This is a genomic window from Dermabacter sp. HFH0086, assembly GCF_000413375.1.
GTDB classification, from domain to species: Bacteria; Actinomycetota; Actinomycetes; order Actinomycetales; family Dermabacteraceae; genus Dermabacter; species Dermabacter hominis.
In genome coordinates this window covers 399339-514681 of the sequence record NZ_KE340308.1, presented here as the reverse complement: position 1 = coordinate 514681, position 115343 = coordinate 399339, and the positions used below count along the sequence as shown (strand labels likewise).

General features: G+C 61.9%; 99 protein-coding genes, 3 tRNA genes and 4 pseudogenes (2 of these 106 cut by a window edge). 53 read left to right on the top strand and 53 right to left on the bottom strand.

Annotated elements, in window-relative coordinates; genetic code table 11:
- Together HMPREF1484_RS02425 and HMPREF1484_RS02420 are read right to left on the bottom strand one after the other, a co-directional pair.
- Positions 1–554: the beginning of a methyltransferase domain-containing protein gene (locus tag HMPREF1484_RS02425; protein WP_232049680.1), read on the bottom strand. The gene continues 586 nt to the left of window position 1, outside the view; 554 of the gene's 1140 nt are visible here — the first part of the coding sequence; its start codon is at positions 552–554; its stop codon lies off the left edge, out of view.
- A 90-nt stretch (positions 555–644) separates the two neighbouring features.
- Positions 645–1139 carry a hypothetical protein gene (locus tag HMPREF1484_RS02420; protein ID WP_016663429.1) on the bottom strand — a complete coding sequence of 165 codons (495 nt, stop codon included), beginning with the start codon at positions 1137–1139 and terminating at the stop codon, positions 645–647.
- Positions 1140–1231: 92 nt separating this feature from the next.
- Here HMPREF1484_RS02420 and HMPREF1484_RS10790 point away from each other — a divergent pair, with 92 nt between their 5' ends.
- The 3 genes from HMPREF1484_RS10790 to HMPREF1484_RS02400 all read left to right on the top strand — a co-directional run bounded on the left by HMPREF1484_RS10790 (position 1232) and on the right by HMPREF1484_RS02400 (position 9123).
- Positions 1232–2095: a hypothetical protein gene (locus HMPREF1484_RS10790; RefSeq protein ID WP_016663428.1), complete on the top strand. Its 864-nt coding sequence runs from the start codon at positions 1232–1234 to the stop codon at positions 2093–2095.
- 254 nt (positions 2096–2349) lie between these two features.
- The gene (locus tag HMPREF1484_RS02405; protein ID WP_016663427.1) at positions 2350–7908 is read left to right on the top strand and encodes a S8 family serine peptidase; all 5559 of its coding nucleotides are present in this window, start codon (positions 2350–2352) and stop codon (positions 7906–7908) included.
- A 609-nt stretch (positions 7909–8517) separates the two neighbouring features.
- Positions 8518–9123 carry a hypothetical protein gene (locus tag HMPREF1484_RS02400; RefSeq protein WP_016663426.1) on the top strand — a complete coding sequence of 202 codons (606 nt, stop codon included), beginning with the start codon at positions 8518–8520 and terminating at the stop codon, positions 9121–9123.
- A gap of 109 nt (positions 9124–9232) precedes the next feature.
- Here HMPREF1484_RS02400 and HMPREF1484_RS02395 read toward each other — a convergent pair whose 3' ends face one another.
- Positions 9233–10219: a DMT family transporter gene (locus HMPREF1484_RS02395; RefSeq protein WP_016663425.1), complete on the bottom strand. Its 987-nt coding sequence runs from the start codon at positions 10217–10219 to the stop codon at positions 9233–9235.
- A gap of 94 nt (positions 10220–10313) precedes the next feature.
- Here HMPREF1484_RS02395 and HMPREF1484_RS02390 point away from each other — a divergent pair, with 94 nt between their 5' ends.
- Positions 10314–10808 (top strand): NUDIX domain-containing protein, encoded by a 495-nt coding sequence (locus HMPREF1484_RS02390; protein ID WP_016663424.1) that lies wholly within the window; start codon positions 10314–10316, stop codon positions 10806–10808.
- A gap of 98 nt (positions 10809–10906) precedes the next feature.
- A complete protein-coding gene (gene add, locus HMPREF1484_RS02385) occupies positions 10907–11917 on the top strand; it encodes an adenosine deaminase (RefSeq protein ID WP_016663423.1) in 1011 nt (336 codons plus the stop codon).
- A gap of 220 nt (positions 11918–12137) precedes the next feature.
- Here add and HMPREF1484_RS11135 read toward each other — a convergent pair.
- Positions 12138–12848: pseudogene (locus HMPREF1484_RS11135) on the bottom strand (IS6 family transposase).
- On the opposite strand from HMPREF1484_RS11135, the gene HMPREF1484_RS02370 reads away from it, so the two are divergent.
- The 3 genes from HMPREF1484_RS02370 (at position 12847) to HMPREF1484_RS10785 (ending at position 18263) form a co-directional block, all read left to right on the top strand.
- Positions 12847–16182: a helicase-related protein gene (locus HMPREF1484_RS02370; RefSeq protein ID WP_232049679.1), complete on the top strand. Its 3336-nt coding sequence runs from the start codon at positions 12847–12849 to the stop codon at positions 16180–16182. The pseudogene HMPREF1484_RS11135 and the gene HMPREF1484_RS02370 overlap by 2 nt on opposite strands.
- Positions 16179–17300: a type IIL restriction-modification enzyme MmeI gene (locus HMPREF1484_RS02365; RefSeq protein ID WP_016663419.1), complete on the top strand. Its 1122-nt coding sequence runs from the start codon at positions 16179–16181 to the stop codon at positions 17298–17300. The genes HMPREF1484_RS02370 and HMPREF1484_RS02365 overlap by 4 nt, the downstream gene beginning before the upstream one ends.
- A gap of 579 nt (positions 17301–17879) precedes the next feature.
- Positions 17880–18263, top strand: a complete 384-nt coding sequence (locus HMPREF1484_RS10785) for a hypothetical protein (RefSeq protein ID WP_016663416.1) — start codon at positions 17880–17882, stop codon at positions 18261–18263.
- Here HMPREF1484_RS10785 and HMPREF1484_RS02350 read toward each other — a convergent pair.
- Together HMPREF1484_RS02350 and HMPREF1484_RS02345 are read right to left on the bottom strand one after the other, a co-directional pair.
- Complete coding sequence (locus HMPREF1484_RS02350) at positions 18257–18439, bottom strand: hypothetical protein (RefSeq protein ID WP_016663415.1); 183 nt, start codon at positions 18437–18439, stop codon at positions 18257–18259. The genes HMPREF1484_RS10785 and HMPREF1484_RS02350 overlap by 7 nt on opposite strands.
- Before the next feature lie 334 nt (positions 18440–18773).
- The gene (locus tag HMPREF1484_RS02345; protein WP_016663414.1) at positions 18774–19400 is read right to left on the bottom strand and encodes a hypothetical protein; all 627 of its coding nucleotides are present in this window, start codon (positions 19398–19400) and stop codon (positions 18774–18776) included.
- Between the two features lie 248 nt (positions 19401–19648).
- Here HMPREF1484_RS02345 and HMPREF1484_RS11645 point away from each other — a divergent pair, with 248 nt between their 5' ends.
- From HMPREF1484_RS11645 to HMPREF1484_RS11125, 3 genes are all read left to right on the top strand, one after another.
- Positions 19649–20197 (top strand): type I restriction-modification system subunit M, encoded by a 549-nt coding sequence (locus tag HMPREF1484_RS11645; protein ID WP_016663413.1) that lies wholly within the window; start codon positions 19649–19651, stop codon positions 20195–20197.
- A 24-nt stretch (positions 20198–20221) separates the two neighbouring features.
- On the top strand, positions 20222–20425 hold the full coding sequence (locus HMPREF1484_RS11955; protein WP_084813909.1) for an RHS domain-containing protein: 204 nt from the start codon (positions 20222–20224) through the stop codon (positions 20423–20425).
- Between the two features lie 93 nt (positions 20426–20518).
- Positions 20519–20965 (top strand): ankyrin repeat domain-containing protein, encoded by a 447-nt coding sequence (locus HMPREF1484_RS11125; RefSeq protein WP_084813908.1) that lies wholly within the window; start codon positions 20519–20521, stop codon positions 20963–20965.
- A gap of 94 nt (positions 20966–21059) precedes the next feature.
- Here HMPREF1484_RS11125 and HMPREF1484_RS11455 read toward each other — a convergent pair whose 3' ends face one another.
- The 3 genes from HMPREF1484_RS11455 to HMPREF1484_RS02330 form a co-directional block, all read right to left on the bottom strand.
- Positions 21060–21224, bottom strand: a complete 165-nt coding sequence (locus HMPREF1484_RS11455) for a hypothetical protein (protein ID WP_016663412.1) — start codon at positions 21222–21224, stop codon at positions 21060–21062.
- 374 nt (positions 21225–21598) lie between these two features.
- Positions 21599–22147 (bottom strand): hypothetical protein, encoded by a 549-nt coding sequence (locus HMPREF1484_RS02335; RefSeq protein WP_016663411.1) that lies wholly within the window; start codon positions 22145–22147, stop codon positions 21599–21601.
- Positions 22148–22161: 14 nt separating this feature from the next.
- The gene (locus tag HMPREF1484_RS02330; protein ID WP_016663410.1) at positions 22162–22410 is read right to left on the bottom strand and encodes a hypothetical protein; all 249 of its coding nucleotides are present in this window, start codon (positions 22408–22410) and stop codon (positions 22162–22164) included.
- 229 nt (positions 22411–22639) lie between these two features.
- Here HMPREF1484_RS02330 and HMPREF1484_RS02325 point away from each other — a divergent pair, with 229 nt between their 5' ends.
- The 6 genes from HMPREF1484_RS02325 to HMPREF1484_RS02295 all read left to right on the top strand — a co-directional run bounded on the left by HMPREF1484_RS02325 (position 22640) and on the right by HMPREF1484_RS02295 (position 28114).
- Positions 22640–24373 carry a DNA methyltransferase gene (locus HMPREF1484_RS02325; protein WP_332067303.1) on the top strand — a complete coding sequence of 578 codons (1734 nt, stop codon included), beginning with the start codon at positions 22640–22642 and terminating at the stop codon, positions 24371–24373.
- 210 nt (positions 24374–24583) lie between these two features.
- Positions 24584–24967: a hypothetical protein gene (locus HMPREF1484_RS02320; protein WP_016663408.1), complete on the top strand. Its 384-nt coding sequence runs from the start codon at positions 24584–24586 to the stop codon at positions 24965–24967.
- Between the two features lie 343 nt (positions 24968–25310).
- A protein-coding gene (locus HMPREF1484_RS02310) for an IS3 family transposase (protein ID WP_096883315.1) occupies positions 25311–26527 on the top strand; the annotation gives its coding sequence in 2 pieces (ribosomal slippage) (positions 25311–25572 and positions 25572–26527; 1218 coding nt in all).
- A gap of 111 nt (positions 26528–26638) precedes the next feature.
- Entirely contained in the window at positions 26639–26890 is a 252-nt protein-coding gene (locus tag HMPREF1484_RS11950; RefSeq protein ID WP_084813907.1) for a PIN domain-containing protein, read from the top strand.
- A gap of 143 nt (positions 26891–27033) precedes the next feature.
- Entirely contained in the window at positions 27034–27789 is a 756-nt protein-coding gene (locus HMPREF1484_RS02300; protein ID WP_016663406.1) for an AzlC family ABC transporter permease, read from the top strand.
- The gene (locus HMPREF1484_RS02295; RefSeq protein WP_016663405.1) at positions 27779–28114 is read left to right on the top strand and encodes a branched-chain amino acid transporter permease; all 336 of its coding nucleotides are present in this window, start codon (positions 27779–27781) and stop codon (positions 28112–28114) included. Before HMPREF1484_RS02300 ends, HMPREF1484_RS02295 begins: the two co-directional genes overlap by 11 nt.
- Positions 28115–28225: 111 nt before the next feature.
- Here the strand turns inward: HMPREF1484_RS02295 and HMPREF1484_RS02290 are convergent, their stop codons facing one another.
- On the bottom strand, positions 28226–29260 hold the full coding sequence (locus HMPREF1484_RS02290) for a glycosyltransferase family 2 protein (RefSeq protein ID WP_016663404.1): 1035 nt from the start codon (positions 29258–29260) through the stop codon (positions 28226–28228).
- 91 nt (positions 29261–29351) lie between these two features.
- Here HMPREF1484_RS02290 and HMPREF1484_RS02285 point away from each other — a divergent pair, with 91 nt between their 5' ends.
- A complete protein-coding gene (locus HMPREF1484_RS02285; RefSeq protein ID WP_016663403.1) occupies positions 29352–30536 on the top strand; it encodes a MalY/PatB family protein in 1185 nt (394 codons plus the stop codon).
- A 9-nt stretch (positions 30537–30545) separates the two neighbouring features.
- Positions 30546–31487 carry an aldo/keto reductase gene (locus tag HMPREF1484_RS02280; protein ID WP_016663402.1) on the top strand — a complete coding sequence of 314 codons (942 nt, stop codon included), beginning with the start codon at positions 30546–30548 and terminating at the stop codon, positions 31485–31487.
- A 78-nt stretch (positions 31488–31565) separates the two neighbouring features.
- Here the strand turns inward: HMPREF1484_RS02280 and HMPREF1484_RS02275 are convergent, their stop codons facing one another.
- The 3 genes from HMPREF1484_RS02275 to HMPREF1484_RS02265 are packed head-to-tail and all read right to left on the bottom strand — an operon-like array spanning position 31566 to position 34237.
- Positions 31566–32690, bottom strand: a complete 1125-nt coding sequence (locus HMPREF1484_RS02275; RefSeq protein WP_016663401.1) for an SPFH domain-containing protein — start codon at positions 32688–32690, stop codon at positions 31566–31568.
- A 29-nt stretch (positions 32691–32719) separates the two neighbouring features.
- Entirely contained in the window at positions 32720–33232 is a 513-nt protein-coding gene (locus HMPREF1484_RS02270; RefSeq protein ID WP_016663400.1) for a glutathione peroxidase, read from the bottom strand.
- 60 nt (positions 33233–33292) lie between these two features.
- The gene (locus HMPREF1484_RS02265) at positions 33293–34237 is read right to left on the bottom strand and encodes a PfkB family carbohydrate kinase (protein WP_040386381.1); all 945 of its coding nucleotides are present in this window, start codon (positions 34235–34237) and stop codon (positions 33293–33295) included.
- Between HMPREF1484_RS02265 and HMPREF1484_RS10780 the strand changes: the two genes are divergently transcribed.
- Entirely contained in the window at positions 34236–35111 is an 876-nt protein-coding gene (locus tag HMPREF1484_RS10780; protein WP_016663398.1) for an HAD family hydrolase, read from the top strand. The two genes, HMPREF1484_RS02265 and HMPREF1484_RS10780, sit on opposite strands and share 2 nt — an antisense overlap.
- Positions 35108–36040 carry a sulfurtransferase gene (locus HMPREF1484_RS02255; RefSeq protein ID WP_016663397.1) on the top strand — a complete coding sequence of 311 codons (933 nt, stop codon included), beginning with the start codon at positions 35108–35110 and terminating at the stop codon, positions 36038–36040. The genes HMPREF1484_RS10780 and HMPREF1484_RS02255 overlap by 4 nt, the downstream gene beginning before the upstream one ends.
- A gap of 22 nt (positions 36041–36062) precedes the next feature.
- Here the strand turns inward: HMPREF1484_RS02255 and HMPREF1484_RS02250 are convergent, their stop codons facing one another.
- The 3 genes from HMPREF1484_RS02250 to mtnN all read right to left on the bottom strand — a co-directional run bounded on the left by HMPREF1484_RS02250 (position 36063) and on the right by mtnN (position 39291).
- Positions 36063–36251, bottom strand: a complete 189-nt coding sequence (locus HMPREF1484_RS02250; RefSeq protein WP_016663396.1) for a hypothetical protein — start codon at positions 36249–36251, stop codon at positions 36063–36065.
- A gap of 116 nt (positions 36252–36367) precedes the next feature.
- A complete protein-coding gene (locus tag HMPREF1484_RS02245) occupies positions 36368–38188 on the bottom strand; it encodes a BCCT family transporter (RefSeq protein WP_016663395.1) in 1821 nt (606 codons plus the stop codon).
- A gap of 317 nt (positions 38189–38505) precedes the next feature.
- Positions 38506–39291: a 5'-methylthioadenosine/S-adenosylhomocysteine nucleosidase gene (mtnN, locus tag HMPREF1484_RS02240; protein WP_016663394.1), complete on the bottom strand. Its 786-nt coding sequence runs from the start codon at positions 39289–39291 to the stop codon at positions 38506–38508.
- A 72-nt stretch (positions 39292–39363) separates the two neighbouring features.
- On the opposite strand from mtnN, the gene HMPREF1484_RS02235 reads away from it, so the two are divergent.
- Positions 39364–40290, top strand: a complete 927-nt coding sequence (locus tag HMPREF1484_RS02235; protein WP_016663393.1) for an alpha/beta hydrolase fold domain-containing protein — start codon at positions 39364–39366, stop codon at positions 40288–40290.
- Between the two features lie 24 nt (positions 40291–40314).
- On the opposite strand, the gene argS is transcribed toward HMPREF1484_RS02235, so the two are convergent.
- The 6 genes from argS to HMPREF1484_RS02205 all read right to left on the bottom strand — a co-directional run bounded on the left by argS (position 40315) and on the right by HMPREF1484_RS02205 (position 48092).
- On the bottom strand, positions 40315–42072 hold the full coding sequence (argS, locus tag HMPREF1484_RS02230; protein WP_016663392.1) for an arginine--tRNA ligase: 1758 nt from the start codon (positions 42070–42072) through the stop codon (positions 40315–40317).
- Positions 42073–42264: 192 nt separating this feature from the next.
- Positions 42265–44541 (bottom strand): exo-alpha-sialidase, encoded by a 2277-nt coding sequence (locus tag HMPREF1484_RS02225; protein WP_051120600.1) that lies wholly within the window; start codon positions 44539–44541, stop codon positions 42265–42267.
- Positions 44542–44571: 30 nt separating this feature from the next.
- A complete protein-coding gene (locus tag HMPREF1484_RS02220; RefSeq protein WP_016663390.1) occupies positions 44572–45486 on the bottom strand; it encodes a DUF4862 family protein in 915 nt (304 codons plus the stop codon).
- Positions 45483–46178 carry an N-acetylmannosamine-6-phosphate 2-epimerase gene (locus HMPREF1484_RS02215; RefSeq protein ID WP_016663389.1) on the bottom strand — a complete coding sequence of 232 codons (696 nt, stop codon included), beginning with the start codon at positions 46176–46178 and terminating at the stop codon, positions 45483–45485. Before HMPREF1484_RS02215 ends, HMPREF1484_RS02220 begins: the two co-directional genes overlap by 4 nt.
- A gap of 3 nt (positions 46179–46181) precedes the next feature.
- Positions 46182–47159 carry an ROK family protein gene (locus HMPREF1484_RS02210; protein WP_016663388.1) on the bottom strand — a complete coding sequence of 326 codons (978 nt, stop codon included), beginning with the start codon at positions 47157–47159 and terminating at the stop codon, positions 46182–46184.
- Between the two features lie 6 nt (positions 47160–47165).
- On the bottom strand, positions 47166–48092 hold the full coding sequence (locus HMPREF1484_RS02205; protein ID WP_016663387.1) for a dihydrodipicolinate synthase family protein: 927 nt from the start codon (positions 48090–48092) through the stop codon (positions 47166–47168).
- 209 nt (positions 48093–48301) lie between these two features.
- Here HMPREF1484_RS02205 and HMPREF1484_RS02200 point away from each other — a divergent pair, with 209 nt between their 5' ends.
- The gene (locus tag HMPREF1484_RS02200) at positions 48302–50539 is read left to right on the top strand and encodes a sialidase family protein (protein ID WP_016663386.1); all 2238 of its coding nucleotides are present in this window, start codon (positions 48302–48304) and stop codon (positions 50537–50539) included.
- 55 nt (positions 50540–50594) lie between these two features.
- Here HMPREF1484_RS02200 and HMPREF1484_RS02195 read toward each other — a convergent pair whose 3' ends face one another.
- From HMPREF1484_RS02195 to HMPREF1484_RS02180, 4 genes are all read right to left on the bottom strand, one after another.
- Positions 50595–51434, bottom strand: a complete 840-nt coding sequence (locus tag HMPREF1484_RS02195; protein WP_016663385.1) for an ABC transporter ATP-binding protein — start codon at positions 51432–51434, stop codon at positions 50595–50597.
- A complete protein-coding gene (locus tag HMPREF1484_RS02190; protein WP_016663384.1) occupies positions 51431–53479 on the bottom strand; it encodes a dipeptide/oligopeptide/nickel ABC transporter permease/ATP-binding protein in 2049 nt (682 codons plus the stop codon). The genes HMPREF1484_RS02195 and HMPREF1484_RS02190 overlap by 4 nt, the downstream gene beginning before the upstream one ends.
- Complete coding sequence (locus tag HMPREF1484_RS02185) at positions 53479–54444, bottom strand: ABC transporter permease (protein ID WP_016663383.1); 966 nt, start codon at positions 54442–54444, stop codon at positions 53479–53481. Before HMPREF1484_RS02185 ends, HMPREF1484_RS02190 begins: the two co-directional genes overlap by 1 nt.
- 100 nt (positions 54445–54544) lie before the next feature.
- Positions 54545–56164 carry an ABC transporter substrate-binding protein gene (locus HMPREF1484_RS02180; protein ID WP_016663382.1) on the bottom strand — a complete coding sequence of 540 codons (1620 nt, stop codon included), beginning with the start codon at positions 56162–56164 and terminating at the stop codon, positions 54545–54547.
- Positions 56165–56317: 153 nt separating this feature from the next.
- On the opposite strand from HMPREF1484_RS02180, the gene HMPREF1484_RS02175 reads away from it, so the two are divergent.
- Positions 56318–57061, top strand: a complete 744-nt coding sequence (locus HMPREF1484_RS02175; RefSeq protein ID WP_016663381.1) for a FadR/GntR family transcriptional regulator — start codon at positions 56318–56320, stop codon at positions 57059–57061.
- Here HMPREF1484_RS02175 and HMPREF1484_RS02170 read toward each other — a convergent pair.
- A complete protein-coding gene (locus HMPREF1484_RS02170; protein WP_016663380.1) occupies positions 57058–58704 on the bottom strand; it encodes an ABC transporter substrate-binding protein in 1647 nt (548 codons plus the stop codon). The two genes, HMPREF1484_RS02175 and HMPREF1484_RS02170, sit on opposite strands and share 4 nt — an antisense overlap.
- A gap of 172 nt (positions 58705–58876) precedes the next feature.
- Here HMPREF1484_RS02170 and HMPREF1484_RS02165 point away from each other — a divergent pair, with 172 nt between their 5' ends.
- The 6 genes from HMPREF1484_RS02165 (at position 58877) to HMPREF1484_RS02140 (ending at position 64652) form a co-directional block, all read left to right on the top strand.
- On the top strand, positions 58877–59365 hold the full coding sequence (locus tag HMPREF1484_RS02165) for a flavin reductase family protein (protein ID WP_016663379.1): 489 nt from the start codon (positions 58877–58879) through the stop codon (positions 59363–59365).
- 154 nt (positions 59366–59519) lie between these two features.
- Entirely contained in the window at positions 59520–61265 is a 1746-nt protein-coding gene (locus HMPREF1484_RS02160) for a hypothetical protein (protein WP_016663378.1), read from the top strand.
- 26 nt (positions 61266–61291) lie between these two features.
- Positions 61292–62611, top strand: coding sequence for a uracil-xanthine permease family protein (locus HMPREF1484_RS02155; RefSeq protein WP_016663377.1), 1320 nt, complete (start codon positions 61292–61294; stop codon positions 62609–62611).
- Complete coding sequence (locus HMPREF1484_RS02150; protein WP_016663376.1) at positions 62608–62859, top strand: hypothetical protein; 252 nt, start codon at positions 62608–62610, stop codon at positions 62857–62859. The genes HMPREF1484_RS02155 and HMPREF1484_RS02150 overlap by 4 nt, the downstream gene beginning before the upstream one ends.
- Before the next feature lie 9 nt (positions 62860–62868).
- The gene (locus tag HMPREF1484_RS02145) at positions 62869–63693 is read left to right on the top strand and encodes a DUF5926 family protein (protein WP_016663375.1); all 825 of its coding nucleotides are present in this window, start codon (positions 62869–62871) and stop codon (positions 63691–63693) included.
- Entirely contained in the window at positions 63690–64652 is a 963-nt protein-coding gene (locus HMPREF1484_RS02140; protein WP_016663374.1) for a glycosyltransferase, read from the top strand. Before HMPREF1484_RS02145 ends, HMPREF1484_RS02140 begins: the two co-directional genes overlap by 4 nt.
- Here the strand turns inward: HMPREF1484_RS02140 and HMPREF1484_RS02135 are convergent.
- Positions 64597–66633, bottom strand: coding sequence for a hypothetical protein (locus tag HMPREF1484_RS02135; protein WP_016663373.1), 2037 nt, complete (start codon positions 66631–66633; stop codon positions 64597–64599). The genes HMPREF1484_RS02140 and HMPREF1484_RS02135 overlap by 56 nt on opposite strands.
- On the opposite strand from HMPREF1484_RS02135, the pseudogene pheA reads away from it, so the two are divergent.
- Positions 66589–67503, top strand: a pseudogene (gene pheA / locus HMPREF1484_RS02130) (prephenate dehydratase); the annotation flags it as partial. The gene HMPREF1484_RS02135 and the pseudogene pheA sit on opposite strands and share 45 nt — an antisense overlap.
- Positions 67477–67614: pseudogene (locus HMPREF1484_RS11945) on the top strand (prephenate dehydratase); the annotation flags it as partial. The pseudogenes pheA and HMPREF1484_RS11945, both read left to right, overlap by 27 nt.
- 12 nt (positions 67615–67626) lie before the next feature.
- Here the strand turns inward: HMPREF1484_RS11945 and HMPREF1484_RS02125 are convergent.
- The gene (locus tag HMPREF1484_RS02125) at positions 67627–68568 is read right to left on the bottom strand and encodes a diacylglycerol kinase family protein (RefSeq protein WP_016663371.1); all 942 of its coding nucleotides are present in this window, start codon (positions 68566–68568) and stop codon (positions 67627–67629) included.
- Positions 68569–68612: 44 nt separating this feature from the next.
- Here HMPREF1484_RS02125 and serS point away from each other — a divergent pair, with 44 nt between their 5' ends.
- The 13 genes and pseudogenes from serS to HMPREF1484_RS02055 all read left to right on the top strand — a co-directional run.
- Entirely contained in the window at positions 68613–69872 is a 1260-nt protein-coding gene (gene serS / locus HMPREF1484_RS02120; RefSeq protein WP_016663370.1) for a serine--tRNA ligase, read from the top strand.
- Positions 69869–70747 (top strand): HAD-IIB family hydrolase, encoded by an 879-nt coding sequence (locus HMPREF1484_RS02115; protein ID WP_016663369.1) that lies wholly within the window; start codon positions 69869–69871, stop codon positions 70745–70747. Before serS ends, HMPREF1484_RS02115 begins: the two co-directional genes overlap by 4 nt.
- 59 nt (positions 70748–70806) lie before the next feature.
- Positions 70807–70894, top strand: a tRNA-Ser gene (locus tag HMPREF1484_RS02110).
- Between the two features lie 134 nt (positions 70895–71028).
- Entirely contained in the window at positions 71029–71508 is a 480-nt protein-coding gene (locus HMPREF1484_RS02105; RefSeq protein WP_016663368.1) for a peroxiredoxin, read from the top strand.
- A gap of 158 nt (positions 71509–71666) precedes the next feature.
- Positions 71667–72323: a hypothetical protein gene (locus tag HMPREF1484_RS02100; RefSeq protein ID WP_016663367.1), complete on the top strand. Its 657-nt coding sequence runs from the start codon at positions 71667–71669 to the stop codon at positions 72321–72323.
- 267 nt (positions 72324–72590) lie between these two features.
- Positions 72591–73322: a hypothetical protein gene (locus HMPREF1484_RS11450; RefSeq protein WP_016663366.1), complete on the top strand. Its 732-nt coding sequence runs from the start codon at positions 72591–72593 to the stop codon at positions 73320–73322.
- A 431-nt stretch (positions 73323–73753) separates the two neighbouring features.
- On the top strand, positions 73754–74131 hold the full coding sequence (locus tag HMPREF1484_RS02090; RefSeq protein WP_147594868.1) for a hypothetical protein: 378 nt from the start codon (positions 73754–73756) through the stop codon (positions 74129–74131).
- 102 nt (positions 74132–74233) lie between these two features.
- Complete coding sequence (locus HMPREF1484_RS02085; RefSeq protein ID WP_016663364.1) at positions 74234–74965, top strand: hypothetical protein; 732 nt, start codon at positions 74234–74236, stop codon at positions 74963–74965.
- 97 nt (positions 74966–75062) lie between these two features.
- The gene (locus tag HMPREF1484_RS11445) at positions 75063–75809 is read left to right on the top strand and encodes a hypothetical protein (protein WP_016663363.1); all 747 of its coding nucleotides are present in this window, start codon (positions 75063–75065) and stop codon (positions 75807–75809) included.
- Positions 75810–75898: 89 nt separating this feature from the next.
- Positions 75899–75988, top strand: a tRNA-Ser gene (locus tag HMPREF1484_RS02075).
- A 319-nt stretch (positions 75989–76307) separates the two neighbouring features.
- Positions 76308–79109, top strand: a complete 2802-nt coding sequence (gene ppc, locus HMPREF1484_RS02070; RefSeq protein WP_051120677.1) for a phosphoenolpyruvate carboxylase — start codon at positions 76308–76310, stop codon at positions 79107–79109.
- A gap of 298 nt (positions 79110–79407) precedes the next feature.
- Positions 79408–80624, top strand: a protein-coding gene (locus tag HMPREF1484_RS02060; RefSeq protein ID WP_096883315.1) for an IS3 family transposase whose coding sequence is annotated in 2 segments (ribosomal slippage) — positions 79408–79669 and positions 79669–80624 — 1218 coding nt in all. Because the reading frame shifts where the segments join, the coding sequence is not laid out codon by codon here.
- 74 nt (positions 80625–80698) lie between these two features.
- Positions 80699–81887: pseudogene (locus HMPREF1484_RS02055) on the top strand (IS3 family transposase); the annotation flags it as partial.
- An 82-nt stretch (positions 81888–81969) separates the two neighbouring features.
- On the opposite strand, the gene HMPREF1484_RS02050 reads toward HMPREF1484_RS02055, so the two are convergent.
- Positions 81970–82875 (bottom strand): formate/nitrite transporter family protein, encoded by a 906-nt coding sequence (locus HMPREF1484_RS02050; protein WP_016663357.1) that lies wholly within the window; start codon positions 82873–82875, stop codon positions 81970–81972.
- 101 nt (positions 82876–82976) lie between these two features.
- Positions 82977–85235, bottom strand: a complete 2259-nt coding sequence (locus tag HMPREF1484_RS02045) for an HAD-IB family hydrolase (protein WP_016663356.1) — start codon at positions 85233–85235, stop codon at positions 82977–82979.
- Positions 85236–85318: 83 nt separating this feature from the next.
- Between HMPREF1484_RS02045 and HMPREF1484_RS02040 the strand changes: the two genes are divergently transcribed.
- The 3 genes from HMPREF1484_RS02040 to HMPREF1484_RS02030 are packed head-to-tail and all read left to right on the top strand — an operon-like array spanning position 85319 to position 88544.
- Positions 85319–86137 carry an SDR family oxidoreductase gene (locus HMPREF1484_RS02040; protein ID WP_016663355.1) on the top strand — a complete coding sequence of 273 codons (819 nt, stop codon included), beginning with the start codon at positions 85319–85321 and terminating at the stop codon, positions 86135–86137.
- Positions 86134–86844: a lysophospholipid acyltransferase family protein gene (locus HMPREF1484_RS02035; RefSeq protein ID WP_016663354.1), complete on the top strand. Its 711-nt coding sequence runs from the start codon at positions 86134–86136 to the stop codon at positions 86842–86844. The genes HMPREF1484_RS02040 and HMPREF1484_RS02035 overlap by 4 nt, the downstream gene beginning before the upstream one ends.
- Positions 86841–88544, top strand: a complete 1704-nt coding sequence (locus HMPREF1484_RS02030) for an FAD-binding oxidoreductase (RefSeq protein WP_016663353.1) — start codon at positions 86841–86843, stop codon at positions 88542–88544. Before HMPREF1484_RS02035 ends, HMPREF1484_RS02030 begins: the two co-directional genes overlap by 4 nt.
- Before the next feature lie 343 nt (positions 88545–88887).
- Here HMPREF1484_RS02030 and HMPREF1484_RS02025 read toward each other — a convergent pair.
- The 5 genes from HMPREF1484_RS02025 to HMPREF1484_RS02005 all read right to left on the bottom strand — a co-directional run bounded on the left by HMPREF1484_RS02025 (position 88888) and on the right by HMPREF1484_RS02005 (position 92195).
- Positions 88888–88963: transfer RNA gene (locus HMPREF1484_RS02025), tRNA-Arg, on the bottom strand.
- A gap of 123 nt (positions 88964–89086) precedes the next feature.
- The gene (locus tag HMPREF1484_RS02020; RefSeq protein WP_016663352.1) at positions 89087–90088 is read right to left on the bottom strand and encodes a hypothetical protein; all 1002 of its coding nucleotides are present in this window, start codon (positions 90086–90088) and stop codon (positions 89087–89089) included.
- 55 nt (positions 90089–90143) lie between these two features.
- Complete coding sequence (locus tag HMPREF1484_RS02015) at positions 90144–90992, bottom strand: hypothetical protein (protein ID WP_016663351.1); 849 nt, start codon at positions 90990–90992, stop codon at positions 90144–90146.
- Between the two features lie 59 nt (positions 90993–91051).
- Positions 91052–91882: an SGNH/GDSL hydrolase family protein gene (locus HMPREF1484_RS02010; RefSeq protein ID WP_016663350.1), complete on the bottom strand. Its 831-nt coding sequence runs from the start codon at positions 91880–91882 to the stop codon at positions 91052–91054.
- Position 91883: 1 nt separating this feature from the next.
- A complete protein-coding gene (locus tag HMPREF1484_RS02005; protein ID WP_016663349.1) occupies positions 91884–92195 on the bottom strand; it encodes a cell division protein CrgA in 312 nt (103 codons plus the stop codon).
- A gap of 199 nt (positions 92196–92394) precedes the next feature.
- Between HMPREF1484_RS02005 and HMPREF1484_RS02000 the strand changes: the two genes are divergently transcribed.
- A complete protein-coding gene (locus HMPREF1484_RS02000) occupies positions 92395–93090 on the top strand; it encodes a class E sortase (protein WP_016663348.1) in 696 nt (231 codons plus the stop codon).
- Entirely contained in the window at positions 93090–93269 is a 180-nt protein-coding gene (locus tag HMPREF1484_RS01995) for a hypothetical protein (RefSeq protein WP_016663347.1), read from the top strand. Before HMPREF1484_RS02000 ends, HMPREF1484_RS01995 begins: the two co-directional genes overlap by 1 nt.
- Positions 93270–93333: 64 nt before the next feature.
- Here HMPREF1484_RS01995 and HMPREF1484_RS01990 read toward each other — a convergent pair whose 3' ends face one another.
- Genes HMPREF1484_RS01990 through HMPREF1484_RS01955 form a run of 8 tightly spaced genes read right to left on the bottom strand, consistent with a single transcriptional unit; the run spans position 93334 to position 102911 of the window.
- A complete protein-coding gene (locus HMPREF1484_RS01990) occupies positions 93334–94023 on the bottom strand; it encodes an aminodeoxychorismate/anthranilate synthase component II (RefSeq protein WP_040386722.1) in 690 nt (229 codons plus the stop codon).
- Positions 94010–96178, bottom strand: a complete 2169-nt coding sequence (pknB, locus tag HMPREF1484_RS01985) for a Stk1 family PASTA domain-containing Ser/Thr kinase (RefSeq protein WP_141740563.1) — start codon at positions 96176–96178, stop codon at positions 94010–94012. The genes HMPREF1484_RS01990 and pknB overlap by 14 nt, the downstream gene beginning before the upstream one ends.
- Entirely contained in the window at positions 96175–97503 is a 1329-nt protein-coding gene (locus HMPREF1484_RS01980) for a serine/threonine-protein kinase (RefSeq protein ID WP_016663344.1), read from the bottom strand. Before HMPREF1484_RS01980 ends, pknB begins: the two co-directional genes overlap by 4 nt.
- A gap of 1 nt (position 97504) precedes the next feature.
- Positions 97505–98950, bottom strand: coding sequence for a penicillin-binding protein 2 (locus tag HMPREF1484_RS01975; RefSeq protein WP_016663343.1), 1446 nt, complete (start codon positions 98948–98950; stop codon positions 97505–97507).
- Positions 98947–100356: an FtsW/RodA/SpoVE family cell cycle protein gene (locus HMPREF1484_RS01970; RefSeq protein ID WP_016663342.1), complete on the bottom strand. Its 1410-nt coding sequence runs from the start codon at positions 100354–100356 to the stop codon at positions 98947–98949. Before HMPREF1484_RS01970 ends, HMPREF1484_RS01975 begins: the two co-directional genes overlap by 4 nt.
- Entirely contained in the window at positions 100356–101642 is a 1287-nt protein-coding gene (locus HMPREF1484_RS01965) for a PP2C family serine/threonine-protein phosphatase (RefSeq protein ID WP_016663341.1), read from the bottom strand. Before HMPREF1484_RS01965 ends, HMPREF1484_RS01970 begins: the two co-directional genes overlap by 1 nt.
- Positions 101639–102154 carry an FHA domain-containing protein gene (locus HMPREF1484_RS01960; protein ID WP_016663340.1) on the bottom strand — a complete coding sequence of 172 codons (516 nt, stop codon included), beginning with the start codon at positions 102152–102154 and terminating at the stop codon, positions 101639–101641. Before HMPREF1484_RS01960 ends, HMPREF1484_RS01965 begins: the two co-directional genes overlap by 4 nt.
- Positions 102155–102161: 7 nt before the next feature.
- Positions 102162–102911, bottom strand: a complete 750-nt coding sequence (locus HMPREF1484_RS01955; RefSeq protein ID WP_051120598.1) for a DUF3662 and FHA domain-containing protein — start codon at positions 102909–102911, stop codon at positions 102162–102164.
- Between the two features lie 47 nt (positions 102912–102958).
- On the opposite strand from HMPREF1484_RS01955, the gene HMPREF1484_RS01950 reads away from it, so the two are divergent.
- The 3 genes from HMPREF1484_RS01950 (at position 102959) to HMPREF1484_RS01940 (ending at position 106265) form a co-directional block, all read left to right on the top strand.
- On the top strand, positions 102959–103834 hold the full coding sequence (locus tag HMPREF1484_RS01950) for a serine hydrolase (protein WP_016663338.1): 876 nt from the start codon (positions 102959–102961) through the stop codon (positions 103832–103834).
- 62 nt (positions 103835–103896) lie between these two features.
- Positions 103897–105081 carry an NAD-dependent epimerase/dehydratase family protein gene (locus tag HMPREF1484_RS01945; RefSeq protein WP_016663337.1) on the top strand — a complete coding sequence of 395 codons (1185 nt, stop codon included), beginning with the start codon at positions 103897–103899 and terminating at the stop codon, positions 105079–105081.
- A complete protein-coding gene (locus HMPREF1484_RS01940) occupies positions 105072–106265 on the top strand; it encodes a glycosyltransferase (RefSeq protein WP_016663336.1) in 1194 nt (397 codons plus the stop codon). Before HMPREF1484_RS01945 ends, HMPREF1484_RS01940 begins: the two co-directional genes overlap by 10 nt.
- Before the next feature lie 6 nt (positions 106266–106271).
- Here HMPREF1484_RS01940 and HMPREF1484_RS01935 read toward each other — a convergent pair whose 3' ends face one another.
- The 9 genes from HMPREF1484_RS01935 to hemQ all read right to left on the bottom strand — a co-directional run.
- Entirely contained in the window at positions 106272–106892 is a 621-nt protein-coding gene (locus HMPREF1484_RS01935; protein WP_016663335.1) for a hypothetical protein, read from the bottom strand.
- On the bottom strand, positions 106892–109018 hold the full coding sequence (locus HMPREF1484_RS10775) for an NlpC/P60 family protein (RefSeq protein WP_016663334.1): 2127 nt from the start codon (positions 109016–109018) through the stop codon (positions 106892–106894). The genes HMPREF1484_RS01935 and HMPREF1484_RS10775 overlap by 1 nt, the downstream gene beginning before the upstream one ends.
- Positions 109019–109147: 129 nt before the next feature.
- Complete coding sequence (locus HMPREF1484_RS01925; protein WP_016663333.1) at positions 109148–109669, bottom strand: hypothetical protein; 522 nt, start codon at positions 109667–109669, stop codon at positions 109148–109150.
- 4 nt (positions 109670–109673) lie between these two features.
- Complete coding sequence (gene hemL, locus HMPREF1484_RS01920; RefSeq protein ID WP_016663332.1) at positions 109674–110960, bottom strand: glutamate-1-semialdehyde 2,1-aminomutase; 1287 nt, start codon at positions 110958–110960, stop codon at positions 109674–109676.
- Positions 110961–110985: 25 nt separating this feature from the next.
- The gene (gene hemB, locus HMPREF1484_RS01915) at positions 110986–111996 is read right to left on the bottom strand and encodes a porphobilinogen synthase (RefSeq protein ID WP_016663331.1); all 1011 of its coding nucleotides are present in this window, start codon (positions 111994–111996) and stop codon (positions 110986–110988) included.
- On the bottom strand, positions 111996–112751 hold the full coding sequence (locus HMPREF1484_RS01910; RefSeq protein ID WP_016663330.1) for a uroporphyrinogen-III synthase: 756 nt from the start codon (positions 112749–112751) through the stop codon (positions 111996–111998). The genes hemB and HMPREF1484_RS01910 overlap by 1 nt, the downstream gene beginning before the upstream one ends.
- Complete coding sequence (gene hemC, locus HMPREF1484_RS01905; protein ID WP_016663329.1) at positions 112748–113692, bottom strand: hydroxymethylbilane synthase; 945 nt, start codon at positions 113690–113692, stop codon at positions 112748–112750. The genes HMPREF1484_RS01910 and hemC overlap by 4 nt, the downstream gene beginning before the upstream one ends.
- Positions 113689–114819 carry a ferrochelatase gene (locus HMPREF1484_RS01900; protein ID WP_016663328.1) on the bottom strand — a complete coding sequence of 377 codons (1131 nt, stop codon included), beginning with the start codon at positions 114817–114819 and terminating at the stop codon, positions 113689–113691. The genes hemC and HMPREF1484_RS01900 overlap by 4 nt, the downstream gene beginning before the upstream one ends.
- On the bottom strand, positions 114816–115343 hold the 3' portion of the coding sequence (hemQ, locus tag HMPREF1484_RS01895) for a hydrogen peroxide-dependent heme synthase (RefSeq protein ID WP_016663327.1). The gene runs 168 nt beyond the window's last position; the window shows 528 of its 696 coding nt (coding positions 169–696); its start codon lies beyond the right edge, outside the window; it ends in the stop codon at positions 114816–114818. The genes HMPREF1484_RS01900 and hemQ overlap by 4 nt, the downstream gene beginning before the upstream one ends.

The following is a 115343-nucleotide window of genomic DNA, read 5'->3' as shown; positions in this document are numbered from 1 at the left end:
ACGTCGACGTCGATCCCTCCGAGCGGCATGCGCAGCTGCTTTTCGCCCGCGAGGTGAATCTCCTCGGCGCCCTCGAGGAGGGCCTCGTGCTCGGGGTGGATGTTAGCACTCACGACGCTCACGCGAGGGTCAAGGAGCGCGAGGTGTTCGCGGATCCTCTCGAGCGCCGAGGTGCTGCGCAGGACGAGGCGCACCATGGCTTCGGTCTGGGTGGCGGTGACGAGCACGTACTTGATCTCGCCGCGGCGTTTGTCGAGGTTGTAGGGCGGGACCTGGGCGCGGCGAATGAGCGCGCGGGCGCTTTCAAGCACGTCGGTGACGAGCGCGGGGTAGAGGGGGCAGTCGGCGAGATCGACGCCCTCATGCGTGCCCGGGAACGAGAAAACCGGAGCGTTAGCCGTGCCACGCACCATCATCTTCGCCTTCGTGCGAAACCCCCACGGTGCGCTCACGAGCGGCTCTTCCCACACGGTGGCGGGGGTCATCGCGTGGGCGAGAAGAGAGTGAAGACGGTCCCGTGCCTCACGTACCTGGGCATCGTGCGGGGTGCGCATGAGGCTGCACGATTCGCATTGCCCGGCAGAATAGTACTCGCAGATCCCGCTTTCGGGGTCGATTCGCGGGTGCGCGAAAGCGGACATCGGTTAGCCGATGACGTCGAGCTGGGCGTTATCTTTGCAAATGCTCGTGACGGAGTAGAGCGCGCCACCGAGTTCGAACTGGTCCCCGACCTGGAGGGGGCCGAACTGCTGCTTGCCGCCGCCCTGGTTGACCGTGAACGTCGCTTCCGAGGAGCCGCCGTTTTCCTTCCAGCCGTTGTACGTGAACGAGCCGTTGAAGCCTTCGAGCGCCGGATCGGGGGCGCCGTGCAGCGGGATCTTCACCATGCCCTCGTCGCTGCAGGAATCGCCGAGTTCCGAATGATCGAGGCCTCCGGCGGTGATCTCGGGTACGGGTGGCGCATCCCCGTCGCCTTCGGACTCATTGATCACGACGCTCGGGCCGCCACCGTCGCTCGCTGCCGCTGCGCGCGTCGCAGACGGGGAGGATTGCGGCTCATTGGGGGAGCCGCAGCCAGCAAGAGCGAGGGTGAGGCAGCCGCATGCTGCCAGTGCCCGCAGCGAGGTGGAAACACGCACGAATGTCCTCCTAGGGTGAAATGAGACGACCACCAGATTAACCGCATCGGCTCCGTGCGAGGTGGGCGTCTCACCGCGGTACGGTGGGGGACATGGCAGATTCACCGCGAGAAACTCCCCGCCTAGGTGCACCGAGCCCCGCGGCCCTCGCGGGGCGTACGCGCGTCAAACGCGAGGTGCGCCAGGTCGACTACGGCGCTCTCCCCGAGCTCGCGCGGCGCAGGGCGGCGGGCGAGGACCTCGCGGATCTCCTCGCTGAAGCCGAAAAACGGCGCGAAGAACAGCGCGAGGACCAGCGCGAGGCTAAGGCTGCCGCGAAGGCCGCGCGTGAAAAGGCGAATGAAGCGGAGAGTCTCGACATCGATCGAGGCTTCGGTGCGCCTCCCGCAGGTACCGTCGTCACGCTCAATCCCACCGACCCGCGGCCCTTCACCCGCCCGCTGACCGTTCACGAAGACGAAGTTCGCACGGTCTCGGGGGCGAGTTTCGCGCGCATCACTCACGACATCATCGTGCTCACCGTCGCTGACCCCGAGGACGCGTGGACGAGCGACAACGGCGCGAGCGACCACTTCCAGCGCGGCGACTGGACCGTGCAAGTCAGACGCGCCGACAACCACGTGATTGGCGCGTTTCCCACGGCCTACGCCCTCTCGGTTCGACCCGAGGAGGTGGACTCGTTCGACCCCGCGGATTTTGCGGGCCCGAGTAACCGCAAAAAGAAGGGCACGCGCCACCCCGGCGATCGCGCCGCGCTCAAACGCCGGCTCGAGGAGCATGGTTTCGTGGTCACCACTTCGGGAGCGACCCACGGCAAAATCACCCACCCCGATCTTCCGGGATTGTTCGCCCCATGGGCCTCGACCCCGAGCGACCGACGCCACCCGCAACTCGTGACGGCCCAGGTGAAACGGGTCTTTGGGATCGATATTCGCGAGGCACCGTCGGAACCCTGACCTCGGCTTGGGCGGGTTCTTGACCTCAGGCCAGCCCTCTCGTTCGCGGTCTAGAAAACTAACCCCAACGTTTGCGGCGGTGTTCGAGCCCATTCCGCCGCAAATGTTGGGTACAGATTCCCTGAACCCATTTTGTACACATTCTGAGATTCGGCTGCGTGTTGCGCGTTACATGCTTATGATCGACCGCAACCCTTAATTGGGCTGCGCGTCACATCCGTGGCGCGGGATCGTCACTACCGAAGAGGTGTCGGGTGGGAATCCCAGTACTCAAGCGCGCCGCCGCAGCATGCGTCGCAGCGCTCACGGCGCTCACGCTCGCAGCCGCGCCCGTGGCCGCACAGCCGCACGGCAACGAGCCCCCTAAGGACCCGGCGCACGTCGAGTCCAACTCCAGCAAAGACCGGGTCGCCGTCCTCGTGACTCTCAAGAGCCAGCCTGGCTCGCCTTCCAAAAACGGCGAAAGCCGGAACCTGCGCGAACAGATTCGCCTCATCAACTCGTGGAGCAAAACCTACGGCATCGAGGTCGACCGTCAGTTCGGCTTCCTCGTCAACGGCTTCTCGGCAACGATGCCCGCGGCCAACATGGCGAAGCTCCAGGCTGAACCGGCGGTCGACTCCGTGCGTCGCGAGCGCCAGTACGAGCGGACCGAATACGAGGCTCGCGAAATGCAGCAGGTCTCCAAAGCCTTCGATGACTATGGCGTTGACGGCTCCGGGATGGTCGTCGCCGTCATCGACTCGGGCGTCGACCCCACCCACGAAGACATGCGCATCGACGACGGCGTCGATACGAAAATCGACACGGTGAATCCGAACGGCAAGTTCACGAAGAAAATCCCCGAGGGCTACAACTACGCCGACGAAAACTACGAATTCTGGGATACAACGACGAGCCAGCACGGCATGCACGTCGCCGGAATCGTCGCCGCCAACGCCCCCGACGGCAAGAAAGGCGGGCTCGAGGGCGTCGCCCCGAACGCCCAGATCCTCTCGTTGAAGGTCTTCTCTAACGGCGCAAACCCCTACGCCTCCGACTCCGACCTCATCGCCGCAATCGAGGATGCCGTCAAACTTAAGGCCGACGTCATCAACCTCTCCCTCGGATCCACCAATGGCGTCAAGTGGGACTCCGACGGCTCGAACCTCGCCCTCAAGAAGGCTGAAGAGATGGGTGTACTCGCCGTCATCTCCTCCGGCAACGACGGGCTCAACTTTTCCGAAACGGGTGGAACCGACGACGCCCTCGGCAAGCTCGACGACGGCACCGTTGGCACCCCCGGCATCCAGGGCAATGCCCTTACGGTCGCTTCGGTTGACAACAACGTCGTCTCGACACCCCGCGGCTTCTACAACGACGGGGAAGACCATCCTTTCGGCTACCAGCTCCAGATCGGCGAAGCGACGAACAAGCCTTACGAGGTTGCTTTTCTCGGTCGAGGCAAGAAAGAGGACTACCCGGACGGCACCGATCTGAGCGGGAAGATCGCCCTCATCGAACGCGGCGAAATCTCCTTCACCGAGAAATTCCAGCGCGCGATGGACCACGGCGCAGCCGGCGTGCTCGTGTTCAACTCCCAAGAGGGCGGCGAAGCCTTCGCTGGGATGGCCGGCATCGAAGACTTCACGATCATCGGCGGTTCCCTCAAGCGCTCGACGGGCGTTGCCATTCGCGATGCGATCGCAAAGGCCGGCGATACGCCCGTGACGATCCGCCTCACAAACGAGATTGGTTCGGAGGCGAACCCCACCGCTGCTCAGGCCTCGACGTTCTCCTCGTGGGGCACGACCCCCAATCTCGAGTTTGAACCCGAGATCGCCGGCATTGGCGGAAGCGTCTACTCGACGCTCAACGACAACAAGTACGGCACGAAGTCCGGAACATCCATGGCGGCCCCGAATATCTCGGGCATGTCCGCGCTGCTCCTTGAGAACTACGCCGAACGCTACCCCGACCTCAGTGGGCCAGAGCGGCTTGCCCGTGCCCGCACGGCACTCATGAACACGGCGATTCCCGTGAAGAACGGCGAGCACGTTGCGCCGCCGCGTCAGGTCGGCGCAGGTCTCGCCCAGATGCACAACGCCCTCGATACGAACGTGTACGCGACCGTCGACGGCGAGCCGGCCGTCGAGCTCAAAGAGGTCAACTCCGTTCGCGAGTTCACGGTGAGTCTCACGAACCACTCGGGCGAGGCGGTCACCTACGACATCCCCGCGCAGACTGTGCTCAACGAAACGAATGCCAAGGGGGAAAAGACGACGAGCGTGGTCTCCCACGAGAGCCTGCAGGCGTCGGAAAAATCCGTGACCGTTCCCGCAAACGGCACCGCGAACGTGACCTTCACCCTCAAGCCCGACCTGAGCGCCGGAGACCACTTCATTGAGGGGTACGCGGTGCTTCACTCCGAAAACGCGCCCACCCTTTCCGTGCCGTACTTCGGTTTCGTTGGAGATTGGAATGCCGAACCCATCGTCGCTGAGCAGGGTCATGGTTGGGACGCCCTCGGCGTGAAGAGCGAGGTCACGGGTCTTTCCACGACACTCGATCTATTTGGCAGCCCATACCCGAGCACCCTGCCCGAGGGTGGTTGGCTCTCGCCGAATGGCGACGGTACGCGCGACGAAGCCAGCGCGGCGCTCGCCATGATGCGTAACGCCGCCGACGTCGAGTTCAATGTGCTCACGGAGGATGGGGAACCGCTCGTTGACCTCGGCGCCACGCACAGTGTTCCCCGCACCATCGCGGGCGACGTGCTCGAGGTCAAGAACAAACTCGCTCCCGAAGGCTCGACCCTCATCAATGGCGGCACATTCGACGGCCGCATGTGGGATCCGGCCAAGGGCGAATTCGTGAACGTCCCCGAAGGCCGCTACATCTACCGTGTGAAGTCGCGGCTCTCGGAAGACTTCGACTGGCAGACGGTCGATATGCCCTTCGGCATCGATGTCACGCCACCCGAAGTGAGCGTTGGCGAGCTTGAAAACGGCACCATCACGATCACGATCGACGACAAACTCTCGGGTGCCAACCCGTCCCTGTCCGTCATCGATGCCACGGGGGAGGGCCTCCCGGTCAAGGCCAACGGTGACGGTACCTACACCGTTACGGTCAAGGACGCCCAAGCCTCGAAGTACCTGTGGTTCATCGCTTCCGACAACGCCTACAACAAGGTGGAGTTCCGCAAGGTCCTCGTTGATGATGACCCGCTCGTGCTTCTCAACACGAAGACCTACAACGACCCCGAATTCGTGTTCGGAAATGCCTCCGACGCGTACGTGGACGGAAAGTTCCAGTTGAGCGGAACCGTGACGAGCCAGGTGGCAAAGGTCGAGGTCGAAGGCAAGAGCTACGACATCACGGGCGGCGGCTTCACGGCGCTCGTTGATGTGAAGCCCGATGCGGAAAACTCGATCACGGCCCGCGCCTTCAACGAGGCCGGCGAAGAGATCGATTCCGAAACCCTCACGTTCTACTACGATGCTCAACCGGCCTCGGTGGACATCTCTGCCTCGAACCTCGACGAGGACGGCCGCATCATCCCGAACGAGGACGGGTCGATCACGATCAAGGGCACCATCAAGGACCCCGAACCTTCCAACCCTGGCGCGAAGAAGGGCGGCCTGTGGGCCGGTGTGAACTGGGACTTCGTGGGTGCTGAACCCGATGGTTCGTTCGAGGTGACGACCTCCTCGGTGGAAGAAGAGGAACCGCTCTTCGTGCTTCAGGCAGGCGACAACGCCAACTTCACCTACCTCGTCGTGGAGATCTCGGGGCGCGTCAAAGGCTCCAAAGCCACCCCGACTCCCGAGTTTGAGAACCTCGAGTGCCTCCAGGGATTCGCGCTGTGCCTCGTGTCGCCCGAATCTGGCGACCTGAGTGAAGACGGCTCGACCTACACCCTGCGCGGCAAGGGCGGTCAGCCCGGCTCGACCGTGACCCTCACCCCCGGTGCGCGCGCCGAAGGCGAGCACATCGGTAGCCTCGAGCCCATCACGGCAACCGTCGGCGAGGACGGTACCTTCACCGCGAAGGTTCCCATCGCCACCGGAGAGAACCACTACGAATACGTCGTGACGAACCCCGAAGGCGAGGTGAAGGGTCGCCAGATCCTCAACATCTGGTTCGACGTCAACGCACCGACCGTGCGCTTCGACAGCCCGAACCTCGTGAACGGCACCCTCTTCACGAACAAGGACGAGGCAACGTTTGCGGGAACCGCGGAGGATGACGGTTGGGGCTATGGCCTCCGCGTCAATAACCAGCAAGCCGTGGACATCCACGTTCCGAACGCGATCGGCCCCGAGGCCAACCGCCGTGAATTCTCCGAGACGGTTGCGGTCGCCGATGGCGACACGATCCTCGTGACCTTCTCCGATTCGATCGGCAACACGAGGGTCGCCGCGATCCCCGTGATCGTTGACAAGGTCGCGCCCGAGGTGGCGATCGAGACCGTTGGCGATGGCGAGCGCATTACCGACGGCCGCACCCTCACCGTGAGCGCTACGGATCCGCATCTCGCGAGCCTCAATGCGCGCTTTGCTGGTGTGACGGCCGACGGCACTCTCTCGCGCGAATTCGTCAACGAGAGCGTCACGCTCGACACGGAAAAGGTGACCGTCGAGAACGTCCTCGTGGACGTCGACGAGATTGATCCTGGCAAGGACTCGGCGTCCCAGGCCGAATCCGTCGATGGTGGCGAGGCTCCCGCACACGAAGCGGCCACCTCGAGCTCGAGCGAAGACGTGACCGCAGAGGGCACGCTTGCTGTTCCCGACACGACGAGCCTGTCCGGCGAGCTCGACACATCGAGCCTTCCCGCGGGTCGCTACACCGTGACCGCGGCGAGCGCCGACCTCGCCGGCAACGAGCAGACCGGGGCGCGGACGTTCGACGTCGATGCGGAACCCGTGATCGAAGGCGAGGACGCGCTCTCCCTCACCGTGAACCGGAAGGACCTTGCGGACGATGAGGCGCTTGCCGAGCGCGTCCTCGAGGCTTACTCGGTTTCGGATGACGGTGCCGTGCTTGCCGATGGCACCGTGGCGAAGGGCGAGACGACGACCCTTGCCCTGCGCGAGGGCACGGTCCTCACTGCCGGCGAGAATTCCGTCGTGCTCGTCGCGACCGATGCCGCCGGACGCCAGGTGGTGCGGAGCGTCAAGGTCACGATCGACCTTGAGCAGGTGACCCTGCGCGCGGGTGACCTGAGCGCCACGTCGACCTTCCGCAGCGACGACTCGCTCACCGCTGACATCGCGAGCGACAACGGCGTGCACACGATCGCCGTGTCGAACGCGTTCGGCCCACTCGAGGCGACTTTCACGCTGCCCGTGCCCGAGGGTTCGGCGGTCATGCTCGTGCGCGAGGACGGCACCGAGGAGCCGATCGGCTCGACCTGGGCCGATGGCATGCTCACCTGGGTGGGCTCCTCGCAGGGGACGTATCGCGTGGTCGAGCCGGCCCGCACCGACGGCGGCGATGACGGCAAGGAAATCGTCGCCCCCGCGAAGCCCGGCCCGAAGGGCAGCTCGGGTGACTCCGGTGGCCGCGGCGATGCTTCCGCGAACCCCGAGAAGCCGGGCGGTTCGCCTTCGGCGACCTCGGGTTCCAGCGGTAGCGGTGAGGGCGAAGGTCCGACGGTTGCCGGCAGCCAGCGTGGCAAGAATCCAAGTCGCGGTAAGGCGAAGGGTGCTTCGGCCTTCATGCCGCGCACGGGTGCCGAAGTAGCAGGGCTCATGCTCGTTGGCGGAGCGCTCGTGGCTGCGGGCGCGATGCTGATGACGACGCGTCGGCGCGACCAGCGGCCATAGGGGCGGTTGACGCCTGTGACGAGGGGCCGCCTGCGAATCCGTTCGCGGGTGGCCCCTTGGCTTGCCTCGGCCCGCTCGGGGTCTCCTGTCGACCCGTGGCCCCTCGACCCACTCCTCTCCCGTCTAGGAAACTAACCCCAACATATGTGGTGGTTTGCGCTCGAATTCAGCCGCAAACGTTGGGTGCAGTTTTCGGCGACGAGTCATGCCCGTTTGGCGGCGAACCGTGCGAGGCTGGGCCGAGGTTGCTGGTACCCCACGGCGTCAGCGCATAAAGAGGGCGCCGGCTCGTCCCCACGAGCCGGCGCCGTATCCCTTTCCCCCGCGCTAGGGCCTGATGTACGGATCCTCTCCTCAAAGAATCGGTACGCCGCTAACGCGTGATTACATATAACCGCCTCTTTCTTCCCGGGCGCTGTGCTTGGCCTAGCAAATCGCTGGGAGCGCCGCGGCGTTCCTGCAAGGAGCGCTCGCGAGGTCAGCGTTTGTGCTGGTAGTGATGCATTTTGCCGAGCTAGAGTCTGGGAATCGTGGCTGAGGTCACGGTACGATTGCCGTGGTTCCTCACGAAACCTTTACACATGGCCTGGCGCCCCGAGGAGGATGCACGTGAATCAGCCCGTAAAACTTGACTGGCCCACTCCCACCACCGACGTCGACACCTCGAAAATGCGGGCGGCACTCGAGCGGCTTGCCGTCGCAGTTGCCTCCTCGAATGGCCTCGCTGAACCGATCGACCCCGAAGAATCCGGGGCCGATGTTCCCCCCGCCCTCAAAGATCTCGCCGATGAAATGGCGGGGGCACGCGTGGGGGAGGAGTTTGAGCTGAACCTTCTGGCCGAGGACCGCACGGATCTTGGCCCCTTCACGTTGCTGGGCGAGCCGACGTCGTACTATCCCCTCTTCGAGACCGTCGACGATGCCGTGATTCTCACGCTCAATGATGAGGGCATCCCGGGCGGCGTGTGGTGGATCGACGAGGAACTCGACATGCATCTGCTAGCGACGAGCCTCGATGAATACGTGGATACCGTTGCGCGCGCGATCGCTGCTCTCAGCCCCGAGGCAAGCGAACCGGCGGAGGATGTGTGGCGTGCGGTTGCGGCATCGAAGCGCTCGACGTTCACCGTTCTCGAATCGGTTGAGGATCTGTCCTCACACGTTGAATTCGCCCCCGATGGCCTCAGCGCGCGCCTCGTCGCGGATCAAGCGTGATCAGGTGAGGATTACCCGAACTTTTTCGCTCCCTTACAGTCTCGGGGCGCTTGCTTGATACCTCGATACTCACGCTGCGCGCCCCGGGATACGGCCGAAGGTGTGGGCGTCATTCAGGTCGTGGTGAGCGCAGGGGGATGTAGCCCGCGATGATGACGGCCGCGAGCAGGGTGAGCGCCGCCCCGATCACCGTGAGCGGGGAGAGGTGCACGCTCGGGTCGAGCGCATCGAGCATGACTGACCCGATGATTTGGCCCGCAATCGCCGCGCCGCTCAGGACGAGCACGCCCGTGTACCGCACGAGGGCGGCGGAGGCGGCAATGTAGGTGAGGCCGATCAGGCCACCGAGGTAGAGAACCGGATTGGTGGGAAACGCCCCACCCAGCGGGGTGAGCGCGAGGCTGACCGCCGCAGCTATGCCGAGCGCGAGTGAGCCGAGCGTGAAGTTTCCGAGCGCCGAAACGAGAAAACTTCCCGTGTTCGCCGTGACGATGCCGTTGGCTCCCGTTTGAAGGCCGACGCCTATTCCCGCGACGAACGGCAGGATCAGGTTGAGCCACGGCACGGCGTTCGTGAGCCCGGAGGCAAGCGCCAAGGCGACACTGGCGACCATGAGGGCTGAGCCGACAAGGCGCGAGGTGCTCAAGCGCCGCGGCTCACCGGGCCCGAAACCGACGCGGTCGAGAGCGGCCCCAGCGAGAGTTTGCCCCGCGACAACGCTCACGATGAACAGGGCGACCCCGAGCACCCCTACCGTGAGGGACTGCGTGAAAACAAGGAAGGCGCCGCCAAGGCCGCCGATCGCGTACCGCCAATCGAAGCGACCCGTCGCGATGTCGCGCGCGTAGTCCCGCGCCGCACGTCGCTCAGCGGGCAGAGACAGCACGATTACGCAAAGTCCAAGGCAGCCAATGCCGAAGCTCACGAAGGCCGCGAGATAGGGGCTCTCGAGCTGCCCCGCAAGATCGGCATTAATGCGGGACTGGAGAGCGGCGAGAACGCCCCCTGCCATGATGATGGCGATCGCCCACCACGGCGCGCGAGGTGTTGCGGCTCCCCCGTGGTGCTCATCTGCCACTTCTCTTTGCGTACTCATGCGCACCATTGTCTCGCGATTGTCTCGCGCAGAAACTCCCCGCAAAATAGGGCGCCCGGGTGGCGGGCAAGCGTCGGACCCCTACGATGGGGTTATGGAACTTGATCCCGGTTATTCGAACGTGCGCGTTGGCGTCAAGGCGATTATCGTGCGCGGAACCAGCGTGCTGTTCAACGAAAACATCGATGTTGACGGCAACCGCGTGTTCGTCCTGCCCGGCGGCGGGCAAGAACACGGCGAAAGCCAAGTGGAGGCGCTGAGGCGCGAATGCGAGGAGGAGGTCGGCGCGGCCGTGCGTGTGTACGACCTCGCGTGCACGTTCGATCTCATCAGCGCGAAGGTGGGCCGCCACCGCGACTCAGGGCAAGTGTTCCACCAGCAGAATCTTCTGTTCTGGTGCGACCTCGAACCGGGTAGCGAGCCGCGCATCGGGGAGGGCCACGACCCGCACCAGGTGGGCGTCAAGTGGATCGAGATCAACGACCTCCACACGGTCGACGTTCGACCGCGCGAGGTTGGCGAGTGGTTGCAGTCGGATCCGAGTATCCGCCCGCGCACGCTCGGCACGATCCGCGAGCAGTCACTTTAGAGGCTCGGGTCCGACGGTTGCCTGCGCTCCGTGGTGCAACAATGAAAAAAGGGTATTCCCGTAGAAGTATTTTTCTCGAACGATGATGAGGAGCAATCGTGGCTATTTCGCGAGATTTCGCCTACGGCATTCCCAAGGCTGAGCTTCACCTTCACCTCGAAGGCACTCTTGAGCCTGATCTCAAGCTCAAGCTTGCGAAGAAAAATGGGATCGATATTGGCCAGGAGAGCGTTGAGGAGGTCGAGGCCTCCTATCAATTCGATTCGTTGTCGTCGTTCCTCGCCGTGTACTACCCAGCGATGAACGTGCTTCAGGACGAGGACGATTTCTACGCGCTGGGCTCCGCGTATTTTGCGAGGGCGAAAGAGAATGGTGTTGTGCGTGCCGAATGTTTCTTTGACCCGCAGGCGCATACCACCAGGGGGGTTGAACTCGGGGCCGTGATCCGCGGCTACTATCGCGCCGTCGAGGAGGCCCGTGAGAATGGCCTGAGCGCGGATCTCATCCTGTGCTTCCTTCGCGACATGTCGGCGGATTCGGCACTTGAGACCCTTCGTGCGGCGCTTCCGTACAAGGATATGTTCGTGGGCGTGGGGCTCGATTCGGATGAGCGCGACAATCCACCGCAGAAGTTTGCCGAGGCGTTTGACCTCGCACGTGAGAACGGCCTTCGCGTGACAATGCACTGCGATATCGACCAGGTCGGTTCGATCGACAACATCCGTACCGCGCTCACGAAGCTTGGTGCCGAGCGTCTCGATCACGGCACGAGCATCATTGAGGACCCCGAGCTCGTGAAGCTTGTGGTGGAGAAGGGGATTGGCCTGACGAGCTGCCCCATGTCGAACTCCTTCGTGACGGAAGAGATGAAGGGCAAGGAAATTGTCGAGCTGCTTGGCCGCGGGGTGAAGGTTTCGATCAACTCCGACGACCCGGCGTACTTCGGCGGCTACATCGCGGATAACTTCCTTACGCTTGCGGAAAAGGAAAGCCTCACGAAGGAACAGGTTGCACAGCTCGCGCGGAACTCGATCGAGATTTCGTGGGCCGAGGAGTCAGAGCGGTTGGCGATGCTTGATTCGCTCGAGGAGTTCCTCGCCGCACACTGAGTGCAAGAAGCTGCACACCTCCGGAGCCTCACATTCGAGGAAGTCACCGGGCGCCGTTGCGTTCCAGGTGCGAAGAATGCTCTCGATTCGATTAGATAGTGCATCCACACTCGAGCCATGAAGACGATTTCAGTGGCCGAATGGTGCTGTTGCAAAGTTGGGCGGAGAGCAGCGAAGACTCAGTTTCTCATTCCCTGATGGCCGCTGCGTGTGGGCGTTGTTAGGCCGTCTCGAAGACCCGGTTGACGATCACCGCGTCCGGGTTCGGTTGCCCGTAGGCAAACATCGCGCCTTGCCCTTTCCGCAATGAGCGCATCGCCTCCATCCCTTTCAACGTTCGATATGCAGATGTCCGGTTCTTAAACGCGCCTTTCGGCCCGAGGATCCGCTTCAGCCGACCGTGGTCGCCTTCCAGGATGTTGTTGAGGTATTTCACCTGCCGGTGTTCCACTGTTGGCGGGCAGATTCCCACTGACTTCAACTCGGCGACTGCCCTGGCTAGGGAGGGTGCTTTATCGGTGTTGATCACTCTGGGATACCCGGCTGACGCATTGGATCTGAGGGCCTTGGCCAGGAAACGCTTCGCGGCGGCCACATTCCGCTTCGGAGAGAGGAAAAAGTCCAGGGTCTGGCCACCGGCGGTGATCGCCCGATAGAGGTAGCATCACCTGCCGCCGACCCGGATATAGGTCTCATCCACCCGCCAGGAACTGGACTGCCAGTCAGGTACCTGTCGGTACCACCGTGCTTGCTAGTCCAGCTCAGGAGCGTATTTCTGGGCCCAGCGGTAAATCGTGGTGTGATCGACCGGCACGGCCCGCTCGGTCATCATTTCCTCCAGATCGCGGTAGCTCACCCCGTAGCGGCAGTACCACCGCACTGCCCACAGAATGATGTTACGGGGGAAATGACGACCGGAGAAGATACCCATGGCTGGGATTTTTTCACGTCGCTTTTCCTACTGCCCCAACTTTGCAACAGCACCCTTCGGCATAATTGTTTGCATGGGACGGATTTTCGACAACATCGATCACCAGCTAGGACCTCACCTGCAAAAAACCCTGCGAGAGAGCGATCGAATGGATGTAGCCGTGGGCTACTTCAACCTGCGCGGTTGGTCTGTTTTCAACGGGATCGTGGAGCAAATGGCGCAGTCGAAGACTCTTCCAGTTGCGCGAATCTTGATCGGCATGGTGACGGGCGGACCGCAGGAGGAGGCGCTGGAGTCCCTTCAGTCAATGGTCGACGGGAAAGATCGACTAGACGCGGATCGAGCGGCCTCTCAAGCGCGCAGGGCAGCATTGCTCGAGCAGCTACGTGTACAGCTGATGCGGGGTCTTCCTACTTCGACTGATCGCGTAACCTTGCAGTCTCTTCGATCCTTGCTGGCGCAAGGTGCGATCCAGGTCAAGGTATTCACCCGCAGGCCTCTTCACGGCAAGGCCTATATCTTTCATCGGCAGTCCGTAAACACGTCCATTGGCGGTTTCGTTGGCTCATCGAACTTGACGTGGCCCGGGCTCATGTCGAATCTCGAGCTGAACGTGGACGTTTTCGACCATACGAGCGCCCATGATTTAGCTAAGTGGTTCGAGGATCGATGGAATGATCCGTTCTCCCGTGAGGTGAGCGAGGATCTTCTTGCGTTGCTCGATGAATCATGGGCAACTCCGAATCCCCGACCACCGTATGACGTTTTTATGAAGGTTTGCTACGAGCTTTCACGAGACGTGCGTGAAGGCTTGGGGGAGTATTCCATTCCTCCAGAGATTTCGAACAAGCTCCTGGATTATCAGACGACGGCTGTGCGAACGTTGGCTCGAAGAGTTGTCACGCGCGGCGGAACAATGCTCGGCGATGTTGTGGGCTTAGGTAAGACTTTAACGGCAATCGCGGTTGCGCTGATGCTGCGTGATGAGCACGGATATATGCCGCTTGTGGTGTGCCCGAAGAACCTCGTTCGGATGTGGGAAGAGCACTTCGAAGCCTACGGTCTTCATGGCGCGGTCGTTCCCTACTCGATGGCGCACAAGATACTCCCTGACCTACGCCGCTATCTGTTTGTCATCGTGGATGAGTCCCACACACTGCGCAATAACCAACGCCGCGACTACACCGCTTTGTCTGACTACATTCGTCGCAATGAGTCGAAGGTTCTTGCTTTGACGGCAACGCCATACAACATCGAGTTCTCCGATGTAGCGAACCAGTTGGCACTGTGGATTGACGAGGATGACGATCTTTCGATTGCTCCCACGAACGCTATTGCCGCAGACAGCAAGCTTGTGGATCAAGTCGATGGGAAGGTCACCACGCTTGCTGCATTCCGTAAGTCAGAAGATCCTGACGACTGGAAACGCCTGATGAGCGAAAACCTCGTTCGCCGCACCAGATCCTTCATCCGCCAAAACTACTCGCGGAAAGACGACAGCGGACGAGAATACGTGGAGTTCCCCAATGGTGAATCGTTCACGTTCCCTACGCGTAAGGCGATCCCGCTGCGGCACGACTTTGGCGAAGACGACCCGGCCACGATTTTGGCTGACGATGACACTCTCGCCGTAATCGAGAACCTAAGTCTGCCTCGCTACAACCTCAGCTCGTACCTCAACCACCGTGCTCGAAAAGACCCACTCTTCAAAGACTGGGCAGAAGGCGTTGATCGCGGCCGCGGACACGTTGCTGGCTTCGTAAAAACCATGCTCTATAAGCGGCTCTCTTCTGGCGGGCACGCATTCCTGCTGTCCCTCACCCGCCATCTCGCCCGCAACGAACTGTTTGTGTACGCGCTCGAGAACGATCTTGACGTGCCGGCTGGCACCATCAATGACCTTGACATGCTTAGCGACGAAGACACCCTCGAAAGCGGTCTCGACCTAACGGCAGCCGACGCAGCTACTCGATACCAGGTACTCAAAGCTAACGCTCCACGTGACATTACGTGGGTGCCCGCCTCTCATTTCAATGCCCAGTTCGCGACAGATCTGCGGGCAGACACGGAGGCCCTACGTGCACTACTGACAAAGGTAGGCGTATGGGATCCGAACAGGGACTCGAAACTTGCCGCCCTCATTGAATTAGTGAGCGTGAAACACCCGAATGAGAAAGTCTTGGTGTTCACGGAATACAAGGACACCGCCGACTATCTCGGAGCCCAGCTGGCCCAGGCAGGAGTAGGCGCTGTGGCAGCTGTGACCGGGGCGACCGATGACCCGACACGAATGGCAGAAAGATTCTCACCCCGATCCAACGCACTGCCCGGTGCCGATCCCGTCGTTGCGCCCGAGGACGAAACCCGCATCCTTATCGCCACCGACGTTCTCTCGGAGGGCCAGAACCTGCAAGACGCCCATATTGTTGTCAACTATGACCTGCCCTGGGCGATCATCCGACTCATTCAACGCGCTGGCCGCGTCGACCGCATCGGGCAAATCTCGCCCGAAGTTCTGATCTACTCCATATTCCACGAGAGCATCGAAAACGTCATCTCCCTACGTCAACGAATCGCTCAACGACTCTCGCGTAACGCAGCCGTCTTCGGTTCAGACGAAAACTTTTTCGGCTCTGAAAACGAAACCCGAATGCTCAACGACCTCTACAACGGATCGCTCGATGATGAAGAGAGCACGGAAGACGTGGATGCATCATCGCTGGCATATGAGTACTGGCATGCTCTCGAGCAGCGCGACCCGGCAGAAGCGCAGCGAATCGCAGCGCTACCGGATCTCATTGATGCCACACGACGCAAGCGAATCAGTGACAGTAGTGAAGGCCTGACGTGCTTCGTGCGCACCGCCAGCGGCATCGACGGGTTCGGATTCATTGACCCCAGCGGAACTACTAAAGTTCTCACTGGACACGAGACACTCGCCCTGTTCGAAGCCTCACCTGAAGAGCCAGGCCTCGACCCACGAGAAGATCACGAACACCTCGTTACAACCCTCGTGCGAAAAGACCTCTCCACCCCGGCCGCCATCGCTGGACGACTACGTGGAGTCCGTAAGACTGTATGGAACCGGCTCGGAGCAACACTGAACTTCTCCACCTTCGACCGCGACACCCAGGCGGCACTCGAATCCCTTTATCAACACCCACTAACCCGCGAGGCAGAGCGCCGCCTACGCCAAGCAATCCGCCAAGGCGTCGACGACAACTCCCTCGCCGCCCGAGTCGTTTCACTACACCGCGACAACGAACTTGTATTTGAATCCGGAACCGCCTCTGATGCCATCCGCATCGTCTCCACCATGGGAATCACGCAATGACGCACACACTTCTTAACCTTGTAGATCGCAACGATTTTCGCCGCCTCTTCATCGAACACCTCGGGTGGGAAAACCCCACACTGCCACCCGTAACACTCTCAATAGAGGACAACACCTACACCCTCACGCAAGTTGCCGGGTTTAGTGGCTTGCGCGTCTGGTACTGCAATGAGCTTCCCCCGCGCCGTATCCAGCGCCTTATCGACCAAGAACTCTCACGAGAAAGCCACGAACGCCTCGTCATCTTCGGAAACGACACCCACCAAGAGTGGCGGTGGCCCCGCCGCGCCGAAACAGGCGGCACACACGCAAAACTCATCGCCCACACGCATGCCATTGGCCAGCCCGACTCCCACCTCGAGAGCCAACTTGAGGTCATTCGGATTGGCTTCGATGAAGACCCCACACTGCCAGAAATTCTCACGCGCATGCGCGAAGCGTTCGACTACGAGGCGGCCGAATCAGCCGTTGCCGCTGCGAAGCTCATGGCGGAACTGTATGTGCACCTTGATTCGACCGGCTTCGACGAACACCACGCTTCCATGTTTCTCGTGCGCACTCTCTTTTGCCTCTACGCCGACGACTCTGACCTCTGGCAGCGCGACCTCTTCACCAGGTATATCGAGGAACGCACCAACGAAGACGGCAGTGATCTTGGCGAAAAACTCGCAGACCTCTACCAAGCACTCAATCAGCCTAGGGAGGAGCGGCCAAGCCAGGATGACGAACTCATCCAAGCATTCCCATACGTCAATGGCAGCGTCTTCGGTGAAGCAACCGAAACTCCCGCCTTTACGGAGCAGTCGCGAAAGCTACTCCTCAAAGCCACCTATTTCAACTGGGCCGAAATCTCTCCTGCTATTTTCGGGTCGCTCTTCCAGGCGGTCAAAGATAAACGTGCGCGCCGCGAATTTGGCGCCCACTACACAACAGAAGAGAACATCCTCAAAGCAATTCGCCCACTGTTTCTCGATGACCTCGAAGAGTCTTTCGCCAAGGCGTACGACAGCAAGAAAGCGCTGGAAGCGTTGCTCAAGAAACTAGGTGACCTCAACATCCTCGAAACTTTCATAGCACGAGGGATACAAACGCGCGCGAACTGCGATTTAGCTGCCTGACTGGTTCAACTAGCGAGGAGGCTATTCACGTGCTGTTGTCATTGCCCTCTCATGGGGACGGCTTCGATCTTGCCCGCCAGAATAGCGAGCCAGACAAAACACAAAACGGAAAAGGCTCTCCAGGGGTAACCGCCCATGACAATCGCTCGAGAAATCTTGCGCTTTAAGGGCAGCCACCTAATCTCTGAGCGGTTATATTCTTGTAAACACAAGTACGGCAAACCGTTTTCATCACAAGGGAAGCCCTATCATGGCGAGTGCGCTCACAGGACCAATCGCGGCCTTCAACGAGAGCCTTACATCCATTTTCTTCCAATTCATCGAGGAAAGTGTCTGGAATGTGGGCTCCTGGTCGGGGCCGCTCATTGACGGATTTGTGGCCCCAAAGATCACCCCATGACAAGTCAATGCCACCTTCGGGGATCCCGAAGCAACCGGTTGCGGGAGCCTGTGGACGCGGACGCCGTCTTGGAGTGCGAGGACCTCCACGGCGACCTGCGCACCGCCCCCGGCCGCCGAGATCTCGCAGTATGACGTCGAGATGATGGAGGACACCGCCATCCGCGGTCACTAGACACCATGAACTACGAGTTCCACGATTTCGAGACGCTCGTCGAGATTCCGGGCGAGTGGCAGGTCCGCCTCATCCTCTCCGATGACCTCGATGCGGCTTACGTTCCCCTGTCACCGGAGATGACGGCGCGCATCGCTGAGGCTCTCGAAGAGGCACCGGAGTGGTTGGCGGTAGCACGGGAGCGGATCCGGGAGGAATTTCCGGACGGTGAGGTACCTGAGCTGACCAGCGTGTGCGTGCTGTCCGAACCCCTGGAACGCTGGCGCTTCGGGGTGTCCTTCTGGCTGGCGGAGGATCGTGAGCACGGTCGGGGCCTGCAGTTCGCCGCCACCGAGACCGAGGGTTACACCGTCGTGGAGTACGGGGGCGCCGAGGTGGCCTTCTACTGATCCCCGCACACCGCTTCGTGCTCGACTTGCCCGGGGTGTTCGAGCTGGATCGTCGAGTGCTCGATGCGCAGTTCCCGCGGCGCCTGCTGCGCCGCCCCGAGAATTCCGCACTCCTCTGCCGGCACACGCTCCTGATCGACGACGGGGTAGGTGTCAGCATCCTCAAGAAAAACCATGGGGGCCAGAATCCCACAAAAATCCCACAAGAGATATGACAGCCACGACAATGGTGGCCCTCATGGCACTAACGACGTGGACCTGACCAGCGCAAACACAAAACCCCAGCAGGCAGCCAGCCGACCCAGCGCAACCGGACGCCACCGACAACGCTGACGGCACCGATAACGCAAGCACCCCATCGGACGCTGGTGGAACCGATAACGCAGGCACCGCATCGGAGGCTGGGGGAGCGTTGGCCCGCACGGGGGCTGAGGTTGTGCCAGCCGCGTTGGCGGCCGTGACTGTTGTGGCGGGTATGGCGTTGTTGATGGTGATGCGCCGCCGACGTGCCTAAGGCGTCTTGAGGTGAGCCTCGTCGTTCCCTTTCTTGCGAGGGGAGGCGCTCGTGGATGTGGTTTTCATTTTCGCGAGGAAGCCGCGCAGCGTGATGAGTACGCCGTAGATGACGGAATACAGAACCAGGCGGTAGAGGAACGTGAGGAAGTCGTTGATGTCGCGGAGCTCGTTGCCCTCTGCATCCACGATGATGTTGTCGGGGGTGACGGCTGTTTCGCCTTGGGTGGGGTGCTCGATGATGACGCTAGCGGAGAGGTATTCGCCCTCGTTGAGGAACAGTGCCTCAAACGGCGCGTTGTAGATCGGGTTGCCAGGGACGTCCGCGATCGCGCTGACGATGGCCCCGACTATGAACAGGAGGGTACCGAACACGGTCCACCCCTTGCTTGGGAGGAGCAGTATGAGGAAGATCCCGAGGAGAATCCCTGATGCGACCCACGGCACTTCCGACATCACTACGACCAGGAGCATGAACAGTTGCATCCCTAGGGAGAACAGCCCGAAGATCAGGAGTAATCCGAGGACGACGAAGATAATTCGGATCTGAGGCGGGACCTTCTTGAGAAGCCTGCGAGCCATCGGAGTTTTCGAAGTATTCGGTGCTTCTGGTGAGGTTGTCACAGCGACGTCCTTTATCTTCGGTGCAGTTCCACCGCTTTCGCTGGTGGAACTGCAGGAACCTGACGCTAAGGTTAAGGAAGTATCTTTTGAAATCACGTTAGCCGCCCATGGTGAACTGGTCAGCGACCGTCGGTGAACGGCAGGTAAACCCGGGAATTGGTGGCGGATTGCGCAACTTGACGGCCGGGTTTATACGCCTTTGTAGCGCCGAAGCGGTGAGCCGCAGTCTGAGAAGTAGACTCCCAAGAATGGTTGCCACTCCCGTGAAGGAATTTGAGGACACTCTGTGGAAGGCTGCGGACAAGCTGCGCGGCTCCATGGATGATTCCCAGTACAAGGACATCGTCTTGGGCCTTGTCTTCCTCAAGTATGTGACTGATGCTTTTGATGACGCCCGCCGCCTAGAGCTTGAAGCCGAAATGCAGGCGGAGGGCGCCTCTGCTGAGGGCAAGCGGGGAGGGGAGTTCTACACTCCTCGTTCTTTGGTGCGCACCCTCGCGGAGATTCTGGAACCGACCGAGGGGCGCGTGTACGAAACTTTCATTGGTTCAGGAGCATTCATTTTGCCCGCTGTCGAACGTCTACTTAAATCGACAGCGCCCCATAGTGCCTCGTGCGATGAACTGCGTGACTCCGTGTTCGGAATAGATTTGCAGACGGATCACGTGGTCATAGACGATGATTGGGAAGGTTTAACCATTGTTTCAGAAGAGCGAAGCGGTCAGCAGCTGGGCAAACATGCGGCCAATCCGGGACGTGACTTGCAGAACGCACCGGCCATGGCCTTGAATGTGTAGTATCTCTACAAAGATGGTCAATTTGTGCCCTTGGCACAATACATTAATAGCAGTGATGCACAAGCGGAACTACTCGGCTCACGGAAGTGGCAGGCCGAGTTAGCACAAGAAATTCCAGCAGCATCGAAACTTTATCATTATGTGTGCGATCACCTCGGTACCCCACAACTGTTGATGAACCTAGGTCAGGAAGTAGTGTGGGAGTCCAAAGCTAAGGCATGGGGGTGAAACCCGTGTCATGAGCCGGTCTGCCGCTGACGAGCAGGTGAAGAATAATCATCGTTTTCCAAGTCAGCACTAAATAGAAAAGTTAGATTTTTTATGACAACTATTGACGAACAAATGATTCAGCTTATTACTAATTCAGATAATAAGCCGGCTTTAGATGCATTTATAAAGAAAAATGGTATTGATGCAGTAGGTAGAGATGGCAGAACTCTTTTGTCATCAGCTGTTGCTAAAAATAATCTTAGCCTGGTGTCATATTTAATTGAGCAGAACTATGAGCTGTCTGCCGCCGACAATCAAGGTATGACCGCTTTGCACATAGCGGCTATTCATGATTACTGCGATATGGCTGAGTTGCTACTTGATAACGGTGCTGAGATTGATCCAGTGGATGCTTGGGGTAATACACCGCTTTGGCGTGCAGCGATGAACTCTCCAGATGAGAATAGTTCAACGGCAAAACTTTTGCTTGCAAGAGGTGCGGATAAAAGCAAGAAAAATGATTCAGGTGTTGCGCCAATTGACTTATTGCATAATTGAAATACAGAGTCTAAGCCCCCTATTTATAGGAATACCTTTATTGGATGATATGGGTTTTAAGTAGCTTTAAGCCATTGTCAAATGGCGTGCCCGGTCAGCGCACCAAGCATGTGGCGGTCGAGTCCCACGCTTCAACGAAGGCATCAAAGCGATCTCCCGTTGGGCCGCCTTCGCCCGGGAGCACCTCTGCGCTGCCACACTGGGTCATCATAATGATCGCGTTGGTGACAGTGGGGAAGCTGATGCGTTCTGGGGTCATATGGTCACGGTAGATGGGACACCGGAAAAGGCCCCATTGGTGCAGAGATGCAGGGATAAGGAGAGGGGCGAACCTACCATGAACAGCGGGCAGATTACAGCTTCTTTACAGGCCCACTGAGAGTGGGCGACTTTGATCATGGGCATTGTGTCCGTGGTTGGCTCAATTCTGAATTGGAACTCGATGTGTGACCCCACCGGCAAGACGGATTTCCACTCCTGCAGCGTCTTCGTTCGTCGTCAAGAAGTCTTTGAAGGATTCTGTGCGGCACCGATCACGTCGTTAGTTATTCATCGCGCATGTGCTGCACTTCATTAGGTTTAATGTCCCTTATGGCCTTGATTAGGTCCTGTTAAATCAGAGAGTCGAATAAATTATTGTTTAACCTCTTGAAACTCAATTTTTAAACCTTCATTTTCTACCTGTTGTTTAAACAACTCTGTAAATGCTACGATATGTTGTCTGGATGTGTTTCTAACGCAATAAACAGTATTGCGAATTTCCTTCATAAATACTGGCGTTTCTACAAAAGGCTCATCTTCATCCCCTAGCCACTCATCATACTCTGATTTCTCTTCGTTTAAAATGCTTTGAATGTTGGTTATTTTCCCAATATAACAATTGATGATCTCATCACCTATCATTAGCTCTGCTTCAGAAAACTGCATCTCGTCTTCGAGTAGAAGACTCATTTTTTCATAAAAATCAGCAGAAAAAACCAACAGACTATCTATGCTGTCATATTTATCAGTAAGTTTAATATTCTTGGTACTGAAACCTTCCTGTCCTCTAAATTTAGGTTTCGTAGTTAGTTCGCCTTCGTCATATAAGAAATAAGATTGTATCTCCGTTCTATCGCTATTCATCAGCTCTATGTAAGCATCTGAGTTAAGCAGTTTACTGTAAATAGAATATAACTTCATTCTTGACTCCTTGTTCATTCGAATAGGGGATGCGCAACTGTGCTTGCCAGTATTACATCCTTTTCTAATGTTCGCGGATCCACGCGCGCACCCAGCCAGTACAGCTCCCACTCGGTGATCGTGAAGACGATGGCTGCGTGACGTTGGGCGCGGAATGCGGCCAACCACTCGACGCTGTCCCCGGCGGCGGGATTTTCGAGGAGGAAGCTGGTCAGCCGGTACGTCAGGCGGGCGTGGACTGTCACCAGATCGGAGTAGTGCATGGCTGCGGATCCTGTCTTTGCGTCAAGTACCTACACGCTCTGTTCATTGCTAATAGCAAGCCGCAACCGGCACTACCTTTTGGCGCTCGCCCCACCTTTTAGCGCCTCACTCTCAGCCTTGCCTGTCGGGGTTCACATCGCCGGACTCCACCTCCCGATCGCACCAGATCGCGGATCCACACCGTCCGAGCAGACCACTCAATGACCAGCGCCACGGCACGTATTCCCTATCGGCGAGCTAGTTTCGCACCATCTGCGTCATCCGAGTACCACAAGCCCCTGTATCCAACTTGATACGGTCTACGACCCTGCCTGTGGGTGCGGCAACTTCCTCATCATCGCCTACCGCGAACTCCGAGCGCTGGAATTACGCATCCATCAGCGCCTACAGGAACTTTACCCCGAGCGCCGACAACTCTCCCTCGATGCAGCGAGCCTCGTCCATGTGAAACTTAGTCAGTTCCATGGCATCGAAATTGAAGAGTGGCCAGCAACCATCGCCAAGACCGCAATGTTTTTCGTGGAGCACCAAGCAAACCAGGCACTAAGTCTCGCACTTGGCTACGCATACCCGATGCTTCCACTTCAGGATTCCGCGCAGATCACCGTGGGTAAAGCCTTGCGTCTCGACTGGCGCGGGCTTGTGCACGCGGGTCCTGACACGCTCATCGTGGGCAATCCGCCGTTTATTGGGCACCAAGCGAAAGCAAAGGAGCAGCGTCAGGAACTCAAGGATGTGTGGGGCGAGCTCCACGACGGTACCTTGGACTACGTCACTGCCTGGTTCAAGAAAGCGAGCGATTTCTTCCGGCCCGTGACAGGAGGCCGCTTTGCGTTCGTGTCCACGAACTCGATCGCGCAGGGCCAGGGTGTCGCGCCGCTCTTTGGCCCTCTTTTCGACGCCGGCTGGCGCATCCGCTTCGCCCACCAGACGTTTTCGTGGACTAGCGAGGCACCCGGTGCCGCAGCCGTGCACTGCGTGATCACGGGCTATGACAAGCACGAGCGAAGCGCTCCCCAATTGTTCACCTACAACGAGGTCAAGGGCGAGCCGACGCAGGTGCCCGCGAAGGGAGTCAACGCTTACCTCATCGATGGACCTAATCTCCTCGTGCGCAAGCGAACGAAAGCCCTTAGCCCGATGCTATCGAGGGTGAGCTTTGGAACCATGCCTGCCGACGGGGGAAATCTGATCGTCGAAGCGGATGAATATTCCGAGATCGCCGCGGACCCCATCGCGGCGAGGTACTTGCGGCCCTTCCGCATGGGCCGCGAGGTCGTCCGTGGGCTTGACCGCTGGTGTCTGTGGATGGCCGACAGCAACTTTGACCCAAGCGATCTCGGACGTTCACCGGTTCTCAAGGCCCGAGTCGAAGCCTGCCGTGCTTGGCGGTCACAACAATCGACGGGCGGTGACGCGTACAAGCTTCGCGATACCCCCCACGTGTTCAGGGGAAACAAACACCGCCCGCTTGTTCCCTACGTGGGAATTCCCCGCGTTGTGTCAGAAACACGCGCTTTTTACACGGTCCAGCACCTTCCTGAAACAGTAATAGCAGGTGATCAGCTGTTTACTGCCGAGGATCCAGATGGTTTCCTCTTCGGCGTGATTTCGTCATCGATGTTCATTACGTGGCAGCGTGCGGTGGGCGGTGCACTCGAATCCCGCTTACGCTTCTCGAACACCATCGTGTGGAACAACCTTCCTCTTCCCGCCGTCGAACAGGAACTGCGCGAGAAAATCATCGAGGCTGGCAAGGGCGTGATCGCTGCGCGTGAGCTCCACCCCGAGCGCTCTCTTGCCGAGCACTACAACCCCCTCGCGATGAGCCCCGCGCTCCTCAAGGCCCACGCTGCGCTCGACCGCGTCGTCGACAAAGCCTTCGGCGCGAAGAAGCCACTCCACTCCAACGAGGAACGCCTCACGATCCTCTTCGAGCGCTACGCCGACATGACGGCATGAAGCTCATCAAGTGTGGCAACGTGTGGGTTGAGCCGACACCTGGCCCGTGCCCCGAGTGTGGGCACGGGCCACAGATGATTGGTTGGCTGGCCTGCTCATGCGATGGAGTTAAAAGTGACGATCACTGAACACGGCAGTGTTCTCAATGTTTAGCGCAGCACTACGGAGGCTGCAGATGCGAGCAATCGATTGGACTTGAGGGAGTTTTATATGGCGAATGATGATGCGCTGGGGAAGGTGATCCGATACACCGCCGAAGTTGTTTTGGAAAAGGGGGCAGACATCCCCTTCAAGAATCTGGAGCTTTCCTCGGGCGGGTTGCGAGATAGTGTGACGGGCCAACTTGTAGCTCTGGCCAAGCCCGCCTCAAGAGGGGCTCCTAAGGGATCAGCTGGCGCCGGTCCGCTACTTGCGGCGGGTGCCGTGGGCGTTGCAGCAGCAACGGTCGTTGCTATTGGAATCACCAATAGGCAGGCGATCAGGGAAAAACTTCGGGCGGCCAAGGAACACTTGTCCTCTGAGTCTGAAGATGAGCAAAATCAAAATACGGCTGAGCGAATTTACGATCCTAGGATCGACTATCAAAGTAAGTAGGCGCGGAGTTCGCGACTCTAGGAGAAGGCGTTGTGTATGCCCTGATGGGGTATAGGTGAGCCATGGTGGTCTCCTAGTTGTGCCCGCTCTTGCGGCAAGGCGGCGAGATGCCGTCAGCGCAGACAGAAAATCTTTTTGGCTTTCAGCTTGTTTGCTGGTTATCTAGCAAACTTGCAAACTTTCTAGCTTGTCTATGGTGTCTCGTTTTGTGTACTTTTTGCGACTGGGGCGCCGTGACCCCCTCAATGTGTCTCAAAACGCTAAACTTTCGCCCGTGAGACACTGAGGTTACCCTCGTTTAGTGGACACCCTATTAGTGCGGATCTTGTGTCCGTAGGAGAGGATGTTCATTGTGAGTCAACAGCGCAAGAAGTACACGCCGGAGTATCGGCGTGAAGCCGCGAACCTGGTAATAGAGTCGCGGCGTCCGATTGCTCATGTGGCTAAGAAGATTGGTGTGTCCGCCGGGCTTTTAGGCCGGTGGGTCAAACTCGAGCGTGAGCGCCGAGGAGCATCAGATGGGATGAGCGAGGCTGATCTTCGTGCTGAGAATGCTCGTCTTCGTCGGGAGCTGGCTGAAGCCAAGATGGATAACGAGTTTTTGTCAAAAGCGACAGCCTTCTTCGCTGCGAAGCAACGCGAGCAGAAAAGTTCGAATTGATGCAGCAGGAGAAGGCGAACTACAGCATCAAGCGCATGGCACGGCTTTTAAAAGTGTCTCGGTCTGGATACTACAAATGGGCCCATACGCAGCAGAAGCGACTATCGGGCGAAGATGATCGTGCAGCATTTTACGATGATGTTGACCGCAAGATTCACCGGATTTGGAAAGACTCCGATGAGGTTTATGGTGCGCCGCGGATCACCGCAGAACTTGCCGAGCGCTACCACATTGCGCTTAACCGTAAGACTGTGGCTAAACGGATGTGCATGATGGGGATTGAGGGGATTTCACCGCGGGCCTTTGTCCCGGTGACAACGATTCAAGCTAAGCGTAAGTCCACGCTTCCTGACCTGGTCAAGCGCATGTTTGATACTGGTGAGCTCAACCGGGTGTGGATGTCAGATATTACCTACTTGCGCACCGGTGAAGGCTGGTTGTACTTGTGCGCGGTCCGCGATGGCCATTCCCGCCGGGTGCTGGGCTGGGCTATGGATAGCGTTCAAGATACTTCCCTGGTCGAGCGAGCCCTGCGGATGGCGCACACGTTGCGTGGTGACGTTCCTGATGGGCTGGTGTTTCACGCTGACCGCGGAGCTCAATTCACTAGCGAGCAGCTCTGGGAGGTTTGCCGCAGCCTGAGCATTGCTCAGTCCGTGGGGCGTACTGGTGTGTGCTTCGATAACGCGATGGCTGAGTCGTTCTGGTCGACGCTTAAAACCGAGTTCTACGACCGTAAGCGCTGGACGACCCGTGATGCTGCACGCAAGGCCGTTGCCTACTGGATTGAAGTCGTCTACAACCGTCGACGCCGACATTCCGCACTCGGTATGGTCAGCCCCGTCGACTTTGAGAACCAAATTGGTCTAATCACTAGCAGAAAAGAAATAGCTGCCTAACCACTAGGTAGCTCCACTACGTGTCCACGATTTGCGGGTAACCCCAACACTTCCGTTCACGGTTCTAGAGATTGTGAGACATATGGGCGTCACCTACACCAGTTAACCCGGGTGTTGCGGCGTCAGGGACGGCCGGTACAGGAGCGAGAATTGCTTCTCCGCTATGTTGACGTCGCGCCGATTACTGACGCAGTGCTCTCGATCGCTGAGGCGTTACCGCAGAACGTTCGTTCGCTTGATGCCGTTCATCTTGCGACTGCCCTCCAGTTGGGCAGTGCGGTCACCGTAGTGAGTCACGACAGGCAAATGCTCGCTTTTGCCCAGGACTTGGGCCTCACCGTATGCGACCCTTTATCCGCGTAAAGGGTCAACGAGCTCACCCTCACTGCAATGTATACACAGGTCAGCGGCTTTAATTGTTCCCCGCGGTGGGGTGGGCGTGCGAAGATTGAGTTCGCCCGCTCGCCGCGGGATTTGGAACAGATGTGAGTGAGAGGGAAGCACGCATGAGCGTTGCGGCGCAGCCTAGCGCGCATGAGCCTCCCTATTCGGTGCGCCACGAAATCGCGCAGGGAGCCCTGCTGATTCTCCCGGCGGGTCTCGGCATGATCCCGATCGGCATCGCTTTTGGACTTCTCGTTGTGCAGTCCGGACTCCCGTGGTGGATGGCACCCGCCCTCTCGTTCTTCGCGTACGCGGGCTCGCTCGAGCTTTTGCTCATCACACTCATCACGTCGCTCACGCCGCTCGTGACGATCGCCGCGGCATCGTTCTTCGTGAACTTCCGCCACGTGTTCTACGCGTTCAACTTCCCGCTCAAGGTCGTGAAGAACCCGTTTTTGAAGTTCTACGCGATGTATTCGCTCACCGACGAAATCTTCGCGGTCACGGTCGCGAACCCGAAGGGATGGACTCAGCCGCGCGTGATCTCGGCAGGGGCCGTGCTCCAGATCTGCTGGGTGGGTGGCGGCCTCATGGGCGTGCTCCTCTCGAGCTTCATTCCCTTCCAGATCCGCGGCTTGAGTTTCGCGCTGTGCGCCCTGTTCATCACGCTCACGCTCGATGCGTGCCGCACGAAACAGGAAATCCCGTCGCTTCTCCTCGGTGCTGCCGCCTTCGGCCTCGCGCTCCTTTTGCTCCCGAGCCAGCCGATCTTCGCCGCGATGATCGGCTTCGTTGCAACCCTCGCGGCTCGCTACACGATCGCCGTGCGCCTCACGAGACCCCTGCCGGCAGAGATGGAGAGCGACGATGCAGCTTGACATCCCCTTCTGGTACCTCGCCTCGGTTCTCCTCATAGCCTTCGCCGTTACCTTCACGCTGCGCGCGCTCCCGTTCGCGATCCTCGAACCGCTGCGCAAATCCCAGTTCGTGCGCGTCATGGCCGTGTGGATGCCCGCGGGCATCCTTGTGATCCTTGCGCTCGCGACGTTCAAGAGCACCTTTGCCGAAGAGCCCGGAAGCATCATCCACCTGCTCATCGCGTCAGCTGTCACGATCGCCGTGCACCTTTTCGGTGGGCGCCGCACCCTCGTGAGCGTCGCCGCGGGAACCCTCGCCTTCGTGCTTCTCGTGAACTTCTTCTAAGCGAAAGCGTCGGGGCGGCAGGATGCTGCTGAAGCGGGAGCCCCCTCAACCCGGGTGCGTGGTTCGGTGCGTGCGAAAAGCTTTCCGACGGTAGCCCGGCAACCGTCGGACCTAATTGAACCCAAACCGCTTGCGAATGACCGAGTACGTGGTGCGAATAAACCTGTGCGCGCCGGGCCCACGTGCGCTGAGTCCCATGCTCATGGGGGTGCGGCGGTAGGCGCGGTAGGCGGGATAGTTATGCGCTTTGAGATACGCGAGGAGGTCGCGGCCCTGCGCTTTTGCCTCCGGTGTTTTTGCGAGCACCGCGAACGTGAGGGAGATGCTCGTGATGATCGTGAGGTAGTGCAGGAGGTAGCGACGCAGCGAGCGTGAGGAAATATCGTCGACGCGCAGTTCATCGATCATGATTCTGTTGACGCGAAGTTGCTGGTCAAGGCGCGAGATCATGACTTTTTCGTTGACGCTCTGGTCGTCGCGACCAATGAAGTAGTAGTACAGCGGAACCGGAAGGTAGTAGAGGGTGCGAGTGTGGCGAAGGGGAATCGACGCGTAAAGATTGTCGACATAGAACGTGTGGCGGGGAAGCTCAAGCCCTGATTCGATGATCACACTGCGCTTGTAGAGGATCGCGTGCATGAGGAAGTAGCTGCCCATTCTGGGGCGCGACACCTGGTCCCACGTGAGTGTTCGCCGGGCGGGCACGGTGCGCCGGTATCCGATCCGCCGGTTCTTTTTGAGCGCGTGATTGTCGTACACGTAGTCGGTGAGGACGAGATCGGGGAGGTTGTCGGGCGGGAACGACTCGACCGTGTGGAGCAGCTCGCTCAAGGCACGGGTGTCGAGTCGGTCATCGGAGTCGAGAACCTTGAGGTAGGTGCCATCTGCTGCATGGACTCCAGCCATAACGGCCGCGCCGTGACCCCCGTTCGGCTGGCTCACGACGCGAACGATATCCAGGTAGCGCTCTTCATACTCGCGCGCGATTCGCTCTGTATCGTCCGTCGAGCCGTCATTGACGAGGATGATCTGGATGCGCTCGCGGGGATCGTCCCCGTCGAGGAGGATCGAGTCGATGGCCCGGCGCATGTACTGCGCTGAGTTGTAGCACGGCACTACGAAGGAGATCAGGGGGGAAGGCTGCATGGGATCTATCGTAGATCCCCGAACCGTGAGGAGGCGCGGCTACGATTGAGAGTGCTTCCCATCCGACGATGACGTAAGAGAGGTACGCACAGTGACCCGCTCGCCCGCCTATGACTTTGAAACGCTCGTGGACCGCTCGGGGACGGGGTCCGTAAAGTGGGAGCTTATGCGTGAACGCGGGGGAGACGTCCCCGCGGGGATCGCGCCACTGTCGACGGCGGATCTCGATTTTCTGCCCGCCCCGGAGATTACGCGGGGGCTGCGCGAGCACCTCGAGGGTGCGGTCCTGGGATACACGGGTCCGACGCCTGCGCTGTTCTCGGCTATTCAAATGTGGCAAGCCGTGCGTCACCGCTGGGCGATCGATACGCGCTGGATTTCGATGATGCCGGGGGTAGTCACGGGGTTGTTTGCCGGCGTTCGCGCAGCGAGTAAGGCCGGCGACGGGGTCGCTCTCTTGACGCCCGCCTACCCTCCCATGGTCGATGCGATCGAGAAGACGGGGCGGCGCCTCGTGGCGGTGCCCCTCGACGGCGAGGGTGGGCGATACCGAATCGATTTTGCCGCCCTTGCCGATGCTCTCGAGAACGAAGACGTCACGGTGCTCATCCTGTGTTCGCCGCACAACCCGACCGGCCGCGTGTGGACGCACACGGAGCTCGAAGAGATCGCGCATCTTGCTCGTGCTAATGACGTCACGGTCATTGCCGATGAGATTCACGCGGATATCGTGCACGAGGGGTTCGAGCACATCCCCTTCGCGGCCATGAGCGAGGATGCGACGTCGCGGACGATCACGCTGTCGTCGGCGTCCAAGAGTTTCAATCTCGCGGGCGTGCAAACGAGCTGGGCGATGATCGAAAATGCCGAGCTGCGCGCCGCCTACGAGCGCGAACTTGAGGCGTGGGGCTTCCACTTTGCGAACTGCCTTGGGTATCGCGCGGTCGAGATCGCCTACACGGAGGCGAGTGCGTGGCTTGAGGGGCTGCTCGAACTGATCGCCCGCAACGACAAGGTGAGCAGGGAGTTCTTTGCTGAGCGATTTCCGGAGGTGGCGATCGCGCCGCTCGAGGGAACGTTCCTGCAGTGGATCGATTTTCGCCCGCTTGGGCTCGACGAACGTGAGCTCGCGCGCCTTCACGACCGTGAGGCACACGTGTTCTTTGAGCATGGGCGAAGCTTTGGCGCGCCCGGTTTCGAGCGCCTCAACCTCGGTACGCCTACGCGAGTGCTAGAAGAGGCGCTCGTCCGTTTGGCCGAGGCGCACGGTCGCTAGGCTGGGGACATGTCCACAGCAGAACACTCACGTACTCCGTCATTCGCCTACCCTTTGCGGTCCATTGGACGCCTCACCGTGACGCCGCTTGGTCTTGGCGCCATGCCGCTCTCGTTCGAGGAGAAGGCCGACGATACCGAGAACGCGCGCGCCACGGTTGCCGCTGCTCTCGATGTGGGCATCACCCTCGTCGACACCGCTGACATCTACGCGCCCGCATGGAACAAGGTTGGCCATAACGAGCGGCAGGTGGCCGACGCCCTCGAGGCCTACGCCGAGGCGCATCCGGACTTTGACCGGGCGGGCATCACGGTTGCGACCAAGGGTGGCATCACGCGCGCCGAAGGTGAGAAGTGGGGCCGTGACAGTTCCGTCGGCCACTTCCGCACCGCGGTGGTGCGCTCGAAAAAGAATCTTCGAGTCGACGCTATCGACCTGTACTACCTGCACCGCCCCGACCGCACGCGCCTGTACTCGGAGGCGATCGAGACCCTCGCCGAGCTCAAGGACGAGGGGCACGTGAAGAATATCGGCATTTCGAACGCGAGCGTCGAGGAGATTGAGATTGCCCTCGACGTGCTCGGTGAGGGCAACCTCGCGGTCGTGCAAAACGAGTTTTCGCCGCGCTTCAACCACACGAGCTGGGACGAGCTGCAGTTGTGCGGCGAGCACGGCATTACGTTCGTGCCGTGGTCTCCGCTAGGCGGCACAGGCGGGGGAGCCTTCGAGGTGGGTGAGCGCTTCCCCGTGATCGCCGAGATCGCTCGCGCACGCGGCGTAAGCCCCCAGCAGGTCGTTCTCGCCTGGGAGATGTCACTCGGCGACCATGTGCTGCCGATTCCCGGCGCTTCGAGGCCCGCATCCGTTGCGGATTCGGCGATGGCGATGAGCCTTGCGCTCGAGTCCGGCGAGAAGGATGCCCTCAACAAGGAACTGCTGCCGAAGCGCTAAAGCGAGGTGCTGCACACGTCAAAAACGGCGGGCCCGGAATGATCCGGGTCCGCCGTTTTTTAACGGATTGAGGAGCGCTTAGAAGTCCGGGCCGGCATCGCCCATGTGCTCGCGAGTGCTGCTCGCGGCTTCCTCAGCCCTGCGGCGCGCTTCTTCCCTTGCGCGGCTGGCGCGCTCCTTCGCCTCGTTGCGAAGACGCTCGATGTTCTCTTGCGAATTGCCATCGCCGTCAACGGGCACCGCGGGCGCCACGGGAGTGGAATCGCCGTTGATCGTGTCGTTGGCAACCTGCGCCTGGAGAAGCGCCGAGCGGATCTCTTCGCCCATCGCCCCCACGGAGGCGGGATTCGAGGGGAGGAACAGCACGTTCGAGCGACCGTTGCGGGCGACGTCCTGCATCGTGTCGAAGTACTGGGTCATGAGCAGAAGCTGCTCGGCAGTGTTCTCGATGCCAACCTGCTTGAGCATTTCGTACTGCTCAGCGATACCCATCGCGATCGCGCGGCGCTGCGCGGCAACGCCTTCACCCTGCAGGCGCTTGGATTCGGCCTCCGCCTCAGCCTGCGTGACGCGCTTGATCTTGTCGGCTTCGGCGAGCGACTGCGCGGCGACGCGGTCGCGCTGCGCGGCGTTGATCGAGTTCATCGAGTCGCGCACGCGCTGATCCGGAGAGATGTCCTGAACGAGCGTGTTGACGATGTGGAAACCAAATTCCTGCATGCGAGTCGAAAGGGTCGCCTCGACACTGCGAGCAATGTCGTCCTTCGACTCAAACGCCGCGTCAAGATCGAGGCCCGACAGTGCTGAACGCACCGTGTCAAACACGTAGCTGCGGATCTGCGCTTCGGGGTTTGAGAGGCGGTAGTAGGCGTCCTGGACCGATTCCTCGCGGATCACGTACTGCACGGCTACGGGGACCGTCACGAAAACGTTGTCTTTCGTTTTCGACTCGATATTGACCTCGAGCTGGCGAATGCGCAGCGAGATCGGCTTCGTGAGCGTGTCCATGAAGGGAATCTTTGTGTTGAGACCAGGCTTCGCGACGCGCAGGAACTTACCGAAACGCTCCACGATGACGTTTTCCTGCGTCTTCACGGTAAAGAGGATCGAGGAACGCAGACCGCCGAACAGCAGAGCGAGCACCACGAGGATGATGACGATGACGACGATGGCGCTGACGCCAAGGCCGAGAAGGGCTTCCATGAGAGTCCTTTCTGAATAAGTGGGAATTGTTAGGCCGCGAGGGCCTTGGTGATAGATGTGGCGATGCGTGCGGGAGGGATGGGCGGCGCAAAGCGACGGATGACGTGTCCATCCCGGCCCACGAGGAACTTCGTGAAGTTCCACGCGATGCGGCCGCCGAGCATGCCGCCGCGCTGGTCTTCGAGCCACGTGAAGAGGGGATCAGCGCCCTTGCCGTTCACCTCGACCTTCGCAAACACGGGAAAGCTTGTGCGAAAGCGCGTCTCGCAAAAGTCGATGATCTCGTCCATTGAACCGGGCTCCTGGTTGCCGAACTGGTTGCAGGGGAATGCGAGAACGCTGAATCCCTGTTCCTCGAAGCGGTCCTGAAGCTCCTGGAGACCTTCGTACTGGGGCGTGAAACCGCATTCACTCGCGGTATTCACCACGAGCGTCACTTTGCCGGCGAACTCGGCGAGGTCGCGCGGTTCGCCGTTTGCGCCTTCGACCGTGAAGTCGAACAAGGTCGCGGGAGCGGACTGCTCGGTGTGCGCAGAGTTCACGAAAGATCCTTAAACGGGGGGCGTGATTGTGACGTGCGATACCAGGATAGCGTGAAGCCCTCAGCGTGCCTCAAGGGACGTCGCGGGATTCGTTGCGAGAAACGCGTCAATCTCCTCGCGCGTGGGGGCCGTGATCGGTCCCTTGCGCGTCACCTTGAGGGCGGCTCCGGCATTGGCGCGGCGCGCAGCATCGAGCCAGGACAGGCCAAGCGCCCGCTCGCCGAGCACAATCCCCGTGTGGGTGTCGCCGGCGCCATTCGTATCGACCGCTTTTTGCGGGTACCCGGGCACGTAGTCGAGGTGGCCGCGCTCGAAAAGATAGCAACCGTCGGACCCATCCCTCACGATCACGACCGCGCCCGTGCCGAGGAGCCGGCCGAGGGCGGGCAGGGTCCCCGCGACGTCGTCGATTCCCGTGATCTCGCGAGCCTCATCCGCATTCGATGTCCACACGTCAGTGCGCGCGAGAACGCGGTCGCGAAGGCCGCGCGGGAACGAGGCAAACGGTGCGCCGGGGTCGAGAACCAGGAGGGCGCCCGGTGTGAGGGCGTCGAGGAACGCGAGAAGCGGGTCGCGCGTGGGCTCAAACAAGCTGTACCCGCTCACGCACACGAGGTCGCCCTTGGACGGCTCAAGCAGAGCAAGAGACTCGGCGGTGATGTCACGTTCAGCGCCGTAACACGTGACGAACGTGCGTTCAGCGGACGGTTCCACGAACACGTAGCAGCTGCCCGTATCTTTTCCCTCGACCACGGGGCTCGACAGGCCAATCCCGTTCTCGCGCAGCACCGCGCGGATGAGATCGCCGTTCGGCCCCTCACCGTGGGCTCCACCGTGCACGGCCGTCGCGCCCACGCGGGCTGCAGCGAGAGAAATGGTCACGGCGCCGCCTGCGTAGGATCTCGGGACGCCAACCGCATTCACGTTGGAGCCCGTGCTTGGAAGCGCGGGCACCTCGATCATGACGTCAACGAGCGCCTGGGCGGTATGGAGAACTCGGGTCATGCCTCGAGTGTACGGGCACTACGATGAGGCAATGCTCCCTCTTGCGCCGCCCGCCCCCGCCCTCATCGCCGCCGACATCGACGGCACATTCGTGGACGACGGAGGAAACATCCCCGCCCGCAACCTCACGGCGATCGCGCGCGCTCACGCCTCAGGACTCGACTTTTGCCTCGTCACGGCCCGGCCGCCACGGTGGCTTGCGCGGTTTCGAGGCCTCAGCGCCGGCGCGATCTACGCCGCCAATGGCGCCTACATTCTTGACGCCGCGACGGGGGAGATCCTCGAGGACCGCGGTTTTTCAAAAGACGAGGTCCGCCTTCTCGCCCGCAGGCTCGCCCCGATCCCCGGCCTCGCCCTCTCCGCCGAAACGGCGACCGGGTTCGTGCGCGAACGGGAGTTTCCCTCAGCGCCGGCGGCGGGGGAGAGGGACCACGATTCCGACGCCAGCTTCACCCCGCTGCGCGACATCTCGTGCGGCGCGGGCAAGATCCTCGCGGTATCGAGCGCCCTTTCGGCGGAGGACTTCTATCGGGAGGTGCGCGCCCGCATCGAGGGACTCGCGGAACTGCACATCTCCACATCCGATGGCCTTGCCGAGCTCAGCCCCCTCGGCATCTCGAAAGCCGCAGCTCTCGACCACGCCTGCCGTACGCGCGAAATTACTCATGCGCAGATCTGGGCCGTGGGGGACATGCCGAACGACCTTCCGATGCTGAGCGCGGCGGGCGTCGGAATTGCCGTGCGCAACGCCCACCCCGACGTGTTCGCCCACGCCGACGCAATCGCTCCCGCGAACACGGACGCCGCAGTGGCCCACGTGATCGACACCGCCCTGAAAGCCCGCGTTCTGGCCCGCACTACGCTGGGAACATGAGCGAGATTGACTGGCACGCCCTCCCCCCGTTCGTCAGCGCAGCCGCCCTCCTCGAGCGCACGGGAGGCCGCGCACCCGGAAGGGGAAGCGACGGCATTGGGAGCCTCGAGCCCGGCACCGGGGACCTTGTGATCGCCGACGTTCGATGGAACGTCGCCCAAGGCTCACTGCGCGAGCACTACCTCAAGGCCCACATCCCCGGTGCTATCTTCGTGGACCTCGAACTCGACCTCACCGGTGCCGGCGCACCGCAACGCGGGCGGCACCCCTTCCCCGACGACGACGAACTCTCCGAAAAGCTCGGCGCCCTGGGCATCAACTTCGAGGACACGGTCATCTGCTACGGGGCGGGCGACCCCATGGGCGCCGCGCGCCTCGCGCTCATGCTGCGCTTCGTGGGCGTGAACGCCGCTGTCCTCGACGGAGGACTCGAGGCCTACGTGCGGGCAGCCGGTGAGGATGCGCTCGAAAGCGGAGACGTACAGCTTGAGCCGAGCGAATTTCCGTGGCAGCCATACGTGCGGCTCGTGAGCGACGACGAAGTCCAACACGCGATCCCCACGAAAAGCGCGCTCCTCATCGATGCACGCCCACCCGAACGCTATCGCGGCGAATCCGAAATCCTCGACCCGCGGCCCGGGCATATCCCGACCGCGAAAAACGTGCCGTTTACCTCGCTACTGGAATCTGACGGCACCCTGCGCCCACGCGCCGATGTTCGCGCCGCATTTGAGGCAGTGGGAGCCACGACCGAACGAATCACCTTCAACTACTGCGGCTCGGGAGTGAGCGCGGCGTTCAACACGCTCGCGATGGACTACGCCGGATTCGCCCACGTCTACCTCTACGCAGGCTCATACTCTGAGTGGTCTCGCAATCCCGAACGTGCGGTGGAAACGGGAGAAGGGAACGTGTCCGACGCTAGCTGAGCAGCCGTCGGAACCAGACACCTTAAGCTGCAGCCGCGCTCTCGTCTGTGGGGGCTGTGCGCTCCTTCAATGCGGCGCGCAGGAGTTCCTCGACGAACTCCGAGAGGGTCATCGATTCGTCGATGGACGCGTGCTTAATCTGCGTGATGAGTTCGATCGGCAGCTGCACGTTGAATTGGCGTTTGGAATACGCCGCGCTTGAGGTAGTCATGACTTAAACCTAACTACCTAGGAGAGCGAAAAGAGGGCCTAAGGGCCCAAGGGAGAGCGAAAGGGGCGTAGCGCGAAGCCGCAATGAGCTCAGCGCCACGCCCCTTCTGTGACGGATCAGTCCTTGTGGCGTTGTGTGAACTGATCGAGGAAACCGCGCTTGCGGGCGCCCCCGGTGGGGGCTGCCTCACTCGCGTCGATTGCCGGGAGTTCAAGCTGGCCCGTTTCCGTGGCCACGCGCTCGTAAACCCTGTCGGCGACCTCATCCGTGACGTGCTCGGTCACGTGTTCCGTGACGTGCTCGACGAGCTCGCGCCGGCGAATCTGCAGCTCGAGACGCTCGATCATGCGGACCTCGTGGCGCAAGGCGCGGAACATCGAGACGACCATCGCGATCATGACGACCGACCACGGAAGCGCAGCGATCAGCGCAAGCGCCTGAAGGCCGCTCATGCCGGATGCGTCGCCCGAGCCCGTGTAGGCCGCAATGCCGATGAGTGCCGCGGGGATCGCACCGCTCGTGACAGCCCAGAAAATACGGGTGCCTCGGGGCGGTTCCGGATCGCCGCGGTGCGCGATCATGTCGACCACGAACGCGCCGGAGTCCGCCGAGGTGACGAAGAAGATCGTCACGAGAAGAATCGCGAGACCCGAAAGGAGGCTGCTCGCGGGCATCGTCTCGAAGACCTGGAAGAGTGCGAGGTCCTTGTCGATACCGCCTTCGGCGTTGAGGAAGTCGACGCCTTCGAACACGCTCTTGTAGATGGCCGTGCCCCCCATGACCGTGAACCACAGAATCGTCACGAGGGTCGGAACGAGCATGACACCCATGATGAACTCTCGAACGGTGCGGCCACGCGAAATACGCGCGATGAACACGCCCACGAACGGCGACCAGGAGATCCACCAACCCCAGTAGAACGTCGTCCAGCCATTGAGCCAGGACGCACCCTCATCGCCATAGAACGGCAGAGTCTGAAGGCTCAACGAGATGAAGTTTTGAAGGTAATTGCCAATTCCCGACACGAAGTCACGAAGCAGGAACAGGGTTGGCCCCAGGATCAGCATGATGACGAGGAGGACGCCCGCGAGAATCAGGTTCGTGTTCGAGAGGAACTTGATGCCCTTCTCGAGGCCCGAGGCGACCGAGAGGGTCGCGAGACCCGTGATGACGATGACCATGACGAAGCGCAGCCACGGGTTATCGGGCAGCAAACCGAGGTGCACGAGCCCCGCGGAAATCTGGTTCACGCCGAAGCCGAGCGAGGTTGCGACACCGAAGAGGGTGCCGATAACGGCGATCGTGTCAATGACGTTGCCGATCCACGTATCGGTGTGGCGGCCAAGGATAGGCTCGAGCGCCCAGCGCACGGAGAGCGGGCGGCCGCGACGGTGCGTTGCGTACGCAACGGCGAGGCCTACGACGACGTAGATGCCCCACGCGTGCAGGCCCCAGTGAAGGAACACCTGCGCCATAGCCTTAGGCGCGCGGGCCGCATCGGGAAGCTCCGCGATGTTCGGCGGCGGGTTTGATGCGAAGAAGGTGAGAGGCTCAGCGGCCCCCCAGAATACGAGGCCGATGCCCATGCCGGCCGCGAACAACATCGCGAACCACGACATGAGGCTGTACTGCGGTTCTTCGTCGTCTTTGCCGAGCTTGATCGAGCCGAGCCGAGAGAACGCGAGTACAGCTGCCGCGGCGACGAAGAACGTGGCCGCGAGAATGTAGTACCACCCGACGCTCGCGACGATCGTCGAGTTGATGGTGCTCACGACGGTGTTGAACTGATCGGGCAGAAGCACGGAGAAGAGCACCGCGACGATGATGATCGCGGCCGAGGGGTAAAAGACACCCTTCGCCATGCCGTAGTGCCGCGGCCCTTTCTCGCCGGGCGGGGTTTCGGGGCGCGTGGGTTTTGTGGCCGTTGCGCTCGTCAAGGCCAACCTCCTTCAATGTGGGTAAAAGGCAATAAAAAACAGCCCCTAGGGCTGTCCTTGCCTCCCTACCGTACATGAAAAGCGGTTTTGGAAGCGCCCTTCGGTGAACGTCCTCACCACGAAGCCTGGTCGGCCGGGCTCCTCACGTTCGGCCGATCTCGCGAGTGGGGAAAGTGGTGAAACACGGCGTTAGGAGTCGGTTTTTGCGCGTGAGGTGGCGGTTTTTCACCACTTTCAGATAGGGGGAAGGGGAAAGGAGACAGGGGGAGGGGAAGCAGGGGGAGAGAAAGGGAAGGGGAAGGGGAGGGAGGGGTGGCCTACCGCAGGGCAGGCAGCGCCTGCGCGAGGGCCTGGGCCGACGCCTGCGCAGCCACCTCGAGGCCAATATGAAACTCCTCGTTCGCCCGCGGTGAGCACAGATCGCTGACCGCGCGTAGCGCGAGGAACGGCACCTGCATCAGGTGCGCGACATGCGCAAACGCACACGATTCCATGTCGGCGGTGATGGCGCCCGGGAACTTCGCGCGCATGCCGTCAGCGATGTCTGCCGTGACAAAGGCATCGCCTGAAAGCATGAGGCCCGCACGAGCAGGAAGGCCCGCCGCCTCGACAGCCTCGAGGGCGCGGCGTGCACGCGTCGCGCACTCCTCCCTGCCGAACTGTGCGGGAGCACCCGGCACCTGGCCAGTCTCGTAACCGAAAGCCGTGGCCTCCGCGATCGAATACGCATAGGAAGAGCCAATCGCGACCGTGCCCACGGTGATGTCCTCAGCGAGGCCACCGCAACTGCCCACATTTACGATGAGGCGCGGCGAAAACTCGCCCACGGCCCACGCGAGCACGGCGCTCGCGGCTGCCGTGCCGACGCCCGTCGTCACAAGCGCGATAGGAGCCTGGCAACCGTCGGACCCCTGCGCTCCGGAGCCCGCACACTCGAGTGTGCCCACCGATGCGCTTACCTCGCCGGACGCGCCCGCACCGCGTCCCTTCCCGCCGCCCGCAAATGGGTGAGCGACCGCGCGAAGGTTTGTGCAGAGGGACGAAACGGCGGCAGCCTCGTCAGCCATCGCCGCGACAACGAGAACATCAACGTGAGAAGTCATGGAGCCAGTATCTCGTAAGGTCGAAACACTAGCCTTAAGGTGATTCGCGCATCGAGCCAGGAGGATCCCACCATGGGTCGCATCAAGCACTACGCCGCCATCGCGGGCCGCACACTCACGCGCACCCCGCTTCCCAACTTCGTGTACGAAATTGGGTTCGGCAAGGTGCGAATTGCCAAGCCACCCGCACCCGTGCAGAAACGGCACGCGATCGACATCGAACTGATCAACCGCACGCGAACCGTGTGGCTCGACAAGCACAAGGCCGATCGCGGCATCATCGTGTACCTCCACGGCGGCAGCTACATGGCGGGACCGTTCGTCGGCGACTGGGAGTGGCTCAGCAAGCAGGTCGACGAGCGCGAGTGCGCGGGGCTCCTCATCGACTACCGCTATGGCCCCGACTACATGCACCCCACGGCCCTCGAGGACACCTTCGAAGTTATCAAGGCACTCGCCGCCGAGGGCCTCATCACCCAGGGCAACTGGGCGGTCGCCGGTCACCAGAGTGGTGCGGGGCTCGCACTGTCGCTTGCCTCGCTCGTGAACACGAGGGTCGACGGTGGCCTCGCAAACGCGAAGGCTAAGCCCGCCGGCATCGTGCTCATGAACCCCCTGCTCGATCTCGAATTCACCAATCTCGAACTGAGCGAAACGAACCAGCACGACCCCGTGCACGAGCGCCGCATCATGCAGCTCGCTGCAAAGAAGTATGCGGGGCGCACCCCGCTCGATGATCCGGCGCTCTCGCCGCTCAATGGGGACCTCCAAGGACTGCCGCCCGTGCACTTGAGCGTTGGCACGAAGGACCTTTTCCTCACCGATTCGCGGATCGTCACGCACCAGTTCGAGCGCGAAGAAGTCGAACTCACCTACCGTGAGATCCCCGGGAAAATCAGCGTCAACCCCCGGCTGCGCCGCGGCGCCGACATGGCCCGACTCCTCGAGGAGCAGCGAGAGTTCCTCGAGGCAAACCTCGCCGAGACGCCCGGGAAGTAGATCCCCGAGCGGCCTCGGCCACGATCACATCTGCGCGGGAGCCTGCACGCCGAGCAGGTCGAGGCCGGCGACGAGCGTGCGCTCGGTGAGCTTCGCAAGGGCGAGGCGGCCAAGCCGCACGTCGTCGCTCGCGTCCTTGAGGATTGGCGACTTCTCGTAGAAGCTCATGAACGCCTGCGCGAGATCGAAGAGGTACGCCGCGAGTTTGTGCGGGACGTACTGGCTGCCCACCTCGGCAACCGTCGGCGCGAACTGCAGGAGCTGAAGCGCGAGGGCCCGCTCGGGATCATCGACCACGCGCGGGGCCGCCGCCTCCACCTGCTCGGCGGAAATGCCCTGCTCGGAAGCCTTGCGCTGGATCGAGCGGATGCGCGCCACGGCGTACTGGAGGTACGGCGCCGTGTTGCCCTGGAGGGCGAGCATACGGTCGAGATCGAACACGTAATCCGAATCGTGCGCGGTCGAAAGATCCGCGTACTTGATGCTGCCGATGCCAATCTGGCGTGCGATTGTCGCCCGCTCATCCTCGGGCAGGTCCGGGCGAAGCTCGTCGATCACGGAGCGAGCCTTCACGACGCCCTCCTCGAGGAGCGCCATGAGGCGCAGCGAGGAACCAGAGCGTGTGCGGAGGATCTTGCCATCCTCGCCGAGAACCGAACCGATCTTCACGTGCTCCGCATCGACGGTTTCGGGGAGCCAACCGGCCTCGCGCGCAGTCGTGAAAACCATCTGGAAGTGAAGCTCCTGCGAGGAGCCCACGACGTACGCGATCCGGTCTGCTCCGAGGTCATTCACGCGGTGGCGAATAGCCGCAAAATCGGTCGTCGCGTAACCGTAGCCGCCGTCGGACTTACGAATGATGAGCGGAAGGGGCTGCTCGTCGCGGCCCGTGAATCCAGCCGGGAATACGCACAGAGCGCCATCCGAGACACGCGCGATCCCTGCCTTCTCGAGGTCATCGCACACGCCCGCGAGCGCGTAGTTGTAGGTCGATTCGCCCGCGAGGTCCTCATCGGTGAGGGTCACGTCGAGCATGTCGTAGATGCGGTGGAAGTACTGCTTCGAGAGACCAACGAGCTTCGTCCACATCGTAAGCGTCGCCTCGTCGCCCGACTGCAGGGTCGCGACTCGTGCACGCGCGCGCTTCGCGAAATCGGTCTGCTCCGTATCTGCATCGAATTTCGCGCGTGCCGCCTGGTAGAACGCGTTCGGGTCGGTCTCGAGAAGTTTCGCCTCTTCCGAATCCTCGCCCACTTCAAGCAGGTGTTCAATGAGCATGCCGAACGGCGTGCCCCAGTCGCCGATGTGGTTCTGGCGCACAACCTTGTGGCCTTCGAACTCGAGCACGCGCGCGAGAGCATCGCCCACGACGGTTGTGCGCAGGTGCCCCACGTGCATTTCCTTCGCCACGTTCGGCGCCGAGTAGTCGATCACGATCGTCTCGGCCTTATCAGGGCGGCCCACGCCGAGACGGTCATCGCCGTGCAGGTCGCCAGCTTGTGCCGCGACCCATTCGGTCTTGAGCGTGATGTTGAGGAAGCCGGGGCCGGCAATCTCGGGCGTCTCGGCAATATCGTCGAGCTGCACCTTCTCAAGGATCTGCTGGGCGAGGTCGCGTGGCTTCGCGCCAAGTTTCTTCGCGAGTCCCATCGCCGCGTTGCACTGGAAGTCCGAGAACTTCCCCGGCCTGATGATCGGGTCGGCGGTGCGGTACTCCTCGCCGAAAGCCTCGGCGAAGGCATCCTGAAAACGGGTCGTGAGGGCAAGTTCGGGTGCAGTCATACCCCAAGCCTACGGCGTCAAGCGGAGCCAGGTCATGCCGGAAGGGGTCTCGGAAGGGACGGTTTCGTCACGCAGGCGGCGCGAGGGCCCTTGAGAAGGCTCCGACGGTTGCTCACACAACTGAGGCGGCTCCGCCTTGTCGGCGGAGCCGCCCGTTTCTTTTGCGTGGCAATGTGGATCGAGATGGCGAGATTAGTGCTTTCCGCGCTCGCGTGCTCCGAACGTCAGCGCAATTCCTGCGGCGAGGACTGCCGTCGCGGTGCTGGCGATGAGCAGTGCTGACGTACCCGTGCGCGGAAGGGTGCGGGAGGGCATTGAGCTCTGCCCCGTGTTTGCGCCTACCGCCCGCGGTGTTCTTGCTGCCTGGTCGTGTGCCTGCTGGGGCTCGAAGCTCTCCGAACTCGCACGACCCGGGTCATTCTCGGAGATTGCGGGGGCATCCTCGCTCGGCACTCTCGGTTCGTTTGGTTCAGTCGGGTCACCTTGCTCAACCGGGTCAGGTTGTTCGCCGGTCGGGGTGTCCGACGGTTCCTCGCCCGCATTGTCGCCCGACTCTTCGGCTGGCGGTTCTGCGGGCTTTTCGTCGGGAGCTACGAGCCAGACTTTCTCGCCGGTGACGGTGATCGTGACGGGATCGAGACCCCTGCGCGTGAGTTCCCACGTGCTTTCGGGAATGAAATAGCCACGTTCGAGATCCTGCTCAGTGACCGTGTAGCGGGGTGTGGAACACGTGTACCCATCACCGGGTTTGAGATCGCGCCAGCGACAGTTGCCGGGGCCCTCCGGCACGAGCGGAGAGAGGTTGCTGGAGACTGGCGTCACGGTTTCGGTGACGTTTGCCGTCGAATCGACGCGGAATGTGTAGGGGACCTCGTCACCCACTTTGTAGGGATTTTTCACGAGGTCGCGTTCAGGCTCGCCAGGCGTTCCCACGATCGTGGCGCCGAGAGTATCGGGTGCAGTGTTGATGACGTTGAGATCGAGATCCCCGCGAACGGTGATGTCGGCGGCCGCGACGCGTACGTCGCCGTGCACTTCGCCCTTCGGAGCCCATGCGGGAGCCGAAACCTTGAGAGTGACCGTCGTGCTCTCACCCGGCTTGAGCGCCGGGGTTTCCACGGTAGGTGCGCTCCAGCCCTTTGGAAGGTCGACAGTCGCCGTGCCAGAGGCAAGATCTCGAGTGTCGTCATTGCGCAGAGTGAATGTGACCTCGCTCGTGTTTCCCGCACCGATATCGGCAGCTGCCTCGCCAAAGGCCGCGCAGAAGGGGTTCAGGAACTCCCTCGTGAACGCACCGTAGCGCTGCTCGTTCTTCGCGGACTCGTAGAACACACCGAAAGAACCATCTTCGAGCGCGACGAGATCCGAGTACGACGTGTCCCCAGCATTGAACGTGGTGACCGTCGGCCAAGTCTTGCCCGAGTCGCACGAGTAGCGGATGCTGCCGTTCGTGCGGCCGCTCGAGGAGTTGGCGTTCGAGAAGAGCAGTTCCTGTGCCGCGCGTGACTCAGGAGCGGCCGCGGGGTTCATGCGGATGATCGACGCGTTGTTGCGCGGATCAGTGAGAGTGTGGTCGAGCGACGGTTCGCTCCACGTCTCGCCGCCGTCCTTCGAATAGGCGACCCAGCGCGCGGTATACGTGTCATGAGCACGCGAGTTCATCATGAGCGTGCCATCAGCGAGCTCCACAACCTTGTTTTCGTCCATCTTCGTTCCCACGGGCGTGCCCATGTGCCACGTGGCGCCATGATCATCGGAGTACACCGAGTAGGCGCGCACGGTTCCATCGGTGAAGGCGCCTGCGTATTGCTGCACGAGACGGCCCTTGTGAGTACCGTTCTTGATTTGAATACCGTGGCCGCTTGTCGCAAACGTCGCGCGCACGCCCTCAGGCTTGACCGTTTCGGTGAGGGAGCGAAGCTCCCACGTCTCGCCATTGTCCTTCGACACGGCCACCGAAGCACTCATGACCTTGCGATCAGCATCATCATTGCCCTCGTGGCTATTCCAAAAACCCGTGTCCTTCGAGTGCACGAAGAACGTGAAAAGATTTCCCGTTTCCTCGTCGTACACGAAGCTAGGGTCCGAGTAGCCGTGGATCGGCTTCTCAACCTTGCCTGCGGCGATCACGGTTTGGGGCCCGAAAGTTTTTCCACCATCGGTCGAACGCCTCATGAGGATCGAATTTGGTCCGGGTGCATCGGTGCCCGTCGGTCGGCCGTCGTAAGCAGCAAGGACATCGCCGTTCTTGAGCTGGATGACGGCAGGGATGCGGTAGTTGCCGAACCCACCTTCACCGCCCATAGCGATGCGTTGCGATGTGAAACTCGATTCGGACGCGGGAGCGTCGGCCGCTCCTGGCGAGTCAGAAGGCGCCGCGAGCGCCGACATTGGTACGCCGAGCGCAAGTGCCACCGTTGCGCCAAAGGCGAGCCCTCTCGCTCGAAGGGAAAGGGGGGAATTCATCATTGGACTCCTTTTCGTGAGGCGTCGTGCGGGCTATCCCGCGCGGCTGAAGGCGGAACGCATCGGCTCCGCGACGCGTGCAAGCACGCGAGACCTCTCGTGAGCCGTGAGCCCTCGAGGGGTCTGGATCTTGACGCCTGCATAAAGCAGGTTGCCTACGGCAGCGGACATGCACGAGGTGAGTGCGTCGTCCGTCAACAGTGACGAAGGCTCATGGTCGACGTGGGGCAGGTGAGTGTCGGCCCACTGAGCGCCGTACATCGGGGTGCCGGCGCCCGCGCCCGAGGCCATGAACGCCCGCAAAACCCCCGCTCGCGAGGCATAGCGCACGTGTTCGAGTGGTGTTTGAGGATCGCGGGTTTCGAGCGCCGAACGACCCCAGTTGAGCGCGATGCCCACCCCAGTCTCCTTCGCGACGCGCACTTCCTCCTCGAGAGGAAGGAAGCGCTTTTCGCCCGGGAACGGCGAGCCAGCGGCATCGCAGTGCTCGATCACGAACTCGGGGTCGCCCTCGATCCGCTCTCTCATGAGCGTCTCAAGTGAGTGAGCAAAGGCGCTCGAATCTGCGTGATCAGTGGGAGCGGAGTGAATCTCGATCGCCATGACAGCGACCTCGAGTTCGCGTGAGGCCCGCACAATCTCCCTTACAAAGTCGAGCGCCGCCTCCCGACCGTCGGTATCTCGAGAGGCGAGGCCGAAGGAAGGGGCTTTCGCGAGGCGCTGCATCGTCCCAGGAATTGCCGTGATGACGTGCTGCGTGAACGGTGCACCCTTGACGAGCGCGAGATTGGGCAGCGAAGAGCGGTAGGGGAGCTCGAGACCATCAAATCCCTTGGGCTGTGCGAGCGCCGAGTAAAGCTCACGCGTATCCTGTTCGGCTCGCTCACCCGTGAGTGCAGGCTCAAGCGCGGCGTAAGCCCCCGCGATCCACACCGGCGCGGCATTCATGCTCGCTCACCGGCTCCGCGCACGGCGGCATCGAACCACGTCGTGATCGACGTCGGGTGCGTAATTGCGGTCCCCACCACGACTGCGAATGCTCCCGCCTCGCGACATGCCGCCGCATGGGCTTGACTGTGTACGCGCCCTTCGGCAACGACGGCGCGCCCGGGCAACTTCTCCACGAGGCTCGCGAGCAACTCGAGATCGGGACCGTCGGTCTTCTCGCGCGCTCCCGTATATCCCGCGAGGGTCGTGCCGATGATGTCGACGCCCGCCTCGGCTGCTGCAAGAGCGGACTCCTCGCTATCGCAATCAGCCATGATCGGTGCCTTGCTTCGTTCACGAATCCGCGCGACAGTTTCGGCAAAAGTGAGCCCATCGGGACGCTCACGAAGCGTCCCATCGAGCGCGAGAATGTCCGCACCCGCATCGAGAACTGCCTCGCAATGCTTGAGTGTTGGCGTGATAAACACGCCCTCGTTTCCGTCCTTCCAAATGCCGATCACGGGAACGTTGTTCACGGCAGCCTTCACCTGGCGAATATCGTCGAGACCCTGCGCACGAACGGCGCTTGCTCCGCCCTGTTCAACGGCCGCGGCAATCTGCGCCATCGTGCGCGGATCGCGCATGGGCTCGCCCGGGTAGGCCTGACACGAGACGATAAGGGAGCCCTCGAGGGCTTTGACGATGGGGTGCATGGTTCAGCCTTCCGTGGCGGTTTCAGTCAGTGCGAAATGTGCGGCACCAAGGAGCGCCGCGTGGTTGCCCGCGCTTGCGGGCACGATGGGAGTATTTCCGACGGCATCCATGGCACTCTCGCGCACACCTTTGCGAAGCGCAGCCCACCACCCGTCACCGGCGGCGCCGCTCGCGGAAGCGACGCCTCCCGTGATTGCGACGACGTGGGGGTCGACGACATTGAGTTGGTCGCCTATTGCGCGGCCGGTGAGACGGCCCGCGTCGATGAGTGTTTCGAGAGCGATTGTCGAACCGTCGTTCGCGAGATCCGCGACTTCGCGTGTGGAAGCTGCGGGGATTCCGCGCCTCGTGAGCTCGGCCGCGATGCCGGGACCAGACGCAAACCCTTCGAGGTGTCCGCGCCTCCCACATGTGCACACGAGTTCTTCGACACCGGGAATCCCCGCGGTACGCACGTGCCCGATGTGGCCAGCGGCGCCACGCGCACCCGTAAGGACTTCCCCGTGGGTGACGAAGGCGCCACCGATGCCCGTGCCAACGGCCACGAGAAGTAGCGAATCGCGGTCCTTGCCTGCGCCGAACATGGCTTCTCCGAGGCCGTGCGCGTGAACGTCGTTGAGGACGCGGGTGTGTGCGCCGAACTCAGCGCGGAAAACACTCGCAAGATTCGTGCCCGGCCAGCCCTGAAGTGCATCGGTGGCGGCGGTGACGAGCCCTCGTGCTGTATCGATCACGCCCGCCGAAGCAATTCCGATGGCTTTGAGGGTCTCCTCATCGTCGCCGGCGAGGCTAAGGGCCTCGCGGGCGACTGCAAGTGATGCGGCAAGAACGGCCTTCGCGCCGTCGCGGGCGGGCGTCGCAGTCGTGGCTACCTGGCAGAGGGAAGGTGCGGCCGCGCCCTCCTCGAAAACCACCACGGCGGCATTGATTTTAGTCCCGCCGAGATCAACGGCGAGCACGCGCGTGGGCCCGGCAGTCATGATTGCCTACTTGAGAAGACCGGTTGACTGGAGGATTCCGCGGATCTTTTCAACCGATTCGCCCTCGATTGGGGTCATCGGTTCACTCATCATGTTCGTGGCGAACAGCCCGAGTTCGCGAAGCGCCGTCTTAAATGCGCCGACGCCAGCGGCGGGGCCGGTTTTGCCAACGGGCTGGAACACGATTTCGAACAGCGCGGCAAGGCGATCTTGTTCGGTTCGTACCTTTTGCCAATCCCCTTCCACGAAGGCTTTGTGCATGCGCACGTAGCCCGCCGGATCGACATTGCCGAGGCCCGGCACCGATCCATCAGCGCCGGAGAGGTAAGCGCCGTCTACGACAACTTCGTGTCCCGTGAGCACGCTCAGCGGACTGCCCGCGGCACGATTCATGGCGGTCAGCCGTCGGAATGACACATCATCGCCTGAGGAATCTTTGACGCCCGTGAGTAGTCCTTCGCTGCCAAGCGCCACGAGCATGTGTGGGCTCAGCTTGACGTGCACGCATACCGGCAGGTCATAGGCCCATACGGGAACCTCGGCGTGTTCACCGAGTACTCGGAAGTGACGTTCGATCTCGGCTGGGCCCGTGATGGCATAGAAGGGCGCGGTCGCGACGACGCCTGCTACGCCGTACTTCTGAGCAGTTTTGACATGCTCAAGAACGCGGTTCGTTTCTGTGTCGATCACGCCGGCGAGAACGGGGACGCGGCCGGCGACCACACCGGTAACGGTTTCAAGGATTTGCTCGCGCATGCGATCTGTATGGAATACGACTTCACTCGAAGATCCGAGAGCGAAAATCCCGTCGACGCCGCCCTCGATCAGGTGGTTGACGAGGCGCTCGAGAGATTCGACATCGAGTTCGCGGGAATTTGTGAGTGGAATGACAAGGGGCGGGATAACGCCCGCGAGGCGTCCCTGGGGGGCCATAGCAAAAAATCCTTCTGTTCGAGGTTCCGCCGCTTCGTTGCCGACGGTCCAGCTCATGTAACCAGACGTCAGATGTCTGATGTCTGACAACAGACTAGAGTGAGTGGGGAGTTACGTCAAGGCGTTCAGTGTTCGGGAGCTGTGCGCGACGTCACTCCGATGAGTTTCGTGATGATTAGCGGGCGACTAGTGAAAAATGGAGAAAAGACATGGAAACGGTGCCTCGTTCGCACGTGAAAGAGGTAATGCTCCAGGATGCATCAAGCCTCCACTTCGCATTTGTTTCACACGGAAGTGGGACGCTTCTAGTGCGCGAATCGAAAAATTCTCGACTGGAAATATCAATCCGCAACTCTCGCCTCGTGGTAGACATTTCCCGCGACGGTGCAAGACGAACCCTCGATGCCGAGGACGCCGACCACGTTGACGACGGCGAGATGCATACCTTGTCGCTCACTCGAAGCGCGAATGGAACGAATCTCTACCTCGACGGATACCAAGTCTTTTGCTCCACCTCGACGCTTGCGTGGCCCGAGTCTAGCGAGGGCGAAACTCTGATCAATCAGCTCGGTGATCCACGTATAGAAGGTATGCTCGACCTCCCTCGAGAACTTGAAGCCCGCGAAATTCTCGCGAAAGCGATAGCTGTTCAACCATTCGTGGAGTTCGCTGCCTCTCGCCTTTCTAACCGGGATGCTAAACGGGTAGGAAAACTTTCTAAAGGCTCAATTCGCGTACGATTTCGTGTTCGTGGTAGGCATCAAGCTGGAACTATTCTTGAAGCCAGAGGAAGTAATGGAAAACTCGCCCTTTCGATCGAACGCGGAAACATTGTGTACCGCGTGATCGAGGCGGAAGAGACTCTGTGCGAACTCGAGGCGTACGGTCAATGGGACGACGGCAACTGGCACGAACTCGTCGTCACAACCGGCTACGGTGCAAGCACCCTCTACGTCGATGGCTACGAGGTCGCGAGAAGCGCGGGCGTGTGCTTCTTCAGTGACGTCGATGGAGTCGATCGCATCTCCGTGGGACAGGACCTCGACGGTGCGCGGCTCTTCGGTGAGGCGCAAACCGCGATGATCTACGCACGCATACTTTCCGATAATCACATCAAGCATCTTTGCGGTATTGAGCCGCTGCACACGAAAGCGCTTTTCGATCTCGGATATGAGGATGCTCAAAGTTACCGAATCCCCGCCCTGCTCACTACGCATCGAGGGACTCTTATCGCGGGAGCCGACCAGCGCATCAGCATCCCGAACGACAGCCCGAATCACATAAACTTCGTCATTCGGCGCAGCACCGATGGTGGCCGCACCTGGGGACCGCTGCGCACGATCGTGCGCTCCATTGGAGCGGGTTTAAAGGGAGCCTCTGCAACCGACCCCGTCCTCGTCCAACACCGCGAGAGTGGGCGCATCATCGCGCTCTTTGATCATTTCCCGGGGGCGATTGGTCAGCTGAATGCGATTGCTGGTACCGGCTACACCCCCGAGGGAAAGCGGATTTTGCTCGACTCTGAGGGGGAGCAGTACGTCGCTGGCAGCGATGGCACGGTTCGTTCGGCTTCGGGATCTCCCACGGATTTCATGCTCGATTCTGATGGTTGCCTGCGTGATGGCGCGGCCCAGCTCGGGCACGTCGAAACCGCTCGAGATGAACTCACCGCTCCGCCCCTCACAGTCATGCCCACGAGTTACCTGTGGATGGTGGTAAGCGACGACGACGGAGAGACGTGGAGTGAACCCATCGATCTGAATCCTCAGGTCAAGGAGCCGTGGATGCCGTTCCTTGGGGCTTCACCCGGGACCGGTGTATGCGTGGAAAACGGGCCTTATTCCGGGCGGCTCGTGATGCCCGTGTACTACAGCGATACATCCGGGTCCTCCTTTGCGTGTGCGGCCCTTCTGAGTGATGATGCGGGCCACACCTGGCGCCTCGGTGGCTCTCCAAATGACTCTCGCGAGTGGCGTGGGTGTGACGAGGCATCGCTCTATGAGTCGAGCATCGTGGAAGTGGAAGGAGGCGAGCTTGTCGTGTTTGCACGCAATCAACACCCCTCCGGGAACGTTGCGGTGTCACGTAGCACTGACGGTGGCGAGACCTGGTCGAGTGTCTCGTATGATCCGCAGCTTACGGAGATCTTTAGCCAACCGAACGCTGTGCGAATCGACATGGACGGTCGAGAGGCAGTGGTGTTCGCCAATGCCAGTGCTCTTTTGCCCTTTCGCGGCTGCGGCACTCTCAGGCTTAGCATGGACGGCGCGCGCACATGGCCCCACAATCGCGTCTTCAATCCCCGCCACTACGTCTATCAATCGATGACTCAGCTGCCGAACGGCAACATTGGGCTGCTGTGGGAGCGCGAGTGGCACGGTCTCTTCTTCACGGAGATTCCGCTGACGTGGCTTACCGGCTCGCAAAGCACCCGCGTAGAGGCGTAGGACACACGTGGAGGCGGGAGCGATGGGCTCCCGCCTCCACGTGTGGTGTCGAGCGTTATAAGAGTGCGGGCGCCGCTGCGAGAAGGGTCTGAGTGTATGGATCCGTGGCATTGCGGAACACTTCTTCGCTCGGACCCGACTCAACGATCTTGCCGCGATTCATTACGATGAGCGTGTCGGAAACGAACCGCACCGTATTGATGTCGTGGGAAATGAACACGAGTCCAAGCCCGAGTTCCTTTTTAAGGTCGGTCAGGAGGTTGAGCACCTGCGCGCGTACCGACACGTCGAGGGCCGAAGTCGGCTCATCCGCGATGACGATGTCTGGCTCGAGCGCGAGAGCGCGCGCGATAGCGACGCGCTGTCGCTGACCACCCGAGATTTGCCGCGGCAAAACCGACAGTGCAGATTGCGGAAGGCCCACGAGGCGCACGAGCTCCTTGACCATCGCCAGGCGCTGCCGTTCCGTGCCGATACCATGCACGCGAAGTGGATCCATCAGGGTGTCCTGAACGATCATGCGTGGGTTGAGCGCTGTAGACGGATCCTGGAACACGACCGAGATTGCTCGACCACGTTCACGCCGCGCCGAGCGACTGCGCCGCAGATCGTTCCCCTTGAAGAACACTTTTCCACTCGTAGGCTGCTGGAGCCCCAACATCACGTTCGCAAGAGTCGATTTGCCAGAGCCGGATTCACCGACAATGCCGATGACTTCGCCGCGGCGCACCTGGACGCTGATTCCGTCGACCGCGCGAATTGTGTCGGGTTTGAGGATTGATCCCGTGCGCAGCGTGTGCACGACGTGGATGTCCTGGAGGTCGAGGACGGGCGGGTCGTTTGGGTCGTGTATGGAACTTTCGCGACCCGTGTGTGATGTGATGCTGTGACTCATTCCTGATCACCCCTGTGTGCGCTCGTTGCCGCATCCCGCGCAGGGCGGGCGGCGACGATAGATTCGGGAAGCCCCACGGTGGAAGCGACGCGATGTGTGGTACCGGGAACGTCCCACAGTCGTGGTTTCTCCGCGAGACCAATTTCCGGGGTCGAGGACCGCGGCGCGAAGCGGTCACCCGCGACGAACTCGCGCGGGGAGGGAACAGTGCCCTGGACCTGGTGGAGCCGTTCGGCCCCAGCTTCGATCGAGAGTACTGAACCGAGGAGGCCCTGCGTGTACTCATGTCGAGGATCTGTCAGCACCTCGGTCGTGGTGCCTTGCTCGACAACCTGACCTGCGTACATCACCGTGATCTTGTGCGCGAGCTGGGCGACGAGCGCGAGATCGTGGCTCACGAATAGCATGGCGAAACCGAGTTCCTCGCGCAGATGATTGAGGAGCTCAACGACCTGCTTTTGGACGGTCACGTCGAGCGCCGTCGTGGGCTCGTCGGCGATCACGAGTTTGGGGTCGCGCGTAAGGGCCATCGCGATGAGCACGCGCTGGCGTTGGCCGCCCGAAAGCTCGTGTGGGTAGCTCTTGAGTATGCGCTTTGGGTCGAGCCCGACGAGCTCAAGGAGCTCCTCGGCACTGCGTGTCCCGCCACGCTTGGTGAGCTGCGCCATCTGGCTCTTGATGAGCATAGACGGATTGAGCGAGCTGAGTGCGTCTTGATAGATCATCGCCATCTCACGTCCACGCATCTCGTTGAGTTGGCGCGTATTCATGTCGAGTAGGTTCTTCCCCTCGAGCGTCGCGGTGCCTCGAACATTGGCAGTCTTGGGCAGAAGGCCCATGATCGCCATCGACGTGACGGACTTGCCGGAGCCCGATTCGCCGACGAGCCCCATGGTTTCACCGGGACGGATGGTGAAATTCACTCCGTCAACGATGTCGACGTCGCCGTGAGCGTTCGGGAATGAGACGCGAAGATTGCGGACATCGAGGAGTGGTGCCGCTTCTGGGTCACCCTCGTAAATGAGACGATCATTGCGCTCGCGCTCTTTGATATGGAGCTTGTTAAGCGACTCCAGGAGCCTCGCGCGCGCCTTCGCAGGATCGATGAGGCCGAGCGTGTTGAGGCTTGCCTCGGGTGCTTCCTGTGCCTTCTTTTCGTCGGCCGCGACGTCGACGATCGTCTTTACGCGCGGTGAGGCGAAGGCGTCGGTCATCCCTTCCGAAAGAATGTTGAGGCTCAGGACTGTAATAAGGATCATGAGGCCTGGGAAGAAGGTGGGCCACCAGTACCCCGACAACAGGAGCTGCTTTCCTTGCGCAAGGATATTGCCCCACGACGGGTTCGGCGGTTGCACGCCCGCGTTGATGAAGCTCAGCGAAGCCTCGAGCACAATCGCATCGGCGACCAGGACTGTCGCGAACACGAGAATCGGGGCGAGGCAGTTGCGGGCGACGTGCTTGACAAGAATCCAGGGGATTCCGGCACCCATAACTTTCGAAGCATTCACGTAGTCTTCGCCAAACTGCGAAAGCACGTTGGCGCGCACGACTCGCGAGAGCTGCGGGACGTAGAGGAAGCCAATCGCCATGATGAGTACTGGCAAGGAGTTGCCAAACGCGGCAACGAAAACTGCGGCAAGCGCGATACCCGGAATGGACATGACGACGTCGAGGCAGCGCATGAGGATTTCGGAGGCCCATTTGTGGGCTGTTGCCGCAAATGACCCGAGTACAGCCGCGATGAGGAGGGCGAGCGCCGTTGCGCTCAAACCGATGATGAGGGAGGAACGAGCGCCATACACGACCCTCGCGAACACGTCTCGCCCGATCTGGTCGGTTCCGAAGAAGTGCTCGCCGCTCGGTGGCTTCACGGGCATGCCAGTCGCGAGTGGGTCGTGCGTTGTGATCACCGGGGCGAGGATCGCCGCGAGGATCAGGATCGCGAGAAAGACCGCCGCGAGGACGTTCATGGGGTTGAGGCCCCTGAGCGCTTTGAGGGTGCCGCCCGAGGAGCGCTGGAGTTTTGCGTCAAGATTTGGTCGCATTAGATGCTCCTAATCCGCGGGTTGATGAGCACGTAAAGGATGTCGACGAGCAAGTTGATGACGATGAATGCGATGGCCACGGTGAGTGTGACGCCCTGCACGAGATACACGTCGTTGCGCTGGATACCGTCGAGAATGAGCTTGCCCATTGCCTGAATGTTGAAGATGATCTCGATGATGACCGCACCACCCATGAGGTAGCCGACGCGAAGACCGAGCACTGTCACGGGTGTGATGAGCGCATTGCGAAGCACGTTTCGAGAGATCACGATCGGGTAGGGGATGCCGGCGCCGATCGCAGTGCGCACGTAGTCGCGGTCGAGTTCTTCCACCATCGAGGTACGAACGACGCGAGTGAGCGATCCTGCAACGGGAATAGCTCCCGCGATCGCGGGGAGCGTCATGTTCAGAAGATATTGCTGCGGGTCGTCAGCGAAGGATGTCCAGCCCGAGACAAGCGCAGGGAAGAAGCCCCAGCCGCCAGGAATGTCGCCGAGCCATTGAATAAGGAGAATCGCCAGCCAGAAACTCGGGGTAGCAAGCGAGGCAATCGAAAGCACGCGGATGATCTGGTCAACGAAGGTGTCGCGATAGAGCGCAGCGAGGACGCCCAGTGTGAACGAAAGGATGACCGCGATGATAAGGCTGAGGAAGGTCAGTTCTAGGGTTCGTGGGAAGGCCTGCGCCACCATTTCGGTCACGGGAACACCGCCCGAAGAGGTGCCGAGATCCCCGGTGAAAAGCCCGCCGAGGAATGAGAAGAACCGCACGAGAAGCGGATCATTGAGGCCGTGTAGCTCGCGGTAGTTGTTGAGGGCTTCGGCCGAGGCGGCTTCGCCGAGTGCGAGCCGTGCCGGGTCTACGTTGGAAAAGCTCATCACGATGAAAACGAGCAGAGCGACCCCAACGACCATGAAGGGCAGGGAGATGAGCCTTCGGCCAATGAGTCTTGCGAATTGAGCCATGCGACTTTGTCCTTAGAAATGAGCGCCATTGCTGGCGCGTGGGCCGGGAGACGAGGTGGAGTGGGAACACCTCGCCTCCCGGCGAGAGTGGGGACCTCGGTTAGAGAGTCGTGCCGACGTTGACGAAGCTCAGGCCCGTGAGTGAAATCGGCTTGAAGTCGATGAGGGTCTCAGCGTTGTACGCGGTCGGGGTCTTGCGGTGGAACAGCGGGTAAAGCGGAACCTCGTTCGAGATGAGATCGAAAGCGGCGTGCCACGCTTCGAGTTGAGCGGCCTCTTCAGTCGCCTGGATGCCTTTATCGAGCAGCTCCTGGAGTTGGTTGTAAGCCTCGCTACCCTTCCAGTGCATGCGAGAATCCGTCCACGTGTCACCCGCGTACCACCAGCGCATGAGCAAGTCAGCATCGGAGCCGAAAACCGACGGGTCGCCGGGGGCGATTACGACGTCGTAGGCTTCCGGTTTACCGTCGATCGTCGTGTATACCTCGGCCGACTGCTTTTGCTCGAAGTGCACGGTGACGCCGGTTGCCTTGAGAGATTCCTGAATGATGGGTGTCACCTGCTGGACCCAGTCGTGGTCGGTGCACAGCATGCGGAACTCTGTGAGACCGGTTTCCCCAAAGAGTTTCTTAGCCATGTCGGCATCGTGCGAGTAGACGGTCGCGGCCTCCTTGTAAGCCGGATTCTCCTTGTCCACGAAGCACGTGGCAGCGGTCGCCTGCCCAGCGAGGGCCGTCTCGATGACCTTGTCCATGTCGATCGCGTAGAGGAACGCCTGGCGGTTCTTGACATTAGCGAAGGGGTTGCCTTCGGTGTTGTTGAACATCGCGAAAAGAAGACCGAAACCCTGTACGGAGTCGACGGTTGCGACGGACTTGAGAGCATCGATCGAGAGGTAGGGAACCGAGTCGATCGCCTGCACATCACCTGACTGGAGCGAGTTAGTACGAGTCGCAGCGTCGGGGATGACCTGCCATTCCATCGTCTTCGCGCGCGCCGGCTTCTGCCCGGTGTAGTCATCGTTACGCTCGAACTTCACGATCTTTGAAGCAGCACCGTTATCGATCATCTTCCACGCACCCGTGCCAATGGGGTTTGCGTCAAATGCGGCGGCGTCCTTTTCGACGGCGGCCTTCGGGACGATCTTGACGACAGCAAGGCGCTCGGCAAGTGGGCCAACGGGATGCTTGAGTGCGATGCTTACCCCGTTGTCACCATTCTCCTTGACCGAGTCAATGAAGGAAATGAACTGCGAGTAGAGCGAGTTATTGGCAGGGTCGAGGACGCGTTCAAAGGAGAATACGACGTCCGCGGGGGTTACGGGGGAGCCGTCATGGAACTTAGCGTCCTTGCGGAGCTCAATATCAACGGTCGTATTGTCGCCCTTCGGGAGCTCAGACGCGAGTGCTGGATAAACCTCGCCTGTTGCAGGGTCGAGTTCCGTGAGGCCTTCGAGGGTGTGCCAATTGACCGCGATTGTGAGTGCTGAGGTCGTGGTCATGGGGTCATAGCCGTTGGTTCCGAGCTCGTAGGAGATCGAGGCCTTGATCGTGCCGTCCGCGTTAGCCTTGCCGGCACTGGCGCCTGACCCTCCGGAGCCGCCGGACTTTTTGTCCGAGGGGGCGCACGCAGTGATGGCGGCGACCAGACCCGCGGCGCTTGCCGTGAGGGCGCCGGTCTTAAGAACTGAGCGGCGAGAGACAGTGCGTGAGTTGCTCACTTTTGCTCCTTTGCAAAGGGGGTGAGGGGATACTTCCCCGTACGGAGACATCAGACGTCTGATGACTGCTGTTAGCATATGGGGAGTCCCGAGACTTTGTCAACGTCGCTGAGATAGCGATACTGGAGGCTCGGAGCACGAGAAAGGTAGATCGTGGTCGAAGTACCCAAGGCACGCGAACTCGATGGTGGCGCACAGCCAAGCAAGCGCCGCACCGCAGGTAATGCAACGGTGGATGCGATCAAGGATTACATTCTTGAACACCGCTTGCATCCGGGAGATCCGCTCCCCACGGAAGCGGTGCTACAAGAGATTCTCGGCGTCTCCCGTTCGAGCGTGCGCGAGGCTCTCCGCACTCTCCAATCTCTCGATATCGTCTCGATTCAGCACGGACGCGGCATGAGCGTGGGAGGTCTGTCTTTCTCCCCCATGATCGAGGCTGTACTTTTTCGCGCGCGTCTCAATGCCAAAGATGATCTGAGCACGCTGCGTGAAGTGGTCGAGGTGCGCATGGCACTCGACCTCTCACTCACAGATGAGCTGATCTCGGCCTACCGCGGTTCTTCGCAGCCGAAGCTCCGTCAACACGTCGAGAACATGCGTGAATGCGTCGCGGCGGGGGAGGGCTTCGCCCCATGCGACGAAGCGTTCCACTCCGACCTGCTTGCGGTGACAAGCAACCACATGATGCAACAGCTCGGTATGGCATTTTGGCGGATCCACACCGCCGCCGTCCCCGCGGCGGGCCTCCCGCAAGCGCGAGACATTAGCGACACCGTGAATGCCCACGACGCCATCATTGACGCGCTTGTCGCGGGTGATCCCGCGGCTTATCGTGAGGCTGTCGTCGAACACTATCGCCCGCTTAGGCGCCTCCTCGAAGTCGCCGCCGACTAGCGCTTCTTCTCCATCTGCGACGGCGGGGTCGCCGTCGCAGCGATGAAGCCCAGGGCGTTTGTGTCGGGAAGGTCGGCAACCTTGGAGGTGTCGATTGCGCTTAGCGCGCGCAGCCACATGAGTGGGTACAGGGGAAGTTCTGTGGCAATCCGATCCATCAGTTTTTGCCATGCGCGCTGGAGGTCCTCACCCATGAGGTCGAGGCGCGCGCTGCGGTCGAGCACGTCGCGGATCTCGGCGAGAAGTTCGCTTTCGCCGAGGTGCAATCGAGAATCAGCCCAGAAAGGTGAAGCGTAGAGGGAGCGAAGAAGCGTGTCGGGATGAAAGCCCGTGAATGCTGGATCCAGGCACACGAGGGCGGCGTCCCAGCCGTCGGAATCTTCCTCCATGCGCTTCACGGCATCCCACCAGGGAAGTATCTCGAGCTCGGCCTCGAGCCCGACCTCCTTGAGATTGCCCTTGAGGAACTCGGCGACGGCGCGGGTCCAGGGCTCGTTGCTCGCGAGCAAGCGAATCGTGCTGATCTCCGCGCGCGCAAAGAGGTCGCGCGCTTCCTCCGGGGCATAGGTGTAGACGCTCCTGGAGGCGTTGAAGCCGGGGGTTCCGGGGTACATGGGGCTCTTGACCGGATCGACGTATGTGGCGAAGACCTGCTTTGCGCATCCTTGATAGTCGAAGGCCTTCATAAAGCCGCGTCGAGCTTCGAGTGTGGAAAACGCCCGGCCCTCATCATGATTGAACATCGCGTACACCGCGGCTTTGCTCTTCTGGGAGCCGAGGTGGAGCGTGCTGTTCTTGGCCCGGGAGCTTTTCGCTAGTTCGCGGTATTTCGCTGGGGGCACGGGAAGTGCCACCTGCATGCTGCCGTCCATGACCGCGTCAGCGATCGCGGATTCGCTGTGCTCGACGTGCCAGGTCATGGTTTCGTAGAGCGCCGGGAACACTCCCGAGTACTGGTCGAATGCTTCAAAAGCTAGTGTTTGGCTCGCGGCGTCGCGCTCCTTGATGCGCCATGGCCCGGTGCCATTGGGATGGTCGAGGAGCGAGGCGGGGTCGGTGCCCTCGGGGATAATTTTGACGAGGGAGAGGCGCTCGTTGATCTCGGGCGTGGAGTACTTGAGGCGGAGCTGGACGATATTGTCGGCCACCTGGACGGCGTGGTCGAAGAAGTCGAGAAGCTCGCGGTTGGGGAATTTGTTTTTTTCGTCGAGTGCGGCCTCGAAAGAGTAGATGACGTCGGCGGGGGTTACGGGCATGCCGTCGTGAAAGATCGCGCCGTCGCGAAGGGACACATCGATGACGGCGTCGGCGGGATTGAAGAGCTTTTGCGAGAGGCCCGGCTGCGTTGTGCCGGTCGTCGGATCCATGATGGACAAGCCCTCGTACACGTGCCACAGCGCAGCGGTGTTCTGAAGGGAGCGCGTCGTGAACGGGCTGAGGCCGTCACTTCCGAGCGGCGCGCTGAGAATAACGTCGAGGTGCCCTGTGGGGACGGGGAGGTTGAACTGCTCCGCGACCGAGAGGTGGTCCGCGTCCGGTGAGCTTTGGCAGCCCGCGGCGGTAGTTGCGAGGGCAAGAGCGCTGAGAGAGGCGCCTGCCGTAAGAAAGGCGCGCCGGCTGGTGGTGCGTGCGGGTCCGGTCATGGTCTCCAGAGTAATAGGTGTGCAGAGTCGGTTGTGGAGGTGCGGGTGTGGTGTGTGACGTGGCGAGAGGAGTCACGGGTGTTTGGGGAGCGCGGGCGATACGCTCACACGTAGATGCGGGGTCCGACGCTGCCCGCACACCATCGCGACCGAGGGATCTGAGGAGGCGGCCATGAGCGCAGGCGAAGTGGATGTCGAGAGCTATCGGCGACTGAGCGAGGACATCGCCTCGGCGATCGCGCTCCTGAGCGCGCGCGTGGGGCGCTGGGATCTCGTCACCCCGATCGACTCGTTCCTTGATGTGTCGTATGACCCTCCCACGATGGTGGTGAGTCTCTATTCCCTCTCGCGGGCGGCGGAGGCTCTTGAACAGACGGGTACGTGTGCGCTGAGCGTCCTTGGCGATCAACAGCAGGGTCTCGCCGAGCGGTTTAGCGAGCCCGGCCTTCCGCTGCAGGGGATGCTCGAGTCGGTTGCGCACACGCGTGACGGGGTGGGCAACGCCCTCATCGAGGGATCGCTCGCGACCTTTAGTCTCGAGGTCGAGTCGTCGCACGAAGCTGCGACCCACACGCTCTTTGTGTGCCGCGTGCGTGAGGTGCACCAGGGGCCTGCGCGTTCGCCGCTTGTGAGATTTTCGAAGCGATATGCGAGTCTGTAGGGCGTCAAAGAGATTCGCGACACGCTCGGCGTAGGCGGCGCGCAGATCCACCCCTTCACCTCTACAATGTTCGCGATACGCGCGCGTTTGTGCCGTGCCGCCTTCTCGGCGCTTCCCTGCACCGGCGTGCCGCGCGACACTAATGAGGGAGCCCATGGCGAAGGATCAGGTGCCGGAAAACAGCGACGATCGAGTCCAGGCGGGAACCGACCCCGCTGAGGGCTGGATTTTTGTTCCCGAACCGGGCACGCTCCCCACCGAAAAGCTCCCCGATAGCGAGGATTTCGAGCGCTTCAGGATGCAGCGCGCGAACCTCGAGGGGGAGGCCGAGCACTATTTCGCGCCAGGCCTCGCGCCGCACGAGCCCGCGACCGAGACCGCGGAGATCGCGCTTCCACCCGCGCCGGCCCCTCACGCGTACGCGCGCTCGGGCGCAACCCCCTCGGCCGCGCCGAAACCCCGCTCCATGCAGCTTCCGCCGCAATTCAGCGACTTGAGCGGTTGGGATGCACTGCGCGACATCATCGCAGTTCTCGCATTCGGCTCGAGCTTCACGACGACGTATACGCACGCCCCCGATGCGCTGCCCGGGTGGATCCCTGCCCTCGCCGGGGGCATTGGTATTGCGGCAATCCTCGCGGTGTATCTCCTGCGGTGGGTGCCCGCTTACATGAAGGATCCGAAGCCCCGGGGGCCGGAGCACTTTTCCTACCTCGGCGTCGTGCGGAAGGTCGGCATGCTTCCCGCGTTCGCGGCGTCGATTGGGGTGCTCGGCTACGACCTTGTCGCGTCCATCCCCGACCTCCTTACACCGCTTCCCGAAGGGCCGCGCGTGGGCGTCGGCGTCTCCGTTGCGCTGCTTCTCTTTGGAGCAGTGATGGGCTCCGAGCGGCGCGGCTTCGAGGGGTATGTTCCCGGCGCCGCAGCGAAAGCGCGCGCAGGTCGATGGATACTCGTGCTTCGCGTGCTTCTGCTCGTGAGCTTTGCTCTGTCTCTCGTCATGGTTGTCGGTAAAGCCGTCAACGGTGATCCGGCGTTCGCACTCGTGACTCTTTCGAACTCCCTCGGCTCGCTCGCGCTTGGGCTTTTCATCGCTAATCCGAAGCTCAACGAGCAGCCCTCGTGGTACGTGTTCCTCGTGGGGGCTACTGCGGCCATGGTCGTCGGCGCAGCGGCCGACAACTCGCTGCGGCTCGAGTATGCCGCACCGGGAAGCTTCTCGACCTCGTACGTGTGGCTTCCGTTCGCGTTCGCGGCATTCGGCCTGCTTCTCTCGCGCTCCTACGTGCGCTCGAGCACGCACAACTTCAAACGCGTCGATTGGCTCATGTACGCGGCGCGCACTTTCGAGTTTTCGCGCACCATGCACGGTGTGGCTTTCGCGGCAGTGCTCGTCTACTTCGCGGCGATTCTCGTGGGCTACGACGCGCGAGGTGGTTCGGGCCTCGTGATCCTCCAACTTCTCCTCGTGGCTCTTCTCGCGCTCCTGTCTCACTTCGGCCGCAAGGCCCTCGTGCGAAAGAACGCGGTCAAGGCGCGCGGTCACGCCGTATCGATCGGCGCGGCTCTCACGCTGCTCGGCTTCCTCGGTGTCATCGTGTTCTCGGTCGTCACTGGCGCCGCTGCCGGCCTTACGAACGGCGGACTCGGCCTCGTCGCGGGCATCACCGCTGCCTTGATGATCACCGTCCCCGCGCCCGTGCGTGACGAACATGGCGTTCCGGATCTCGAACGCACGTTCGTCGAGTTCCGTGCGCGCATCAACGGCGCAGCTGGCGCGACAGCCTTCCTTCCCGATGTGTCCGAAGCCCGGCGTCGGACACACCGTTTCCCCTCGAGCGTTTCCCCCGAGGCGCTTTCGCCGGCCACCCCTGATCCCGACCCCGCCAAGGAGTCGTAACCCCTATCCCCAAAAGAAAGGCCGCCATGCCACTGTGGAAAATTCATGGAAATGGGCTCACCGTTGAGCCAGGAAAAGTCGTTCTTCCTTCCGAACGGCTCGCATGGCCGGTCACGATTGGGATCGGCGCCCAGCACGTCATTGCGATGTTCGGCGCAACATTTCTCGTCCCGCTCCTGACGAAGTTCCCCCCATCGACGACGCTCCTCTTTTCGGGCCTCGGCACGATCCTGTTCCTCGTCATTACACGTAATCGAGTCCCCAGCTATCTAGGAAGCTCGTTCGCGTTCATCGCCCCGATTGTGGCGGCTACAAAGGCTCACGACATGGGCACTGCGCTCGGCGCCGTGCTTCTCACGGGCCTCGCGCTCGCCCTCGTCGGAGTGATCGTGCAGTTCGTCGGCACACGGTGGATCGCCGTGCTCATGCCGCCCGTCGTCATGGGTGCCATCGTCGCCCTGATCGGTTTCAACCTCGCGCCCACGGCCTACAAAAACTTCCAGCAGTCGGCCCTTACCGCGACGGTGACGCTTTTCGCGGTCGTCCTGTGCACGGCGCTTTTCAAGGGCATCCTCGGGCGCGTCTCCGTTCTCCTCGGCGTTCTCGTGGGCTACCTGTTTGCCCTCGCGCGCGGCGAAGTTGACCTCACTGCCTTCTATAAGGCGCCGTGGATCGGCCTTCCCGAGTTCCACCACCCGCACTTTGATCTCTCGGTTCTTCCGATGTTTCTTCCGGTGGTCCTCGTCCTCATTGCGGAGAACGTGGGGCATGTGACGTCGGTGGGGTCGATGACCGGCGAGGATCTCGACCACATGGTGGGCCGCACACTCTTCTCTGATGGCATCGCGACGGCCCTCTCGGCGACGTTCGGTGGTTCGCCCACAACCACCTACGGCGAGAACATCGGCGTCATGAGCGCAACTCGCGTCTACTCGACTGCTGCCTACTGGGTTGCCGGTATTGCCGCGATCGCCCTGTCGATGTCGCCGAAGATCGGCCAGCTCATCTTCTCGATCCCGGCTGGGGTGCTCGGTGGCGTGACCTTCGTGCTCTACGGCCTCATCGGCATCGTGGGCGTGCGCATGTGGGTCGACGGACGGGTTGATTTCTCTCGGCCTCGCAACCAGATGACGGCGGGCGTCGCCCTCGTCGTGGGCATCGCGAACGTGACGTGGACGTTCGGCCCCAAGGACGCCGGCATCACCTTCAACGGCATTGCGCTCGGCACCCTTGCGGCGCTCGTGATCTACCACCTCATGACGGTAATTGGGAAGGTCACGGGCACCGAGGTTGCGGAGGATTCCGACGCTCGCTCAGCGACAGCGGAAGCCACCTCTACGCGATGACTGCCGAGCAACCGTCCAAGAGAGTGCGTACGGGCTGGGCGCCGATCCTCACCTCGGGGACTCGCGTGACGGCCCGCTACGCGCTTGACCCGCGGACCCATGAGGGGCGCGAGAAGGTCGCAGATGCCCTCGGCTACGTTGTTGAAACAGACGAGGAAACGGTCACTATCCACACGAAACGTGGATACGCGAGGATTCCTCGCGTGTTGATCGTGGCCGTTCGGGAGGTTCCCCCGCCGCCTCGCTAGACTTGGGCCATGACTTCTAGCACTACTCTCGTTCGCCGTCCGTTTGAAGGCCTCATCGCCGAACACGATCTCGTGGCGATGCGCCAACTCATCCCATCGGCGACCCTCGAGGCGAAGATTGCCCCCGAGTTTGGCGGTGGCGATGCCGTGATCGCCACGATCCTCCCCATGAACTGGGCGGCGATCAAGCGCGATAACGGCACCGTCATGCTCGGCATGCAAGCGAGCGTTCCCGGTAATGACACTTCGCGCGGTCTCGGCGCAGCGCTCAAGCAAGCGCTTGATTCGGAGCCCGGAACGTCAGTGACGACCGTGAAGGTTGCGGAGGATTCACCGCGGCTTCAGGACATCCTCGTCATTGAGGAGGGCTACACGGTCGACGTGCACGACTCGTTCGAGTACTGGCTCGGTGCCGGTGCGGAGCGCACCGAGCAGATCGAGCAGGGCCTCGAGCAGGCCAACGAGGCGATCATGCCGACGGCGGCCGTCGGCGGGCTGCCGCACGCGTATTGGGTCGATGCAGGCCCCAAGGAGCATCTGCGCTGGGTTCTCGACGAAAGCGAAGACCGCGTGATCGACGCGGTTGCGCGCCTGCACGCGAAGCGTCAGTCGGGTATCGCCGAGGGCACGCGCTACGTGGGCTCGTTCCGTGCTGATGGCCTCACGATTCCCGTATGGGACCTGCCGAAGGGCTTCGGCGTCGAGGGCGTGGAAAATGAGGTTCCCGAGTTCCTCAAGCGTTTCGAAGCGGCGCTTTCGAGCGAGGAGCCGTTTACGGCTCTCGAGCGTCGCGCGCGCGGCGGAATTGTCGCACGTGAGGTGACCCTGCGATGAGCAGCGTCGACGCCGCGCAGATGGGAGGTGCGCGACCCACGCGGGTCGCGGTTGTCATCCCCGCGAAAGACGAGGCTGAACGCATCGAACGGACCGTTGCCGCCTCGTTCACGATCCGCGGCGTCGACCTCGTTGTCGTTGTCGATGATGGCTCATCCGATGCCACGGCGGCTCTTGCGAAGGGCGCCGGTGCGGTAGTGGTGCGTCACCGCACCAATCGCGGCAAGGCGGCAGCGATGGCGACCGGTGCGCGGGTCGTGCACATGCGCGAGGAGACCGAGCACGCTGAACGGCTCAACGCCGCAGCAATCCCCAGCCAGGCGGTTGAGCCGCCACGCGCGCTTCTCTTTATCGATGCCGACATGCAGGATTCGGCCTCAGGTGCGCAACCTCTCGTCGAGGCGGTCCTTGAGGACGGCGTGGATATGGCGATCGCGACGCTCCCCGCGCAAGAGGGCGCAGCTGGCATGGGCTTCGTGGTGAAAACGGCCCGCAACGGAATCCGCAAGGCCACCGGGTTCGAGACCGTACAGCCTCTCAGCGGAACGCGCTGTATCACGCGCGAAACCTGGGATGCCGTGCAGCCTCTCGCCGCTGGGTGGGGCGTGGAAACCGGCCTGACGATTGACGCGCTTCACCAGGGGTTTTGGGTCAAGGAGATCCCTGCCGACCTCACGCATCGCGCTACCGGCAAGGATCTGCGCTCGCAGCTTCATCGCGCAAACCAGCTGAAGGACGTCATGCGCGCGCTCTCGAAGCGGCGGTCTCTTTCGCCGAATGATCCGCTTGGCGAGGACGGTGAGGTGCGGACGCTCACGGGTGATCGCACCGAGGCGCCTGAGTTCGTGGAGAACCCTCCCGTGAAGCACTTCGCGGTACCGTCCCTCGAGAAGAACGCGCAGGTTAAAGCTCCTTCGGAGGAGCCGGTGGATGAGCCTCGCGAGGAGCCCGAGCAGTAAGTGCCGCGCGAGCCGCAAGGCTGAGTGCGAGGCCCACGACGTAGGCGAGGCCCACGAGAACGAGACCGGTGTCGTTCGTGAACGCCCCGATCCACGCGCCAGCTATGGCTGCGAGGCGTATGGCATAGAGGTGGGGGAGTTCGTGCGCGAGGCGCCCCCGCCGCACCGCGCCGTAGGTGAGCGCGATGGTCACGAGCACCGGCGGGGCCATGAGAAGTGGCGAATAGAGCGTGAGCGGCTCGAGCATGCGCATCGTGCGATCCGAAAACACGGCCCAGAACTGTGAAGCGGCGCCCGCGAGCGATCCTGCGTCCACGAGCGTCGCGACGAACTCGCCGAGATGCGTGCGCGAGGAGGCGGGGCGCATGTAGTCGAGAGCGCCCGCGAGGGCAAACACCCCTGTTCCCGCCGCGAGTGCGGCGAGAATGTGCCACGGTCGCAGCCGGATCCCACTCAGGGCGAGGCAGGCCACGAGGGTCACCGGGGCGTAGATGAGGGCGCTTCCGGCGTCGGCCCCCATGCCCGGCGCGATCGAACAAAGCCCCACGATCAGGCCCGTCGCTGCCACGAGAGTGACGCGTGCCAATCCCGCTCGCCGGCCGGCTGTGAAGGTGGGAAGTGCGTGTATGAGCATGCCCACCCCGAGCGCCCATGCCGCGAGTGTGATTCCCGTGATGTGGTTGCTCAACCCGTAGAACCGTCCGCCGTAAATCGGTTGATTTCCGAGTAGCGAGGTGAAGCTCGCGTGCGAGCCGAGCGCGGCGTCGAGGAGGATCGCGCCGGCCGTCATGAGAGCCGCGAGTGCGGGGGTGAGGAGCCGGCGACTGCGGTCGGGGAGCGCCGAGGCGAGTAGGCGTACGCCGAAAGTGAGGCCTGCGCCGAGCGCAGCTGTGCCGATGATCGTCCACGCCGCGATCGCGAGAAGAGGATGAATGCCGAGGTTAACGAGGGTGCTGAGCGGCAGGATGCTCGAGGTGTAGCCCACGGGGATCGCGAGGATACTGACGTTCGCGACAGTTCGCGCCGCCGGGACATGCCGCGCGAGGGCACCCGCGATCAGCAAGACCGCGACGATCGCGCCGAGCAGAGGGGCGAGGGAATCCTCGGTGGTGCGGGACGCGAACGTGACCTCGCGGGCGTGCGCGAGCTGAGTGCCTTTGGTGGTGGGGGTTCCGACAGCGGCTCGGCCGATACCGAGCTGCTCCGTGCCGGTGAAGCTTGCCGCGAGGTCGAGATTCATGACGACGCCGACCTGGCGCGTCGACGGGCTCGTGAGAAACGCCGGACCCCAGCGCGAATCGATGTACACCTGAAGGTTGAGCGGTGTGGGAAGCGCGTCGTAGCCGCGCGTATGCTCCACCTCGTACGTGTCCGCGGGGGAGGGTTTGAGGGAGCCGACGCTTGCGAGTGCCACTCCGCGCTCGCCACAATCACCCGCGTACTTCGCGAACGCTGCATCGATGTCGCGAACACTTCGTTCGTGCTCGAGCCTACTCACTCCTCGACCGGTTGCGACGTCGCCGAGATCGACGAGAGAGATGCCGACTTCGGCGAGGGCGGAGGTGGCGTCGGACAGCTCGACTTCTCCCGGTGTGCCGCTCGCCCCGTTGGTGCTCGCGTGCGTCAGTGCCGGTGTGCGCGTGCCCGTGGCGAGAGTAGCGAGTCCCTGACGTTTCGTGGGCATGACCGATTCGCTCGAGAGGGCGAGCCCTGCCGTGCCGGAATTCTCGGCAAAACACCACAGGGTCGGGGTGTCCTCTTTCGTGATGTCATTCCACGTGAGGCCGCTTGTCACGAACACCGTGTGGACCGCACCCTCGGGGGGTGCCGCGTCCTTGCGAAGACTTCCCCAGTGGAGGGAAGGGGCAAGGATGAGTGCAGCGAGGAGCGCGAGGCACGCGCCCACAATGGCCGCGCCCGCGAGGCGCTCACGCGTATGAGAGGTGTCGTGCATGGACTCAAGCGTAGCGATCGCGCACATGCCCGTACTCTTAGTGACATGCGATATGGATTCCTCGGCCCCGAGACAACTTTCACCCATCAGGCACTCCTCCAAGCGCTCATGGGTCCGCTGCCGGTGCGACCCGACGATGGGGAGCACACGCTCGTGCCCTACCGAAGCGTCGCCGAAGCGATCGGCGATCTCGTTGCCGGCGACGTCGACGCAATGATGGCCCCGATCGAGAACTCAGTCGAGGGAGGGGTCTCAGGCACTCTCGATGTGCTCGCCGCAACCGGTGGCATCACGATCGTGGCCGAGCAGATAGTTCCCATCACCTTTGTGCTTGCGACGCGCGTGCCGTCGAGCCTCGACGCTCTTGAGGCCGTCTACTCTCACCCGCATGCGCAGGCCCAGTGCCAGGGGTTCGTGCGCGGCAAAATTCCCGGCGCATCGCCGCAGCCCGCGCTTTCGACCGCCGCTGCGGCCCGCGAGATCGCGGAGCTTGACGACGCAGATCCGCGTGCCCGCACCGCCGCGGCGATTTGCTCGCCGCTCGCCGCCGAACATTTTGGGCTGCACGTCGTCTCCGAGGGGATCGAGGATACGAAAGGTGCCGAAACCCGCTTTGTGCTCGTGGAGCGCGACGGTCTCATCCCCGCGCGCACGGGCGCGGACAAAACAACGATCGTCGCCCACCTCGCTCACGACCGCTCCGGCTCCCTCCTCGAGATGCTCGAGGTGCTCAGCTCCAACGGCGTTAACCTCTCCCGCATCGAATCAAGACCCATCGGTGACGCGCTCGGCCGCTACTCCTTCTCCCTCGACCTCGAGGGCCACATCGAGGACCGCCGAGTCGCCTCGGCACTGCGCGGCCTGCACCGCATCTGCTCGCGCATCGTGTTCCTCGGCTCCTACAGCCGGGCCGACGGTTCAGTGCCCTACGTCGTCGACCACAACACCGACACGGCATACGAGGAAGCCCGCAGCTTCGTTGCAGGCCTCGAGGCGCTCATCGCCCGAGACTGACGCCGCCTAGCGGGCACAGCGAATGAGGAGCGCGCCCGCATCGACACGCGTCACGAGGTGCGTGGCGTTGCCGACGTAGTCGCCGTCGACCTGCACTGGGAGAGCTTTCGACGTGCTCACGACAGCCTCACGGGCCTGGAACGTGCGGTGGTTGGAGATTTTCGCGAGAGTTTTGGGTCCTCCCGGAAGCACGAGCTGGCCGAGAATCTGAGAGAAGCCCGCCGCGCCCTTCCAGTCGAGGGCGAGAATCTCGAGGGAGCCGTTTGAGCGATCAGCTCCGGGCATGAGCGTAATACCGCCCGGAAGGCGCCCCACGTTGCCGATCATGACGGTGCGAGCCTTGAGCGACTTCGCGGAGCGCCCATCGAGTTCGAGGTCGACGCTTTGCCCGCGTCCCACGATCTTCTTCGCTCCCGCCACCACGTAGGCGAGCCAGCCCACGGCCTTCTTGAGCTTCGAGTTGGTGTTCTCCATGACGACCGCGTCGAAACCGAAGCCCGCGATCACGAGGAACGGTTCTTCCTTCGCATCACTCGCATCCTCGAGGCTCTCGCCGTGCTGCAGGTAGCCGAGGTCCGCAGTGAGGGCCTCACCCGTGAGGGCGACCTTGATGGCGCCGCGGAGATTATCGATCGGAATGTCGAGGTTGCGCGCAAAAAGGTTACCGGTGCCCATCGGGATAATCCCGAGCGCGACGTCGCTGTGCGCAAGCCCCGCCGCGACGAGGCGCACCGTGCCATCGCCGCCGGCCGCAAGGACCACCGAGCAGCCGTCGGACACCGCCTGTTGAGCCTGACCGAAGCCCGCATCCTCCACGGTCGTTTCGTAGAACGACACCTGAGCATCCGGGTCCACATTGAAGACGTGGCTCACGACCCGGCCGCGAAATTCGGCGACATCCTTGAGTTTTGACGGGTTGACAACGACCCCAACGTGTAGCTTTTCCACCGCTCCAGCATACGTGGACGGCGCGGCACTGTACCCTGGAAAACATGATCGATCTGCGATTGCTCCGTGAGAACCCTGAACGCGTGCGCGAGGCCCAAAAAGCGCGGCGCCGCGACCCCAAAACCGTCGACGCCGTGCTTGAAGCCGATCAGGCCTGGCGCGAGGCCACGCAGTCTTTCGAGTCGCTGCGTGCCGAACAGAAAACCTTCGGAAAGAAGGTCGCCCAGGCCAAGGGCGAGGAAAAGCAGGCCCTCGTCGCCGAAGCGAAAGAGCTGAGCCAGAAGGTCAAGGACCTCGAGCAGCGCGCGAGTGAAGCGGAAGAGGCTCGTGAAAAGGCGCTGCGCGCGATCCCCAATATTGCGGAAGGCGCTCCCGAGGGGCTCGAAGAGGACTTTGAGGTCCGCGAAACCCACGGGGATATCCCGAACTTCGACTTCGACGTGCGGGACCACCTCGACATCGCCGAAAAACTCAGGGCGATCGACATGCAGCGCGGCGCGAAGGTTTCCGGCTCGCGTTTCTACTTCCTCACCGGGGTGGGTGCGCAACTTGAGCTCGCGATTCTCAATGCCGCACTCGACAAGGCAACCCGTGCGGGCTTCACGCCCGTCATCACGCCCACCCTCGTCCTACCTGAAACGATGGATGGCACCGGCTTCCTCGGTGAACACGCCGATGAGGTCTACCACCTCGACAAGGACGACGACCTCTACCTCGTCGGCACGAGCGAGGTCGCGCTCGCGGGCTATCACCGCGACGAAGTTCTCGACCTCGACAATGGGCCCCTGCGCTACGCCGGGTGGAGCGCGTGCTACCGCCGCGAAGCTGGGAGCTATGGCAAGGACACGCGCGGCATCATCCGCGTCCACCAGTTCCACAAGGTCGAGATGTTCTCGTACTGCAAGCTCGAGGACTCCTACGAGGAACACGAGAGGCTCCTCGACATGGAGCGCGAGATGATGGCGCTCATCGATGTGCCCTACCGCGTGATCGATACCGCCGCTGGTGATCTCGGCACATCCGCAGCCCGCAAGTTTGACTGCGAAGCATGGGTGCCGAGCCAAAACACGTACCGCGAGCTCACGTCCACGTCGAACTGCACGCAGTTCCAGGCGCGCCGCCTCAACATCCGCGAGCGGGTGGACGGGGCGCTGCGCCCGGTCGCAACCCTCAACGGCACTCTTGGCACGACCCGCTTCATCGTCGCGCTGCTCGAGAATCACCAGCAGGCCGACGGCAGCGTCGTGGTTCCCGAGGGGCTGCGTCCCTACCTTGGTGGCCGCGAAATCTTCGAGGTTCGATGAGTCCCGCGCGTAGCACCAAGGGCTTTGACGAGGCGCACCTTCGCGCTCTGCTCGAGCCTCTCGCGGGGCACCGAGCCCTGATTGGCCTCGACGTGGACGGTACCCTCGTTGACCACGCCGGCATCATGGACCCGCGGGTGAAGAAGGCGCTTCACGCGGTGCGCGAAGCCGGCCACCACATCGTGATCGCGACGGGCCGCTCGCTCAACACGACCCTCCCGATCGTGCGTGTGGCGGGCGTGTCAGACGGCTGGTCGGTGAGCGCGAACGGTGCCGTGACCACGAAAATCACCGGGGCCGGCGACGACGACTACGAGATTGTCGAGACCGTTACTTTTGACCCCGAGCCCGCGCTACGCGCGATGTATCAGGCCGTCCCCACGGCGCGATTCGCGATTGAGAGGGCGAGCGGTGGCTTCATAGGGACCGAAAGCTTCGACGATCTCGACTTCGGCATCCAAGCGGAGCCGGCGAGTATCGAGGAGCTTTTCGGGGCGAAAGAGGTCGTGCGCGTCGTCGTGACAGCACCCGATATTCCCCTCGATGAGTTCGCGCGGATCGTCGAGCGCGCCGGCGTGAGCGGCTGTGAATACGCCGTGGGCTGGTCGAGCTGGCTCGACATGTCAGCGCCCGGCACGACGAAGGCCAGTGCGCTTGAAGCGTTGCGCGAGCGCCTTGGCGTGGATCCCGAGCACACCGTGACAGTTGGGGATGGCTCGAACGATGTGGAAATGCTCGACTGGGCAGCCGTCGGCGTGGCAATGGGCCAGGCGAGCGAGCGCGTGAAGTCGTACGCCGACGCCGAGACCCTCAGCATTGACGACCACGGCGCAGAACTAGTGCTGCGCCACCTTCTCTCTGCTGACCCTCGCTAGTTTTCTCCAGCCCGATAGCGCGTCGGGTAGGATGTACGGGCGCCTCGCAAACGGCGCAAGGAGAGTTGACAGAGCGGCCGAATGTGGCGGTCTTGAAAACCGCTGTGCAGCAACCCTGCACCAAGGGTTCAAATCCCTTACTCTCCGCACTAGAGCGCATGGGCTTGCCGTGTGCCGTTCCCCGTCTTCGACGTGCTTGGCGCGCCGGAGGCGGGGTTTTGTATTCCCTGCCGCGTATATACGTACGATCGAGAGAGTCGAGCCCCACTAAGGAGACAAGCATGAACATCAAACTCGCTCCGGGCGATAAGGCCCCCGACTTCGACCTCCCGCTCGCCGGTGGTGGCCGAATCACGCTCGCTGACCTTGCCGGCGACAGTGCCCTCATCTGGTTCTACCCTGCCGCCGGAACCTCGCTGTGCACACGTCAGGCACGCGATCTTCGAGATCATGCCGAAGAACTCACTGCGAATGGTGCGCGTATTCTCGGCATTTCCCCCGACCCGATTGAGAAGGTCGAGGAATTCGTGGAAAAAGAAAATCTTCCTTTTGCGATGGCCGCAGATGAGGACCATGCCGTCATGGAGGCGTACGGCGCTTGGGGCGAGAAAAACATGTACGGGGTGAAGAAAATGGGCGTGATCCGCTCGAGCTTCGTCATCGATGCTCATGGGGTGCTCACCGCAGTGAAGTATCGCGTTGGCACCCCGAAACACGTGGAGTTTGTGCGCAATGCTCTGAACCTCGATGCGCAAATGTGACGGCTCTCCATAAAGCTGAGAATGCACGGAAATAGGGGATGCTAGGTTTGTCCGCGTTCCTTTGTGGATCTCGAGAGCGTCACGAATGTGGACCTCAAGGGCTCTGCGAGGGGCGAGACTCATGGGCCGCTGGCCCTGACCAACACGAAAGGTTGACGATGTCTACTTTCATGCGTAAGAACCGTTCGATCTCCATCATCGCCGCTGCCGGCGTGCTCGCTTTCGGCCTCGCGGGCTGTGGCGCCTCCAACGACGCGAAGAAGGATGATTCCGCTTCGAAGGAGACCACGACCGCTTCAGAGACCAAGGAAGACTCGACGTCGAGCGAGAGCTCAGCCTCGGCCTCGGATTCGGGCGAGAGCACGGATTCCGGCAGCGGCGTTGTCACGGGAGACGACGTCGCTTCGAGCGTTCACGGGACGCCCGTAGAGCTTGACGAAACCCCCTTCACGGAAGAAGACAAGAAGAAGGGCGCACAGGTCGTGGCCGACTTCTTCACCAGTTCGCTCGATAAGAAGTTCGAAGATGCGTGCACGAACATGGTGGCGAGGAACGGGGGCGCCTACGAGCGCATGGATACCCCTGAGATCCGCGAACAGTGCGCTGCTCAGAACGAGCGAGTCCTCTCCAGCCAGGGCATCACCGAGGATCAGGCTGAGCAGATTAAGCAGGTGATGAAGCCCGAAAACCTTGAGATCCAGCCGAACGAGGACGGTACTGCCAAGGTTTTGTTCCAGGGCCAGGATCTCGGCATCTCGCTCCTCAAGGTGAAGGGCGCGGGTCCGCTCGTCGACATGAGGAATCTGTCTTCCTGATTCTCTCCATGGTTCGGGTCGGTCACCCGTGCTGAGGTGAGAGAAGAGTCAAGCCTGGGTGGCTCGGTAGTGTCGTCTACCGAGCCACCTTCGCTTTTTAACGGCGACAGTTCGAAATGTGGGAGTGGTCGTTGTCTTCTCGCAAGAGGTTGCGCAGGCTGAAAATACTGTGTGTGTCTCTCGAGGAAGATGCAGAAACGGGCGTTACCTTGGTCGCATCATAGGTGTGGGAAGCGCACTCACAGACGCACCGGAAGAAAGGCGATCATGTCCGCAACACTACGCACCGCTCGTGCACTCTACGCCGCCGCAGCCGCGGGATTGCTTATTTTGGGTGCCGCCGGTTGCGGTGCCGTCAATGAAACAAAGAAAGAATCCGCGTCTGCATCGCCGTCCGCAGAAACCTCGTCGCCAGCGCCTACGACATCGGCTAGTGAATTGCCCGAGCCAACTGAAAAACCGGCGACCCAGGGTGGTACGGAAAACCCGACGACCCAGGGTGGCACGGACTCGAAACCCGCACCTCCCAGTGACGGCGGTGGAGTCGCTCCGGGCTCAGGCACCGGCGGGATTGGGAGTGGTGGCCTTGCAGGTCTAGGCGAGCCTGTCGAGATTGATCCCACGCCCCTCACCGATCAGGAAAAGGAGCAGGGGAAACAGATGATGGCCGACCTTCTCGTGGCAATCACCACGGGTGGGGATTTCAGTTCGCTCTGCGACACCACCGTATTCAAGGAGCCTGACGGATCGATGCGTCGCATGGATACTACGCCCGAGTTGCGCGAGAAGTGTGTTCAAGCCATGGACAGTTTTTCGGGTCAGAACCAAGGTGGTAGCGGCGTGACCGAGGAACAAGCCAGATCGATGTTTGATCCTGCCACTTATGAGCTAAAAGATAACGGTGATGGCACCTTTGCCCTGACAATGGCTGGCCAACCCCTCGGTTTCAACATTCTGAAGATTAAGGATGGCGGCGTTCGCCTCGCAGTCGCCCAGTAGTAGTTTTGCGCGGTGAGCTCGACGAAATAGTAGCGAAGGAGAACCAGATGAGAGTTGCGAATCGTATTTCTCGAACCATCGCAGTAGCAGTCGCGACTAGCGCACTGGCCGCAAGCGTCGCGTCGTGCGGAGCTCTGAATGAAGAGGGGAGAGAAGAAAAGGGGGCGAGCGAGCCCTCAGCCTCGTCGAGCGCCCCTGGGCATGATGAAAGTCCGTCAGCGACACCAGCCAGCCCCTCGGTGTCCAACGGGGGTGAGAATCCGGGTGCGAATGACCCCGGAGCCGCTACTCCCGATGCTCAGCAGCCGCCTGTGGCTCCGGGCGGGAACCAAACGCCGGCAGCACCCGGAGGGAACCAATCTCAACCGAGCCCCGGGGGTACCGGAGGTATCGACTCGTTCGAGGACATCCCCGAGAGTGCTAAGGCGAAATTGGATCCCACACCACTCACGCAAGAAGAGATGCAGCGTGGCCTGCAGCTTCCGCAGGAGATGATGACCAAAATGGTAGCGGGGGATGCTGCCGGAGTCTGCGACATGATGGTGCTGAGTAAGGATGGCACTCTTGTGCGATTCGATGTGCCGGAGCTCCGGGAGCAATGTGCCGCTCAGCTTCAAACCGGCATAGATTCCTCCTCTATGAAGAGCATGACGCGGGAACAGGTGAAAGAAGCTTCTGACCCGAAGCACTTCGAGCTTCACGATAATGGGGACGGCACAGCTACCTTCGCACGCGACGGCAAGCCGAGCCCAACGAAGCTTGCCCGGCTTGACGACGGCAGCCTTCGCCTTTTGGTCGATAATTTCTAGCTCGTTCCTCTCTGTTTCGGGAGCTGCTGGCTCTCGAAACAGACTCCTTTTAGAGCGGGAAATGGCAAAACCAAGCGACTTAATCCATATGAAAGGTTGACGATGTTTGCTCTTCCTTGCAAGATCCGTTCGCTGTGCACGATTGCCGCCGCTGGCGCGCTTATTCTTGGTCTTGCAGGCTGTGGCGATACCAAGGAGCCGGGAGCGAGCGATCCAACCTCGGAAGCAATAACGTCTCCGGCCGAAACCACCGCAGAGACGACGCCCACGCATAATGATGCCGCCTCCGACGGGGGTGGCGCGGGTCCCACCACACTCGAGCGGAGCGACTCAACAACCGAGCCTGACGAGGACGAGTCGCCTGGCGGCGGTGAGGTACATCCGGACGATGAACAGCCAACGGCGGATGAAGTTGGACCCCTCGAGAACCTTCCCGCGAGCGCCAAGGCCATGGTTGATCCCACGCCCCTCACCGAGGATGAGTTAAAACGCGGTCGCGACCTTCCCGCCGAGCTCGTGCGTCGTGTCCTCGATGGCAAGTATGAAGAGGCTTGCGGGTTGCTCGTTGCGGAGGAGGGAGGCAAGATGTTGCGCCTTGATGTTCCAGAACTACAGAAGGCTTGCATACTGCCTCTCAGGGAGAGCGTGGAAGGGCCTCAGGGTGACAGGGAAAGTGCAGAGGAAGCGCTTGGGGAAGCCAGCCCAGAGCGTATGACTCTCCGCGACGGGCACGACGGGACAGCCGAATTTCTTGTGGATGGAAGTCCCATAGGTATGACGCTTGTGAGGCTCGATGACGGCAGTCTGCGCTTGGTTGCCAGGGGCCTGCTGTAACTCGCGTCGACTTTGCGCAATTCACGTGACCGGCCAATTGGCGGTGATGTTGAAGATTCGAAGTCCTCAAACCCCACACCGCCACGGAGGCGCATTCATGAATCTCATCCGCACACGACGCCCCCTTGCCGTTTTTTTCGCGGCGACTCTCACGGCAGCCAGCCTCGCCGGGTGCGGGGCCCTCACTTCCTCCAAAGATGAGGGCAACCCGTCGAATTCCGCAACTGCGTCAAGCGCGCAACCGTCGGACTCCGCGAGCCCCGCACCCACAACCGCACCGTTGCCCGGTCCAACAACTTCGGCACCGGCGCCCGCGAACCCCGGCACGAGCGGTGGCCCGGCACCCCAGCCGGGGACTCCCACCACCGCTCCGCCTGCCCCGGAGCCGACCACAGCCCCTCCGAATCCGGCGCCCGCGCCCGGACCGGCGCCTGCTCCGGGGCCGCAGGATCCGGGCAGCGGTGGGGGAGCGACCCTCATGCCGAGCCGCACTCCCTTCACCGAGGAGGAAAAGCAGGAGGCGGTCAAGATCACCATCCTGTACGCGCAAGCGCGCATAGATTCGAACTGGGCCGTCGCGTGTGAACTCGCGGCTGCCGAGTCTAACGGCGGCTATTTCGTGCTCGAAAACCAGGTGGAGAAAAACGCGTGCGTGAGGGCGGCGAGCCAGCAAGTTGCGCCGATGGACCCCAATAAGGCGAACGCAATGCGCGAGGCGCTCAACGGTGCCGCCTTCACAGTCGAGGAACGTGGCGACGGTACAGCCGCCGTCAAGAGCGAAGAACTCGGTATGGGCTTCAACGTCGTCAAGCTTGAAGGCAAGGGTATTTACATCAAACCTTGAGGATGACGCCGGCGCAATGTGGGACGCGCCGCGAAAGATTTGAGCAGCACGAGGAAGTTCGGTAGGCTGACTCAGCGCCTTGCGCGCAAGGAGACGTGGCAGAGTGGCCGAATGCGCTCCCCTGCTAAGGGAGTAGGCGGTGTAGAGCCGCCTCGGAGGTTCAAATCCTCTCGTCTCCGCAGATAGGATGTTCCCCCGCCCGCTTTAAAGCGGGTGGGGGAATCTCTTTTAACCTTTGCCGCGTTGATTTTCCACGTGGCGTCGCACAGGTAACGAATGCGCTGGAGTGCCTCGTACCACTCGCTGCAATGCGTGGCGGATGCGGTTCAACCCCTGGATGCAGGTGGGACGCGTGTGGGAGTAGACTGGCCCCGGCTCATTCGGCGCTGATGGGGGACCGCGAGCGCCACGCCGGTGTTTTCGGTTCGCCACGGGTGCCACCCGCTTCCAAACGAGAGGTTTCAGGTGCGCGAACAGCACGACGATAGCCTTCACAACGTGCCCACGTTGACGGCCGAATTCCCGGTGGTGGGTGATGACCCGCTTATCGACGCCCCCTTGCGCGCGACCGTGCGTCGGCTTTCCACGCTCCTCGGTGAAACGCTCGCCGACCAGCACGGGCAAGAACTGCTCGACCTGGTTGAGGAGGTGCGTCAGCTTGCGAAGCAATCGAAGCAGTCGAAATCGGCCGAGGATACGATGCGCGTGCAGCGCCGCCTCGCGGAACTGCCGATCGAGCAGGCGACAGAGCTCACGCGTGCGTTCACCCAGTACTTCCTGCTTGCGAACGCCGCTGAGCAAACGTATCGCGTGCGCGCGCTCCAGGTGCAGGACGAAAACGACTCATGGCTCCCCCGCACGGTGAAGTCCATCGCGGAAGAGGCCGGGGTGGAGGAGCTTCAGCGCACGGTTGACGAACTCGATGTGCGCCTCGTGTTCACGGCCCATCCCACGGAAGCCTCGCGCCGCGCGGTTCTCACGAAGCTGCGCCGCGTCTCGACTCTCCTCGAGACGGATACCGAGGAAGGTTCGCGCGCCCGTAAGAAACAAGATCGCGACCTTGCGGAAACAATCGAAGCGCTCTGGCAGACCGACGAGCTGCGCCGCACGCAACCAACCCCGCAGGATGAAGCGCGCAACGCAATCTTCTACTTGCGCTCGCTCTACCTCCACACGCTCCCCGAGGTTCTCGACGCGTTGCGCCACGAGCTTCGCGACTACGGCGCTGATCTTCCCGTGCGGAAGGTTCCGCTTCGCTTTGGTTCGTGGATCGGCGGTGACCGCGACGGCAACCCATACGTGACGGCAGACGTGACCCGCGAGGTGCTCAAACTTCAGGCCGATGCCGCGATCGATATCGCAGAGGCGTTCCTCGACACGCTCACTCTCGAGCTGTCGATGAGCTCGACTCTGATCGGTGAGGATGAGCAGTTCAACGAGAGCCTAAAGAAGGATCAAGAAGCTCTCACGTTCGTGCCCGAAAAGCAGTTTGAGCTGTTCGCCCACGAGCCGTATCGCCTCAAACTCTTTTCTATGCGTGCAAAGCTCGCGGCGACACGCACACGCATCCACAGCGGTGAAGCGCACAAGCCCGGCGTCGACTATCTCACCGGCGCTGAACTCCAGGACGATTTCGAAGAACTGCGCGATTCGCTCCGCAAGCACCGCGGTGATCTCATGGCTGACGGTTCGGTTGCCCTCGTGCAGTCTGTTCTCGCTGGCAGCGGCCTTAACCTCGCGATTATGGACGTACGCGAGCACGCCGAGAAGCACCACGACCTGCTCGCGGAAATGTTTGACCGGGTAGGCGAGCTCGATAAGGCGTACGGGGAGCTCACGCGTGAAGAGCGCACGACGGTGCTCTCCTCCGAGCTTGCATCGAAGCGACCACTCGCGAGCGCGCAGCTACTCGGCGAGGAATCCCCCCTCGATCCCTCGGTGCAGAACACGTTTAACGTCTTCCGCGAAATCCGCACCGCGCACCGCACGTACGGGCCGGATGTCATCCAGACCTATATCGTTTCGATGACCCGCGGCGCCGACGACATCCTTGCCGTGGCACTGCTCGCGCGCGAGGCAGGCCTCGTGGACCTTGCGGGCGACGAACCCCGCGCAGACATCGGCTTTAGCCCGCTCCTCGAAACCGTCGAAGAGCTTCGCCACGCGGGCGAGATTCTCGATGAACTCCTCAGTGACCCGAGTTATCGCGAAATCGTGCGCCTTCGCGGCGATCGCCACGAGATCATGCTCGGATACTCCGATTCGAACAAGGAATCGGGCGTCATTACGAGCCAGTGGGAGATTCACCAGGCTCAACGACGCCTGCGTGACGTTGCCGCCAAACACAACGTGACGCTGCGTCTGTTCCACGGTCGCGGAGGTAGCGTCGGCCGCGGCGGCGGTCCCACCTACGATGCGATTCTCGCTCAGCCCTACGGCGTTCTCGAGGGCGAAATCAAGTTCACCGAACAGGGCGAGGTCATCTCCGATAAGTACATGCTGCCCGTGCTCGCACGCGAAAACCTCGATCTTTCGCTTGCAGCCGTCATGCAGGGCTCGGCCCTGCACCGAAAGCCCCGCACGAGCCCGGAAGATCTGGAGCGCTTCGGCACCGTCATGGAAAACCTTTCCGACGCCTCCTTCGCGCGCTATCGCACCCTCATTGACGATCCTGACCTGCCCGAATACTTTGTGGCGTCCACGCCCGTGGAGCAGCTCGGTGACCTGAAGATCGGCTCGCGCCCCTCGAAGCGAACGACGAGTGAGAAGGGCCTCGATGGTCTGCGCGCAATCCCGTGGGTTTTCGGCTGGACGCAGTCGCGGCAGATCGTACCCGGCTGGTTCGGCGCGGGCTCGGGCCTCAAGGCCGCTCGTGAGGCGGGCTACGAGGACGACCTCAAGGAAATGTACGAGAACTGGCATTTCTTCCGGACCGTGATCTCTAACGTGGAGATGACGCTCGCGAAGACTGACATGGGCATCGCTTCGCACTACGTGCACTCGCTCGTGCCGACGCGACTGTGGCACCTGTTCGAGACGATCCGTGAAGAGTATGAACTGACGGTCGCCGAGATCGAACGCTTGACGGGGGTGCTCGACCTTCTCGATAACTCGCCGGTGCTCAAGAGGACTCTCGAGGTGCGCGACCGCTACCTCGATCCAATCAGCTACATGCAGGTGGCGATGCTCCAGCGCGTGCGCGACGCTCACACGCGCGGGATTGAGATCAGCGAAGCTGAAAAGCGTGCGCTGCTGACGACCATCAACGGCGTCGCCGCAGGCATGAAGAACACCGGCTGATCTCGGTTTCTCGGTAGCAAAGGCGAAGGCCCGGCTCCTCGATGTGTGAACTGCTCCCCATTAGTTGGACTGAGAAATCAGTTACCGACTAGTGGGGAGTAGTTTTCGTTGAGAGCACGGAGTTCGCTGAGTGAGCATCAGCGCGAGCAGTTGGTTGGACTGTTTGAGCAAGGCATGAGCTATCAAGCCGCTGCGAATGCTCTTGGTGTCTCCAGATACGCCGTCCGTAAGCTCTTGTTGAGGTTACCCTCGTTTAGTGGACACCCTATTAGTGCGGATCTTGTGTCCGTAGGAGAGGATGTTCATTGTGAGTCAACAGCGCAAGAAGTACACGCCGGAGTATCGGCGTGAAGCCGCGAACCTGGTAATAGAGTCGCGGCGTCCGATTGCTCATGTGGCTAAGAAGATTGGTGTGTCCGCCGGGCTTTTAGGCCGGTGGGTCAAACTCGAGCGTGAGCGCCGAGGAGCATCAGATGGGATGAGCGAGGCTGATCTTCGTGCTGAGAATGCTCGTCTTCGTCGGGAGCTGGCTGAAGCCAAGATGGATAACGAGTTTTTGTCAAAAGCGACAGCCTTCTTCGCTGCGAAGCAACGCGAGCAGAAAAGTTCGAATTGATGCAGCAGGAGAAGGCGAACTACAGCATCAAGCGCATGGCACGGCTTTTAAAAGTGTCTCGGTCTGGATACTACAAATGGGCCCATACGCAGCAGAAGCGACTATCGGGCGAAGATGATCGTGCAGCATTTTACGATGATGTTGACCGCAAGATTCACCGGATTTGGAAAGACTCCGATGAGGTTTATGGTGCGCCGCGGATCACCGCAGAACTTGCCGAGCGCTACCACATTGCGCTTAACCGTAAGACTGTGGCTAAACGGATGTGCATGATGGGGATTGAGGGGATTTCACCGCGGGCCTTTGTCCCGGTGACAACGATTCAAGCTAAGCGTAAGTCCACGCTTCCTGACCTGGTCAAGCGCATGTTTGATACTGGTGAGCTCAACCGGGTGTGGATGTCAGATATTACCTACTTGCGCACCGGTGAAGGCTGGTTGTACTTGTGCGCGGTCCGCGATGGCCATTCCCGCCGGGTGCTGGGCTGGGCTATGGATAGCGTTCAAGATACTTCCCTGGTCGAGCGAGCCCTGCGGATGGCGCACACGTTGCGTGGTGACGTTCCTGATGGGCTGGTGTTTCACGCTGACCGCGGAGCTCAATTCACTAGCGAGCAGCTCTGGGAGGTTTGCCGCAGCCTGAGCATTGCTCAGTCCGTGGGGCGTACTGGTGTGTGCTTCGATAACGCGATGGCTGAGTCGTTCTGGTCGACGCTTAAAACCGAGTTCTACGACCGTAAGCGCTGGACGACCCGTGATGCTGCACGCAAGGCCGTTGCCTACTGGATTGAAGTCGTCTACAACCGTCGACGCCGACATTCCGCACTCGGTATGGTCAGCCCCGTCGACTTTGAGAACCAAATTGGTCTAATCACTAGCAGAAAAGAAATAGCTGCCTAACCACTAGGTAGCTCCACTACGTGTCCACGATTTGCGGGTAACCCCACTGTCGTCGGTTTAAGCTGCATGGCAGGCTATGTCTTGTGGAGAAACCAACTAACCAGCAGTATTCGTTCGAAATCAAGAAGGAAGTGGCCGAGCGCCACCGTGCTGGTGAGACAGCGATGGATCTTGCGCGCGAATTTGGCCTGTCATCAGAGCAGCTAGTCAGAGCGTGGTCGTGGAAATGGCGTAAAGGTGGCGATGAGGCATTAAAACCGAAGCCGAAGGGCAGACCCAAAGGCTCGGTCGCGCCGAAGCCGCTCTCGGAGGAAGAGAAGCTGCGACGCCAAATCGCACGGTTGGAAGCGGAAAACGCCTATCTAAAAAATTGCGGGACTTGAGGAATCAGGGACGCGCCTGAAAGTCCAGGCGATTGTCATCCTCAAGTCACAGCATCGTCTGCAATACCTTTTGGATGCGGCAGGCATGCCGAGATCGACGTTCTTCTACCACCAGAAACGACTCAGCGAGCCGGATAAGCACGCTGCGCTCAAAGACGCGATCCGGGAAAGCTTCGAGCGTAACAAGCATCGCTACGGCTACCGACGAGTGCTACTTGACCTGTGCAACCAGGGGTGGGTGGTCAACCACAAGCTCGTCTACAAACTCATGTGCGAGATGGGGCTTCGAGCCAAAGTCCGCCAGCGCAGGCCATGTGTTTCCTACAGCGGGACAATCAGCCACATTGCCGACAACACCCTTGGCCGCAAGTTCACCCCAGATAAGCCCAATACCGTCTTTGCCAGCGACGTCACCGAGTTCAGGGTCGCAGGCCGCAAGGTCTACCTGTCACCGGTGATGGATCTGTTCGACCGTTCAATCGTTGCCCACACCGTGGCTACATCGCCGTCGACAGCGTTGACCGCCGATTCTCTAACTCAGACGATTAACACGTGTGCGCCTGAACCTGGGTGGATGATCCACACCGATCAAGGTTTCCAGTACCAGCATTCAACCTGGCGCAACCTCATTCATGACAACGGTGGTGTTCAGTCGATGTCACGTAAAGCCAACTGTTACGACAACGCGGTCATGGAAAATTTCTTCGGACACTTGAAAAGCGAGATGTACCACGGAGAAGTCTTCGACACCGTCGCAAAGTTCAACCAGGCGATCGACGAGTACATCCAGTGGTACAACACCGAACGCATCCAACAACGACTCAAGGGTCTGACCCCGATGCAATATCGAAATCAGACCCTTGAAGCCCTAACCGCCTAGAATTAAACCAGTCCAACTTTCGGGGGCCAGTTCAGTGAGGGAACCGGGCCTTCGCCTTTAGCGTGCGAGGAACGCGCCGTTGTTACTTCGCGGCGACAGCGGCCTCGCGCTCAGCCTTGATGGCATCCTTGCGGTAGGCCACCCAGAAGTAGCAGCCGACGCACAGGGCGCCACCGATGATGTTGCCGAGGGTCACGGGGAGAAGGTTGCCGAAGATGATCTTGCCCCAGGTGATCATGTCGAAATCGGCGGCAGTCACGCCGGCGTTAGTGATGGCTTCACCGGCCCAGAAAGAATCCGCGCCGAAGGTCTTGATGAGCCAGCCCATCGGGAGCATGAACATGTTTGCGACCGAGTGCTCGAAGCCGGTGGACACGAAGATCACGAGCGGAACGACGATCGCGAGGCCCTTATCGAGGAACGAGCGACCCGCGAAGGTGAGCCATACGGCCATGCACACGAGGAAGTTACAGAGAATACCGAGCACGAAAGCATTGCCCCAGTCAAGCGAGAGCTTGCCCTTCGTAACGTTGAGGACGATGAGACCCCACGCGCTCTTGTTCGTGGCCGGGGTGTTCGCGAGGAACACGAGGATCGCGATCGTCACCGAACCGATGAAGTTCGCGACGTAGGAGAGGCCCCAGTGGCGGAACAGCTGGCCTGCCGTGATGCGCTTCGACAGGAGCGGCATGATGTTGAGCGTCGTACCCGTGAAGAGGTCAGAACCGGAGTTGATGACCATGATGAGGCCGGTCGCGAAGAACGCGCCACCGATCATTTTCGTGATGCCGAGCGGCCACTCGCCGGGAGCACCCTGCTGAGTGGTCACGAACATGATGAAGCCGAAAGCGATGTAGGCGCCGCCGGTGAGGCCGAGCCAGAAAATCTTCCAGGCCGGCATCGTGGCCTTCGCGTACATGCCGTCTTCGACCGCCTTTGCCATGGCCGGCGCAGGCGGAATATTAATCTTGTTTGCGAGGTCGTCCACGGGACGTCTCCTTTAGGGATCAGGGGTAAAGGGACCTTTGGCGCATTATGCGCCTTGGGTCTAGCCTACGCCTTCGCCCCAGCTTTAGTGGAAATTGGCGGCTATTTCCACTCGACGATTGGCCAGCGGTTCTTCTTCGCCTCGGCGTAGAGGCCCAGGTCGGGCGAGATCGCCGTGGGGTTCCCGAGCACCCCGAGCCAGGCGGCGTCGGCATGCGAATCACCGTAACCGTAGGAATGAGCGAGATCGTAGTTCCCGTTTTGCGCGTACTTCTTTAGCCAATTTGCGCGGGCTTCACCGACCACCGGGGGAGTGGCGAGATAGCCCGTGAGGACGCCGTTTTCTTCGTGCATGTGGGTTGCCACGACCTCGTCGAAGAGATCCGCGAGGGGCTCCACCAGGATGTCGAGGGCTCCCGTGATGAGGATCGTGCGGTGCCCGGCGGCGCGGTGTTCCTTGAGGCGTTCGAGTGCCTGGGCCCTAATCTGGCCGCGAACCTTCTCGCCGAGCTCACCCGCGAGAACGTCCTTGAGCTCCGCCGTGGTAAAACCGCGGTAGCGGCGCATGACGCTTCGAATGAACTCCGAGCGCGAGTGCTGCTCATTGCGCAGGTACTGGGGGAGCGCCCCCGCGAGCTTGACGACTTCCTTTGCGCCATCGGCGCTTGAACGGGTCTCCTTCACGATCGCGAGATACTGCTGCACGATGTTCTGCGCGATCACGGTGCCGTCGAGGTCAAACACGGCGAGAGCGTCGCTCGAGGCGGTCAGCTCACTCGGCTTGCGTTCGGCTCGAGCCTTGCGGGCCGCCTTTTGGCGTGAGTAGGCGTTCGTAAGCTCGGTGACAGCGGGCAGGTGGTGATCGCGGAAGTAGGAGGTCCAGTCGAGATCCGTGATGTCGAAGTCGTACCTCTCGAGGAACTCCTTGGGGAGCGATTCGCGAAGCGCGCGCGTGTTCGCGTCGTCAAAGACCATTTCGGTCTTCGTGTACGCCTTGTAGAGACCCATGAACTTCTTGAGGGTGTCGAGGGCGGAGGAGCTCTTGTGGAGCTTGCCAGCCCAGGCGCGGGTAGTGCGAGTGCCGGGGAGGCGTCCGACGGCAACCTCGGCTGCCTTGACTGCCGTGTTTGTGGCCCAGAACTTCGCCTCTACCAAATCGACCGACGGGAAGGTCCACATGGGAACCGCGATCGGCTCGCCCTTGTCGTCCGTCAGAGGGTTCTCCACGAAGTAGTCGTGGACGATGCTCACCATCTCGTGGAGGGGGAGTGGGTTCGAGTTGCCCGAGGCGACCTGGTAGTACGCCTCATCGCCCGTGCGCTCAACGTTCTGAGTTGCCAGCGCAAGGATGACACCGACGATGTGATCGACGGGGATGATGTCGAGGATCGAATCGGGCAGGCCCGGGAACTCCGAGAGCCGACCCTTGCCGTAGGCCATGATGAGCGGGTCGGCGACCTTGTACCCGTCGATCCAGCCGGGGACGGGGTGAGAGACAGCAGATTCGATGATGGCGGGACGCACGAAACTCAGGCGGTGGCCGGAATCGGCCCACATCTCTTCGCCGACGCGCTCGGCCATGGCCTTCGTGAACGTGTAAATGTCGGTCCAGCCAAGCGAGTTCGCGCGCTGGAGGCCGTAGTCCTGCAGGCGGGCGCGCACCCACGCGCGGCGAGCGTCCTCCGCGACCGAGGCGATTGCCTTCGGGCCCATCTTGCCGCTCTTCAGCTCGGCGAGGCGCAGGTTCTTCTTGATCTGTTCGGGCGTGCGCGAGAGTGCATCGACTTCGCGTGCCGCCGCAAACGCGGCGTCGTATTCTTCGCGCCAGTTCACGTCGTGCGTGAGGCGGCCTTCACGGCACAGCCCCTTGGCGAGACCGCTCACGTACGAGGTGGACACGTGAATGACGTGGGGATTCTGGCCGCCCGGCAACGTCTTCTTCGATTCGAGGAGAGCCTCATACAGGTTCTTCGCTCCACCCACATTCGTGGCGAAGGCTTCGTTAATGGGCGGGTCGAAGCTCACCGAGCTCGCCGAGTGCACAACGACATCAAACGTCCGCTCAAGCGGGGGGAGATTCGTCAGGTCACCCTCGATGACGCCGGTGCGTTCCTCGAAGGCTTTGCGCACGGCGTCTTCGCCTACGCGATCACTCCACGAGGTGAACGATGGCTTGCGCAGCAAGGTTGCAAGCCGCTTCTTACCCGTGAGCGTCCCCTTCGGGCGCACGATAGCCGTCACGCGAACCTCGGGGAAATGCTCGAGGAAAGCCTGGAGAACAGCCTGGCCCAGGAAGCCTGTCGCCCCCGTGAGAAGAACTTCGCGATACTTGGTATTTGCGCTGGTAGAGGGCACAGACATGCGGTTAAATCCTCGCGATCGAGCAATGGTGAAAGTATTGGGGCGCCCGCGTGGGCATGCGCGCCTAGTGTATCGTAGAGGCCATGCATAGGGCCCTCATCACCGGCGGCACCTCTGGTATCGGGGCCGCTTTCGCGCGCGAATTCGCCAAGCGGCGTGTCGACCTCGTGTTGGTCGCCCGCAACGCCGATCGTCTTTCGCGTTTCGCACAAGACCTCCGCAGCCGCTACGACATCGATGTTGAAGAAATGGTGTGCGATCTCGAAGTTGTCGCAGATCGCGATCGCGTCGAAGCGCGTCTGGCCCAAGAAAGCAGCGAGTACCCGGCGGTCGACATCCTCGTGAACAACGCGGGCTTCAGCGTGCGTAGTGACATCCTCGGCGAGGATCTCTCGCGTCACGACTCGGGTATCGAGGTGATGATCAGGGCCGTCCTTCACCTCTCTAACGCAGCCGGCCGCGCCATGGCTCGCCGCGGTAAAGGGTGGATCATCAACGTGAACTCCGTTTCCGGGTATCTCCCGCAAAACAACTACTCCGCGATCAAGGCGTGGGGCAATACCTACACCGAAGCGCTCGCGGTTCGTCTCGCGGGCAGCGGTGTGCAAGTGACCTCGCTCCAGCCGGGCTGGGTCCGTACCGAATTCCACCAGCGTGCGGGTATCTCCGGCTCCTCGATCCCCGATTTCCTGTGGCTCTCGCCAGAGCGTCTCGTGAGGGAGTGCCTGCAGGATGTGGCGCGCGGAAAGCTCATCTCGGTCCCCTCAAAGCGTTTTAAAGTGCTCGCTTTCCTCGCCCGGATCGCTCCCCGGAACATCATGCATTCAATCGCGGCGTGGTTCACGAAACGGCGCAACAGCGAGAAGCCGCTTTCTCAATCCGCCACGAAGGGAAGCAAGTGAGCAGGTATCACGACCCCTCCCTTTACCGCTCGACCTGGCGCGCGTATCTTCGCGCGCTGCTCGTGCGAGTCGGATTCAAGGGCGTCGTGAAGAGCGCCGTGACGCAGAAGATCGTCGTCGATCCCGCAGTGAAAAAGGTACGCGGTGCCTACCTGCTCGTCGCAAACCACTCGAGCCACCTCGATGCGCCCATGCTGGCGCAGGGCCTCCCCTTTACCCAGGGAAAATACCTCTCCACGGGCGTCGCGCGAGAGTACTTCTTTGACATTTGGTATCGCCGCATCTTCGTGCGAGCGCTCTTCAATGCCTTCCCCATCGACCGCGACGGCTCCCGCAAGCACTCGGGCATCACGCGAACACTGCTCACCGCGGGCATCCCCGTGCTTGTTTTTCCCGAGGGGACACGGTCGAAGACGGGGAAGATGGCCGAGTTCAAACCCGGCGCCGCGTCACTCGCCATCAGCGAAAACGTGCCCGTCATTCCAGCTGCACTGATCGGTGCGCATGAAGCGATGCCCAAAGGTCGCAGCTGGCCAAAGCCGGGAAGGCCCCCGGTCGGGGTCGTCTTTGGTGCGCCCCTTCGAGCTGAGGAAGGCGAGAGCGCACTCAGCTTCAACGCGAGGATTCAGGCGGCCGTCCGAACCCTAAAAACCCACAATTACGAAGCCATCATGGGAACCCAACCACCCGAGGAGCAAGCGTCATGAACAGCCCCATTTCGGCACGCGAGGTCAAACGACACAAGTGGTGGGGGTGGGGTCTTGACGACATCACCTTCCGCTGGGACAACAAGCCCGCTTTCCCCGGCTTCGCAAAGTCGAAGATCGGCATGGACCTCGAGAAGCTCACGCCGGCACCGGAGCCGCAGCTGAGCGACTACGACGTTCCCGCGAGCCGCCTTGGCGCCGAAGACCGCGCCGCTCTCGCCGGCATCGTTGGCGAAGACAACTTTCTCGATGACGACGAGTACCGCGTCGTTCACTCTTTCGGCCGCTCCGTAATCGACCTGTTCCGCGCGCGCACCGGGGACTTTGCTCGCATCGTCGACGCCGTGATCTACCCGAAGAGCGACGATGAGGTCCAGCAGATCCTCGCCTACATCGTCGACCACGACCTCGTGGCGATCCCGTACGGCGGCGGTTCCTCGATCTCCGGATCCGTCACCCCGAACGTTGATGAAAAACGCCCCATCATCACGATCAACCTCGGCCGTATGCGCGAGGTCATTTCGATCGACGATACCTCCGGCCTCGCCCGCGTTGAGGCCGGCGTGTACGGCCCCGATCTCGAAGAGCAGCTCAACGAGCTCGGTTGGACGATGGGGCACTTCCCCGACTCGTTCACCTATTCGACGCTCGGTGGCTGGGCTGCGACTCGCTCGACCGGCATGCAGTCGGATCGCTACGGCGACATTGAGGACATCGTGCGGGGTCTTAGGGTCGTGCGCCCCGACGGCATTGTCGAGACCAAGCCGATCCCCGGACGCGACTCCGGTTCGAGCATCCACGAAATGATCCTCGGTTCCGAAGGTCGTCTCGGTATCATCACGGAATGCACCGTGCGCGTGCACCGCATGGCAGAAAACCGCGTCGTCATCGCGTACATGTTCCCCGATTGGGAATCCGGCATCCGCGGCATGCACGCCATTGCCCGTAGCGAAGTCCACCCCGTGTTCACGCGCCTGAGCGATGGCCCGGAGACCGCCTTCAGCCTGTCGATGCTCAAAGAGCCCAAGGATAAAAAGGGCGAGATCACCCGCAAGGTCCAGGACACCCTTTTCGCGTATCTGCGCAAGAAGGGCTGGGACACCGAGAACGAGATGTGCATGAGCTACGTGTGCTTCGAGGGGTCGAAATCCCAGATCAGCCGCGAGCAGGCCGCAGTGAAGAAGATCGTCAAGAAGGCCGGCGGTATCACCCTCGGTGCGGGCCCCGGGGCGATCTACGATCAGAAGAAGTTCGATACCCCCTACCTTCGCGACTTCCTTCTCGGGCTCAACGTGTTCGGCGACGTCTCCGATACGGGCACGACGTGGGCACGGATTAACGAGATGCACTCGAAGGTGTACGACGCCTTCTACGCGAAGCTCGATGAGCTAGGGATTCCCGGCTTCTTCTTCTGCCACATGAGCCACAGCTACCACCAGGGTGCATGCCTGTACTTCACCTTCGCGGTGCCGTACGAGAACAACGAGGTCATGCTTGAGCAGTACACGGCGATCAAGCACGCCGTGCAGGGTGAATTCCAGAAGCACGCTGGTACGCTCTCGCACCACCACGCCGTGGGTACCGAGCACCAGCCCTGGATCGAAGAAGAGGTCGGCCCGATCGGCGTCAAGATGATGCGTGATCTCTACGAGACTCAGGACCCGGGCAAGAACCTTAACCCCGGCAAGATCGTTTCCTGACGCTTGCCTCGCGGCCATTGAAGCTGCACGAAAACGCCGCGCCTTCGCCCATACGGGGTGGGGTGCGGCGTTTCTTTGTGGGGCGATGGGGGAGGGCAAGCGTCGGATCCCGGTCCGGCACCGCGGACCCGCCATGCACATATCGCCTTGCCCGCTGGCCACCCCTCCGGCCCGGCTCACCTCTTCCGCCCGGGCTTCTCGGCCCTTTTCCTGGTCTAGGAAACTAAACCCAACGTTTGTGGCGGTATCCGGTCGCATTCCGCCACAAACGTTGGGCACAGATTCACGTATCGACGATGGAGAGCGCAAAAAGGCCCTCCACCGAAATGGAGGGCCTTTCTGCTGGCGCGCCCGGAGGGATTCGAACCCCCAACCTTCTGATCCGTAGTCAGATGCTCTATCCGTTAAGCTACGGGCGCTTTTTGTCTGTTCTCTCGAACTGACTTGTATTACTTTACTCCGGTACCGCCCGAAGTGCGAGCCGAGGGCCCGTGAGTCTAGTCACGAGCCCTCGGCTGCGATGCGCTCAGGGCGCGGAGGGGTTACTGCTTACCGAAGGTCTGGCCGGGATTGTCCTGGGGGCCCTGATTGCCAGGGTCGCCGAACGGGTTCTCCTGGAATCCCTGGTGAGGAGGCTGCTGTCCCTGCTGCGGTGCTTCGTAGCTGCCCTGCTGGGGAGCCTGGTAGCTCGGCGGCTGGGGCGCGTTCGAGGAGCCCTGCGAGGGCTGCTGGTCGAAGCTCGGCTGCTGGAAGTCGTTCGCGGAACCCTGCGAGGGCTGCTGGCCGAAGCTCTGCTGGCCCTGCGCGTAGCCCTGCTGACCCTGCTGCTGGAAGGAACCTTGCGCCGGGCTCTGGTTGAAGCCCTGCTGCGAGAAGTCTGCCTGTCCGGCACCGGACTTCTTCTTGCGCTTCATGAACACGAGGGCGCCGATGACGACCGCCGCAAGGACAAGGAGAAGAACAACAACGACCACGATGATGACGATGAGCCAGGGGAAGCTGCTGCCCTCGGCCTTGATATTGATCTCTGAGAAGTATTCTTTCGTGTCGGTGATGTGGACCTTGTTGCCGTCGATCTTGCCGACGCTAGAGTCGGTGACCTTGCCGGGGAAAACGAAGGTGAAATCGACCTTGAAGCCAGCGGCAGCTGCCTGGTCGCCAAACGAACCCTTTGAGTCTTCGTGGTAGGTGTAGGTGTCCGATTCCTCGTCGTACTTCAAGGCATCGCCCATTGGGTTCTTTTCGTCCTTCTGGCCAGAGAAGGTGCACACGACCTCGTCGTCTTTCTCCTCTAGCTTGAGATCCGGCTTGGTCTCACCAGTAAATTCCTCAAGAGCTTCATCGCCGCAGAACTGCGAGGGGGTCATGCCCACTTCCTCGAGTGAGGACTTCTTTATTGAGACGACACCCTCGAGGGTGATCTTTTCGGGGCTCTCGACGGTGACCGTCGCGTCGAGTTTGCCGCAGCCCGCAACGACGAGCATGAACGGGATGAGCATCAACGCTGCGATCTTCTTCAAAGGGTTGGCCTTTGGTGCTGTCACAGGGAACCTCTACTTTCGTGGAATCCGGAATGTGGTGGACAAATCTGTGGGTACTTCAGCGGCCTGCGGAACCGGGGCTTTGGGGGTCGCTATCGATACTGGCCTGGCCTTTGTAATGTCGAGAATCGGCGCCTTCGGGACTTCGGGAGTTTGGCTCGCGTATCTCGGGCTGCTGGCCTGGCCTACTTTGTTGCGTAGATGAGCCGTTTTGAAACGTTTGGGCGTTTGCGGCAGGGCTCTTTTTCCTTTTGCGAGCGATGACAATGAGAGCCGTGATGGCGAGAGCCGCAAAGAAGAGGAGCGCAAGTGCCACCGCGATAGTGATGACGACAATGAGCCACGGGAACCCGGGGCCCTCGGACTTGATCTCGTAGTCCGAGAGAAAACTCTCGATACTGCTGATTTGAACCTTGTTGCCGCTGATCCTGCCGACGTTCGATTCAGTAACCTTGCCTGGCATGACGATGGTGACGCTAGTCATGAAGGCGCCGAGAGAGAGCCGCTCGGCGATTTCAGGGGCAGGCATGATCCCCTTCAGTGTGTAGGTGTTCGAGTCCTTGTCGTAAGTGAGGATCTGCTTGAGCTGTTCGGGATCCTCTATCGTAGTGGTGAATTCGCACTCGAAGATGTCGCCTGTTTCGGTCAGCTTGGTCTTGAGTGTGCCTTCGAAGGCTGGTCCACCAGCACCCGTCGTATCTTTCGAGGTACAAACACCCGCGGGTTTCATGCCGTATTTTTCAAGCATCGAACTGTACCCCCGAGCAACGCCTTCGAGGACAACTTTGTCGGCGCTTTCCACTGTCATGGTTGCTTTGAGGTCCCCGCAGCCGGCGATGAGGAGGAGAAAAGGAATCACTAAGAGCGCAGCGAACTTTCTCAGGGGGTTCGACTGAGTCGTCGTCATGGGGAGACCTTGCGTGTAAAGGGACGGGCGCGGCTGTACCCTATCGCACAACCATGGTCTTATTCTTCGCCTTCCCGTGAAGCTGAGCCAGGCGGCATGCCCTCGCCGAAGACGGGGGAGGCTTCGGGGCGTTTGGGATGCACGGCATCTCCCGAGCTTTCGCCGCGGATGCGCCGCATTACCCAGGGGCCGAGGTGATCGCGCGCCCACACGAGGTCCTTTTCTGCTGCCTGGCGCCACGTGCGCTGCGGCGGGTCGTGGGGCGTAAATTCGCGGAGGTTATTCGGGACGTCGAGAACGGCGAGGACTTCGCGCGCAATCGTGTGGTGCCCAAGAGGTGAAAAATGCAGGCGGTCCTCGGCCCACATGCTTTCGTGAACGAGCTGGCGCGCAGCCCACATATCTACGACGAACGCGTTGTATCGTTTGGCGATCGTGCGCATGTTTTCGTTGTAGATCGCGGAGCGCCCACGGATGAGGTTGAGAACGGGGGTGTTGCCGACGTCGGGCCCGGTCCACAGGATGATGTCGGTGCCTGTCTCAGCGAGGCGCGCGACGGCGACGTCGATTTCGGAAGCGATCTCGTCGGGATCGCCGCGCCGGATCACGTCGTTGCCTCCCGCAAAGAAGCTCACGAGATCCGGCTTGAGATCAATCGCGGGCTCGAGCTGCTCGTCAATGATTTGTTTGTAGAGCCGGCCGCGGATCGCGAGGTTTGCGTAGGCGAAATCGGGGCATGTGCGCCCGAGCTCTTCGGCGACGCGATCTGCCCAACCGCGAACCCCTCCGGGCACGTTCGGATCGGGATCGCCGATGCCTTCCGTGAATGAGTCACCGATGGCGACGAATCGCCGCCACGGATGGAGGGGGGTGGTTGGGATGCTGCTCATGCTACCTCCAGAAGGTCAGGAGCCCGCCGCCCGCGAGAAGGATGCCGATGCCAACGGCGAGGTTCCAGTCGCCAATGGGGAGCGGGTACTGCGCGCTCGAAATGTAGTACACGACCATGTACAGGATTCCGAGGATGAGGAGAGTGACGGCGGTGGGCACGAGCCAGGCGGGGCTTGGCTTGTAGGCTTCCGCGGCGCTTTCTTGAGCGCGGCGTGAGCGGCGGGTTTCGGCCTCGGCGCGAGTCACTCGATCCCGTGCAGGCTGGTTCTGCTGGGTGGGGATAGTCGAGGAACGCCGAACTTTCTTGGCCATGGGGCACCTTTCACAACAGTCACGGATGCGCCGGGCCGCCCCGAGGGGTGGGTGCGGTGCCGGCAACGGCATATATTAGGGTACAGTGCGCGGAGGAATAGGTTGGTGTTATTCCGACGCCTGCCGATTAACCCCCTGCCGAATCGGAGACATTGTGCCTTCTTCCCGCCATAGGCGAGCGCCCGAGCGTAAACGGAGCGTGGCCTCGAGCATCATCGGTGTGCTCGGTGAACTGTTGATTACCGTCGGAGCTTTCCTCCTTCTTTTTGTTGTGTGGCAGCTGTGGTGGACGGATGTCATCGCTGACCGCGAGCATGCCGTGATCATCCAGGAGCTCCAGTCGAAGTGGGGCGGGCCTGCGCCGAAGACGGTCGCGCCACCTGAAAAGGGCGAACCGCCGAAGATCGAGAATGTCAAAGAAAACGAGGTGTGGGGGGAACTCCACGTGCCGAAGTTCGATAAGGTCACGTCTCCCATGGCCGAGGGCGTGAGCATGGAGAAGGTCCTTAATGTGATCGGCAACGGGCACTACCCCGGCACGGCCCTCCCGGGTGAAGTGGGGAACTTCGCTTTTGCGGGCCACCGTTCTACATATGGGCGTCCACTTCACGACATCGCGCGCCTTCAGCCCGGTGACCCGGTCATCGTTGAGGGGCCGAAGGCCTATTACGTGTACTACGTAACGGGATCGGAAATTGTGAAGCCGAACGATGTGCAGGTGATCGCCCCGGTTCCGAATAAGCCGGGGGAGGAGCCAACGGAACGGATGCTCACCATGACGGCGTGCCACCCCATGTATTCGGTTGCGGAGCGGTACATCACGTACGCGAAGTATGACCACTGGGTTGATCGCAGCAAGGGAATCCCGAAAGAGCTCGCGGAGGTTAAGAAGTAATGTACGGCTGGCTCTACCGGATTATTCCTGGCCCGTGGTGGGTCAAGGTCTTGGTGCTTTTGATCGTGTTCGCGGCGATTGTCGTGCTGCTCTTCGGGTGGGTGTTCCCCGTGATCGCACCGTACATGCCGTTTAACCAGGTCAACCAGGGTACGATTTCAGCGCTCGGCGCCCTGTAGCCGCGGCGTCGACAACGGCATAGGCAGTCCCTGCTTTACGGGGTCTACCTCCCTTTCCTCCCCCTCAGTGAGGGGCCGCAGAGGTGAGCAGCGGCGCGAGAGTGCGGGCTCGCTCGCCAGCCCCCGTTCCGTCTCGACCTTCTGCGAGTTCGAGGAAGTGCGCGAGGATCGTGTGCCCGCCGTTAGTAAGCACGCTCTCCGGGTGGAACTGGACACTGTGGAGCGGGAGGCTCCTGTGTGAAAGCCCCTGGATGCTGCCGTCGTCGGCGCGAGCCGTGATCTCGAGAACTGCCTCGTCGACCGTGTCGGGCACGACAGCGAGCGAGTGGTAGCGGGTCGCCTGAAACGGTGAGGGCAGCGACGCAAACGGCCCTTGGCCTTCGTGGTGGATGAGGCTTGTCTTGCCGTGCATGAGCTGCGGCGCATGCGTCACGGTCGCCCCGAAGTAATGGCCGAGACACTGAAGCCCGAGGCATACCCCAAACATAGGAGTCGACGTGCGGGCACATTCACCGATCACGTCGAGGCTTCGCCCGGCGGTGAGGGGGTTGCCAGGACCTGGGGAGATGAGAACGCCGTCAAATCCCGAAAGATCGGGGACGCCGGACGAGGTTTCAGATACTGCGTCGTTGCGGACAACTATGCACTCGGCACCCATCTGCTCGAGATACCCGATGATCGTGTACACGAACGAATCGTAGTTATCGACCACGAGGATGCGGCACGAGGTGCCGGTGGGGTCAGTTGCCGCCATTGCCGCGGCCTCGCCCGTTGCCGGCTCCATTTCCATTGCCATTTCCGTTGCCGTTGCCATTGCCGTTTCCTTCACCGTCGACCGGAGTGACCGAAGGCGCGGCGGGGGTTGTCGTCGCGGTCGGCGTGGGGGTAGGCGTGGGCTCAGGGCCCTTCGACACGATGATCGTGACGCTCGACCCGGACTTTACCTCGGAGTTGACCTCCGGATTCGTGCGGATCACCCGGCCCTTTTCAACAGTCGGGGAGAACTCCTCCTGCACCTGCGTGCCGAGATTAAGCTCAGGGACGCTCAAGCGTGTGCGCGCTTCCTCGAGAGTTTGACCCACGACATTCGGAATGGTCACGGGGCCGGCTTCAGCCGCGACGACGAGGCGCACGGTCGAGCCCTTCATTGCGGTGCCGTCGGCGGGCGTCTGTTCGAGAACGGTGCCGACGGTTTCCCCATCCTTTGCCTCGCGGCTCGCCACGGTGACCTCGAACCCGGCATCCTTGAGAGCCTGTTCGGCGTCGGCCTGAGTGAACCCAACCACGCTCGGGACGGTGAGCTGACCGCTCGAAATCCAGACTTTAACGGCGCTGCCTTGCGGGGCGCTCGCGCCGTCGCCCGGCTCGGAACGGATCACAACATCCTTATCGAACTCGGTTGAATCTTCGGTGCCGGCAACGGTCATCGTGAAGCCGGCGTCCTCGAGAGCCTTCTGTGCCTCATCCTTCGTGAGCCCTTCGAGCTTAGGCACGCTGGCGGAGTCCGGGCCGCTCGAGACTACAACGTTGACGGTAGAGCCCTTGACGACCTGGGCCTTTGCTTCAGGATCGGTTGAGATGACGAGCCCTTCGTCAACCTCTGTGCTCGCCTTTTCAGTGAACTTCGGGGTGAGCCCTGCTTCGGTAAGGGTGCGCTTCGCATCGTCTTCCGCCATGCCCACGACCGACGGTACGCTCACCTGTTCGGGCTCGCGATTCTGCTGCGCGATGAACCACCACGCGGCGCCCGCCACAATAAGCAGCAGGAGGATCAATCCGGCGACCCACGCGCCCACGTGGCGTTTCTTTTCCTCTTCCGGCGCAATCTCATCGAGCGCGCTTCTCGGCCCCTGCGGCGTGGGCGACGCTTCCGCCGCGCCTGCAGGAGCGGACGGGGCCATCGGAGCCGTATGCGTGGGAATGACCTGGGTTTCCTGGTCCTGGAACGCCGTCGTGTTCTCAAACTCCGTGGGGCTCAGCACCTGGGTTGCCGCTTCGGCACTAGCGGGGCCCGCAGCGCCTGCGGCAAGGGTGCCAAGAATCCGCGGCTCGCGGCCCGCCGCAGCGTCGCTAATATCCTTCGCGAAATCAGAGGCGCTTTGATACCGCACCTCGCGGTCCTTCGCGAGGCCGTGGAGCACGACGGCATCCATGAATTTGCTGATGTTCGGGTTGTAGGTCGAGGGGACCACCGGAGTTTCGCGCACATGCTGGTACGCGATCGACACCGGCGAGTCGCCCGTGAAGGGCGGGCGACCCGTGAGGAGCTCGTAGAGAACAACTGCCGCGGAGTACACATCGCTGCGCGCATCCACCTGCTGGCCACGCGCCTGCTCCGGCGAGAGGTACTGTGCAGTGCCCATGACGGCTTGCGTCTGGGTCATGGCCGCGGTCGCTTCGGATACCGCGCGTGCGATACCGAAGTCCATGACCTTGACCTCGTTGTTCTTCGTGATCATGATGTTGCCGGGCTTGATGTCCCGGTGAACGATTCCCGCGTTATGTGAGTACTGGAGGGCGCCCAGCACACCCCCCATAATCGCGCACGCGCGTTGCTCGCTCATGGGGTTTTCCGCCGAGATGAACGATCGAAGCGTGTCGCCCTCGACGTACTCCATGACGATGTAGGGGATCGTCACCTCTTCGCCCGTGGGCTCAGTGCGGTGGTCCTCGCCAGTGTCGTAGACGCCCACGATCGTGGGGTGGTTGAGACCCGCGGCCGACTGTGCCTCACGGCGGAAGCGTTCCTGGAAGTGGGGATCGCGCGCGAGGTCCGAGCGCAACACTTTGAGGGCGACCGTGCGATGCAAGCGCGTGTCGCGCGCAAGATACACCTCAGCCATGCCGCCACGCCCAAGGAGACGCCCAATCTCGTAGCGGTTACTGAGTAACATGCGGTCTTCGCTCACGATGCCACCGTAGCCTTCCTCAAGAGTGCGCTCACATCAGCGCCCGTCCATTCTAATGAGTGTGTACTCGCACCAAGGGATACCGTTCCGGTTGCCACGAGAATCGCCACAATAATGGCGATCGCAACGACGGCGATCACGATCAGAAGTGGCAAGCTGACCCTACCGACACTCTGTCCCGTGGATGTTCCGCGCCGCGCTGCTGCCCTGTGATCACGACTTGCGCTACTCGCAGAGTTAGCGCTCGCCGCCGAACGCGCGCTCGGTGCCGACGCTGCCGTGGACGAGGACCTGATGGTGACCGGCTTTGAGCCGACGCCCGCGAGCGGCATCGCCGCCGTTCGGGTTCCAGTGGGCGAAATCGGGTTCGCCGTGCGCGAGTTGGCTTTCGAGGTGATTTTGCGGCTCGAATGGCCGCTGTCGCGCTTGGAGGCGGAGGCGGAGGCATCGGAACGCCCGCCAGAGGCGCGCACGCTGCTCGTCCCGAACCGGGGCTCCTCGCCTCGTTCGATCGAATCGAGAATGCGGGCGACAACCGCTGCCGACCTAGGGCGATTGGCGGGCGCTTTCGCGAGCATCATCATGACGAGACGGCGCAGGTCCGGGTTGATGCGCTCGGGAAGCTCCGGTGGCGCCTCCTTAACCTGGGCCATCGCAATCTCGACTTGGCTCGTGCCCGTGAATGGGCGTGAACCGGTCAGCATTTCGTAGGCGACGATGCCGAGCGCGTAAATGTCGGAAAGACTCGTAGCTTGCTTGCCCATGGCCTGCTCGGGAGACAGGTATTGGGCGGTGCCCATGACCAGACCGGTCTTCGTGAGCTTCGCCTGGTCGTTGGAGCGGGCAATCCCGAAGTCGGTGATCTTGAGCGCCCAGTCGTTCGTGTCGTCCACGAGAACGTTCTCCGGCTTGACGTCGCGGTGGACGACGCCTTTGACGTGCGCGGCATCCAGCGCTTTCGCGAGTTCCTTGAGCACGGCGATCACGCGATCTTCGTCGAGGCCGTCTGGGTTTTCTTCGATGATGTCGGAGAGAGGGCGGCCCTTCACGAGCTCCATGACGATATAGGCGCGCCCGTCAAGCTCTCCGTAGTCATAGAGGCCGGCGATCGCGTCGTGCGCGAGCGCGGCGGTATGGCGCGCCTCGGCGCGGAAACGCTTGAGGTAGCCCTCTTCGCCCGCGAACTCTTCGCGCAGAACCTTGACGGCAACGGGGCGGTCGAGCTCCTGGTCCTTGCCTTCCCAGACCTGGCCCATGCCACCCGTGGCAATGAGGCGAGTGAGTTCGTAGCGTCCTTCGAGAACGAGTCCTTTACGTGTTTTCATGCTATTCCTCGATCACTGCCTTCATGAGGTCTCGCGCGATGGGGGTGGCAACGGCGCTTCCGTAGCCCCCCTCCTCGACGACAACGGCCACCGCCACCTTCTTATCGCCCTTCATGGCATAGCCAACGAACCACGAGTGCGGCTTTTTCCCTTTCGCCCACTGCGCCGTTCCGGTTTTCCCGCCGACCTCGGCGCCGTCGATCTGAGCGCGCTTTGCCGTTCCATCCGTCACCGTTGCTTCCATCATTTGCCGCATCTGCGCGGCGTGAGCGGCGGACAGCGGCTGGCTCTTCTCGCGCGGAGCGAGTGCCTTGACCTCTTTGAGGTCGCCCGTGCGAACAGACTTGACGAGCTGGGGTTCCATGACGATGCCGTCGTTGGCGAACGAGCCCGCCATCATTGCCATCTGCAGGGGGGTCACCTTGTCCTCGTATTGCCCGATCGAGCTCAGGGCGAGTTGTGCATCGTCCATATCGGAGGCCATCGACGATGGTGTCACCGAAAGCGGGATCTGCATTTTCGTGCCGAATCCGTATTCCGCGGCCTTGTTCTTCAGAGCGTCTTCGCCGAGCTGGACGCCGAGCATCGCGAACGAGGTATTGCAGCTTTGCTGGAGCGCCGACTGCAAGCTCGACACGTCGTTCGGGCCGCACGGGGAAGTATCGCCGTTCGGGTGGTTCGACATCGACGTGGACGAGTTCGGGAGCTGATAGCTTCCGGGCCCGGGAATTTCCGATTCGGGAGTGTAGCTGCCGGATTCGAGCGCTGCCGCGGCGACGAAGAGCTTAAACGTCGAGCCCGGCGGGTAGAGGTTACCCGCAATCGCCCTGTTATTCAGAGGCTTATTTGGGTCGTCATTGAGTTTGGACCACGCCTTGCGGACAGACTTCGAATCGTGTGAAGCCAGGGCGTTCGGATCGTAGCTCGGGGTCGAGACCATCGCGAGAATCGCGCCTGTATCGGGGTCGATTGCAACGGCCGCGCCGCGATGGTCGCCGAGAGCCTCGTAGGCGGCCTTTTGCGCCTTCGCATTGATCGTGAGTTCGACTTGCGCGCCCTGGGGGTCGTGGCCCGAAAGCACGGTCATGAGGCGGTCGTAGAAGAGAGAATCGGCCTTGCCCGAAAGCTCTTCGTTCATGGCTTTTTCCATGCCGCCGAAGCCGTACACGACGCTGTAGTAGCCCGTGACGGGTGCGTACAGGCCCGGCTCAGCGTATTCACGCTTGAGCCCGTAGCGGTTGTTGACTTTCGTGCTGGAGGCAACGGCAACACCGTCGACGACGATCGGCCCGCGCGGCCGCCCAAACTCGTTGTAGATCGTGCGCGCGTTGCGGCCGTTCGCGTTGAGTTCCTCCGCTTTGATGACCTGGAAATAGGTGGTGGAGCCGAAGAGGAAGAGGAGCAATACGGTGAGCACGAGCGAGACGTGGCGAAGCGGTTTGTTCATGCTGTGACCTCCGCACTCATCGCGTGCGGCGCGCGTTGATCGGCCGCGACGTGCTTTTCGGTTTCGCCAAGGCTGCGTGCCGCGGGCCTTCGTGCGGCGTCGCTCAGTTTCATGAGGAGCCCCACGATGATCCAGTTGGCCACGAGGCTTGAGCCGCCCGCGGCCATGAAGGGAAGCGTGAGGCCGGTCAGGGGAATCACGCGCGTCACGCCACCCACGACGATGAACGTTTGAAGGCCCAGAGTGAACGAGAGCCCGGCCGCGATGAGTTTCCCGTAACCGTCGGAAATGCCGACCGCTGCGCGCAGCCCGCGCTGCACGATAATCGCGTAGAGCGTGAGAAGCGCGAACACGCCCACGAGCCCCACCTCTTCGGCGACCGACGCGAAAATGAAGTCAGACTGCGCGAACGGAACGGTGTCCTGGCGGCCTTCGCCGAGGCCGACGCCGAACAGGCCGCCATTCGCGATGCCGAAGATGCCGTTGTTAATCTGCCCGCAGTTGCTGAAGTTTCCGCTGCCCATGGGGTCGAGCCAGCACTCGAAGCGGCGCTGCACGTGACCGAGCTTGAGCACGTAGTAGATTCCCGGGGGTGCGAACATGAGGGCGCCGATGATGAACCAGCTCAGGCGGTCCGTTGCGGTGTACAGCATCACGACGAAGAGCCCGAAGAACAACAGGGACGTGCCAAGGTCATTTTGGAAGACGAGAACGGCGGTCGCGCCGGCCCACGCGAACAGGAGCGGGCCGAGATCCGACCAGCGGGGCAGGGTAATGCCAAGGACGCGCGGTCCCGCTAGGGCCAGTGTGTCGCGCCTCGAGACGAGGAAGCCGGCGAAGAACATCGCGAAGAGGATCTTCGCGACTTCGGCGGGCTGGAATGAATAGCCCGCGATCCGGATCCAAATCCGTGCGCCATAGTTGGCGGCGCCAATGCCGGGGGCAAGCGGCAGGAGTAGGAACAGGAGTCCGACGGCACCTGTGATCCAGGTGTAGCGACGGAGCTGGCGGTGATCCCTCATGAGCATGAGCACGACGGCGACGCACGCGAGGCCGAGCGCCGTCCACATGACCTGGCGCGAGGCGAAGCCATGCCCCCAGGACGTGTATTTCTCGTAGACGAGATCCACGCTCTTGATCGTGGCGAGGCCGATGAGGTTGATCAGGAGAGCGGTGGGCAGGAGCAGCGGATCGGCATACGAGATGCGCGCTGCCGCAACGATGTACACGATGAGCGCCCCGACACCGAGCCCGCCAATCTGCCACCAGGTTGATGTGGCGATCTGTTCATTGCGCCCGAGGTCGACGAGGACGTTCGCGCCGAGACCGATCGCGAAGGCAGCCAGAATCAGAACAAGGTGCAAGATGCGCCGTGTTCGTGCCTGGTAGCTGATGACCGTCGCCATTAGCGCCCGCCGTCCGAGGGAGCCTGGCCGGTTTCGGCCCCGCCGCCACTATCGCTTGCGCCGGCCTGCGGGTCTTTCGAGAGGCGCCCCTCCGCCGCGAGCTGCGCGACGATGCGGTCGGCGTCGTCTCTGTTCTTTGCGCTGATGGTGTTTGTGACCTGGGTTTGAGTCACGGGCTGAAGGTCGCTGAGGACCACATCGGTGACGGCCTCTTCGTGGGAGAGCGAGAGGGGGCCGAGGTCCTGCGCGATGCCCTTGTAGATGACGACCTGTGAGCCGTTGGTGCCGACGTAGTACTGATCTTGCGTCCAGTTGTAGGCGAACCAGGCACCACCGACGAGAAATGCGGCGATGAGGGTGAAGAGTGCCGCCACCGGCCAGTTCGAGCGCCTCGGGGGCTCCTCTTCGTAGTCTTCGTCTTCGTACGGCGCCTCTTCGCGCGTGAGCGCGGCGGCGCGTGCGGCGGGTCCCGTCGCGGCGGTGGGGCGATGGCGGTCGCGCGCGGCGGCACCAACGACGATGTTCCCACTCGAGGGGCCGGGATCGCCCTTATGAAGGTCGTCGATGTCAATGACGTCGGCGATGACGCACGTGATGTTGTCGGGGCCACCCGCTTTGAGGGCGAGTTCGACGAGGTGTTCGGCGCATTCATCGGGGTCGTCGATGCTTGAGAGGACGTCGCTGATGGTTTCGAACGAGACGAGTCCCGAGAGGCCATCGGAGCACAGCATCCAGCGGTCGCCTGGGACGGCTGGTTTGAGGCTCAGGTCGAGTTCGGGATCGGCGTCGACATCACCGAGCACGCGCATGATCATGGAGCGCTGCGGGTGGCGTTCGGCTTCTTCCGGGGTGAGGCGCCCTTCGTCGATGAGGCGTTGCACGAACGTGTGGTCTTTCGTGACCTGGGTGCACGTGCCTTCGCGCACAAGGTAGGCGCGCGAGTCACCGATGTGGACGAGCGCGAACTTATTGCCCGCGCGCAAGAGCGCGGTGACGGTCGTGCCGAGGCCCGCGAGAAGGGGTTCTTCGCGAGCGCGCCGCAGGATGGCATCGTTTGCGTCAAGGACGGCGCCCTCGAGTGCGGCGACGATGTCGGTTCCAGGTGCGTCGGTTTCGAGCTCCGAAAGCGTGCCCACGGCGACTGAGCTGGCGACGTCGCCACCGGCGTGGCCTCCCATCCCGTCGGCGACGACGAGGAGGTGGGAGCCGGCGTAACCGGAGTCCTGGTTGTTCGAGCGTACGAGCCCGACGTCTGTTTTCGCTGCGTAGCGCAACGCGATGGTCATCGGGGGCCTCGCCTCAATTCAATCTGAGTGTTGCCGATCGTGATGGCGGCGCCTGGCTTGAAGGGAGCGGAGGCTCCTTCGAGGGGCTTGCCAGCGAGGGTCGTGCCGTTAGTTGAGCCCAGGTCCTCGACGTACCACTCGCCGTCGTGAGGGAATACGCGCGCGTGGCGGTTAGAGGCGTATTCGTCGGAAAGCACGAGGGTGCATTCCGGGGCGCGGCCGATGAGGATCGGCGAGGCCGCGAGGCGGATCGTGGTGCCGCGAAGGGGGCCTGCGGTGACGACCAGCTGGGTTTGAACGGCGTTCGGATCGGTGGTTTTTTGACCCTGCTGGAGAGCGGAAGGGTCGCTCACCGTGCGTCTCTCGGCGCCTGCTTTTCGCCCGCTTCCGCCGCGCGTGATGACCGTGGTTCCGAAGAGGTCATTGCGCAGGACGAGGAGCGCAACGATCACGAAAAGCCACAGCGCAACGACGAAACCGAAGCGCAGGACGATGAGGGTTAGCTCGCTCACGCGGACCTCACCACTCGGAGGGCGCGCCCGTAGGCAAAATGACGGTGAGACGCGTGCGCCCGATGCGGATCGTCGCGCCGTCGGGGAGCCCGGTGGGGGTCGTAATGCGCTCGCCGTTCACGAAGGTGCCGTTCGTGGAGCCGAGGTCCGTTGCGGTCATCGATGTGCCGTCAACGCGGAGTTCAAGGTGGTGGCGGCTCACGCCCGTGTCGTCGAGGATGATGTCGCTATCGCCGCCGCGGCCGATCACGGTGACGCGGCCCGTGAGGAGGTACTGCTGGCCGTCGATTTCGAGGATCGGCTGGAAGTTTTCGCCGCCCGTCGTCGCCGGTGCGAGCGAGGAGCGCTCGGTGCTCGATTCGGTTTCGAAGCGCCCGGCCTTGACGTCATCGTCGCGCTTGAGCGCGACGGTTACGTTCCCCACAAACAGGTATTTCTGCTGATCGGCGTGATCGACGAGGATCCGCTGGAGTTCATCAACGAGGGTGTCCTCCCACGAGGCGAACCGTTCGTAATCCACCGAGTTGAGGTACACGGAGTACGTGTTGGGTGCGAGCGTGCGGGCACGGTCGAGGACCTGAATCTGATCGTCGCATTCGCGCTTGAGCCCTTGGGCGAGGTCGAGTGGCTTGATGCTGCCGCCGCGCGAGAACACGTTCGACACTCCGCGGTCGAGGCTGCGCTCGATTCGGTCGAGAAAACTCAACGTGGGTCTCCTTGGGTAAACGTCGTACGCCGCGAGTCTATCGCGTGTCATGCACGCACGATTCGTTCAGATGTAATGATGTGGTGGAGGATTGGTGCATGAGTGATGTGCACGCGAATCCCGCCCACGTTGATCCGGAGTCTCTTGAGCCGCTTCTTTCGTCCTTGAGTTTTGATTCGGCCGTTGGCCTCATCAGTTCCGACGGTCGCTTAATCACCGCGTACGGGGATCTTGACCGAGTGTTCCCGCTCGCGAGTGTCTCGAAGCTGATCGCGACGTACGCCGCGCTCGTCGCAATCGATCGCGGAGCCCTTGCCCTTGATGACGCTGCAGGTGAAGAGACTCCGCAGGGCTGCACTGTCGAACACCTGCTCGCCCACGCCGCCGGTTACGCGTTCGAGGGCGGGGAGTTCCTTGCCGCGCCGGGAAAGCGCCGCATGTACACGAATGCGGGCATCGAGCAGCTCGGGCGCGTCGTCGCGCGCGCCGTCGAAACGGACTTTGACCGGTGGGTGCGCGAGAGCGTGACGGAGCCGCTCGGGATGGAGACCGTCGAGGTAGCCGGCTCGCCCGCCAAGGATTACCGCGCAAGCATCGAGGATCTTCTTGTACTTGGCCGGGAGTTCTTGACTCCCACGCTCATTTCTTCCGAGCTCGCTGAATCAGCGCATCGCCCCCATTTCCCGGGCCTTTCCGGTGTGCTTCCCGGTTACGGCCGTCAAAGCCCGAATGACTGGGGTCTGGGTGTGGAGATCAAGGGGAAGAAGGAGCCGCACTGGACGGGCGCGCTCAACTCGGCCCGCACGTTCGGGCACTTCGGGCAGTCGGGGTCGTTCCTCTGGGTTGACCCGGAAGCGATCCCGGGTGGGCTCAGCGCGGCATTTTTGTCGTCGAAGCCGTTTGGCGAGGAGCACGCCGGCGTGTGGCCCGCTCTCAACGACACCCTCGTTCGCGCGGCGCGAGCTCGTTCCTGAACAGCAATAGTGTTCATTAGGTCACTATTGTGGAGTGACGACACGAGGCGAGAGGACGAGCAATGCAGCAGGCCATCAACGAGGCTAGGGACCGAGGGCTCCGCATTATTGTCGCGGGCGGTGACGGTTTTTGCGGCTGGCCTACGGCGCTGTACCTCTCGAAGCAGGGGCACGAGGTCACGATTATTGACTCCCTTGTGCGTCGCGACATCGATGACGAACTCGGCTCGAACTCAGTGACCCCGATTCTCCCTCTCGAGCAGCGCGTTGCCGCATGGGAGGAAGTCTCGGGCGCACGTATCGACGTTCGGATCGGCGATCTTAGCGACTACGACTTTCTGAGCGCAATCGTGACCGAGGTGCAACCCGAGGCCTTCGTGCACTTCGCCGAACAACGAAGCGCCCCGTACTCGATGATCGACCGCGAGCATGCCATTTACACGCAGCGTACGAACGTCGAGGGGACGCTCAACGTGCTCTGGGCGATCCGCGACTACGCCTCCGAATGCCACCTCGTGAAGCTCGGGACGATGGGCGAATACGGCCAGCCCAACATTGACATCGAGGAAGGTTTCATCGAGATCGAGCATCGCGGCCGCACTGACCGACTGCCGTTCCCGAAACAGCCGGGCAGCTTCTACCACCTCTCCAAGGTGCACGACAGCGACAACATCATGTTCGCGTGCAAGATCTGGAATATCGCCGCAACCGACCTCAACCAGGGCATCGTCTACGGGCTCCACACGAATGAGACCCGCATGGACCCCCGCCTCGTAAATCGCTTTGACTATGACGCGGTGTACGGCACGGCGCTCAATCGCTTCCTCATTCAGGCCGCCGTCGGCCACCCCCTCACGGTGTACGGGGAAGGCTCCCAAACACGTGCGTACCTCAATATCGAGGACACCGTGCGGTGCATCGAACTCGCGTGCACGAACCCCGCGCAGCCTGGAGAGTTCCGCGTGTTCAACCAGTTCACCGAGTCCTTTAGCGTCGAGGAACTCGCCGTCAAAGTCGTCGCAGCAGCCTCGACGCTCGGGATCGATGCTCAGATCAATCACGTCGAGAACCCGCGCGTCGAGAAGTACAACCACTACTACAACGCGGTCAACACTCGCCTCATTGACCTCGGCCTTGAGCCGCACCTTCTTACGGAGGGTGTGCTCGCCGAGATTCTCGAGGTGGCCCGCACACATGCGGGGCGTGTGAGGAACGAGCTGATCCTCCCGAGCGTGACGTGGCGCTAGCAGACTCCGCCGCCCGCGGCCGGATGCGCGTGCTCCTCGTGACCGAGACGTTCGTGCCGAGCGTCGACGGGGTCGTCACGCGCCTGAGCCACCTCGTCGATCATCTCCTTAGCGAGGGGCACGAGGTGGAGATCATCGCGCCGGGGCTCGGCATCGACGAATACGAGGCAGCGTCGGACCCCAAGAACTCACGCCGGAGCCCTGGCGCCCCCATTCACGGCGCCTCAACCGTGCGCGTGCCCTTTTACCCGAGTCGGCCCTGGTCGCTCCCCACACCCTCGGTGCACCGCATGACCGAGCGAGTGGTGCGGGAGTTTCGCCCCGACGTCATTCACGCCGCTCAGCCGATCCTGCTGGGACGCGCGGCCGTTCGCGCCGCCCGCCGACACCGCATTCCTCTCGTCGCGAGCTACCACACGAATCTTCCCGCCTATCTTTCGCGCTACCGCGCATGGGCGTGGAGCGCACCACTCATCGCGCGCGCAACCCGCCGCATGCACCGCGATGCCCAGATCAATGCCGTCACGAGCGAGGCCATGCGCAGCGAGGCTCGTGCACTCGGGCTCGAGCACGTGCACGTCGTGCGCAGGGCAGTGGACACGCGCCTCTTCCACCCCGGTGATAGCCCGACGGCCGCTTTGCCTTGCGACAACCAAGATTCCAGGTTGCGGCTGCTTTTCGTCGGGCGGCTTGCGGCCGAAAAAGACCTCACCCGACTCGTGCCCCTCATGCACCGCCGCGATGATCTAGAGCTCACGCTCGTGGGCGATGGGCCACAGCGCGCCAACCTCGAACGCGACTTTCGCGGGACCCGCACGCGTTTCGCAGGAGTTCTCCGCGGCGAGAAGCTCGCGCAGACCTACCGCGAGCACGACCTGTTCATATTCCCCTCCGTGACCGAGACGCTTGGCCTCGTGCTACTGGAGGCGATGGCCTCGGGCCTGCCGCCGCTCGCCGCACGCTCAGGCCCGACGATGGAGCAAATTGTTGATGGCGACACGGGGTTCCTCTTTGGCGACGAAAATGAGCTTGAGCAGATTCTCGATGCCCTCGCACGCACGAGCGGGAAAGAGCTTCGCTTGCGCGTCGCAGCGGCGGCACGGGCCGAAGCCGAAAAGCATTCGTGGGCAGCCGCGAGCGAGGACTTTGTGAGCCTTTACCGACGTGCTATCCGGGGCGAGTAGAGGGGATTAGATCTTGGCCGCGTAGGTGATGACGTGCTGCGTATCGGTGCTTTGGGCAACCACGTAGCTCTCACCGGATTCATCGTGGAGGACGCGGATCAGCACCGAACCCTCATAGCGGTTAACGATCGCCGCCTCGGCGTCGTGTGGATTTGCCGCGGCGCGATCGGCGCTCGTCTCGACATCGGAAATGACCTCGCCGAAGGCCTTCATATATGCCGAGCCATCACCCGTCGGATCTTTGTGCAAGTCGAGCACCCCTTCCGGGAAGGTACCGCGGGCTGCGGAATCTTCCTCATACCTGCGCGCCCCGGCTGTCGCGTAGGTCTCCCACATTTCAGGGGTGTCCTGTGTGCGAGAGCCGGGCAGGCTCGCGGCCTCGGGCGTGAAGAGTGACTCGTCAAACTTTCCGTCTGGGTCAGCTTTTGAGGGCACGTATCCGTCACCCGGCGACGCTTCGGATTCGCTCACGCGCCCCTCTTCGGGGATAGTCGTAGCGCTTTGTGTTGCCGTGGCGCTTTCGGAACGCGAATCCGGTTCGGGTGCGGAGCCGCCCGAGCACGCTGCGCACGCGCTTACGAGCAGGGCGGCCGTTGCACACACGACCCGGCGAGTCACCTGTTGCACTAGAAGGGCCTCAGAACGTACGGGTCAGCGTTGCGACCGGGAAGGTTCCGGGTGTACGAGCGAATGTGAACGCCAGGACCCCAGGAATGCAGCATCTGACCATTGCCCAGATACATCGTCATGTGACGGATGGTGCCGCCGGAGTCTCGGTAGAAGATCCAGTCGCCGCGCTGAATCTGCGAGATTGGCACCTTGCGGAACTTCTTGGAGTTGTAGAAGTAGTGCGTCGAGAGCCAGTTTGCACCGGCATGTTGTTCGGGCGTTACCCCCGTCTCGAGACCGGCGGCATTCATTGCCTGGATAGCGATGCCTGAGCAGTCGTAGCCTAGTTTGTAGCCGCCGGCACCGCCCCAAGTGTAGGGCGAGCCTACCTGCGAACGCGCAAAATTCACCATGGTGTCGATGCGCTCTTGACGGCTTGCAGTGATTCCTACCTTGGGTTTCACAGTGAAGCCATCCGCGTACCAGCTCACGCCAGTGCCTAGCGAATCCCACGTGCGCTTATCCACGACACCGGTTACGGGCAGACCTCGCTTGCGCTGCCAAGACTTGACGGCTCGGATCGTTTTCGCGTTCATCGTTGCACTGTGGCCATTTGAGTAGATCCCGAGGCGTTTTTGGACAGCGGCTACGCGAACGCCGTTCCAGCCCTTGGTGAGGTTGTGCCCGCCGCGAGAGGTCGTGGGATTATTCGTGGGGCCGAAGTAGTAGGGATTCGCGGGCTCCCAGCCCACGACCCCTGTCCCATTCGAACGCGTCCAGTACAGAACTCCGTTCTCGAAGTTTTGGCGGAACTGCCCCTTGTAGGTGTACTCGTTCGAGATGGGAAGACCGAGGAAGCCCCGCTCAAAGCCGCGCTTGGCGTACTGGTTGAGCATGCCCGAATGGACGCCGTAGGCGCCCGTGCGCGGATGCCAGTACATCTGCCCGTTCTCGAAGTACTGGATAACGACTCCATTGTTGAGGGTGATTTCACCGGTGCGAGGCAACCCAAAGGCGCTCTTCGGCCCACCCAGGCTTACGTAGTTTGCGTGGATGGCATGCTTGGTGACCTCGGTGATGCCGTTGCGGGAGTTCCAATAGATCGTGCCGTTTTGGAAGTTCTGCGCGCGGCCGCCGCGTACCGAGTACTCCTCCGACGTGGGGAAGCCAAGTTCACCACGTTCGTAACCGTGCCGGGCCCAAATGCCGAAAATTGCACCCTTGCGGGAAATGGCATGCGCACCTGGGCGCCCCGAGTAGTACACGTGGCCGTTTTGGAAGCGCTGATAATAGCCGCCTCGAGTCTTGGTTTCGTTCCCCGTGGGCAGGCCAAGCCAACTGTTCGCCCCACCCAGTGAGTCGTAGTGGCCACCGATGCCGCCCTTGGTTACCCACACATTCTTCGTGGCGAAGTCGAAGTACAGGGTTCCCCCTGTGAATTTTTGCGTAACGCCGCCGGGCACTCGGATCTCATCGGTCGACGGGTATCCGAGCCATCCGCGGGTATGGCCGCTGCGCTTCCAGAACGTTTCGAAGGCGCCGCCGCGGTTGACGGCGTGTGCTCCACCGTTGCCCGGGGACCAGTAGAGGTCGGCATTCTCGAAGTGCTGGACGTAGCCACCGCCGTTGAGTTTTTGCTCGTTGGACGTGGGGTTACCAATCCAAGAATCCGCGCCTCCGGTCTCGTCCCAATAGCCGCGCATCGCGCCGACGATGGCGAAGCGTGGCGTGCGTTCGGGGGTCGCGCTGAACGTTTGGATGCTCGGCGCGGGCTTCTCTGCGGGCGCATCGGTGGTGGATTCCTCCACGGAGGTGGTTGTGGAGTCGCGTGGTGCGGGTGCCGATTCGCGAGGCGCAGGGGCCGGGGTATCGTCCGTGGATGTAGGGGCCTCGAGCGGCGCGTCGGTGTTGTTTTCGCTGGGAGCCTCCGTGCCGGGAGTTTGATCGGCCGGGGTTTCCTCAACAGGGGTTTCAGAGGAGGCCGGTTCCGAGGGGGTCGGCGTGGGGGCCTCGGTCGTCGAGAGGGTCGGTTCGTCGGCTGGATCGGAGGGAGAAGCCTGCACGGCGAGCGGGGTGAAGGTGACGCCGGCGGCGAGGAGGGCTGCCGAGATGCGTCGGCCGGTAAGAGAGGAGAGGGGGTACACGGGACCTCGCTTAGGGGATAGGAAACGTCTTTATGCTAGGTCACCGCTGCGCGTTTCCGGTATGAAGGGGTCCTTCTGGAGCAAATCGTAGTGAAATCGTAATAAACGAAAGGCGAAGAGGGGTGCGCGCTACTTCTTCGTGCCGTACAGCAGCCAGGTTGGGCGCGTGGTTGCGATCCAGCGCATTCCCGCGACCGCGAGGATTGACACGATGCCGAGCAGGATCGCTGGGGTGTAGTTTCGCGTTGCGGGCTCGGTCTCCGGTTGCAGCGCGAGCGTGAGCGCCACGGCAACCCCGACGGTGGCTACGCCAAGGACGATGCCGACGATCATGAACGTGCGCGCGAATGTGCGCAGCCACGCCTCGCCGTCTGCTGGGTACCCCACTCCCGCGCGGTGTTTCTTTGCGGCGATGCCCGCGATGCATCCCGCAACGAGCGCGCCAATCACCCATGCGACGAAAAGTCCGAGCGAAAGCCACCACGTGATTTGCGAGGCGGCAAGCCCTGCGAGGACGCCCGCGAGGGCGCCAAGCAGACCGAGGCGGGCGAGGAAAGCCGCGCCTTCGGCGTCGGTGTCGAGGTTCGGCGGGAAAGCCGCGAACGCGTCGGCACCGTAGCCTTGGGCGTTCCAGTCCTGCGACTCGCTCATGAGGTCATCCCTTCGGTGAGGCCGCTGCCTTTGCTGCGGCGGGCAATGCGGCGATGATGCGTTCAAGGATATCGGGAGTGTGGGCCCTAGAGACGAAATACGCCTCAAACGCGCTCGGCGGCATGTAGATGCCCTGGGCGAGCATCGCGTGGAAGAACCGAGCGAAGACATCGGTGTCCTGGGACTTTGCGTCCTCATAGCAGCGCACGTCGCGATCGGTGAAGAACACGGAGAAGAGGGTGCCGAAGCGGTTGATCGAGTGCGGCACGCCTTCTGTGCTCAGCGCGTCGTCGAATGCAGAAATGAGGGTTGTTGCCGAATCGTTGAGCTGCGCGTAAAGCGCGTCATCGAGCTGGCTCAACGTCGCGATGCCCGCGGCGGTTGCGAGGGGGTTACCCGAGAGAGTGCCCGCTTGATAGACGGGGCCGAGGGGGGAGAGGCGTTCCATAATGTCAGCCCGGCCGCCGAAGGCGCCTACCGGCATGCCACCGCCGATGACCTTGCCGAAGGTCACGAGATCCGGCACGACGCCATCGATCCCGTGGGCGCCCGTCGCGCTCGCGCGAAAGCCGGTCAGGACCTCGTCGACAATGAGGAGCGCATCGGCCGCGTGCGCCTCATCGAGGAGGAATGCATTGAAGTCGCCCGGGTCGATGACGCCCATGTTGCACGGGGCTCCCTCGGTGATCACCGCGGCGATGTTCTCTCCGTGTTCGGCGAACGCTTCGCGCACCGCCTCGCGGTCGCCGTAGGGAAGCACGAGAGTTTCGGCAGCCGTCGGATCCGTGACCCCCGCAGAACCCGGCAGTGAGAACGTGGCAACGCCCGAACCTGCCTCCGCGAGCAGCGAATCGACGTGGCCGTGGTAGCAGCCCGCGAACTTCACAATGAGATCGCGCCCCGTGAAACCGCGCGCAAGTCGCAGTGCGCTCATGGTTGCCTCGGTTCCCGAGTTCACCATGCGAAGCTTTTCGACCGCGGGGACGCGGTCAATCACGAGTTCGGCAAGGCGAATCTCGCCCTCGTGTGGAGCGCCGAAGCTCAGCGAGTGCGCCGCGGCTCCAGTGACGGCGTTCACGACGGTCGCCTCGGCATGGCCGAGAATCATGGGCCCCCACGAGCCCACGAGGTCCACGTATTCGTTTCCCTCAGCGTCCGTGAGGAGCGCACCGTTGCCACTCACGAGGTACGGGGGAGTGCCGCCCACGCTCCCGAAGGCGCGCACGGGCGAATTCACCCCGCCGGGAATGACGTGCTGCGCGCGGGCGAAGAGTTCGGCGTTCGTGGGCATCAAGACCTCCTATTTTGAGCGGTGATCAGGCGAATTCGCGAAGGTGAGGGGGAAGATCGGCGAGGAGCTTCGCCGCGTACGGCGCGTAATAGGTGAGCACGTGGGCGGCCCCCGCTCGCTTGAACGCGAGGAGAGATTCGAGCACTGCGCGATCTCGGTCAAGCCAGCCGTTCTCGCACGCCGCCTCGATCATCGCGTACTCGCCAGAAACCTGGTAGGTGCCAACGGGAACGGGGCTCGCAGCCGCAACGTCAGCAAGCACGTCGAGATAGGGGAGCCCGGGCTTGACCATGATCATGTCGGCGCCTTCGCCCAGGTCGAGCTCGAGCTCGCGAAGCGCCTCGCGCCCGTTCGCAGGATCCTGCTGGTAAGTCTTGCGATCGCCCGTCAGTGACGAATCGACGGCTTCGCGGAACGGCCCGTAGAACGCGGAGGCGTACTTTGCGGTGTAGGCGTAAATCGCGACGTTCGTGAAGCCTTCCGAATCGAGCGCGTCGCGGATAGCGGCAATCTGGCCATCCATCATGCCCGAGGGGGCAACAACGTGGGCACCCGCGCGCGCCTGAGCGAGGGCCATCTCGCGATAGACCTCGAGCGTCGCGTCATTGTCCACGCCACCATCCTGGTCGAGGACTCCGCAGTGGCCGTGATCCGTGAATTCATCGAGGCACAGATCGGCCATCACCAGCAGCGAATCGCCGAGCTCGTCACGCAGGCGCGAGATAGCGACGTTCAGGATCCCGTTCGGGTCGGTTGCGCCGGATCCGACGGCATCCTTCTTCTCGGGGATGCCAAACAGCATGATGCCGCCAAGACCGAGCTCGGCGGCTTCGCGGGCGGCCGTGACGAGGGAATCGAGCGAGTGCTGCCTCACGCCGGGCATCGCCGCGATGGGGCGAGTCTCGCTCGCACCCTCGCGCACGAATGCCGGAAGAATGAAATCGGCGCTGCGCAGGGTCGTCTCGCGATTAAGGCGGCGCATCGCGTCGCTCGCGCGAAGGCGGCGGGGGCGATGGAAGGGGCGCTTCACGGTCATTACTCGGTGTCCTTTCCCAGTACTTCGGCAACGGCTTCAGCGAGCGCGCGATCGCTTGGATCTTTCGCGACCGCTGCAACCGGGAGATTCACGCTGATCGCCGCTTCCTCGCTCGGCTTGCCGATCACGACGAGTTTCGTACTCTCGTGGATCGCGAGCTGTGAGAGAGCGCGCACGATCATGGGGCTCGTCGCGACGACGGCGCTGAAGCCGCCTGCGGCGAGATTGTCGATGACGTCGCGCGGTTGCGGGATCGTCTTGGGGCGGTAGGCGGTCTCGCGCTGGACGTCGTATCCGGCCATGCGGAGCGCGAGCTCGAGCTGCGGCGCGGCAGCGGAACTCACGGGATAGAAGATGCGCTGAGCGAGTCCGTCCCCACCCTGCTGATTGACGGGGAAGACATCGATGAGAGAGGCGGCGCTTCCTTGTGCGATTGTCTCGACCTCGAGGCCCGCTTCGCGCGCGGCAGCTGCCGTCGCTTCGCCGACCGCGGCGGCCTTGAATTCTTGGACGGCGGGAAGCTCCGACCATTCGGGCAATGCTCGAAGCGCCTTGACAGTCGTGACCGACGTGAGAAGGAGCCAATCGAACTCGCCGTGGGCAAGGTCGCTCAGGGCATCGCGCAGGTCGGCGTCCGTTTCGAACGAGAACTCCGTGAACGGAGAATGCACGGCCTCAAAACCGCGAGCGTTGAGCTCCGCGACGAGGCCAGCGCCGCGCCCCTCGGGGCGCGTCACAAGAACGGGTGCTGTCATGCTAGCCACTCCTCAGCAAGTAGATCTCGGGCGCCAGCGGCGAGCATGTCCTCCGCAAGCGCCCTGCCCGCGGCCTCGGCCGAGGCCGCCGTCACCGGTGTATCCGTGCGGCTTTCGCGAACAAGATGCGTGTTTCGACCGTATACCCCGGCCTTGAGAACGAGTCGATTATCGTCCGTGACCTCGGCGAATGCGGCGACCGGCGCAGAGCACCCCGCCTCGAGCGCGCGCAAGAGAGTGCGCTCGGCGATGGTCGCGAACCGGGTCGGACGGTGATCGAGCGCGTCGAGCGCGCGAGCGAGGTCGCTTTCGCGGTCGAGATCCTCGCGAACCTCAACCGCGAGCGCCCCCTGCGCGGGCGCGGGCAGAAACTGCCACGGATCAAACGATTCGGCGATGCGGTCCTCAAACCCGAGCCTATGCAGGCCCGCCGCGGCGAGAACAACCGCATCGAGCTCTCCCCGCTCGGCATACGCCATACGTGTCTCGATGTTGCCGCGGATCGGAACCACCTCGAGATCGGGCCTCGCGAGCATGAGCTGCGCTGCGCGTCGCGGGCTCCCGGTGCCCACGCGGCCGCCCCGAGGGATCGCGTCGAGGCTCGCAACCCCAGCGCGAGTGAGGAGAGCATCGGCGGGGTTTTCTCGCACGGGAACCGCCGCGAGGCGGATCCCGTCGGCTGGCAGCGTGGGAAGGTCCTTGAGCGAATGGACGACGACGTCGACCTCGCCGGCAAGAAGAGCCTCGCGGACGGCGGAGACGAACACGCCGGTGCCGCCGATGCGCGTGAGCGGGCTCGTGCGGTCGCGATCCCCGTGAGTGGAGACGTTGACGAGCTGGAAACCGTCGGAATCTCCCTCGCCCCCTGCTACCAACTGACGCGCAACCCACGCGGACTGCGTGCGAGCGAGCGCGGAGGCGCGAGTGCCGAGCCGCATCATGCGAACGTGCCTTCCGGGGTGCGCACGAGGCAGCACTCGAGTCCGCAGTCACCGGTGCGCTTCTCGTTCTCGAGCGCTCCGGGAAGGTCGATCACGGCTCGGCGTTCAAAGCCGGGCGTGACAGCTTCCTGAACGAGGTCGGCGAGGGCGCCGATAAAGCGGTCGTCGCTGCCCGAGGTCGCCACTCGCACAAAGGCGAGGCCCTTGTTTTCGGCGGTTTCCTTCGCCTCGGTGTCGAGGTCCCACACGACTTCGACGTGATCGGTCACGAACCCGATCGGCACGACAACGACAGCGGAGCGAGCTTCGAGCTCGTCGATGACGTCGTTGATATCCGGCTCGAGCCACGGCACGTGCGGCGCACCCGAACGCGACTGATAAACGAGCTGATAGTTTTCGGGGGTTTGCTCGGCCCCGAGATCCTCACGCACGCGGGCCATGACGTACTCGATCGCTGCTTCGTGCTGAGCGACGTACCAGCCGCCCGAGCCCTTCTCCCACGAACTCTTCGGGCCCGACACATCCGCCATCGTCGTCGGAATCGAGTGCGTCGAGAAGAGGATCTCGATCGCTTCGGGCTCGTGTCCGTTTGCGCGGTGCGCCTCCAGGGCGCTCTTCACGCCGTCGACGACGGGCTCGAGGAATCCCGGATGGTTGTAGTACACGCGGGCCTTATCGATCGCGAGCGTCCCCATCAGCCCGGTCTCGTCGAGGGCTTTGCGGAAATCCTCGTGGTACTGGTGGCAACTCGAGTAGCTCGAGTACGCGCTCGTCACGAGACCCACGACTTTCGTGTGACCATCGTTGTGCATGTCGCGGACGGTATCGGCGACGTAGGGCTCCCAGTTGCGGTTGCCCCAGTACACGGGAAGGTCGATGCGGCGGCGCTTCAACTCTGCTTCGAGACGCGCGATGAGGGCGCGATTTTGCTCGTTGATCGGGCTCTTCCCGCCGAGCGCGCGGTAGTGGGTCGCGACCTCTTCGAGGCGCTCATCGGGGATGCCGCGCCCGCGCGTAACATTGCGCAGGAACGGGATCACGTCCTCGTGTTTTTCGGGCCCGCCGAACGAGGAGAAGAGCACTGCCGTGTAGGCGCCGCCGTTCTCGGTCACTGCCGCCTCGGTCACAGAAGCACCTCCACGACCTCGTCGAGCTCGGCGATGCGGTGGCCCGTGTGGAAGGGGAGCTCTTCGCGCACGTGCAGGCGTGCCTTCGTGTAGCGCAGGTGGCGCATCATGTCGACGAGCTCCGGGAGGGTGTCGGCCTCAAAGCTCAGGAGCCACTCGTAGTCGCCGAGCGCAAAGGCTGCGGTGGTGTTGCCCCACACGTTCGGGTATTCGCGGCCGTACATGCCGTGCTCTTTCATCATCTCGCGGCGCTCATCTTCCTCAAGGAGGTACCAGTCGTAGCTGCGCACGAACGGGTACACGGTGATCCAGTCCTTGCGCTCCTTATCGGCCTCCATGAATGCGGGCTTGTGGCTGCGCGAGAATTCGTGGCCGCGGTGCACGCCCATCGCCTGCCATTCCTTCTCGAGGTAGGTGCCGGCGATCGAGTTCTCGAACAGGCGCAGGGCTTCCTGGAGTGCCTCGGGGCGCTCGGAGGCGAGCCACACCATGAGGTCGGCCTCCGCCCGGAAACCGGAAACATC

What these genes read in the sequence shown, in the direction of transcription:
- HMPREF1484_RS10790 (WP_016663428.1), top strand. Translation starts at nt 1,232, where the DNA reads ATGGCAGATTCACCGCGAGAAACTCCCCGCCTAGGTGCACCGAGCCCC.
- HMPREF1484_RS02395 (WP_016663425.1), bottom strand. Translation starts at nt 10,219, where the DNA reads ATGAGTACGCAAAGAGAAGTGGCAGATGAGCACCACGGGGGAGCCGCA.
- HMPREF1484_RS02390 (WP_016663424.1), top strand. Translation starts at nt 10,314, where the DNA reads ATGGAACTTGATCCCGGTTATTCGAACGTGCGCGTTGGCGTCAAGGCG.
- HMPREF1484_RS02370 (WP_232049679.1), top strand. Translation starts at nt 12,847, where the DNA reads ATGGCTGGGATTTTTTCACGTCGCTTTTCCTACTGCCCCAACTTTGCA.
- HMPREF1484_RS02365 (WP_016663419.1), top strand. Translation starts at nt 16,179, where the DNA reads ATGACGCACACACTTCTTAACCTTGTAGATCGCAACGATTTTCGCCGC.
- HMPREF1484_RS10785 (WP_016663416.1), top strand. Translation starts at nt 17,880, where the DNA reads ATGAACTACGAGTTCCACGATTTCGAGACGCTCGTCGAGATTCCGGGC.
- HMPREF1484_RS02350 (WP_016663415.1), bottom strand. Translation starts at nt 18,439, where the DNA reads ATGGTTTTTCTTGAGGATGCTGACACCTACCCCGTCGTCGATCAGGAG.
- HMPREF1484_RS11645 (WP_016663413.1), top strand. Translation starts at nt 19,649, where the DNA reads ATGGTTGCCACTCCCGTGAAGGAATTTGAGGACACTCTGTGGAAGGCT.
- HMPREF1484_RS11125 (WP_084813908.1), top strand. Translation starts at nt 20,519, where the DNA reads ATGACAACTATTGACGAACAAATGATTCAGCTTATTACTAATTCAGAT.
- HMPREF1484_RS11455 (WP_016663412.1), bottom strand. Translation starts at nt 21,224, where the DNA reads ATGACCCCAGAACGCATCAGCTTCCCCACTGTCACCAACGCGATCATT.
- HMPREF1484_RS02335 (WP_016663411.1), bottom strand. Translation starts at nt 22,147, where the DNA reads ATGAAGTTATATTCTATTTACAGTAAACTGCTTAACTCAGATGCTTAC.
- HMPREF1484_RS02330 (WP_016663410.1), bottom strand. Translation starts at nt 22,410, where the DNA reads ATGCACTACTCCGATCTGGTGACAGTCCACGCCCGCCTGACGTACCGG.
- HMPREF1484_RS02320 (WP_016663408.1), top strand. Translation starts at nt 24,584, where the DNA reads ATGGCGAATGATGATGCGCTGGGGAAGGTGATCCGATACACCGCCGAA.
- HMPREF1484_RS02300 (WP_016663406.1), top strand. Translation starts at nt 27,034, where the DNA reads ATGAGCGTTGCGGCGCAGCCTAGCGCGCATGAGCCTCCCTATTCGGTG.
- HMPREF1484_RS02295 (WP_016663405.1), top strand. Translation starts at nt 27,779, where the DNA reads ATGCAGCTTGACATCCCCTTCTGGTACCTCGCCTCGGTTCTCCTCATA.
- HMPREF1484_RS02290 (WP_016663404.1), bottom strand. Translation starts at nt 29,260, where the DNA reads ATGCAGCCTTCCCCCCTGATCTCCTTCGTAGTGCCGTGCTACAACTCA.
- HMPREF1484_RS02280 (WP_016663402.1), top strand. Translation starts at nt 30,546, where the DNA reads ATGTCCACAGCAGAACACTCACGTACTCCGTCATTCGCCTACCCTTTG.
- HMPREF1484_RS02275 (WP_016663401.1), bottom strand. Translation starts at nt 32,690, where the DNA reads ATGGAAGCCCTTCTCGGCCTTGGCGTCAGCGCCATCGTCGTCATCGTC.
- HMPREF1484_RS10780 (WP_016663398.1), top strand. Translation starts at nt 34,236, where the DNA reads ATGCCTCGAGTGTACGGGCACTACGATGAGGCAATGCTCCCTCTTGCG.
- HMPREF1484_RS02265 (WP_040386381.1), bottom strand. Translation starts at nt 34,237, where the DNA reads ATGACCCGAGTTCTCCATACCGCCCAGGCGCTCGTTGACGTCATGATC.
- HMPREF1484_RS02255 (WP_016663397.1), top strand. Translation starts at nt 35,108, where the DNA reads ATGAGCGAGATTGACTGGCACGCCCTCCCCCCGTTCGTCAGCGCAGCC.
- HMPREF1484_RS02250 (WP_016663396.1), bottom strand. Translation starts at nt 36,251, where the DNA reads ATGACTACCTCAAGCGCGGCGTATTCCAAACGCCAATTCAACGTGCAG.
- mtnN (WP_016663394.1), bottom strand. Translation starts at nt 39,291, where the DNA reads ATGACTTCTCACGTTGATGTTCTCGTTGTCGCGGCGATGGCTGACGAG.
- HMPREF1484_RS02235 (WP_016663393.1), top strand. Translation starts at nt 39,364, where the DNA reads ATGGGTCGCATCAAGCACTACGCCGCCATCGCGGGCCGCACACTCACG.
- argS (WP_016663392.1), bottom strand. Translation starts at nt 42,072, where the DNA reads ATGACTGCACCCGAACTTGCCCTCACGACCCGTTTTCAGGATGCCTTC.
- HMPREF1484_RS02225 (WP_051120600.1), bottom strand. Translation starts at nt 44,541, where the DNA reads ATGATGAATTCCCCCCTTTCCCTTCGAGCGAGAGGGCTCGCCTTTGGC.
- HMPREF1484_RS02220 (WP_016663390.1), bottom strand. Translation starts at nt 45,486, where the DNA reads ATGAATGCCGCGCCGGTGTGGATCGCGGGGGCTTACGCCGCGCTTGAG.
- HMPREF1484_RS02215 (WP_016663389.1), bottom strand. Translation starts at nt 46,178, where the DNA reads ATGCACCCCATCGTCAAAGCCCTCGAGGGCTCCCTTATCGTCTCGTGT.
- HMPREF1484_RS02210 (WP_016663388.1), bottom strand. Translation starts at nt 47,159, where the DNA reads ATGACTGCCGGGCCCACGCGCGTGCTCGCCGTTGATCTCGGCGGGACT.
- HMPREF1484_RS02205 (WP_016663387.1), bottom strand. Translation starts at nt 48,092, where the DNA reads ATGGCCCCCCAGGGACGCCTCGCGGGCGTTATCCCGCCCCTTGTCATT.
- HMPREF1484_RS02200 (WP_016663386.1), top strand. Translation starts at nt 48,302, where the DNA reads ATGGAAACGGTGCCTCGTTCGCACGTGAAAGAGGTAATGCTCCAGGAT.
- HMPREF1484_RS02195 (WP_016663385.1), bottom strand. Translation starts at nt 51,434, where the DNA reads ATGAGTCACAGCATCACATCACACACGGGTCGCGAAAGTTCCATACAC.
- HMPREF1484_RS02190 (WP_016663384.1), bottom strand. Translation starts at nt 53,479, where the DNA reads ATGCGACCAAATCTTGACGCAAAACTCCAGCGCTCCTCGGGCGGCACC.
- HMPREF1484_RS02185 (WP_016663383.1), bottom strand. Translation starts at nt 54,444, where the DNA reads ATGGCTCAATTCGCAAGACTCATTGGCCGAAGGCTCATCTCCCTGCCC.
- HMPREF1484_RS02170 (WP_016663380.1), bottom strand. Translation starts at nt 58,704, where the DNA reads ATGACCGGACCCGCACGCACCACCAGCCGGCGCGCCTTTCTTACGGCA.
- HMPREF1484_RS02165 (WP_016663379.1), top strand. Translation starts at nt 58,877, where the DNA reads ATGAGCGCAGGCGAAGTGGATGTCGAGAGCTATCGGCGACTGAGCGAG.
- HMPREF1484_RS02160 (WP_016663378.1), top strand. Translation starts at nt 59,520, where the DNA reads ATGGCGAAGGATCAGGTGCCGGAAAACAGCGACGATCGAGTCCAGGCG.
- HMPREF1484_RS02155 (WP_016663377.1), top strand. Translation starts at nt 61,292, where the DNA reads ATGCCACTGTGGAAAATTCATGGAAATGGGCTCACCGTTGAGCCAGGA.
- HMPREF1484_RS02150 (WP_016663376.1), top strand. Translation starts at nt 62,608, where the DNA reads ATGACTGCCGAGCAACCGTCCAAGAGAGTGCGTACGGGCTGGGCGCCG.
- HMPREF1484_RS02145 (WP_016663375.1), top strand. Translation starts at nt 62,869, where the DNA reads ATGACTTCTAGCACTACTCTCGTTCGCCGTCCGTTTGAAGGCCTCATC.
- HMPREF1484_RS02140 (WP_016663374.1), top strand. Translation starts at nt 63,690, where the DNA reads ATGAGCAGCGTCGACGCCGCGCAGATGGGAGGTGCGCGACCCACGCGG.
- HMPREF1484_RS02135 (WP_016663373.1), bottom strand. Translation starts at nt 66,633, where the DNA reads ATGTGCGCGATCGCTACGCTTGAGTCCATGCACGACACCTCTCATACG.
- serS (WP_016663370.1), top strand. Translation starts at nt 68,613, where the DNA reads ATGATCGATCTGCGATTGCTCCGTGAGAACCCTGAACGCGTGCGCGAG.
- HMPREF1484_RS02115 (WP_016663369.1), top strand. Translation starts at nt 69,869, where the DNA reads ATGAGTCCCGCGCGTAGCACCAAGGGCTTTGACGAGGCGCACCTTCGC.
- HMPREF1484_RS02105 (WP_016663368.1), top strand. Translation starts at nt 71,029, where the DNA reads ATGAACATCAAACTCGCTCCGGGCGATAAGGCCCCCGACTTCGACCTC.
- HMPREF1484_RS02100 (WP_016663367.1), top strand. Translation starts at nt 71,667, where the DNA reads ATGTCTACTTTCATGCGTAAGAACCGTTCGATCTCCATCATCGCCGCT.
- HMPREF1484_RS11450 (WP_016663366.1), top strand. Translation starts at nt 72,591, where the DNA reads ATGTCCGCAACACTACGCACCGCTCGTGCACTCTACGCCGCCGCAGCC.
- HMPREF1484_RS02085 (WP_016663364.1), top strand. Translation starts at nt 74,234, where the DNA reads ATGTTTGCTCTTCCTTGCAAGATCCGTTCGCTGTGCACGATTGCCGCC.
- HMPREF1484_RS11445 (WP_016663363.1), top strand. Translation starts at nt 75,063, where the DNA reads ATGAATCTCATCCGCACACGACGCCCCCTTGCCGTTTTTTTCGCGGCG.
- HMPREF1484_RS02045 (WP_016663356.1), bottom strand. Translation starts at nt 85,235, where the DNA reads ATGTCTGTGCCCTCTACCAGCGCAAATACCAAGTATCGCGAAGTTCTT.
- HMPREF1484_RS02040 (WP_016663355.1), top strand. Translation starts at nt 85,319, where the DNA reads ATGCATAGGGCCCTCATCACCGGCGGCACCTCTGGTATCGGGGCCGCT.
- HMPREF1484_RS02030 (WP_016663353.1), top strand. Translation starts at nt 86,841, where the DNA reads ATGAACAGCCCCATTTCGGCACGCGAGGTCAAACGACACAAGTGGTGG.
- HMPREF1484_RS02015 (WP_016663351.1), bottom strand. Translation starts at nt 90,992, where the DNA reads ATGACGACGACTCAGTCGAACCCCCTGAGAAAGTTCGCTGCGCTCTTA.
- HMPREF1484_RS02010 (WP_016663350.1), bottom strand. Translation starts at nt 91,882, where the DNA reads ATGAGCAGCATCCCAACCACCCCCCTCCATCCGTGGCGGCGATTCGTC.
- HMPREF1484_RS02005 (WP_016663349.1), bottom strand. Translation starts at nt 92,195, where the DNA reads ATGGCCAAGAAAGTTCGGCGTTCCTCGACTATCCCCACCCAGCAGAAC.
- HMPREF1484_RS01995 (WP_016663347.1), top strand. Translation starts at nt 93,090, where the DNA reads ATGTACGGCTGGCTCTACCGGATTATTCCTGGCCCGTGGTGGGTCAAG.
- HMPREF1484_RS01990 (WP_040386722.1), bottom strand. Translation starts at nt 94,023, where the DNA reads ATGGCGGCAACTGACCCCACCGGCACCTCGTGCCGCATCCTCGTGGTC.
- HMPREF1484_RS01980 (WP_016663344.1), bottom strand. Translation starts at nt 97,503, where the DNA reads ATGAAAACACGTAAAGGACTCGTTCTCGAAGGACGCTACGAACTCACT.
- HMPREF1484_RS01975 (WP_016663343.1), bottom strand. Translation starts at nt 98,950, where the DNA reads ATGAACAAACCGCTTCGCCACGTCTCGCTCGTGCTCACCGTATTGCTC.
- HMPREF1484_RS01970 (WP_016663342.1), bottom strand. Translation starts at nt 100,356, where the DNA reads ATGGCGACGGTCATCAGCTACCAGGCACGAACACGGCGCATCTTGCAC.
- HMPREF1484_RS01965 (WP_016663341.1), bottom strand. Translation starts at nt 101,642, where the DNA reads ATGACCATCGCGTTGCGCTACGCAGCGAAAACAGACGTCGGGCTCGTA.
- HMPREF1484_RS01955 (WP_051120598.1), bottom strand. Translation starts at nt 102,911, where the DNA reads ATGACACGCGATAGACTCGCGGCGTACGACGTTTACCCAAGGAGACCC.
- HMPREF1484_RS01950 (WP_016663338.1), top strand. Translation starts at nt 102,959, where the DNA reads ATGAGTGATGTGCACGCGAATCCCGCCCACGTTGATCCGGAGTCTCTT.
- HMPREF1484_RS01945 (WP_016663337.1), top strand. Translation starts at nt 103,897, where the DNA reads ATGCAGCAGGCCATCAACGAGGCTAGGGACCGAGGGCTCCGCATTATT.
- HMPREF1484_RS01925 (WP_016663333.1), bottom strand. Translation starts at nt 109,669, where the DNA reads ATGAGCGAGTCGCAGGACTGGAACGCCCAAGGCTACGGTGCCGACGCG.
- hemL (WP_016663332.1), bottom strand. Translation starts at nt 110,960, where the DNA reads ATGCCCACGAACGCCGAACTCTTCGCCCGCGCGCAGCACGTCATTCCC.
- hemB (WP_016663331.1), bottom strand. Translation starts at nt 111,996, where the DNA reads ATGACCGTGAAGCGCCCCTTCCATCGCCCCCGCCGCCTTCGCGCGAGC.
- HMPREF1484_RS01910 (WP_016663330.1), bottom strand. Translation starts at nt 112,751, where the DNA reads ATGACAGCACCCGTTCTTGTGACGCGCCCCGAGGGGCGCGGCGCTGGC.
- hemC (WP_016663329.1), bottom strand. Translation starts at nt 113,692, where the DNA reads ATGATGCGGCTCGGCACTCGCGCCTCCGCGCTCGCTCGCACGCAGTCC.